Annotated in this window: 112 protein-coding genes and 1 tRNA gene (2 of these 113 only partly in view); 58 read left to right on the plus strand and 55 right to left on the minus strand. The window is 69.3% G+C overall.

What is annotated here, in order from left to right:
- The 8 genes from ACFVWL_RS03070 to ACFVWL_RS03105 all read left to right on the plus strand — a co-directional run.
- On the plus strand, positions 1–86 hold the 3' portion of the coding sequence (locus ACFVWL_RS03070) for a hypothetical protein (protein WP_387178319.1). Its footprint begins 1,234 nt before the window's first position; the window shows 86 of its 1,320 coding nt (coding positions 1,235–1,320); its start codon lies beyond the left edge, outside the window; it ends in the stop codon at positions 84–86.
- A complete protein-coding gene (locus tag ACFVWL_RS03075; RefSeq protein WP_387178322.1) occupies positions 83–1,189 on the plus strand; it encodes a hypothetical protein in 1,107 nt (368 codons plus the stop codon). Before ACFVWL_RS03070 ends, ACFVWL_RS03075 begins: the two co-directional genes overlap by 4 nt.
- Positions 1,186–2,850 carry a hypothetical protein gene (locus ACFVWL_RS03080; protein WP_387178325.1) on the plus strand — a complete coding sequence of 555 codons (1,665 nt, stop codon included), beginning with the start codon at positions 1,186–1,188 and terminating at the stop codon, positions 2,848–2,850. Before ACFVWL_RS03075 ends, ACFVWL_RS03080 begins: the two co-directional genes overlap by 4 nt.
- A complete protein-coding gene (locus tag ACFVWL_RS03085) occupies positions 2,844–4,172 on the plus strand; it encodes a CHAT domain-containing protein (RefSeq protein WP_387178327.1) in 1,329 nt (442 codons plus the stop codon). Before ACFVWL_RS03080 ends, ACFVWL_RS03085 begins: the two co-directional genes overlap by 7 nt.
- A 37-nt stretch (positions 4,173–4,209) precedes the next feature.
- The gene (locus tag ACFVWL_RS03090; RefSeq protein WP_387178330.1) at positions 4,210–8,790 is read left to right on the plus strand and encodes an ATP-dependent helicase; all 4,581 of its coding nucleotides are present in this window, start codon (positions 4,210–4,212) and stop codon (positions 8,788–8,790) included.
- Positions 8,791–8,813: 23 nt separating this feature from the next.
- Complete coding sequence (locus tag ACFVWL_RS03095; protein ID WP_387178333.1) at positions 8,814–9,632, plus strand: EI24 domain-containing protein; 819 nt, start codon at positions 8,814–8,816, stop codon at positions 9,630–9,632.
- Positions 9,632–10,405: a DNA-formamidopyrimidine glycosylase family protein gene (locus ACFVWL_RS03100; protein ID WP_387178335.1), complete on the plus strand. Its 774-nt coding sequence runs from the start codon at positions 9,632–9,634 to the stop codon at positions 10,403–10,405. The genes ACFVWL_RS03095 and ACFVWL_RS03100 overlap by 1 nt, the downstream gene beginning before the upstream one ends.
- A gap of 80 nt (positions 10,406–10,485) precedes the next feature.
- On the plus strand, positions 10,486–10,893 hold the full coding sequence (locus ACFVWL_RS03105; protein WP_017829277.1) for a DapH/DapD/GlmU-related protein: 408 nt from the start codon (positions 10,486–10,488) through the stop codon (positions 10,891–10,893).
- A gap of 41 nt (positions 10,894–10,934) precedes the next feature.
- Here the strand turns inward: ACFVWL_RS03105 and ACFVWL_RS03110 are convergent, their stop codons facing one another.
- Positions 10,935–11,594 carry a LuxR C-terminal-related transcriptional regulator gene (locus tag ACFVWL_RS03110; RefSeq protein WP_387178338.1) on the minus strand — a complete coding sequence of 220 codons (660 nt, stop codon included), beginning with the start codon at positions 11,592–11,594 and terminating at the stop codon, positions 10,935–10,937.
- Positions 11,587–12,834, minus strand: a complete 1,248-nt coding sequence (locus tag ACFVWL_RS03115; RefSeq protein ID WP_387178341.1) for a PspC domain-containing protein — start codon at positions 12,832–12,834, stop codon at positions 11,587–11,589. Before ACFVWL_RS03115 ends, ACFVWL_RS03110 begins: the two co-directional genes overlap by 8 nt.
- 114 nt (positions 12,835–12,948) lie before the next feature.
- On the opposite strand from ACFVWL_RS03115, the gene ACFVWL_RS03120 reads away from it, so the two are divergent.
- The 4 genes from ACFVWL_RS03120 to ACFVWL_RS03135 all read left to right on the plus strand — a co-directional run bounded on the left by ACFVWL_RS03120 (position 12,949) and on the right by ACFVWL_RS03135 (position 16,343).
- Positions 12,949–14,523 carry a PspC domain-containing protein gene (locus ACFVWL_RS03120; RefSeq protein ID WP_387178344.1) on the plus strand — a complete coding sequence of 525 codons (1,575 nt, stop codon included), beginning with the start codon at positions 12,949–12,951 and terminating at the stop codon, positions 14,521–14,523.
- Positions 14,523–14,834 carry a hypothetical protein gene (locus ACFVWL_RS03125; protein ID WP_387178347.1) on the plus strand — a complete coding sequence of 104 codons (312 nt, stop codon included), beginning with the start codon at positions 14,523–14,525 and terminating at the stop codon, positions 14,832–14,834. Before ACFVWL_RS03120 ends, ACFVWL_RS03125 begins: the two co-directional genes overlap by 1 nt.
- A gap of 61 nt (positions 14,835–14,895) precedes the next feature.
- Entirely contained in the window at positions 14,896–15,585 is a 690-nt protein-coding gene (locus ACFVWL_RS03130) for a LysR substrate-binding domain-containing protein (RefSeq protein ID WP_387178349.1), read from the plus strand.
- A 41-nt stretch (positions 15,586–15,626) separates the two neighbouring features.
- Positions 15,627–16,343: a GMP synthase gene (locus ACFVWL_RS03135; protein WP_387178351.1), complete on the plus strand. Its 717-nt coding sequence runs from the start codon at positions 15,627–15,629 to the stop codon at positions 16,341–16,343.
- Positions 16,344–16,373: 30 nt separating this feature from the next.
- Here ACFVWL_RS03135 and ACFVWL_RS03140 read toward each other — a convergent pair whose 3' ends face one another.
- Together ACFVWL_RS03140 and ACFVWL_RS03145 are read right to left on the minus strand one after the other, a co-directional pair.
- Entirely contained in the window at positions 16,374–16,844 is a 471-nt protein-coding gene (locus tag ACFVWL_RS03140; RefSeq protein WP_387178353.1) for a glutaminase, read from the minus strand.
- Positions 16,841–18,055 carry a cation:proton antiporter gene (locus ACFVWL_RS03145; protein ID WP_387178355.1) on the minus strand — a complete coding sequence of 405 codons (1,215 nt, stop codon included), beginning with the start codon at positions 18,053–18,055 and terminating at the stop codon, positions 16,841–16,843. Before ACFVWL_RS03145 ends, ACFVWL_RS03140 begins: the two co-directional genes overlap by 4 nt.
- Positions 18,056–18,171: 116 nt before the next feature.
- Here ACFVWL_RS03145 and purU point away from each other — a divergent pair, with 116 nt between their 5' ends.
- A complete protein-coding gene (gene purU, locus ACFVWL_RS03150) occupies positions 18,172–19,023 on the plus strand; it encodes a formyltetrahydrofolate deformylase (RefSeq protein ID WP_387178357.1) in 852 nt (283 codons plus the stop codon).
- A 30-nt stretch (positions 19,024–19,053) separates the two neighbouring features.
- Here the strand turns inward: purU and ACFVWL_RS03155 are convergent, their stop codons facing one another.
- The 3 genes from ACFVWL_RS03155 to ACFVWL_RS03165 form a co-directional block, all read right to left on the minus strand.
- Positions 19,054–19,449: a type II toxin-antitoxin system VapC family toxin gene (locus ACFVWL_RS03155; protein ID WP_387178360.1), complete on the minus strand. Its 396-nt coding sequence runs from the start codon at positions 19,447–19,449 to the stop codon at positions 19,054–19,056.
- The gene (locus ACFVWL_RS03160; RefSeq protein WP_105526303.1) at positions 19,446–19,703 is read right to left on the minus strand and encodes a type II toxin-antitoxin system Phd/YefM family antitoxin; all 258 of its coding nucleotides are present in this window, start codon (positions 19,701–19,703) and stop codon (positions 19,446–19,448) included. Before ACFVWL_RS03160 ends, ACFVWL_RS03155 begins: the two co-directional genes overlap by 4 nt.
- Positions 19,704–19,896: 193 nt before the next feature.
- Positions 19,897–20,943 carry an NAD(P)H-dependent flavin oxidoreductase gene (locus ACFVWL_RS03165; protein WP_387178362.1) on the minus strand — a complete coding sequence of 349 codons (1,047 nt, stop codon included), beginning with the start codon at positions 20,941–20,943 and terminating at the stop codon, positions 19,897–19,899.
- A gap of 98 nt (positions 20,944–21,041) precedes the next feature.
- Between ACFVWL_RS03165 and ACFVWL_RS03170 the strand changes: the two genes are divergently transcribed.
- Positions 21,042–21,314 carry a DUF6412 domain-containing protein gene (locus ACFVWL_RS03170; protein WP_387178364.1) on the plus strand — a complete coding sequence of 91 codons (273 nt, stop codon included), beginning with the start codon at positions 21,042–21,044 and terminating at the stop codon, positions 21,312–21,314.
- Positions 21,315–21,380: 66 nt separating this feature from the next.
- Positions 21,381–22,160, plus strand: coding sequence for a YidC/Oxa1 family membrane protein insertase (locus ACFVWL_RS03175; protein ID WP_387178365.1), 780 nt, complete (start codon positions 21,381–21,383; stop codon positions 22,158–22,160).
- Here ACFVWL_RS03175 and ACFVWL_RS03180 read toward each other — a convergent pair.
- The 3 genes from ACFVWL_RS03180 to ACFVWL_RS03190 all read right to left on the minus strand — a co-directional run bounded on the left by ACFVWL_RS03180 (position 22,132) and on the right by ACFVWL_RS03190 (position 24,533).
- Complete coding sequence (locus ACFVWL_RS03180) at positions 22,132–23,049, minus strand: DMT family transporter (protein ID WP_387178368.1); 918 nt, start codon at positions 23,047–23,049, stop codon at positions 22,132–22,134. The genes ACFVWL_RS03175 and ACFVWL_RS03180 overlap by 29 nt on opposite strands.
- Before the next feature lie 50 nt (positions 23,050–23,099).
- The gene (locus ACFVWL_RS03185; RefSeq protein WP_387178370.1) at positions 23,100–23,984 is read right to left on the minus strand and encodes an SDR family oxidoreductase; all 885 of its coding nucleotides are present in this window, start codon (positions 23,982–23,984) and stop codon (positions 23,100–23,102) included.
- Between the two features lie 201 nt (positions 23,985–24,185).
- Positions 24,186–24,533, minus strand: a complete 348-nt coding sequence (locus tag ACFVWL_RS03190; RefSeq protein WP_387178372.1) for an ATP-dependent DNA ligase — start codon at positions 24,531–24,533, stop codon at positions 24,186–24,188.
- A gap of 193 nt (positions 24,534–24,726) precedes the next feature.
- Between ACFVWL_RS03190 and ACFVWL_RS03195 the strand changes: the two genes are divergently transcribed.
- Together ACFVWL_RS03195 and ACFVWL_RS03200 are read left to right on the plus strand one after the other, a co-directional pair.
- Positions 24,727–25,206, plus strand: coding sequence for an FHA domain-containing protein (locus ACFVWL_RS03195; RefSeq protein WP_387178374.1), 480 nt, complete (start codon positions 24,727–24,729; stop codon positions 25,204–25,206).
- A 34-nt stretch (positions 25,207–25,240) separates the two neighbouring features.
- Positions 25,241–25,819: a CinA family protein gene (locus tag ACFVWL_RS03200; protein WP_387178377.1), complete on the plus strand. Its 579-nt coding sequence runs from the start codon at positions 25,241–25,243 to the stop codon at positions 25,817–25,819.
- Between the two features lie 19 nt (positions 25,820–25,838).
- Here ACFVWL_RS03200 and ACFVWL_RS03205 read toward each other — a convergent pair whose 3' ends face one another.
- The 6 genes from ACFVWL_RS03205 to ACFVWL_RS03230 all read right to left on the minus strand — a co-directional run bounded on the left by ACFVWL_RS03205 (position 25,839) and on the right by ACFVWL_RS03230 (position 32,401).
- Positions 25,839–26,927, minus strand: coding sequence for an alcohol dehydrogenase catalytic domain-containing protein (locus ACFVWL_RS03205; protein ID WP_387178380.1), 1,089 nt, complete (start codon positions 26,925–26,927; stop codon positions 25,839–25,841).
- A gap of 11 nt (positions 26,928–26,938) precedes the next feature.
- A complete protein-coding gene (locus ACFVWL_RS03210; protein WP_387178382.1) occupies positions 26,939–27,646 on the minus strand; it encodes a phosphonatase-like hydrolase in 708 nt (235 codons plus the stop codon).
- On the minus strand, positions 27,643–28,782 hold the full coding sequence (locus tag ACFVWL_RS03215) for a TIGR03364 family FAD-dependent oxidoreductase (RefSeq protein WP_387178385.1): 1,140 nt from the start codon (positions 28,780–28,782) through the stop codon (positions 27,643–27,645). Before ACFVWL_RS03215 ends, ACFVWL_RS03210 begins: the two co-directional genes overlap by 4 nt.
- Entirely contained in the window at positions 28,779–30,536 is a 1,758-nt protein-coding gene (gene phnE / locus ACFVWL_RS03220) for a phosphonate ABC transporter, permease protein PhnE (protein WP_387178387.1), read from the minus strand. The genes ACFVWL_RS03215 and phnE overlap by 4 nt, the downstream gene beginning before the upstream one ends.
- A complete protein-coding gene (gene phnC, locus ACFVWL_RS03225; RefSeq protein WP_387178389.1) occupies positions 30,533–31,363 on the minus strand; it encodes a phosphonate ABC transporter ATP-binding protein in 831 nt (276 codons plus the stop codon). Before phnC ends, phnE begins: the two co-directional genes overlap by 4 nt.
- Positions 31,364–31,471: 108 nt before the next feature.
- Positions 31,472–32,401: a phosphate/phosphite/phosphonate ABC transporter substrate-binding protein gene (locus ACFVWL_RS03230; protein WP_387178391.1), complete on the minus strand. Its 930-nt coding sequence runs from the start codon at positions 32,399–32,401 to the stop codon at positions 31,472–31,474.
- A gap of 169 nt (positions 32,402–32,570) precedes the next feature.
- Here ACFVWL_RS03230 and ACFVWL_RS03235 point away from each other — a divergent pair, with 169 nt between their 5' ends.
- Positions 32,571–33,314: a GntR family transcriptional regulator gene (locus ACFVWL_RS03235; protein WP_387178394.1), complete on the plus strand. Its 744-nt coding sequence runs from the start codon at positions 32,571–32,573 to the stop codon at positions 33,312–33,314.
- Positions 33,315–33,567: 253 nt separating this feature from the next.
- On the opposite strand, the gene ACFVWL_RS03240 is transcribed toward ACFVWL_RS03235, so the two are convergent.
- On the minus strand, positions 33,568–34,473 hold the full coding sequence (locus ACFVWL_RS03240) for a sensor histidine kinase (protein WP_387178397.1): 906 nt from the start codon (positions 34,471–34,473) through the stop codon (positions 33,568–33,570).
- 464 nt (positions 34,474–34,937) lie between these two features.
- Between ACFVWL_RS03240 and ACFVWL_RS03245 the strand changes: the two genes are divergently transcribed.
- On the plus strand, positions 34,938–35,594 hold the full coding sequence (locus tag ACFVWL_RS03245) for a response regulator (protein ID WP_387178398.1): 657 nt from the start codon (positions 34,938–34,940) through the stop codon (positions 35,592–35,594).
- Here ACFVWL_RS03245 and ACFVWL_RS03250 read toward each other — a convergent pair whose 3' ends face one another.
- Positions 35,595–36,458, minus strand: coding sequence for an EamA family transporter (locus ACFVWL_RS03250; RefSeq protein ID WP_387178400.1), 864 nt, complete (start codon positions 36,456–36,458; stop codon positions 35,595–35,597).
- A gap of 191 nt (positions 36,459–36,649) precedes the next feature.
- Positions 36,650–37,024, minus strand: coding sequence for a hypothetical protein (locus ACFVWL_RS03255; protein WP_387178402.1), 375 nt, complete (start codon positions 37,022–37,024; stop codon positions 36,650–36,652).
- A gap of 134 nt (positions 37,025–37,158) precedes the next feature.
- Between ACFVWL_RS03255 and ACFVWL_RS03260 the strand changes: the two genes are divergently transcribed.
- The 3 genes from ACFVWL_RS03260 to ACFVWL_RS03270 all read left to right on the plus strand — a co-directional run bounded on the left by ACFVWL_RS03260 (position 37,159) and on the right by ACFVWL_RS03270 (position 40,509).
- Positions 37,159–38,439: a M18 family aminopeptidase gene (locus ACFVWL_RS03260; protein WP_387178404.1), complete on the plus strand. Its 1,281-nt coding sequence runs from the start codon at positions 37,159–37,161 to the stop codon at positions 38,437–38,439.
- 67 nt (positions 38,440–38,506) lie between these two features.
- Complete coding sequence (locus ACFVWL_RS03265) at positions 38,507–39,949, plus strand: purine-cytosine permease family protein (protein ID WP_387178406.1); 1,443 nt, start codon at positions 38,507–38,509, stop codon at positions 39,947–39,949.
- Entirely contained in the window at positions 39,946–40,509 is a 564-nt protein-coding gene (locus tag ACFVWL_RS03270; protein WP_387178408.1) for a cysteine hydrolase family protein, read from the plus strand. Before ACFVWL_RS03265 ends, ACFVWL_RS03270 begins: the two co-directional genes overlap by 4 nt.
- 12 nt (positions 40,510–40,521) lie before the next feature.
- On the opposite strand, the gene ACFVWL_RS03275 is transcribed toward ACFVWL_RS03270, so the two are convergent.
- On the minus strand, positions 40,522–41,232 hold the full coding sequence (locus ACFVWL_RS03275; protein WP_387178411.1) for an MBL fold metallo-hydrolase: 711 nt from the start codon (positions 41,230–41,232) through the stop codon (positions 40,522–40,524).
- A gap of 81 nt (positions 41,233–41,313) precedes the next feature.
- Here ACFVWL_RS03275 and ACFVWL_RS03280 point away from each other — a divergent pair, with 81 nt between their 5' ends.
- On the plus strand, positions 41,314–41,838 hold the full coding sequence (locus ACFVWL_RS03280) for a TetR/AcrR family transcriptional regulator (protein ID WP_387178414.1): 525 nt from the start codon (positions 41,314–41,316) through the stop codon (positions 41,836–41,838).
- Between the two features lie 134 nt (positions 41,839–41,972).
- Positions 41,973–43,028, plus strand: a complete 1,056-nt coding sequence (locus tag ACFVWL_RS03285; RefSeq protein ID WP_387178417.1) for an alpha/beta hydrolase — start codon at positions 41,973–41,975, stop codon at positions 43,026–43,028.
- A 28-nt stretch (positions 43,029–43,056) separates the two neighbouring features.
- On the opposite strand, the gene ACFVWL_RS03290 is transcribed toward ACFVWL_RS03285, so the two are convergent.
- Entirely contained in the window at positions 43,057–44,430 is a 1,374-nt protein-coding gene (locus ACFVWL_RS03290; protein ID WP_387178420.1) for a pyridoxal phosphate-dependent decarboxylase family protein, read from the minus strand.
- Between the two features lie 10 nt (positions 44,431–44,440).
- Complete coding sequence (locus ACFVWL_RS03295) at positions 44,441–45,178, minus strand: TetR/AcrR family transcriptional regulator (RefSeq protein WP_387178422.1); 738 nt, start codon at positions 45,176–45,178, stop codon at positions 44,441–44,443.
- Between the two features lie 67 nt (positions 45,179–45,245).
- Between ACFVWL_RS03295 and ACFVWL_RS03300 the strand changes: the two genes are divergently transcribed.
- From ACFVWL_RS03300 to ACFVWL_RS03325, 6 genes are all read left to right on the plus strand, one after another.
- Positions 45,246–46,286, plus strand: coding sequence for an agmatine/peptidylarginine deiminase (locus tag ACFVWL_RS03300; RefSeq protein WP_387178425.1), 1,041 nt, complete (start codon positions 45,246–45,248; stop codon positions 46,284–46,286).
- Positions 46,286–48,001 carry an amidase gene (locus tag ACFVWL_RS03305; protein WP_387178427.1) on the plus strand — a complete coding sequence of 572 codons (1,716 nt, stop codon included), beginning with the start codon at positions 46,286–46,288 and terminating at the stop codon, positions 47,999–48,001. Before ACFVWL_RS03300 ends, ACFVWL_RS03305 begins: the two co-directional genes overlap by 1 nt.
- Before the next feature lie 62 nt (positions 48,002–48,063).
- Entirely contained in the window at positions 48,064–48,915 is an 852-nt protein-coding gene (locus ACFVWL_RS03310) for a tryptophan 2,3-dioxygenase (RefSeq protein WP_387178430.1), read from the plus strand.
- Positions 48,915–49,955: a hydrolase gene (locus ACFVWL_RS03315; protein ID WP_387178432.1), complete on the plus strand. Its 1,041-nt coding sequence runs from the start codon at positions 48,915–48,917 to the stop codon at positions 49,953–49,955. Before ACFVWL_RS03310 ends, ACFVWL_RS03315 begins: the two co-directional genes overlap by 1 nt.
- A 1-nt stretch (position 49,956) precedes the next feature.
- Entirely contained in the window at positions 49,957–51,198 is a 1,242-nt protein-coding gene (locus ACFVWL_RS03320; RefSeq protein WP_387178435.1) for a kynureninase, read from the plus strand.
- Complete coding sequence (locus ACFVWL_RS03325; protein WP_387178438.1) at positions 51,188–52,006, plus strand: PaaX family transcriptional regulator C-terminal domain-containing protein; 819 nt, start codon at positions 51,188–51,190, stop codon at positions 52,004–52,006. Before ACFVWL_RS03320 ends, ACFVWL_RS03325 begins: the two co-directional genes overlap by 11 nt.
- Positions 52,007–52,101: 95 nt before the next feature.
- On the opposite strand, the gene ACFVWL_RS03330 is transcribed toward ACFVWL_RS03325, so the two are convergent.
- Positions 52,102–52,587: an FBP domain-containing protein gene (locus ACFVWL_RS03330; protein WP_387178441.1), complete on the minus strand. Its 486-nt coding sequence runs from the start codon at positions 52,585–52,587 to the stop codon at positions 52,102–52,104.
- 297 nt (positions 52,588–52,884) lie between these two features.
- Here ACFVWL_RS03330 and ACFVWL_RS03335 point away from each other — a divergent pair, with 297 nt between their 5' ends.
- Positions 52,885–53,232 carry a hypothetical protein gene (locus ACFVWL_RS03335; RefSeq protein WP_387178444.1) on the plus strand — a complete coding sequence of 116 codons (348 nt, stop codon included), beginning with the start codon at positions 52,885–52,887 and terminating at the stop codon, positions 53,230–53,232.
- Between the two features lie 57 nt (positions 53,233–53,289).
- Here the strand turns inward: ACFVWL_RS03335 and ACFVWL_RS03340 are convergent, their stop codons facing one another.
- Positions 53,290–53,667: a hypothetical protein gene (locus ACFVWL_RS03340; protein ID WP_387178446.1), complete on the minus strand. Its 378-nt coding sequence runs from the start codon at positions 53,665–53,667 to the stop codon at positions 53,290–53,292.
- 215 nt (positions 53,668–53,882) lie between these two features.
- Between ACFVWL_RS03340 and ACFVWL_RS03345 the strand changes: the two genes are divergently transcribed.
- The gene (locus ACFVWL_RS03345) at positions 53,883–54,092 is read left to right on the plus strand and encodes a CsbD family protein (protein ID WP_376100929.1); all 210 of its coding nucleotides are present in this window, start codon (positions 53,883–53,885) and stop codon (positions 54,090–54,092) included.
- A 77-nt stretch (positions 54,093–54,169) separates the two neighbouring features.
- Here the strand turns inward: ACFVWL_RS03345 and ACFVWL_RS03350 are convergent, their stop codons facing one another.
- A complete protein-coding gene (locus ACFVWL_RS03350; protein ID WP_017201713.1) occupies positions 54,170–54,334 on the minus strand; it encodes a hypothetical protein in 165 nt (54 codons plus the stop codon).
- A gap of 123 nt (positions 54,335–54,457) precedes the next feature.
- Between ACFVWL_RS03350 and ACFVWL_RS03355 the strand changes: the two genes are divergently transcribed.
- The 4 genes from ACFVWL_RS03355 (at position 54,458) to ACFVWL_RS03370 (ending at position 58,123) form a co-directional block, all read left to right on the plus strand.
- Positions 54,458–54,724 carry a Rho termination factor N-terminal domain-containing protein gene (locus ACFVWL_RS03355; protein ID WP_387178449.1) on the plus strand — a complete coding sequence of 89 codons (267 nt, stop codon included), beginning with the start codon at positions 54,458–54,460 and terminating at the stop codon, positions 54,722–54,724.
- An 8-nt stretch (positions 54,725–54,732) separates the two neighbouring features.
- Positions 54,733–55,848 (plus strand): YbdK family carboxylate-amine ligase, encoded by a 1,116-nt coding sequence (locus ACFVWL_RS03360; RefSeq protein WP_387178451.1) that lies wholly within the window; start codon positions 54,733–54,735, stop codon positions 55,846–55,848.
- A 44-nt stretch (positions 55,849–55,892) separates the two neighbouring features.
- Positions 55,893–57,290 (plus strand): MFS transporter, encoded by a 1,398-nt coding sequence (locus ACFVWL_RS03365; RefSeq protein WP_387178454.1) that lies wholly within the window; start codon positions 55,893–55,895, stop codon positions 57,288–57,290.
- 134 nt (positions 57,291–57,424) lie between these two features.
- Positions 57,425–58,123, plus strand: coding sequence for an endo alpha-1,4 polygalactosaminidase (locus ACFVWL_RS03370; RefSeq protein ID WP_387178456.1), 699 nt, complete (start codon positions 57,425–57,427; stop codon positions 58,121–58,123).
- Between the two features lie 13 nt (positions 58,124–58,136).
- Here ACFVWL_RS03370 and ACFVWL_RS03375 read toward each other — a convergent pair whose 3' ends face one another.
- Both ACFVWL_RS03375 and ACFVWL_RS03380 read right to left on the minus strand, forming a co-directional pair.
- Positions 58,137–58,988: a phytanoyl-CoA dioxygenase family protein gene (locus ACFVWL_RS03375; RefSeq protein ID WP_387178458.1), complete on the minus strand. Its 852-nt coding sequence runs from the start codon at positions 58,986–58,988 to the stop codon at positions 58,137–58,139.
- 94 nt (positions 58,989–59,082) lie between these two features.
- The gene (locus tag ACFVWL_RS03380; RefSeq protein ID WP_387178461.1) at positions 59,083–59,928 is read right to left on the minus strand and encodes a helix-turn-helix domain-containing protein; all 846 of its coding nucleotides are present in this window, start codon (positions 59,926–59,928) and stop codon (positions 59,083–59,085) included.
- Positions 59,929–60,079: 151 nt separating this feature from the next.
- On the opposite strand from ACFVWL_RS03380, the gene ACFVWL_RS03385 reads away from it, so the two are divergent.
- Both ACFVWL_RS03385 and ACFVWL_RS03390 read left to right on the plus strand, forming a co-directional pair.
- Complete coding sequence (locus ACFVWL_RS03385) at positions 60,080–61,135, plus strand: iron-containing redox enzyme family protein (protein WP_387178463.1); 1,056 nt, start codon at positions 60,080–60,082, stop codon at positions 61,133–61,135.
- On the plus strand, positions 61,132–61,338 hold the full coding sequence (locus ACFVWL_RS03390; protein ID WP_387178466.1) for a CDGSH iron-sulfur domain-containing protein: 207 nt from the start codon (positions 61,132–61,134) through the stop codon (positions 61,336–61,338). Before ACFVWL_RS03385 ends, ACFVWL_RS03390 begins: the two co-directional genes overlap by 4 nt.
- Before the next feature lie 7 nt (positions 61,339–61,345).
- On the opposite strand, the gene ACFVWL_RS03395 is transcribed toward ACFVWL_RS03390, so the two are convergent.
- Positions 61,346–62,125 (minus strand): YggS family pyridoxal phosphate-dependent enzyme, encoded by a 780-nt coding sequence (locus ACFVWL_RS03395; protein ID WP_387178469.1) that lies wholly within the window; start codon positions 62,123–62,125, stop codon positions 61,346–61,348.
- Between the two features lie 80 nt (positions 62,126–62,205).
- Here ACFVWL_RS03395 and gabT point away from each other — a divergent pair, with 80 nt between their 5' ends.
- A complete protein-coding gene (gene gabT, locus ACFVWL_RS03400) occupies positions 62,206–63,543 on the plus strand; it encodes a 4-aminobutyrate--2-oxoglutarate transaminase (protein WP_387178471.1) in 1,338 nt (445 codons plus the stop codon).
- Between the two features lie 5 nt (positions 63,544–63,548).
- Here gabT and ACFVWL_RS03405 read toward each other — a convergent pair whose 3' ends face one another.
- Complete coding sequence (locus ACFVWL_RS03405; RefSeq protein WP_387178474.1) at positions 63,549–64,229, minus strand: HAD-IA family hydrolase; 681 nt, start codon at positions 64,227–64,229, stop codon at positions 63,549–63,551.
- Between the two features lie 51 nt (positions 64,230–64,280).
- Here ACFVWL_RS03405 and ACFVWL_RS03410 point away from each other — a divergent pair, with 51 nt between their 5' ends.
- A complete protein-coding gene (locus tag ACFVWL_RS03410; RefSeq protein WP_387178477.1) occupies positions 64,281–65,294 on the plus strand; it encodes a type I glyceraldehyde-3-phosphate dehydrogenase in 1,014 nt (337 codons plus the stop codon).
- Complete coding sequence (locus ACFVWL_RS03415) at positions 65,291–66,022, plus strand: glutamine amidotransferase (protein ID WP_387178480.1); 732 nt, start codon at positions 65,291–65,293, stop codon at positions 66,020–66,022. Before ACFVWL_RS03410 ends, ACFVWL_RS03415 begins: the two co-directional genes overlap by 4 nt.
- 76 nt (positions 66,023–66,098) lie before the next feature.
- On the opposite strand, the gene ACFVWL_RS03420 is transcribed toward ACFVWL_RS03415, so the two are convergent.
- Positions 66,099–66,644: a carboxymuconolactone decarboxylase family protein gene (locus tag ACFVWL_RS03420; protein WP_387178484.1), complete on the minus strand. Its 546-nt coding sequence runs from the start codon at positions 66,642–66,644 to the stop codon at positions 66,099–66,101.
- 123 nt (positions 66,645–66,767) lie between these two features.
- On the opposite strand from ACFVWL_RS03420, the gene ACFVWL_RS03425 reads away from it, so the two are divergent.
- The gene (locus tag ACFVWL_RS03425; protein WP_387178486.1) at positions 66,768–67,619 is read left to right on the plus strand and encodes an AraC family transcriptional regulator; all 852 of its coding nucleotides are present in this window, start codon (positions 66,768–66,770) and stop codon (positions 67,617–67,619) included.
- 66 nt (positions 67,620–67,685) lie between these two features.
- On the opposite strand, the gene ACFVWL_RS03430 is transcribed toward ACFVWL_RS03425, so the two are convergent.
- From ACFVWL_RS03430 to ACFVWL_RS03445, 4 genes are all read right to left on the minus strand, one after another.
- Positions 67,686–68,798, minus strand: a complete 1,113-nt coding sequence (locus ACFVWL_RS03430) for a DegT/DnrJ/EryC1/StrS family aminotransferase (protein ID WP_387178489.1) — start codon at positions 68,796–68,798, stop codon at positions 67,686–67,688.
- A 45-nt stretch (positions 68,799–68,843) separates the two neighbouring features.
- Positions 68,844–68,914: transfer RNA gene (locus ACFVWL_RS03435), tRNA-Cys, on the minus strand.
- An 11-nt stretch (positions 68,915–68,925) separates the two neighbouring features.
- Positions 68,926–70,176: a pyridoxal phosphate-dependent aminotransferase gene (locus tag ACFVWL_RS03440; protein WP_387178492.1), complete on the minus strand. Its 1,251-nt coding sequence runs from the start codon at positions 70,174–70,176 to the stop codon at positions 68,926–68,928.
- Positions 70,173–71,534: an aminotransferase class I/II-fold pyridoxal phosphate-dependent enzyme gene (locus ACFVWL_RS03445; protein ID WP_387178495.1), complete on the minus strand. Its 1,362-nt coding sequence runs from the start codon at positions 71,532–71,534 to the stop codon at positions 70,173–70,175. Before ACFVWL_RS03445 ends, ACFVWL_RS03440 begins: the two co-directional genes overlap by 4 nt.
- A 108-nt stretch (positions 71,535–71,642) precedes the next feature.
- Between ACFVWL_RS03445 and ACFVWL_RS03450 the strand changes: the two genes are divergently transcribed.
- Positions 71,643–72,428: a DNA/RNA non-specific endonuclease gene (locus ACFVWL_RS03450; RefSeq protein WP_387178498.1), complete on the plus strand. Its 786-nt coding sequence runs from the start codon at positions 71,643–71,645 to the stop codon at positions 72,426–72,428.
- A gap of 64 nt (positions 72,429–72,492) precedes the next feature.
- On the opposite strand, the gene ACFVWL_RS03455 is transcribed toward ACFVWL_RS03450, so the two are convergent.
- The 4 genes from ACFVWL_RS03455 to ACFVWL_RS03470 are packed head-to-tail and all read right to left on the minus strand — an operon-like array spanning position 72,493 to position 76,356.
- Entirely contained in the window at positions 72,493–73,581 is a 1,089-nt protein-coding gene (locus ACFVWL_RS03455; RefSeq protein WP_387178500.1) for an alkene reductase, read from the minus strand.
- Positions 73,582–73,634: 53 nt separating this feature from the next.
- Positions 73,635–74,129, minus strand: coding sequence for a MarR family winged helix-turn-helix transcriptional regulator (locus tag ACFVWL_RS03460; protein ID WP_387178503.1), 495 nt, complete (start codon positions 74,127–74,129; stop codon positions 73,635–73,637).
- A 54-nt stretch (positions 74,130–74,183) separates the two neighbouring features.
- Positions 74,184–74,639 (minus strand): MarR family winged helix-turn-helix transcriptional regulator, encoded by a 456-nt coding sequence (locus tag ACFVWL_RS03465; protein ID WP_387178506.1) that lies wholly within the window; start codon positions 74,637–74,639, stop codon positions 74,184–74,186.
- Between the two features lies 1 nt (position 74,640).
- Entirely contained in the window at positions 74,641–76,356 is a 1,716-nt protein-coding gene (locus tag ACFVWL_RS03470) for a DHA2 family efflux MFS transporter permease subunit (RefSeq protein WP_387178509.1), read from the minus strand.
- Between the two features lie 129 nt (positions 76,357–76,485).
- Between ACFVWL_RS03470 and ACFVWL_RS03475 the strand changes: the two genes are divergently transcribed.
- A complete protein-coding gene (locus tag ACFVWL_RS03475; RefSeq protein WP_387178512.1) occupies positions 76,486–77,376 on the plus strand; it encodes an alpha/beta fold hydrolase in 891 nt (296 codons plus the stop codon).
- A gap of 24 nt (positions 77,377–77,400) precedes the next feature.
- On the opposite strand, the gene ACFVWL_RS03480 is transcribed toward ACFVWL_RS03475, so the two are convergent.
- A complete protein-coding gene (locus tag ACFVWL_RS03480) occupies positions 77,401–78,162 on the minus strand; it encodes a glycosyltransferase family 2 protein (RefSeq protein ID WP_387178515.1) in 762 nt (253 codons plus the stop codon).
- An 85-nt stretch (positions 78,163–78,247) separates the two neighbouring features.
- Here ACFVWL_RS03480 and ACFVWL_RS03485 point away from each other — a divergent pair, with 85 nt between their 5' ends.
- Positions 78,248–78,904, plus strand: a complete 657-nt coding sequence (locus tag ACFVWL_RS03485) for an HAD family hydrolase (protein ID WP_387178518.1) — start codon at positions 78,248–78,250, stop codon at positions 78,902–78,904.
- A complete protein-coding gene (locus tag ACFVWL_RS03490; protein ID WP_387178520.1) occupies positions 78,858–79,613 on the plus strand; it encodes a class I SAM-dependent methyltransferase in 756 nt (251 codons plus the stop codon). Before ACFVWL_RS03485 ends, ACFVWL_RS03490 begins: the two co-directional genes overlap by 47 nt.
- A gap of 29 nt (positions 79,614–79,642) precedes the next feature.
- On the opposite strand, the gene trpS is transcribed toward ACFVWL_RS03490, so the two are convergent.
- The 3 genes from trpS to ACFVWL_RS03505 all read right to left on the minus strand — a co-directional run bounded on the left by trpS (position 79,643) and on the right by ACFVWL_RS03505 (position 83,245).
- Positions 79,643–80,683 carry a tryptophan--tRNA ligase gene (gene trpS, locus ACFVWL_RS03495; RefSeq protein WP_387178523.1) on the minus strand — a complete coding sequence of 347 codons (1,041 nt, stop codon included), beginning with the start codon at positions 80,681–80,683 and terminating at the stop codon, positions 79,643–79,645.
- 162 nt (positions 80,684–80,845) lie between these two features.
- Positions 80,846–82,147, minus strand: a complete 1,302-nt coding sequence (aspS, locus tag ACFVWL_RS03500) for an aspartate--tRNA(Asn) ligase (protein WP_387178525.1) — start codon at positions 82,145–82,147, stop codon at positions 80,846–80,848.
- Positions 82,148–82,288: 141 nt separating this feature from the next.
- On the minus strand, positions 82,289–83,245 hold the full coding sequence (locus tag ACFVWL_RS03505) for a DMT family transporter (protein WP_387178528.1): 957 nt from the start codon (positions 83,243–83,245) through the stop codon (positions 82,289–82,291).
- 47 nt (positions 83,246–83,292) lie between these two features.
- Between ACFVWL_RS03505 and ACFVWL_RS03510 the strand changes: the two genes are divergently transcribed.
- On the plus strand, positions 83,293–83,889 hold the full coding sequence (locus tag ACFVWL_RS03510) for a TetR/AcrR family transcriptional regulator (RefSeq protein ID WP_387178530.1): 597 nt from the start codon (positions 83,293–83,295) through the stop codon (positions 83,887–83,889).
- Positions 83,890–83,911: 22 nt separating this feature from the next.
- On the opposite strand, the gene ACFVWL_RS03515 is transcribed toward ACFVWL_RS03510, so the two are convergent.
- Complete coding sequence (locus ACFVWL_RS03515) at positions 83,912–85,264, minus strand: MFS transporter (RefSeq protein ID WP_387178535.1); 1,353 nt, start codon at positions 85,262–85,264, stop codon at positions 83,912–83,914.
- Positions 85,265–85,364: 100 nt separating this feature from the next.
- On the opposite strand from ACFVWL_RS03515, the gene ACFVWL_RS03520 reads away from it, so the two are divergent.
- Positions 85,365–85,760, plus strand: coding sequence for a winged helix-turn-helix transcriptional regulator (locus ACFVWL_RS03520; RefSeq protein ID WP_387178537.1), 396 nt, complete (start codon positions 85,365–85,367; stop codon positions 85,758–85,760).
- Positions 85,761–85,768: 8 nt separating this feature from the next.
- Here the strand turns inward: ACFVWL_RS03520 and ACFVWL_RS03525 are convergent, their stop codons facing one another.
- Entirely contained in the window at positions 85,769–86,626 is an 858-nt protein-coding gene (locus tag ACFVWL_RS03525) for a hypothetical protein (RefSeq protein ID WP_387178540.1), read from the minus strand.
- A 28-nt stretch (positions 86,627–86,654) separates the two neighbouring features.
- The gene (locus tag ACFVWL_RS03530) at positions 86,655–87,035 is read right to left on the minus strand and encodes a hypothetical protein (RefSeq protein WP_387178543.1); all 381 of its coding nucleotides are present in this window, start codon (positions 87,033–87,035) and stop codon (positions 86,655–86,657) included.
- A 122-nt stretch (positions 87,036–87,157) separates the two neighbouring features.
- Here ACFVWL_RS03530 and ACFVWL_RS03535 point away from each other — a divergent pair, with 122 nt between their 5' ends.
- From ACFVWL_RS03535 to ACFVWL_RS03550, 4 genes are all read left to right on the plus strand, one after another.
- A complete protein-coding gene (locus tag ACFVWL_RS03535) occupies positions 87,158–87,499 on the plus strand; it encodes a helix-turn-helix domain-containing protein (protein ID WP_387178545.1) in 342 nt (113 codons plus the stop codon).
- A 614-nt stretch (positions 87,500–88,113) separates the two neighbouring features.
- Positions 88,114–88,779: a response regulator transcription factor gene (locus tag ACFVWL_RS03540; RefSeq protein WP_387178548.1), complete on the plus strand. Its 666-nt coding sequence runs from the start codon at positions 88,114–88,116 to the stop codon at positions 88,777–88,779.
- Positions 88,776–90,164 carry a sensor histidine kinase gene (locus ACFVWL_RS03545; protein ID WP_387178550.1) on the plus strand — a complete coding sequence of 463 codons (1,389 nt, stop codon included), beginning with the start codon at positions 88,776–88,778 and terminating at the stop codon, positions 90,162–90,164. Before ACFVWL_RS03540 ends, ACFVWL_RS03545 begins: the two co-directional genes overlap by 4 nt.
- A gap of 58 nt (positions 90,165–90,222) precedes the next feature.
- Entirely contained in the window at positions 90,223–91,404 is a 1,182-nt protein-coding gene (locus ACFVWL_RS03550; protein WP_387178552.1) for an LCP family protein, read from the plus strand.
- 52 nt (positions 91,405–91,456) lie between these two features.
- Here ACFVWL_RS03550 and ACFVWL_RS03555 read toward each other — a convergent pair whose 3' ends face one another.
- The 6 genes from ACFVWL_RS03555 to ACFVWL_RS03580 form a co-directional block, all read right to left on the minus strand.
- Positions 91,457–95,647, minus strand: a complete 4,191-nt coding sequence (locus ACFVWL_RS03555) for a PQQ-dependent sugar dehydrogenase (protein ID WP_387178555.1) — start codon at positions 95,645–95,647, stop codon at positions 91,457–91,459.
- Between the two features lie 189 nt (positions 95,648–95,836).
- On the minus strand, positions 95,837–96,589 hold the full coding sequence (locus ACFVWL_RS03560; RefSeq protein ID WP_387178557.1) for an ABC transporter ATP-binding protein: 753 nt from the start codon (positions 96,587–96,589) through the stop codon (positions 95,837–95,839).
- Positions 96,579–97,343 (minus strand): ABC transporter ATP-binding protein, encoded by a 765-nt coding sequence (locus tag ACFVWL_RS03565; protein WP_387178560.1) that lies wholly within the window; start codon positions 97,341–97,343, stop codon positions 96,579–96,581. The genes ACFVWL_RS03560 and ACFVWL_RS03565 overlap by 11 nt, the downstream gene beginning before the upstream one ends.
- Positions 97,340–98,455, minus strand: a complete 1,116-nt coding sequence (locus ACFVWL_RS03570; protein ID WP_387178562.1) for a branched-chain amino acid ABC transporter permease — start codon at positions 98,453–98,455, stop codon at positions 97,340–97,342. Before ACFVWL_RS03570 ends, ACFVWL_RS03565 begins: the two co-directional genes overlap by 4 nt.
- On the minus strand, positions 98,439–99,323 hold the full coding sequence (locus tag ACFVWL_RS03575; protein WP_105528557.1) for a branched-chain amino acid ABC transporter permease: 885 nt from the start codon (positions 99,321–99,323) through the stop codon (positions 98,439–98,441). The genes ACFVWL_RS03570 and ACFVWL_RS03575 overlap by 17 nt, the downstream gene beginning before the upstream one ends.
- Before the next feature lie 7 nt (positions 99,324–99,330).
- Positions 99,331–100,566 (minus strand): amino acid ABC transporter substrate-binding protein, encoded by a 1,236-nt coding sequence (locus ACFVWL_RS03580; protein ID WP_387178566.1) that lies wholly within the window; start codon positions 100,564–100,566, stop codon positions 99,331–99,333.
- 126 nt (positions 100,567–100,692) lie between these two features.
- Here ACFVWL_RS03580 and ACFVWL_RS03585 point away from each other — a divergent pair, with 126 nt between their 5' ends.
- Entirely contained in the window at positions 100,693–101,706 is a 1,014-nt protein-coding gene (locus ACFVWL_RS03585) for a LacI family DNA-binding transcriptional regulator (RefSeq protein WP_387178569.1), read from the plus strand.
- Between the two features lie 54 nt (positions 101,707–101,760).
- On the opposite strand, the gene ACFVWL_RS03590 is transcribed toward ACFVWL_RS03585, so the two are convergent.
- The 3 genes from ACFVWL_RS03590 to ACFVWL_RS03600 form a co-directional block, all read right to left on the minus strand.
- A complete protein-coding gene (locus ACFVWL_RS03590; RefSeq protein ID WP_387178572.1) occupies positions 101,761–103,107 on the minus strand; it encodes a hypothetical protein in 1,347 nt (448 codons plus the stop codon).
- 191 nt (positions 103,108–103,298) lie between these two features.
- Positions 103,299–104,798, minus strand: coding sequence for an arylsulfatase (locus ACFVWL_RS03595; protein WP_387178576.1), 1,500 nt, complete (start codon positions 104,796–104,798; stop codon positions 103,299–103,301).
- Positions 104,799–104,884: 86 nt separating this feature from the next.
- Positions 104,885–105,778 (minus strand): formylglycine-generating enzyme family protein, encoded by an 894-nt coding sequence (locus tag ACFVWL_RS03600; RefSeq protein WP_387180904.1) that lies wholly within the window; start codon positions 105,776–105,778, stop codon positions 104,885–104,887.
- 77 nt (positions 105,779–105,855) lie between these two features.
- On the opposite strand from ACFVWL_RS03600, the gene ACFVWL_RS03605 reads away from it, so the two are divergent.
- Genes ACFVWL_RS03605 through ACFVWL_RS03615 form a run of 3 tightly spaced genes read left to right on the plus strand, consistent with a single transcriptional unit; the run spans position 105,856 to position 107,802 of the window.
- Positions 105,856–106,167, plus strand: coding sequence for an NIPSNAP family protein (locus tag ACFVWL_RS03605; RefSeq protein ID WP_105528552.1), 312 nt, complete (start codon positions 105,856–105,858; stop codon positions 106,165–106,167).
- Between the two features lie 2 nt (positions 106,168–106,169).
- Positions 106,170–106,745, plus strand: a complete 576-nt coding sequence (locus tag ACFVWL_RS03610) for a GNAT family N-acetyltransferase (RefSeq protein ID WP_387178579.1) — start codon at positions 106,170–106,172, stop codon at positions 106,743–106,745.
- Positions 106,746–106,755: 10 nt separating this feature from the next.
- Positions 106,756–107,802, plus strand: a complete 1,047-nt coding sequence (locus ACFVWL_RS03615) for an NAD(P)/FAD-dependent oxidoreductase (protein ID WP_387178582.1) — start codon at positions 106,756–106,758, stop codon at positions 107,800–107,802.
- A gap of 18 nt (positions 107,803–107,820) precedes the next feature.
- On the opposite strand, the gene ACFVWL_RS03620 is transcribed toward ACFVWL_RS03615, so the two are convergent.
- Complete coding sequence (locus tag ACFVWL_RS03620) at positions 107,821–108,285, minus strand: MarR family winged helix-turn-helix transcriptional regulator (protein ID WP_387178584.1); 465 nt, start codon at positions 108,283–108,285, stop codon at positions 107,821–107,823.
- A gap of 96 nt (positions 108,286–108,381) precedes the next feature.
- Here ACFVWL_RS03620 and ACFVWL_RS03625 point away from each other — a divergent pair, with 96 nt between their 5' ends.
- Together ACFVWL_RS03625 and ACFVWL_RS03630 are read left to right on the plus strand one after the other, a co-directional pair.
- Positions 108,382–109,482 carry an LLM class flavin-dependent oxidoreductase gene (locus ACFVWL_RS03625; RefSeq protein WP_387178587.1) on the plus strand — a complete coding sequence of 367 codons (1,101 nt, stop codon included), beginning with the start codon at positions 108,382–108,384 and terminating at the stop codon, positions 109,480–109,482.
- 11 nt (positions 109,483–109,493) lie between these two features.
- Positions 109,494–110,071, plus strand: the 5' portion of a protein-coding gene (locus ACFVWL_RS03630) for an NADPH-dependent F420 reductase (protein WP_387178590.1). Its footprint extends 82 nt past the window's final position; 578 of the gene's 660 nt are visible here — the first part of the coding sequence; its start codon is at positions 109,494–109,496; its stop codon lies beyond the right edge, outside the window.

The raw sequence follows: 110,071 nt of genomic DNA on the forward strand, positions 1-110,071 counted from the left end.
GCTCGGTCGTGATGGACCAGCGGCAGCGGTTGAAGATCGCGATGGGTCGCGGTATGCCCGCTCCCGCTCTCCCGGGGGTGGCATGAGCACGCGGATCAGGGTGCGCGACGGCCGCATCGAAGTCAGCACGGCGCGGGAGGACAGCGTCCGCTCGGACGCCCTCGTCGAGCATGTGCCGTTGCGGACGGCGCTCGTCGAGGCGGCCGGGGCGCAGTTGACCTGGGATGTCACGGCACCCGCCCCGCTTCCCGACACCGACGTCCACGACGCCCTGGCGGCGAGCGCGTGGCTGGCCGACGTCTACGGAGCCACCGTCGCGGACGCCGTGTTCCGGGGCGTCGACGTCGAGATCGCACTCGACGCCTTCGGGGATCCGACGATCGTCGACGCCGTGCGCGCTCTGGGGCATCTGAACTGGGCGCGCGCCTGGTGGCCGGCGAGCAGCGGCATCCCGGCGCTCGACCCGGCGATCGTGGCAGCAGAGGTCGCGGTGACGAGCCACCTCCTCACCCATCTCCTGGACGACGAGGATGCCGTCGAGCACGCGATGACCGACGCGCACGACGCACCCGCCGCACTCGCCGCTCTCCCGCCCGCGCTGGCCGCCGACGCCGCCGAGCTGGCAGCCGTGCTCGACGCCCTGGCCGAAGACCACGGTGTCGCCTGGGCGCCCACGACCCCCGCCGACGTCCGCTCCGAATGGGCGCTGGCTGCCGGCGGCGAGCGCCGAGCATCCAGTGCCGACGGCGTCGTGATCGCGCAGGGCACGGCCCCCGTCCGGTGGTCCGATGTGCCGACGCAGACGGTGGATGCGGCAGCCGAGGCCCGGTGGACACTCCTCCAGGGCACGGATACGCCCTTCCTGCAGGTCGAGGTTCCCGCGGTGCGGGGTGTTCTCTCGACCCCCGAACTCCACGCCGCCTTCGGCCCGCCCGCCCTCGACGTCGACGTGGTGCTGCGACGTGCGGATTCGGTGTTCGTCGGCGAGACGGTGGTTCCGGCATCCGCTCTGTTCCTCACGCCGGGAGCCCGCACGCTCCGGGTGCACGATCCGCTGATGGTCTCCCCGGAAGTGCCTGAAGCAGCTGAGTCGGCCCGGGACCGCGCACAGGTCCTGGCGTTCGCCACGACCAGGCTCACGGCACCCGATGCGTCGCTCGCCGAGCGTGCCGCGGGGGCCCGAGCGTGAGCTCCGCAGAGGAGCAGCCGGCGAGCGCGATCCGCGGTCGGGTGCCGGCCACGCCGCGCTGGCGACCGGGGCGAGACCTCAACAACGAGGCGGCGATGCTCCTGCACCAGGGACGCGTGGCCGATGCCACCGCGAAGCTACGGAGCGTCGCGGCGATGACCCTGGTGCCGGATGTCGACGGCGAGGGGCTCGACCTCCGTGCCAGGGCCCTGCTCAACCTCGCCGCCGCGCGCGAGTTCGAGGGGGCACTCGACGACGCGGTGCGCCTCGCCGACGAGGGCCTCGCCGCAGCCGCCGACGCCATCGCGCTGATCGGCGACGAGCGCGCGACCCGCACGGTGCAGATCAACGGCATGATCGCCCGCGCGCAGACCCTCACGCTGATGGATCGGTTCGACGACGCCTTCGCGGGCATCGACGGGGCGGAGGCGCTGCTCGACGACGACCTCGATCAGCGCGAGCTGCTCTCCTTCTCGGTGCGCAACGCGCGCACGACCCTGCTGATCGTGACCGGGCGCCTGCAGGAGGCGGACGACGAGGCGAAGCGCGCGCTGGAGGTGGCGATCACGGTGGGTCCGGAGCTCTCGGGGCACGCCTACGCGAACCTCGGGGTCATCGCCCAGCGCACCGGAGACGAGGTCGCGGCCCAGCAGTACCTGACCCTCGCACAGCAGGCGCAGGAGCACGGGGGTGACGCCGCGAGTCGACAGCTCGCCGTGGAGAACCTGGCGCGTTCGGCGATGCAGCAGGGTCGGCACCGTGAGGCCGCGGAGGGCTTCCGGCGGGCGGCGGAGCTGGCCGCCGCGATCGGCCTCACGACGCGTCTGGCCGCCAGCAGGACCGGACTCGCCGCCGTGCTGCTGCAGCAGGGGCGGGTCGGGGCCGCGACGAAGGCCCTGCGCGCGTTGCTCGCCGACCTCGACGCGGAGGCCGCGGTGCACGAACGCCTGGAGGCGTACGCCTTCCTCGGCGATTCGGAATCCGCCAGACACCGCTATCCCGCCGCCGACGAGGCCTATCGCGCGGCGCGAGACCTCGCGCGCTACGCCGGCGACCGCTGCCGCGTGAACCTGCGCCGCGCCGAGATGCACGCGGAATGGGCGGCGATGTCGATCACCCCGCGCGCACGGATGCAGCGGCTGGAACAGGCGCGCGACCTCGCGATCCCGGTGCTGCTGGCGACCGAGGCGCTGCGCGACGGCTTCTCCCCCGGTCCGGTGCGGGAGCGCTGGACGCTGCAGGTCGCCGCTCCCGCCCGTGAGCTGGCATTCCGGCTGGCCCGCACTCTCGGAGACGCGGCACTGCTGTTCGAGCTCGTCGAGAATGCGGCCGCGACCGTGACGCTGCAGACGGATGCCGCGCGGGAGGCCGTCAGCGCCCGGGCGGATTCCTCGACCGGAGCGCTCATGCCGTTCGAGCCGTCCTCCCCGCAGGAGGCCGATGCCGAAGACGATGCGCAAGACGGTGCCGAAGCGGAGCTCCCCGCGGCGGCGGCCGGACTTCTCACCGGCGGTGCGTCCACGCCGCACCTGCGCTTCGCCGCGCCCCCGCGGGTGATCGCGATCCCCGGCACGGCTCCGGTGCTCGAGTCATGGGTGCGGGCGGCAGAGGCCGAGTACGGCGTCACGGTGCGCGCGGAGACGGCGGTGGCCGCATGGTGAGCAACTGGCGCGACCTTCCGCAGCTCGCGGTGCCGATGCCGGTCCCCCGCACCGACGGTGCCGCGGTGCTCGATGATCTCCCCGATGACCGCCGACCGGTCGCGCGCCTGCGCTACGTCGACGGCGACGATCTGTTCGTCAGCTGGGTCTGGGAGCATCAGCGCAGCGCGCCGCGGATGACGATCGCCGAGCGCTCGGCCGTCGCTCCGGTGCTGGCAGAACTGGCTGCGGCGCTGCCGACTCCGCTGCCGGGGGAGAACGGCATGGATGCGCTGCGGCGAGCGCTCACCCACGGAGCGCTGCTGGATCGGCAGCGGGAGCAGCGGCTGGCCCATGCGCTCACGGCGGCGCTCCTCCCGCAGTGGTTGGCGCTCGAACTCAACGCACTGGAAGCAGCCGGAATCCGTCCGCACCTGCGGGTGCAGCTGTCTCCGTCGACCGCGCACCTGCCGTGGGAGCTGCTGGGAGCGGCCGACGAGGAGCGGGCGGTCGACATGGCCGATGTCTCGGTGCTGCTCCCGGCGACGCTGCGGAACGACCCGACACGCGCGGTGTCGGAGTGGCAGCCCTCCGCGCCGGTGGCCACGGTGCTCGATCCCGTGGTCCCCGGGTTCTCGGCGGCGAGTGAACTGGGCAGTGTGCTGGGCCCCGTCGCCGCGGGGTCTCCGCTGGCGGAGATGGTCGCCCGCCTCGACGGGCGTCTGCGCCCCGCCGGCGGCGAACGGTTCCGTCGGTCCGATGTCGGAAGGGTCGCCCTTGCCGAGTCCCTCGACGACGCGGGGCGCCTGTTGTACGTCGGGCACGTCACCGCATCCACGCACGCGCTGGACGCCAGGATGCATCTGTCCGACGGTGCGGATGCTCCGGGGACGACCCCCCTGATCGGCGCGCACCGCCCCTACACGGCGGCGGAGATCGCTCTCGGAGCACCCGGGCTCCCCCCGCTGCGGGCCCCGAACCGAGTGGCCCTCATCGCGTGCGACTCGGGGAGCGACCTGCGATTCGCCGAGCCCGCGGGACTGGTCGCGGCGTTCACGCATCGCGGGGCCGAATATGTGACAGCGACCCGGTGGACGCTGCCGACCGACGCGGGTCTGCGCCGGCTCGTGCCGCAGCTCGGCGACCGCGCCGACGGCATGCTCGCCGAGGCCGTCGTCGCCGTGGACGCCGCCCACGACGCACCCGATCCCGTCGCCGCGATGGCCGTGTGGCAGCGGGAGCAGCGTCGCCGCTGGACGTCGACGGGCGACCCCCGCCACTCCCCCGTCATCTGGGCGGCGTTCGCCACCGCGTGGGCTCCTGCGCCTCCTCCCGTCCTCTGACGGCCCCGATGTCCCCGGCCTCGACGAAGATGGAGGGATGAGCGACGTGCTCGACCGTTTCACTCCCGCGACACAGGACTGGTTCCGGGGTGCGTTCCCCGCGCCCACGCCCGCGCAGGCGGGTGCGTGGGACGCGATCTCGGCCGGCAAGCACGCGCTCGTGGTGGCGCCGACAGGCTCGGGAAAGACGCTCTCGGCCTTCCTGTGGGCGATCGACAGCGTGTTCCGCGAGCGCATGGCCGAGACGGCCCCGACCGTGAAGGGCGAGCCGCGCACGCGCATCCTCTACATCTCGCCGCTGAAGGCCCTCGGCGTCGACGTCGAGCGCAACCTCCGTTCCCCGCTGATCGGCATCGGTCAGTCGGCCCGGCGTCTCGGGGTGCCGTCGCCCGCGGTGACGGTCGGGGTGCGTTCGGGCGACACGACCTCGAGCGACCGGCGCAAGCTGGTGTCCGATCCGCCCGACATCCTCATCACGACCCCCGAGTCGCTGTACCTCATGCTCACGAGCCGCGCGGGCGAGACGCTGCGCGGGGTGCACACCGTGATCATCGACGAGGTGCATGCGGTCGCCGCCACCAAGCGCGGCGCACACCTCGCCGTGAGCCTGGAGCGGCTCGACGCCCTGCGCCGCGCGAACGGCATCGAGAAGCCGGCGCAGCGCATCGGCCTCTCGGCCACGGTCCGACCCATCGACGAGGTGGCGCGGTTCCTCGGCGGCTCGGCTCCGGTCGAGATCGTCGCGCCCCCGGCATCCAAGACCTTCGAGCTCGGCGTGGTCGTGCCGATGGACGACATGACCAACCCGCCGCCTCCTCCCGGGGTGACAGGCGATGCGGTCGATGCCGAGTACACCGAGGTCACCGGCTCCGTCTGGCCGCACGTCGAGGAGGCGATCGTCGACCGCATCCTGCAGAACAACTCGACCATCGTCTTCGCCAACTCCCGTCGCCTGGCCGAGCGCCTCACGGGGCGTCTGAACGAGATCTACTCCGAGCGCATCGGCGTCGAGCTGCCGGCCGCGACCGTGCCCGCGGCCATGATGGCGCAGGCCGGAGCCACCGCAGGCGCCGACCCCGTGCTCGCGAAGGCGCACCACGGGTCGGTCTCGAAGGAGCAGCGGGCTCAGGTCGAAGAAGAGCTCAAGTCGGGCGTACTGCGCTGCGTCGTCGCGACGAGCAGCCTCGAACTCGGCATCGACATGGGTGCGGTCGATCTCGTCATCCAGGTCGAGGCCCCGCCGTCAGCGGCCTCCGGTCTGCAGCGCGTCGGGCGCGCCGGGCACCAGGTGGGCGAGATCAGTCGGGCCGCGCTCTTCCCGAAGCATCGCGGCGACGTGCTGCACACGGCGATCGTGACCGAGCGGATGCTGGCGGGCAAGATCGAGGCGATCCAGGTCCCGCGCAATCCGCTCGACATCCTCGCGCAGCAGACGGTCGCGGCGTGCGCGCTCGGAGCGATCGGCGTGGAGGAGTGGTTCGAAACGGTCCGCCGGTCGGCACCGTTCCAGGCGCTTCCGCGTTCGGCCTACGAGGCGACCCTCGACCTGCTCGCCGGCCGCTTCCCCTCCGACGAGTTCGCCGAGCTGCGACCGCGACTCGTGTGGGATCGCGATGCGGGCACGTTGACGGGGCGTCCGGGTGCGCAGCGCATCGCGGTGACCAGCGGTGGCACCATCCCCGACCGCGGCCTGTTCGGCGTCTTCGTCGCGGGCGAGACGACCGGCGCCCGCGTGGGTGAGCTCGACGAGGAGATGGTCTACGAGTCGCGAGTGGGCGACGTGTTCACGCTCGGCACGACGAGCTGGCGGATCGCCGAGATCACACACGACCGCGTGAACGTGATCCCCGCTTACGGGCAGCCCGGCAAGGTGCCGTTCTGGCACGGCGACGGCATCGGCCGTCCGTTCGAGCTCGGCGAGGCGCTGGGCGCCTTCTCCCGCGAGGTGTCGGCGGCCACTCCCGAGAAGGCGGCACAGAGACTCATCGATGCCGGGCTCGACGAGCAGGCACGGGCGAACCTCATGGCCCACCTGACCGAGCAGCGCGAAGCGACGGGCACGCTCCCCACCGACCGCACGCTCACGGTCGAGCGCGGTCGCGACGAGGTCGGCGACTGGCGCGTGATCCTGCATTCCCCGTACGGCATGAAGGTGCATGCGCCGTGGGCGCTCGCCATCAACGCCCGGGTGCGTGAACGTCTCGGCGTCGAAGGGTCGGCGGTGGCGAGCGACGACGGCATCATCGTGCGCATCCCCGATGCCGAAGCCGAGCCGCCCGGTGCCGAGCTCTTCGTGTTCGAGCCCGACGAGCTGGAGCGCCTCGTGACGGAGGAGGTGGGCGGCTCCGCGCTGTTCGCCTCCCGGTTCCGCGAGTGCGCCGCACGCGCCCTGCTGATGCCCCGCATGAACCCGAACAAGCGCACACCGCTGTGGCAGCAGCGGCAGCGGTCGGCCCAGCTGCTCGAGGTGGCCAGGCGTCATCCGACGTTCCCGGTGATCCTCGAGACGTTGCGTGAGGTGCTGCAGGACGTCTACGACCTCCCCTCCCTGCGCAGGCTCGCGACGTCGATCGCCGACCGCCGCGTCCGCCTGGTCGAGACCGAGCCCGGCCAGCCGTCGCCGTACGCCCGCGACCTGCTGTTCGGCTACGTGGGCGCGTTCATGTACGAAGGCGACTCCCCGCTCGCCGAGCGCCGCGCGGCCGCACTCTCGGTCGACCCGGCGCTGCTGGGCGAGCTGCTGGGCACGGTCGAGCTGCGCGAACTGCTCGACCCCGACGTGATCGCCCAGTTCGAGCGCGAGGCTCAGCGCCTCGACCCCGACCGCCGTGCCCGCGGGCTCGAAGGCGTCGCCGACCTGCTGCGTATGCTCGGCCCGCTCGACGCAGACGAGGCCACCGCACGACTCGACCCCGAGTCGATCGCCGACACCTCGGCCGCCGCGCTGCTCGACGACCTGATCACCGCGCGCCGGGCGATCCCCGTCACGATCGCCGGCGCGAGCCGGGTCGCCGCGATCGAGGATGCGGGTCGCCTGCGCGATGCGCTCGGGGCGGCGCTGCCCACAGGCATCCCCGTGGCGTTCCTCGAACCCGTCGCCGACCCGCTCGGCGACCTCGTGGCCCGCCACGCCCGCACGCACGGCCCGTTCACGACGGATGCCATCGCCACCCGGTTCGGACTCGGTGCTGCCGTCGCCCGGCACACGCTGCAGCGCCTCGAGACCGCGGGTCGCCTCACGAGCGGATACTTCCTGCCCGAGGCGGCCGGCAGCGCAGACGCCGTCGAGTGGTGCGACACCGAGGTGCTGCGCCGCCTCCGGATGCGCTCGCTCGCCGCCATCCGCGGCTCGGTCGAACCGGTCGCCCCCGAGGCGTACGCCCGGTTCCTGCCGGACTGGCAGCACATCGGGCGACCGCTCGACGGCGTCGACGGCGTGCTCAATGTGATCGAGCAGTTCGCCGGCGTGCCGATCCCGGCGAGCGCGTGGGAGTCACTGGTCCTCCCCTCCCGGGTGCGCGACTACTCCCCCGCGATGCTCGACGAGCTCACGGCCGCCGGCGAGGTCATCTGGTCCGGCCACGGCACCCTGCCGGGGCGCGACGGGTGGGTGTCGCTGCATCCCGCCGACCTCGCGCCGTTCACCCTGCCCGAGCGCGACGCGGAGATCGCATCCGACTCCCTCGAGTCACGCATCCTCATCGCGCTCGACGTGGGCGGCGCCTACTTCGCCGGGCAGCTGAAAGACATGGCGGCGGCCGAGAACGAGCAGTCCGTCCTCGAGGCGCTGTGGTCGCTGACGTGGTCGGGCTACGTGACCAACGACACGTTCGCCCCGATCCGCTCTCTCCTCACCGGGGGCTCGCAGGCGCACAAGGTCAAACGCCGAGCCCCCCGTGCCCGCACCTACCGCGGCGTGTCCTTCACGGGTGCCGCCGCTCCCCGCCCGCCCTCGATCGGTGGGCGCTGGTCGCTGCTGCCCGCGCTCGAGACCGATCCCGCCCGCCGGGCGACCGTCACCGCCGGCCTCCTGCTCGACCGCTACGGTGTCGTCACCCGTGGTGCGGTGCAGGCCGAGGGCGTCCCCGGCGGCTTCGCCCAGGCCTACCGGGTGCTCGCCGGTTTCGAAGAGGCGGGCCACTGCCGCCGCGGCTATGTGATCGAGAAGTTGGGCGCCGCACAGTTCGCCGCCTCCGGCACGGTCGACCGGCTGCGCACGTATGCCGGTCTCGCCGATCCGCCACCCCGCAAGGCCGTGACCCTCGCCGCGACCGATCCCGCGAACCCCTACGGTGCTGCGCTCGGCTGGCCCAAGCTCGACGGGGTGTCGCACCGTCCCGGTCGCAAGGCGGGAGGCCTGGTCGTGCTCGTCGACGGCGCCCTCGTGCTCTCGCTGGAACGCGGCGGCCGCACGGTGCTGTCGTTCAGCGACGACGGCGAGGTCCTGCGCGCCGCAGCCACTGACCTCGCAGCCACCGCGCGCAGCCGCCGACTCGACACCCTGACCGTCGAGAAGATCAACGGCGAGGGCGTCTACGGCACCGAGCTCGCCCTCGCCCTGCAGGAGGCCGGGTTCGTGGCGACCCCGCGCGGGTACACCCTCCGCAAGGCCGTCTGAGCGATGCCCCTACGCTGGAAGCCATGATCCGAGAGTTTGCCACCGGCATCCGCACCCTGCTGCGCGGGTTCGGGCTGTGGCGCACCAGACCCGGTCTCATGATGCTCGGGCTGATCCCCGCGATCATCGCCGTCGTGGTGCTCGCGGCGGCTCTCATCCCGCTGGTGCTCAGCATGCCGTCGCTGTCCGCCTGGCTGACCCCGTTCGCCGAGGGATGGTTCGAGCCGTGGAGAGGTCTGCTGCGCGCCGCCGTGGGCCTCGTGGTCGTGGCGGCCGCACTCGCGCTCGCCAGCGTCGTCTTCAGCGCCCTGACCCTGACCATCGGCGACCCGTTCTACCAGCGAATCTGGCACGCGGTCGAAGTCGATCTCGGTGACGCACCTCCGGCCGACGGCGGCAGCTTCTGGACCACTCTCGGCGAGGGGCTCCGGCTGGTCCTGCTCGGCATCCTGATCGCCGTCCTCGTGCTCCTGATCGGGCTCATCCCGGTCGTCGGCGGGTTCCTCGGCGCCATCGCCGGTGTCGTGCTCACCGGTCGGCTGCTCGCCCGCGAGCTCACGGGGCGCGCCTTCGATGCACGCGACCTCAGCCCGGCGGACCGTGCCGCCCTGTTCTCGGGCAGCCGAGCACGGGTTCTCGGGTTCGGCGTCGCGACCCAGCTCTGCTTCCTGATCCCCGGCGGCGCGGTCGCGATCATGCCCGCCGCCGTCGCCGGCAGCACGATGCTCGCGCGCGACATGCTCGCCCGCTCAGGAGCCCCCGCACCGCCCCTGCCCACGGCCCCGCCACCACCCGCACCGCCACCACCCGCACCGCCACACGCTCCCCTCGGAGCACCCTGATGCCCGAGGGCGATACCGTCTTCCGCACGGCGCGACGTCTCGACGAGGCCCTGGCCGGTGCGGAGGTCACCCGATTCGACCTCCGGGTCCCCCGATTCGCGACCCTCGATCTGACCGGGCAGCCGGTGCATTCCGTGGTGCCGCGCGGCAAGCATCTGCTGATGCGCATCGGCGACAGCACACTGCATTCGCATCTGCGCATGGACGGCGCCTGGTTCGTGTACCGACCCGGCGAGAAGTGGCGCCACCCGGCCTTCAAGGTGCGCGCGATCGTCGGCACGGCGCACCGCGAAGCCGTCGGCGTGGACATCGCCGAGGTCGAGGTCGTCCCCACCCGTGACGAGGAGCAGCTCGTCGGGTATCTGGGGCCCGATCCCCTCGCCGACGTCTGGGACGCGGCCGAGGCGGTCCGACGCCTCGGAGCCGACACGCGCAGCATCCATGTCGCCCTGCTCGATCAGCGCAACGTCGCAGGATTCGGAAACGAGTACGCCGCAGAACTCCTGTTCCTGCGGGGAATCCTGCCGACGACGCCGACGCCGGAGGTCGATGTCGCCGCCCTCCTCGACCTCGGTGTACGCACGATCCGCGCCAACCGCGATCGCGCCGACCGCACGTTCACCGGCGTCAATCGCGGCGGCCAGACCACCTGGGTGTACGGCCGCGTCGGACGCCCGTGCCGACGCTGCGGCACCCTCATCAGACGCGGTGAGCAGGGCGCGGATCCGACCCGAGAGCGCATCACCTTCTGGTGCCCCTCCTGTCAACGCTGACCACATCCATCCGCGGGAATGAATCCACCCCCGGCGTGGTTGTTGGTATATCCGGAGAACTCCGGAGCACGGGAGGAATCGTGGGCAAGAACTACGTCGACATCGAGAACGACCAGGGCGCGACGCTGCGGTATCGCAAGCACGCGAACGGCCGGGGTCTCGTCGCGCATGGCGCGAAGGTGCACCCGAAGGCGCACATCGAGGCGGGTGCCTATATCGAACCCGGAGCGCGCGTCGGCGCCGGGGCGACGATCGCGCGCGGTGCCTGGATCGATGAAGACGCCGTGATCGGCGAGGGTGCGTTCGTCGACGCGCACGCGCACGTCGGACATGGCGCAGCCATCGGCGACCACGCCTACGTGGGCGTCCGCACCGACATCGGTGCCGGAGCGCGCATCGTCCGCGGCGCCAGGATCGGCGACGACGAGACGGTCGCCGCCGGGCTCACCATCGCGACGGACCAGAAGGGCCTCTGGCTCGCAGCCTGATTCCGGCCCGTGGCCTGCCACGGGCGGGGTCGAGCGCTGGACTACAGCAGGCGCCGCTCCGACGCCCACGCCGTGAGTTCGTGGCGCGATGAGAGCTGCAGTTTCCGCAGCACGGACGACACGTGCGTCTCGACCGTCTTGATCGAGATGAAGAGCTCGGACGCGACCTCTTTGTAGGCGTAACCGCGGGCGATGAGGCGCATGACCTCCTGCTCGCGTGCCGAGAGCCGGTCGAGTTCGTCCGTCGCGGTCGCGGTCTCGCCGGCCACCGCACCGAACGCGTCCAGCACGAACCCGGCGAGCCGTGGCGAGAACACCGCATCCCCGTCGGCGACCGCCCGCACCGCACTGCTGACCTCGATACCCGACGACCCCTTGGTGATGTAGCCCCTGGCGCCCGCCCGGATCACCCGCACCACGTCGGCCGCCGCGTCGGAGACGCTCAGTGCGAGGAACCGAGTAGCCGTCGTCGACGAACCGCGGATCACCGCCTCGCCTCCGGCTGCGTCGTCGCCGCTCCCGCCGGGCAGGTGCACGTCGAGCAGCACGACATCGGGCTGCGTCTCGCCGATCACGGCGATCGCGGACGGCACGTCGGCGGCCTCGCCCACGACGTCGACGCCCGCGTCGAGGTCGGCCCGTAGACCGGAGCGGAAGATCGAGTGGTCGTCGACGATCACGACCCGGATGCTGTCAGCCACGGTTCTCCTCCCGTGCGGGCGCCGGACGCGGCGCCGGTCGATCCTGGTGCGCGCTCGCGGTGATGCGCAGATGCACTTCGGTGCCGTTCTCGTCGCTGCGGACCGCTCCGCTGCCGCCCGCGCGACGCATCCGTCCGATGATCGACTCACGCACGCCCAGGCGGTCGCTCGGCACGTCGTCGAGCTGGAATCCCGTCCCGCGATCGCGGATGAAGACGTCGACGCCCGCGGCGCTCCCCTCGATGTACACCGAGATCTCGCCGCCCGCGTGCCGGGCCGCGTTCAGAATCGCCTCCCGTGCCGCCGCCGCGAGCTCCCCGCTCGCGCGCTCGGTGGAGAGCCCCGCCGAGACGACATCGATGCGCACCGGATAGTCGAGCTCGAGCGCTCCCGCATAGTCACGCAGGTCGGTCGGAAGGTCGCTGTCGGCGGGAGCATCTCCGTCATAGAGCCAGGCACGCAGCTCACGCTCCTGCGCCCTGGCGAGGCGCGCGGCCTCGCTGGAGGCACCGGCCCTGTTCTGGATCAGCGCCAGCGTCTGCAGCACGGAGTCGTGCAGGTGGGCGGCCATCTGGCTGCGCTGCTCCTCGCGGATGCGGCGTACCCGCTCGCCGGAGAGCTCTCTCCACCGCGGGATCAGCGTCGATGACACCACGGCCGCGAGTCCGGCCAGCGGGAGGAGCACGAGCGCCACGCCCGACCGCGCGACGGGCCAGGACAGCAGGATCGTGAACAGCAGTGCCAGGAGCAGGATCGAGAGGATCCGGATGCTCATGGTGTGCCGGGGCCCTCGGGCCGTGTCAGTCCGATCGATCAGAGTGGCCCAGAGCCCCGCGCCCGTCGCGAAGGCCACTGTGCCGCCCACGACGACCGCGGCGATGTCCGGTGGGATCGACCCGCTCAACCAGTCGTTGCCCCCGCGCCAGACGAGCACGACGAGCATTCCGACCGCCGCAGGAGCCAGCAGCAGCCAGGCCACCGGCATCCGTCTGGTCGGTGCACTGTCGCCCTCCGTCCACGGTGTGAACATCCAGCACCACGCGTACAGGAGCACGCCCGCCCCGCCGCACAGCGTGAGAGCGATGAACAGCGCTCGCACCGTCCACACCCGCACGCCCAGATGGCGCGCGAGCCCGGTGCTGACACCGGCGACCAGGCACTCACGATCCCGCGTCAAGGGCGGGCGCGGCGGTGCGGCCGCGCGCGGAGGTCGCACCGGAGCGTGCGCCGAAGAGGACATGGGGCAATCCAATCACCCGCACGGGCGCTCCAGGTGCTCCCCTGCCCGGAATCAGGGTCCGCTCAGGGGTTCCCCCCATGGCAGCCGTCCCCCTGTCGCCGCCAGGATCGAAGTATGACGATTCCGACTGCGCCCCCGCCCCCTGCCGACCCCGCCGCTCCGGCCGGCGGCGCTCCGGGCACCGACATCCCGCGCGGCGCCGATCGCTTCCTGCTCTGGGTCGCCGGTCTCGGCGTCGCCCGGTCCGAGGGCTGGCTGGGTGGCGTCGCCGCAGGCATCGCGGCCCGACTGCGCATCGACCCGCTGATCGTGCGCGGCGTCCTCGTGGTCGCCGCACTGTTCGGCCTGCCGGTCATCTTCCTCTACGCCGCTGCGTGGGCGCTGCTGCCCGACATCGACGGACGAGTGCACGTGCGCGACCTGCTGCGTCGCGACTACCAGCCCGTGCAGTGGGGGATCCTGGCCATGGCCGTCATCGGCCTGTTCCCGACCGCCCCGCTCGCCGGCCGTCTGTTCGGCCTCGGATACGACGGCTGGTCGGCTCTGTCCCTCATCAGCTGGATCCTCGGCCTCGTCCTCGTCGCCGGCCTGCTCTTCCTGATCGTGCGTGCTGCCAGCCGCACCCCGGGTGCTTCCGCGTCTGATCTGCCGATGGCTTCCGCAGATCAGACGGCCCCGGCCGCGTCCGCCCCCCTCGACGGTTCGGGTACCGCCGAGGGGGCGGACGCCACTCTCCCGACGGAGGGGTACACAGCTGCCGACACGGTGGCGGAGCCTGCAACGCCGGATGCCTCGCTCGCCCTGACTCCCCCCGCTCCGCCTGCTCCTCTGCCGCCCGGGCCGCAGGACCCGGCCGCTCTCGAGGCCTGGCGCGCCCAGCACGCCGCCTGGAAGGAACAGGACCAGGCGTGGCGGCGCCAGCAGCAGGACGTCGAGCGGGCCGCCCGCGACCAGCTGCGACGTGAGCGCCAGGCCGAGGCCGCCGTGTTCGCGGCGGAGGCGGCAGAGCGCCGTCGAATCCGCCGCGCATCGAACCCCCGCGCCGGATTCGCGTTCGCCGCGACCATGATCGGCCTCGCGATCATCACGGGCGCCGCCGTCGGTCTCGTCACCGGTGGCGAGGCCCTCGGTGGAGCGCTGGGTCTGCTCGCCGCGGCCCTCATCCTCGCACTCGGGATGATCGTCGCCGGAGCATTCCGTCGGCGGAGCGGCTTCCTGGCCTTCGCGACCATCCTCACGCTGATCGGCGGGCTCGTGGCCGGCGCCTTCTCCGCCTTCCCGGGAGTCACGCTGGGTTACGCCTCGATCGGCAACAACGCACCCGCCCACGTCCGTCAGCCGTTCGGAGACGTGTACGTCACGCTGAACCCGCACGATGACGGCCCCCGGTCGATCGTCGTCGACAAGGGGTCCGGGAACACGTTCGTCTACGTCCTACCGGGAGTGGAGCTCGACCTGCGGGCCGCCGTCGATACGGCCACCGTCTCGTGGACGCGGCGGGACGAGGAGACGGGCGAGACCGTCGACAGCGGCGTCTGGCCCGTCGGCGACCGCGACGGCGATTCGTCCGTGGCGGTGAAGATCGCGGCGGAGAACGCCTCGATCACCACCGTCCAGCCCGTCACCATCCACCAGACGGCCGGCGAGATCGCCGTCATCGTCATCGAACCCGTGAAGGAAGACCAGTGATGAGCACGCCGACGATCGCCGAGACGACCACCCCTCCCCGCACCCGCTGGGCCGCCATCATCTGGGGCCTTCTGTTCGCCGCGATCGCGACGACAGCCCTGTGGATGATCGCCGACGATGACCGCCGAGACGCGGTCGCGGACGGACTCATGGCCCTGACGCCGACCACGATCGTCACGATCCTCCTGCTCACCGTGGGTGTGCTGCTCCTGGTCGGCGGGGCCGCCGGGCTCATCCGCCGTGCGCAGCGGAAGCTCGTGGCGGCGACCCCCCTACCGGCACCCGAGGTTCCTGCGCCGCTCGCCGAGTAACCTTGACCCCATGGCGAATCAGGGAAGACGGCCCGCGAAGGGCGCGAGCAGGGGATCACCCGTGCGCCGGAACAAGGCCGCCCCCGCCGAGCGGTTCCCTCCGCAGAAGCCGAAGAAGCCGACCGCCAAGGTCGTCTTCGACGCCCCTCAGCCCGAGCCTGAGGCTCCGCGCACCTTCCGTCTGGGCGCAGTACCCGGCGCGACGCCCGGCAAGTGGATCGACGCCTGGAAGCGGAGGATGCCGCGCGTCCCCCTCGAACTCGTGCCGATCGAGGCCGCCACGCAGCGCGCCGCGCTCGACGAGGTCGACGCGGCGCTCGTGCGCCTGCCTCTCACGGACGAGTCGCTGCACATCATCCCCCTGTACGACGAGGTTCCCGTGGTCGTCGCCGCAGCCGACTCGCACCTGATGGCGGCCACGGAGCTCACGCCGGCAGACCTCGAGGGCGAAGTCGTGATCGGACTGACCGACGATGTGCTCGGCCCACTCGGCCTCCCCGGCACGGTCGCGGCGGCGTTCGCCCCACTGCGGACCGACGAGGCGGTCGCGACGGCGGCTTCCGGGGTCGGCATCGTGATCGTCCCGATGTCGCTCGCCCGCCTGCACCACCGCAAGGATGCCGACCACCGCGTCCTGGCCGGCGGACCGACCTCGACCGTCGCCCTGGTCTGGCCGCGCGAGCGCACCACGCCCGACGTCGAGACGTTCGTCGGCATCGTCCGCGGTCGTACGGCCAACTCCTCGCGGTGACCGCGTCGGCCCGACCCCCGCGCGATCGTTAGAATCTCCTGATGGCCTCGCTCCTCTACGTCTGCGTGCGTCCCGAGATCGGGGCGGCGGATGCTGAGCACGCCTCCTTCCGTCGGGCCCTGGGCGTCGATGTGGTCGACCGGCTCGATCTGCTGCAGACGCCGCTGCACCTCGAACGCCTGCGCGGGTATCGCGGCATCGTCGTGGGGGGCTCGCCGTTCAATGTCTCCGACACGGTGAAGTCCGCCGAGCAGCTGCGCGTCGAGGCCGACCTGCGCACGTTGGCCGATGCGGCGATGACGGCCGAGATCGCGGTGTTCTTCACGTGCTTCAGCATCGGCGTCGTGACGCGCATGCTCGGCGGCGAGGTCGTGACCGATACCCCGGAGCCCGCGAGCGCCACCGTGATCGACACGACCGAAGCCGGCGCGACCGATCCCGTCTTCGGTCCCAGCGGCTCCGCTCTGACGGTGTTCACGGCGCACAAGGAGAGCGCGGCGAGCACCCCGCCCGGCGCGGTCTTGCTGGCGACCAACGAGGTCTGTCCGGTGCAGGCCTACCGGGTGGGCACGCACCTGTACGCCGCCCAGTTCCACCCCGAGCCCACTCCGCGCGACTTCGCCGACCGGATGACGTTCTACCGCACCACCGGCTACTTCGACCCGGACGAGTTCGACGCGGTGCAGCAGCAGGTGCTCGCGGCATCGGTCACCGAGGGGGCGGCGCTCCTGCGCCGCTTCGCCGAGACCTTCGTCTGAGTCAGCAGGCCCGCACGCCGCGGATCCGCCTCAGCTCGACGCCGAGTCCCGCAGCAGAGCCACCCGTTCACGCAGGTATGCCTCCAGCGGCATGAATCCACCCGCGGTGCTCCAGCGCACGGACGGCACCCCGTCGACCAGGGCCAGCGGACCGGATGAGCCTCCGGCGTCCACCGCATCGACGTCGATCACGCTCCACCCCACGTGCACGACGTCGCCCTCGTCGAATCCGCCGCGCAGCGCCTCGGCTCGACGCTCGGCGCGTTCCCTCGCCGACTCGGCCGTGTAGCCGCGGCGTCCCGGATCCGCCGCACGCAGCACCTCGGCCGTGGCCAGCGCGTGCGTCTCGGTCAGCAGCAGCACCCCCAGATGCCAGGCCTCGCCGACCCGCACGATGCGACGCCCGCGCCACCGGGAGTCGCGCTGCTCACCGAGCCCCTCCTTCGAGACGCCGGCGAGATCCTGAACAGCCTGTGTCAGGAGGGCGGATGCGGTGGTCACAGCTCCCCCTGCACGGCCTCGCCGGCACGCGCGGGCCCGACGACCTCGGCACGATCTCCGCGCAGCGTCATACCGATCAGCGGATAGAGCAGCACCGACAGCATTCCGGCGCCGACCAGGGCGGCCGCCGTGCCGGTGTCGAGCATGTCCTGATCCACCCCGATCGCGGTGACCGCGACGATGATCGGCAGTCCGGTCGCCGCGAGCAGGCCCAGCGCGGCCCGATCGCGGATGCTCGCTCCCGCCGGTGCGGACAGCTGGGCGGCCGAACCGCGGATCACGAGCAGCGCGACCAGGAAGATCGGCACCAGGGCCAGAGCACCCGACGAGGTGAGCAGTGCCTGGAGGTCGAAGGTGACACCGGTGTAGAGGAAGAAGATCGGCACCAGGAATCCGAACGCGATCGCCTCGATCTTGCTCTCGACCTGCTCGGCCGACTCCTTCGGCGCGCGCGTCATGATGATGCGCCACACCGCTCCCGCGACGAACGCCCCGAGCAGCATGTCGAGGTCGAGCATGACGCTGAGTCCGACGAGCGCGGCGATGAGCAGGATCACGAAGCGCACCCCGAACTGGTCGGAGGTGTGCAGGGTGGCGAGGACGATGCGGTGCAGGCGGCCGTGCGGCACGCGATGCGCCAGCAGCACCGCGAGACCGGCCAGCACCACGAAGGTCAGCAGCACGGCGGTGGCGATCGGCGTGGTCCGCGTGCTCAGGAAGATCGAGATCGCGATCAGCGGCAGGAACTCCCCCACAGCCCCGATCGCACTGATCGCACGGCCGAAGGGGGTGTCCAGCTCGCGGGCGTCGCGCAGGATCGGCATCAGCGTGCCCAGCGCCGTCGAGCTGAGCGCGATCCCGATCACGACCATCCCCTCGCCCGGCGCGAAGAAGAAGCCCAGACCGATGCCCAGCAGCACGCTGAGGAGCCAGCCGAGAGAAGCACGGGCGAGTGGCTTGCCCGCGACCATCTTGAAGTCGATCTCGGTGCCCGCCACGAAGAACAGGAGGGCGAGGCCGAAGTCGCTGAGCTTCTCGAGCAGCGGTCCCGGCTCGACCCAGCCGAGCACCGCAGGGCCGACGAGGATGCCGAGGACGAGCTCGAACACCACGATCGGCACCCTGACGATCGGCCGCACACCGCGCGCGAGCAGCGGCGCGGCTACCGCCAGCAGGGGGATCAGCACCAGGCCGAGGTCGCTCGCTTCCATGCTCTCAGGGTAGGTGAGGCCGCCGCCGCGCGGTTGCAGCGCAGCGGGTGATGTTCGGCGATTCGCCCGCTCGGCGCATCCACGGCAGAATCGATGCACACCCTCGAGGAGCCCCCATGTCTCAGCCCGATACCGCCCGCCTGCTCATCGCCTGCGACGACCAGCCCGGCATCGTCGCCGCCGTCGCCGGAGTGCTCGCTCAGCACGGGGCGAACATCATCTCGCTCGACCAGCACTCGACGGATTCCGAGGGCGGACGCTTCTTCCAGCGCACCGTCATCCACCTCGACGGGCTCTCGGCCGCGCGCCCGGCGCTCGAAGCCGACATCGCGGCCGTCGCCGAGCGCTTCGGCATGGACTGGTCGCTGCACGACGTCGCCCGTCGCAAGCGCGTCGCGATCTTCGTCTCGAAGTACGACCACTGCCTGATGGAGCTGCTGTGGCGCACGCAGCGCGGGCAGCTCGACATCGACGTCACCATGGTCGTCTCCAACCACCCCGACCTCGCCGAAGCGGTGCGATCGTTCGGTGTGCCGTTTGTGCACATCCCCTCGGGTGACAAGGTCGCCATGGAGGAGCGTCAGCTCGAGCTGCTGCGCGGCAACGTCGACCTCGTCGTGCTCGCCCGCTACATGCAGATCCTCACCGACGACTTCATCACCCGCCTCGAGGCCCCGGTGATCAACATCCACCACTCGTTCCTGCCCGCCTTCATCGGCGCGAACCCGTACGCGCGCGCCAAGGACCGCGGCGTCAAGCTGATCGGCGCGACCGCGCACTATGCGACGGCCGACCTCGACGAGGGGCCGATCATCGAGCAGGACGTCACGCGCGTGACCCACTCCGAGTCGGCCGCAGAGCTTCAGAGCCGCGGTGCCGACGTCGAACGCCTGGTGCTCGCGCGGGCGGTGCAGTGGCATGCCGAGGACCGCGTGATCGTGCACGGCAAGTCCACGGTCATCCTCTAGAGCCGCCCCGTCGGGCTCCGGAGTGGGACCTCAGGCGCGGACGCCGAGGATGTCGACCGCGAGCCCGTGGGAAGCAGCGGCGAGGCGTCTGTCATTCGTCCACAGCTCGGTGCAGCCGGCGATCTGAGCTGCAGCGAGGTGCACGGCGTCAGGCGTCTTCACCCCGAAGTCGGCGCGCAGCTCGGCCGAGCGGACGAAGACCGCAGCATCCAGGTCCACCTCCTCAAGCCGTTCGAACATCGCGAGATAGCGGTCTCGCAACTCGGGATTGCGTTCGCGCAAAGGGCCGACCAGACATTCGTGAAGAGCAAGCGGACTCGATGCCACCGTTACGTCGACCTCTCGGAGCGCGTCTTGGACTGCGATACCCCGGGGCCCCTCGTCTTCGATCGCGTAGATCAGGATGCAGGAATCCAGATAGATCATTCCCAGGAGTCCCGGCTTTCGGCGATCTGGGCATCGAGTTCGGCGGCGGAGCGAGAGAGGCGCCGAGGCAGCGGGTCCTGCTCGATCCACTCCACGAGGAGCCGTCCACTGCGCACCAGGTCGACCGGCCCGATCGGCACGAGCTTCGCCACCGGCTTCCCGCGCTTGGTGATGACGACGTCTTCGCCCGCCTGAGAGTCCGCGATCAGCCGCGACAGACTGTTGCGCGCCTCGAGAACGTTGTGACTGCTCATCTGGCCATGATAGCCATCTAGCTGGCTAGGAGCAAGAGACCGGAACGCCCACACCCACTCCACCCGCTGCCACGCCCCCGCTCCCATCCGCACCCTCCGCGCCGGCCCGCACCCTCCGCTCCGGTCGCAGTTCCCGTCGCCCCCAGGCCGTCAGCGCGGCAGGAAGTGCGACCGGAACGAAGCCGAGCGAGCGTCAGGGAGCTACCGGAACCCCCGCCACCAGCTCCGCGAACACCTCGGCGGCGGTGTCGTACTGCACGAGCGGGGCGGCCTGACCCATCCACAGCGATTGCAGCTCGCCGAGGTTCTGCTCACCGGCCGCGGTACGGAAGCGTCCGGTGAGCCAGTTCTGCATCGGGAACTGGGCGATCGTGCCGCTCGCCTCGATCGCCCGCACGGCGCGGTTGCGTCTGCCTCGGGCCAGGCGTCCGCTCATCGCGCGCGTCAGCACGGTCTCGTCCGCGGCGGTCGAGCGGATCGCGTCGCGGTGCGCCGCGGTGGCAGCCGACTCCGAGGTCGCGAGGAACGCCGTCCCGACCTGCACGCCGGCGGCCCCCAGCGCGAATGCCGCGGCCACTCCACGCCGGTCCGCGATACCTCCGGCCGCGATCACGGGAACGTCGACCGCATCGACCACCTGCGGCACCAGCGCGAACGTCCCGACGAGCGAATCCTCGGCAGGGCGCAGGAACGACACCCGATGCCCGGCGGCCTCCGCACCGGTCGCGACCACGGCGTCCACTCCGGCAGCGGCGAGCGCCACCGCCTCGGCCACGGTGGTCGCCGTGCCGACGATCCGGATGCCGCGGCTGTGGGCCTCGTCGACCAGGGCATCCGACGGCACCCCGAACACCACGCTGAGCACGGTGGGCTCGATCTCCCAGATCGCCTCCAACTGCTCATCGAGCGACGGGATATACCGCTCCGGGCGGGCGGGCACGTCGACGCCGACCGCCTCGTAGAACGGCTGCAAGGCCTGGGCGAAGATCATGTGCTGCGGGTTCGGCTCGACCTCATCACCCGTGGGGAGCCAGATGTTCACCGCGAATGGACGGTCGGTCAGAGCGTGCAGGTCGGCCCCGATCGCGCGGATGCGGGCGGCGTCGTAGCCGTACAGGCCGAATGATCCCAGTCCGCCCGCGTTGCTCACCGCGGCGGTGAGCGTGGTGGAGGAGAGTCCGCCGAACGGACCGAGGATGATCGGATGCTCGATCCCGAGCAGGGCGCGAAGGTCACTCATGCTTCGACGTTACGCCCCGCGGCGCACCCTCGAGGCCGACCGTGACGGTCCGACGCGCAGGCCCCGGTGATACTCTCGTCGCAGGAGGGAGCGCGCACATGAGCGAGTGGTTCGGGCAGATGCTGAGCTTCGTCGCGACCGCGCTCGGTCTCGTCTCGATGCCCGACGCGGCAGCTCTCGGCCTCGCGATCGCGCTGCTCGCCGTGACCGCGCTCACGCTCGCCATCGTGCTGAGCGTGCGCCCCGAAGCCACCGCCGACGCCCCGCATCCGCTGCGGGCCATCGATATCGGCACCCTCCTCACGCAGAGCGATCCTGATGCCGCCGGCCACCCCCGCCCGCGGGCGCCGGGAGTCGCGACCGCCGCGTAGTCCGTTCACTCGACGGGACCGCGCGGCCTTCGCCGACCCTTCCCGACCCCACGAACGGACACTTCCATGGACATCTTCGCCTTCCCGCCCCTCGCCGCCCTCCTCGATGCCGCTTACGGCGCGCTGACCGGACTCTCCGACCTTCTCACTCCCCTCGCCGGTGCTTCGGCCGCCGCTCTCGCGGTCGTGCTCGTCACCCTGCTGGTGCGGGCGCTGCTCATCCCCGTCGGCATCTCCCAGGCCAAGGCCGAGCAGACCAGGGCACGCCTCGCCCCGAAGCTGCGCGAGCTGCAGCGCCGCCACAAGAAGAACCCCGAGCGCCTGCAGAAAGAGACGATGGCGCTGTACCGCGCCGAGAACACCTCGCCGTTCGCCGGGATGCTCCCGGTGTTGGCGCAGGCGCCCGTCGTCGGCATCCTCTACACGCTGTTCCTGCGTCCGGAGATCGCCGGCCACCCGAACGAACTGCTCGCCCATGATCTTTTCGGCGCCCCGCTGGGCACGAGCCTGGTGTCTGCCCTCTTCGGAGGCACGGCCACTGGGTCCACGTTCCTGGTGTTCGGCGTGCTGCTGGCGGTGATGATCACGGTCGCCGAGGTCACCCGCCGCGTGTTCCGCCCGACCCCGGTCGAGGGCGACGATTCGCCGATGAACTCCCCCGCCATGCTGCGCCTCGTCTCGGCGATGCACTATCTGACAGCGGTGTTCGCCGCGTTCGTGCCGCTCGCCGCCGCGTTGTACCTCACGGTCACCGTGGTGTGGACGCTCGTGCAGCGCGTGATCCTGCGTCGGCGGTTCCCTCTGCCGGCGCCGGCCGTCAGTCAGGCAGCGGTATCGGCGCAGTGAAGGGACCGGAGGGGCCGCCGTCGCGGCGGTCCCTCCGCACGCCGAGCGTGGTGCCGACGCTCGCGGCGATCACGAGGGCGACGGCCAGCAGCCGCAGCGGCGTCGCATCCTGGCCGAGGATGAGCCACCCGGCGAGGGTGGCGAACGCGGGTTCCAGGCTCAGCAGCACACCGAACACCCGCTGCGGCAGACGGCGCAGCGCCGCGAGCTCGAAGCTGTAGGGGATGACCGACGACAGCACCGCGGTGATCGCCGCGAGCAGCAGGAGCTGCGGATCCATCGCCACCGTCGATGCGGCCGGGATGCCGACCGGGATGAGCAGCACGGCAGCGACCACGAGGCCCATTGCCAGGCCGCTGCTGCCTGGGATGAGGGCGCCGACACGGGCGCTCATCCGGATGTACATGACCCAGAACCCGGCGGCGATGAGGATGAACACCACCCCGAGCGGGTCGAGCGGCTCGGCGCCGATCAGCCCGTCGATGCCCAGCACGACCATGCCGAGGAGGGCCACGCCGACCCAGGCGAAGTCCGCGGCCTTCCGGGTGAGCACCGCAGCGAGCACGAGCGGCCCGAGGAACTCGATCGCGACGGCGGGCCCCAGCGGGATGCGATCGATCGCGGCGTAGAAGAAGCCGTTCATCGCGGCGAGCGAGACGCCGAAGAGCACGGCGGCGAACCACTGCGGACGGGTCCACTTCCCCGGTCGCGGTCGCACGATGACGACGAGCAGGATCGCGGCGATCGCGACGCGCAGCGAGGTCACGCCCCATGGCCCCAGCACCGGGAACAGCTGGGCGGCGACCGCGGCGCCGAAGGGAAGCGAGAGGCAGGAGCCGATGACGAGCGCGACCCCCACGAGGGGACTGGACGCGGCGGGCTTCTGCACCAGACAAGCTTAGGCGGCGGCCCCTGCCGGAACCGCCGCCCATGCTCGACTCAGAGGGCCTTGCCGCCCGTGACCGCGATGACCGAGCCGGAAGTGTACGACGACTCGGTCGACGCCAGGTACACATAGGTCCCGGCCAGCTCCGCCGGCTGTCCTGCCCGCCCGAGCGGAGTGTCGTCGCCGAAGGTCGCCAGCCGCTCCGCGTCCCACCCGGTCGCCGGGATCAAGGGGGTCCAGATCGGGCCGGGTGCGACGGCGTTGACCCGGATGCCCCGGGGTCCCGCCTCCTCGGCGAGCGCCTTCACGAACGCCACCTGCGCGGCCTTGGTCATGGCGTAGTCGATGAGTCCCGGCGAGGGGTTGTAGGCCTGGACGGAAGCGGTCACGATGATGCTCGCACCGGGCTCGAGGTCGGGGTAGGCAGCCCGCGCCGAGAACAGCAGGCCGGCCAGGTTCGTGTCGAACACCCGGCGCATCCGCTCCGTCTCCAGGGTCTCGAAGCCATCGATGTCGTGCTGGTAGCCGGCGTTGAGCACGAGCACGTCGAGTCCGCCGAGCTCACTCCGCGTCTTCGCGACGATCTCGGTCGCGAACGCCTCATCGCGCAGGTCACCGGCGAAGCCCACGCCGGTGCGTCCGGTCTCACGGACCAGGGCGAGCGTGTCCTCCGCGTCGTCCTGCTCCTCGGGCATGTGCGCGATCGCGACGTCTGCGCCCTCACGCGCGAAGGCGATCGCGACGGCCCGCCCGATGCCCGAGTCTCCGCCCGTGATGAGTGCGCGGCGTCCTTCGAGGCGACCGTGGCCGACGTAGGTCCGCTCACCGTGGTCGGGTTCCGGGCGGGTCTCCTCGGTCAGTCCCGGCTGATCCTGGTGCTGTGCGGGAAAGCCCTCCTCGCGGTGCGCGTGCCGGGGGTCGGTGGTGTCGTCGGTCATGGCCGATCCTCCTCATCTCGTCGAACGTGTCGTCGTACGAGACCCACACTCCCTGATCCGCCCCTCCTCCGTCAGGGGGTTGACAGCCCAGGCCGGCGGACAGGGCGTCGTCGACCGCCCCGCAACGAAGAGACCCACCGGCGGACGGACGTCCACGGTGGGTCTCGATGATGTCGATGCGTCTCGAGGAGAGCCCCGAGGTCAGAGCGGAGGGGTGACCGGGACCTCTCCGACGCCGGGTTCGGCACCCGCCTCGGCCGGCTCAGGAACGAGGTAGAGGCCGCTCGGAGCGTTCGCCGTGAACGCCAGCGCCTCGATCCAGGCACGGTTGATGGAAGGCTGGCGGCTGCCGAAGTATTTGAACACGAGCGAGCTGCCGGGCTGGATCCACACGGTGGTGCGCCCGCCGCCCACGCTCGCGTCTTCACGCCAGCTGAACGGGAAGGGCTCTCCGCGCCGCAGCTTCGCGGTGATGACGAGCTGCAGGTGGGTGAGGGCGCGGTCCTCGATCTCGGTCTTCACGCCGCCTTCGTAGACGAACTTTCCCATTGGTGGTGCTCCTTGGTCGCTGCCTGGCCGAGACGACGGCTTCGATCCATTCTCGCGCACTCCGCCGCCCGATACCGCCTCTCGGCCTGCGCCCGTGCCCGATGCCGACTCTGCGTGCCGAAGTCAACCCCCTCGGCGAGACATCGACCGAAGCCTAGCCTCGGGATCACTCGAACTCGAGAAGGGCAATGCCATGAACGACCGACACATCGACGACCGTCCCGACGAGGGCTACACGCCGACCACCACGCATGCCCAATGGGGCGCGGGCAACCCGCGACTGCGCATCACCAGGGACGACGAACGCACCGAGTTCGCACTGAGCGACGACGTGGTGCGGGTCGGCTCGGCCGAAGGCAACGAACTCCGCTTGCCCGACACCGACCCCGTTCACGCCACGATCACGCACGACGACCGCGACGAGTACGTGCTGACGATGCACGGCGAAGGCGAGACGAACGCGAGCCTCGGGGTGGATGCGACCCACGTCGACGAGGACTCAGAGACGCTGCGCACGGGCGCGCACTTCACCGCGGGCCCGTGGACCCTGGTGTTCGCGCGCGACGAGTTCGCCGACCACGGACGACCGTACGGCGGACGCAAGGGCGGCGAGTACTCCGACCAGCCTCTGCAACCTCCCCGTCCCGACTACGACGAGGGCGAAGAGCGATGATCGCGACGGGCACGACCCTGGAGAGCATCTCGCGGTGACCGTGCACGACGACTCCCTCGACGATCTCGACTCCCCGGGCGGCGTCGAGATCGAAGCGACGGGCGAGACCGACTCGGAGAGCTACATCGCCCGGTTGAGCGAACTCGCCACCGAGCGACGACTGCGGCTGGGAGTGGCGGAGTCGCTCACCTCCGGCATGCTCGCGCACACGATCGGCGCCGGTGAAGACGCTTCGGACTGGTTCGCCGGGGGCCTCGTCGCCTACCTCACCGACGTCAAGGAGCGCGTGCTCGGGCTGACGCCCGGAACGGATCCGTGCTCCGCCGCATGTGCCGAGCAGCTCGCCGCGGGCGCGCGGCGCCTGTTCGACGCCGACCTCGCGGTGTCGACCACCGGCGTCGGAGGCCCCGAGCCGCAGGGTGGCCATCCCGCGGGGACCGTCTACCTGGGTTGGGCCACAGCCGACGATGCGGGTCATCGGAAGCTCGCCCTGGTCGGCGACCCCGAAGATGTCCTCGCCGCGACCGTCGATGCCGCGGTCCGCCTGCTCGCCTTCCACGCGGAGGGGCTGCGCCCCCTCGGTCCCCGACGAGGTCAGGAGAACGACGGCTAGGACCTGCGCTCCGGGCGGCTCACTGGCCCGGAACGAGTCCGATCCGCAGGGGAGCACCCGGGGCGGCGGCCTCCACCAGCGCCGCATCGATCTCGAAGAGTCCGCGCACCGCGCCGACCGCGTCCGCGAACGGGTAGGCCCGCCCACGTCCGGCGAGGAAGGCCACGGCTTCCGCGAGTTCGGCCCCCGCGTAGTTGTGGATGCCGGCGACCGTGACCAGACGCCGCACGATGCTCTCGGCGTCGAACGGCACCGGGTCGGCCGGGAACACGCTGCCGACGAGCACCACGGTTCCCCCGACCGCGACACCGACGAGAGCATCGCCCACGGCATGCCCTGACGCCTCGATCACGACGTCGGGCTCGCGGTCGAGATTCGTGGCGCCGAAGCGGGCGGCGAGCGCACGTCGCTCCGGGTTGGGGTCGAGCACCTCGACGGTCGCGCCCTGCTCGGCGGCGATGGCCGCGGCAGAGAGTCCGACCAGCCCCGCACCGTGGATCCGTACGCGCGCTCCGTCGAGGTCACGGTCCTTCGCCGCCCTCGCCACCGCGGCCCAGGCGGTCGCCGTCGCGCACGATGCGGGGGCGAGCACGGCGGCAGGGAGTGCCTCGGGCACGCGCACGATGGCCGTCCCCTCCCTCAGCTGCACGTGGCTCGCGAATGCTCCGGTGAGATCGCCGTGCGCCCCGACGCGGTCATGCCCGTACTTCCCCAGGTCGCGGCACTTCTGCGGCATCCCCTGCAGGCACCGGTCGCAGCTCGCGCACGACACCGTCACCGACCAGACCACCCGGTCTCCGATCCGCAGCGGGCTGCCGTCGACGGTGAGTGCCCCGGTGTCACCGGTCGCGATGACCCGTCCGACGCTCTCGTGGCCGAGCACCAGGGGCGTTGGAGCGGAGCGGCGGCCCTGCACCGTATGCACGTCGGAGCCGCAGATCGTCGACATCTCGACCGCCACGAGCACATCGCCGTCGGCGAGCGCGACGCCCGGCACCGCGATCGTCTCGTGCGGGTGACCTTCGCCGATCCAGACCATCGCGGTCGCCGCCGGGCGCAGCGCGACGTCCCTCCGGTGGCCGGGTGGACGGATCAGCAGCGTTCCCATGTCGAGATCTCTCAGGAGGTGGCGACGAGCGGGAGCAGTTCGCGCTGGACGAGCACACCGCGCAACGCGGTGACATCGCTCAGCACGGCGTCTGCGCCCGCGGTGCTCAGCGCCGGACGATCGTGCGCGCCGGTCAGCACGCCCGCCACGAAGCCGGCACCGGCCCGACGCCCCGACTCGACGTCACTCACCGTGTCTCCGGCCACCGCGACCGCCTGCACCGAAGAGGTCTGCGTGCGCAGCAGCGCCGCGAGCACGAGGTCGGGTGCCGGGCGTCCGCGACCGGCGTCGACAGGCGACAGCGCGAGGTCGATCAGGTCCTGCCAGCCGAGGCCGTCGATCAGGGCGTCACGGGTGACCGGGGCGAAGCCGGTGGTGAGCACGACCTTCAGCCCGGCATCCTTCAGCCCCTGGATCGCGTCGGCGGCGCCGGGGATCTCGGAGACGCCCTGCTCGGAGACGATCTCGGCGTACGCGCCCTCGAAGGCCGCCGTGGCGCGTGCTGCGGCCTCGGAGTCGCCGCCGGCGAGGTGTGTGAAGACATCGATCTTCGACTGCCCCATGGTCACGCGCACGTGGTCGAGCGCCTCGTCCCAGGGCATCCGGTCGGCGACGCCGGTGCGCTCGGCGGCGCGCTGGAATGCCTGCTCCACGACGCCGTCGTCGAGCACCGTGGTCCCCGCCATGTCGAGGACGACGAGTTCGAGAGGAGTGGTCATGATGTTCCTTCCATTGCTGCCGCCCACCCGAAGGCGGCGGCGAGATTCTCTTCGGCAAGGCCCAGGCCCGTGGTCATCCCGATGCCGGTCGTCGCGGCGAGCACCAGGACGCCGTCGTCGCCCCGGTCGATCAGGAACTCCTGCTGCCCCTTGGCGTACACGCCCTGCCAGCGCTCGATCACTCGGGGCGCCGGTGCATCGAACAGCGCCTCCGCCTCGGTGAGGAACGCGGTGAACGCAGCTTCGGGCTGGAACGGCACAGGGGCGACAGCGGTGGAGTGCGAGTCGCCGATGATGAGCGTCCCGTCGGGGAGCTGCGTGTACATCTGGTTGAGGTCGATCGCGGCGAGGTCGGGACGCTCGGCGTGCAGGCGTTCCCGCAGCGCGATGGCCTCCGCCCCATCGGAGAATCGTCCGTAGCGCACGAGCGACCAGCCGGTGAGCAGCGGTGCGGCCAGCGGATGACGGAACGACACGGCCGCCCGCATCATGTCGAGCGCGCAGCGGACGATCCCGTGCCGTTCGGCGACCTCGGGCAGAAGCTGGTCGATGTCGTGGTTCACCGCGACGACCACGTTCTGGCAGCTGATGGCACCGCGGGTGGTCTCCACCCGGCCCGCTCCGACCGCGGTCACGGCGGTGCGGAAGCGGAAGTCCACACCCACCTCCGCCAGGTACCGCACGATCGCGTCGGCGGCCGTGCGGGGATCGGTCTGCAGGTCGCTCTCGATGTGCGCGCCGCCCACGAGGCCCTCGGCGCGCAACGGCGCGAGGCGCAGGAGTTCGGTGGCCTCCAGCATCCGGATCCCGCCATCGCGGGACGCGGCTTCCAGCACGGCCATCTCGTCGTCGTGCCTGGCGGCGACCAGCGTTCCCGATTCGCGCAGCCAGAAGCCCGCGTCCTGCGAGAGGCGCAGCCACAGTTCGCGAGAGACGTCGGCGTAGCGACGGGCTTCTCCACCCTGGGCACCGATGCAGAGGTGCCCGAAGTTGCGGATCGTGGCGCCGACCGGCGAGTCGGTGCGGTCGACGACGATCACGCGCAGCCCGCGCCGGACCGCCGCATATGCCGCGCCGAGACCGACGATCCCTGAGCCGACGACGACCACGTCTGCCGTGTCGTGAGCGCGATTCATCGGAACACCTTCCGCATCCACATGGCGAGCCCTTCGACCACGAGCACGGTGGCGAGGATCATCAGCACGATCGCCGTCACGGTCTCGTAGCGCGAGCCCTGGCTGGCGTTGAGCAGGTAGTACCCGACACCGCCGCCGCCGACGATGCCGAGGATCGTCGCCGCGCGGATGTTCGTGTCGAGCATGTAGAAGCTGTGGCCGATCAGCGCCTGTATGCCCTGCGGCACGGTGGCCGAGGTGTAGGTCTGCAGACGAGTCGCGCCCACCGCGCGCAGTGCGCGCTCCGGTCCGCGGTCCACCTCTTCGAACGAGTCGGCGATGAGCTTTCCGAGCAGTCCGATGCCGCCGATCGCGAGGGCGATGACGCCGGCCTGCGCACCGAGACCCGTGATGACCACGAGCACGATCGCGAGGATCAGCTCCGGGATGCCACGGATGCCGACGAGCAGGAGTCGTGCGGTCCCTCGTGCACCCGAGCTCGGAGCGACGTTGCGGGCGGCGAGCGAGCCGAGCAGCAGCGACGGGAGCAGGGTGAGCACCGTGGCGGCGAGAGCGATCGCGACGGTCTCGCGCATCGCCTGGAACATCGCGCTCGCGTCGTAGTTGCCGAACGAGGGCGGCCAGAACTTCGCCGCGACCTCGGGCAGTTTCGCCCAGAAGGTGATGAGATCCATCCAGTTGATCTGGCTGACCACGACGCTGCCGACCACCACGAGCACGGCGATGACGCCGGCGATGGTGTGGCGCACGCGCTGCGCGGTCCAGGGGCGACGCACGGCCGTCTGCGGGCTCGCGGCCCAGGCGGGACGACCGACGGGTGCCGCGGCGGCGTTCGAGCCGAGACGCGGATGCAGAATCCTGTCGATCCACGAGCGCGTGTGCTTCTGCTCGCCCAGCATCGCGCCGCGGACCATGCTCGAGACGATCTCCATCACGACGCAGAGGATGAAGATCACCAGGGCGATGCCCAGGCCCTTGCCGTAGTTGAGCGACTTGAATGCATACGACATCTCGAGGCCGAGACCGGCGACTCCGACGTAGCCGAGCACCACGCTGCCGCGCAGGTTGATGTCGTTGCGGTGCAGCACGGTGGCCACCCAGCTCGGCAGCACCTGCGGCAGGATGCCGGATGCGAACTCCTGCATCTTCGATCCGCCGGCGGCCCGGATGGCGAGGCGGGGACCTTCGTCGATCTGCTCGATCGCGTCGGCGAACATCTTCGAGATCATGCCGATCGAGTGGATGCCGATGGCCAGGATGCCGGGAAGCGTACCGAGCGAGAACATCAGCACGAACGCCATCGCGAGAACCACGTCGGGGAGCGCACGGGTGAGCACGCCGATGAACCGTGCGGCGGCTCGCCATCCGTTCCCCGGAGTGGTGTTGGAGGCGGCGAGGTAGGCGATCGGCACCGACAGCACGGCGGCGAGCAGCGTGCCCACGAGCACGAGACCCACGGTGAGGGCGATCAGCCACGCGAGGTCGCCCGGGGCCGGGAAGGTGAGGCCGCCGACGCGAGCCATGAAGTTCTCGGCGTTGCCCCAGCTCTGCACCATCGCCGGGATGGAGATGTCGACGTCGCGGACGGCGAGGATGCCGAGCACCACGAGGGCGACGAGCGTGAGTGATGCCGCGATCCGCTCGGGCGAGATCGGGCGCTTCGGAGCGCGCTCCGCAACGCTGCGTCCGCCTCCCTGAGCCGCCGGGCCACGGCCGCGTGTGGCTGCATCCGTCGCGGAATCGAGCGCCGTCATGATGCGGCCACCTGCGCCGCCGCCTCCACGAGCTCCTCAGCCACGGCACGGATCTCGGCGGTCGTGGTGGCGACGCGGCCGTAGATCTCCATGACCTCGGCCTTGGTGAGGTCGCCCGTCGGGGTGTCCAGCACCACTTCGCCGTGACGCAGGCCGACGATGCGGTCGGCCCACGAGATCGCGAGGTCGACCTGGTGCAGGCTGCACACGACGGTCAGTCCCTCATCGGCCGCGATCTCGCGGATCAGCGCCATGACCTGTTCGCTCGACTCGGGGTCGAGCGAGGCGACAGGCTCATCGGCGAGCAGGATCGCGGGCTTCTGCATGAGAGCACGGGCGATGGCCACGCGCTGCTGCTGTCCGCCGGACAGGGTGTCGCTGCGCTGGTAGGCGCGGTCGAGCAGGCCGACACGGTCGAGGTGCTCGAGTGCGGTGAGCTTCGATGCCCGCGAATAGCCCCAGAGCCCGAGACGCGGTCCCCGCACACCCGACAGCGAACCGGTGAGCACGTTCTCGAGCACGGTGAGGGAGGGCACGAGCTCGAACTGCTGGAAGATGAATCCCACGCGGCTGCGCAGGTCGCGCAGGGCCCTGCCCTTCAGCGACGGGACCTGCGAGCCGAGCACCTCGACGGAGCCTGCGGTGGGGATCTCGAGGCCGTCGAGGTGACGCAGCAGGGTCGACTTCCCGGAGCCTGAGAGGCCGAGGAGCACGACGATCTCGCCGCGGGAGACCTCGAGCGAGGCGTTCTTCAGCGCGGTGGTCGTCCCGAAGGTCTTCGTCACGCCGTCGAGGCGGATGAGGGCGTCGGATGCCGAGGCGGTCATGTCGTAGCTCCTGTGGTGTCGTGGGTCGTGCGGTGGTGCCCTCCGTCTCGCCCGCCGGAGGCGGAGGAGACGGAGGGCGCCGGGTGAGGCGAAGGGATCAGGCCGGGCTCAGGCCTGGCACTGCTCCGCTTCGGTCTCCTTGCAGATGTCGCGGATCAGGTCGTAGTACGCGTCGTCGACCGGCTTCGTGGCGTAGAACACGCTGCGGAAGGCGTCGGTGTCGGCGCCTTCGATGCCCGCGGCGATGATGTCGTCGATCGTGATCTCGGAGAGGCCGTCGATGAGCTTCTTCGAGACGTCGTCAGGGAGCGTCGACGAGTAGACCAGCGGCGCGCCGGGGACCATCGTCTCGTCGATGACCTTCACCTTGTCCGACTTCTCGACCTCGGAGTCCTCGGCGAAGCCCGCCTCGCACTCGACGCCCTCGCCGACCTTGGTGACGCTCACGTCGTGCTTGCCGGCGAAGACAGGGGTGATGTCGGTCTTCGGATCGATGCCGGCCTCGAGCAGGTTGTACGACGGGAACAGGTAGCCCGAAGTCGACGACGGGTCGACGAAGCAGACCTTCTTGCCCTTGAAGTCCTCGATGCTCGTGATGTCGCTGCCCGCGGGGACGATCGCCTGCGAGAAGTAGCCGGGCTCCTGGCCTTCTTCGGTCACGATCGAGGAGATCGGGGTGAGCTTGGCACCGTTGTTGGTGGCGGTGACGTAGGTGAAGCCGGAGAACGACGCGACGTCGACCTTGCCGGCGACCGCAGCCTCGATGAGCGCGGCGTAGTCGGTCGACTCGTGGTACTCGACGGTCTTGCCGGTGATCTCGGCGATGTAGTCCATGAGCGGCTGGTAGTTCGTCTCGGTGTCGACCGAGTCGGGCACGACGCCGAAGACGAGCGTGTTCTCGTCGACCGCGAATCCGCTGGCGGAGGACGACTCGTCGGCGCCGGGGCTGCCGGCGGCATCTGCCGAACCGGAACACGCGGCGAGGCCGAGGGCGAGGAGCGCGACGCCGGCGAGGGCGGGGAGAGCGCGAAGCTTCATGAGGACCTTTCAGGGTGTGAGGGGTGATCCACGGAAGACTCTCGCAGGTGACGAGACGAGATATGTACCTAACTCGGAAGAGTTCAGAGCTCGTTTACCCAGCATTCTTCTGGATGAACACTCCCAGAACGCGCTCGCACCGTTCCGACTGACGAAGTAATGTACCTATGTGGCAGAAGCTGTGTACACCCAGATCGCCGATGACCTTCGCGCGCAGATCACTGCGGGCGCGCTGCGTCCTGGTGACGACGTGCCGACCGAGGCGGATCTCGCCGAGAAGTGGCGCACGTCTCGAGGACCGATCCGCAACGCCCTCGCAGCTCTTCGCGGCGAGGGCCTGATCGAGACCAGCCGCGGACGCCCGGCGCGAGTCGTCGCTCGCAAGGCGAATCAGGCCGTCGATGTCTCGGTGCCATTCACGCGCTGGGCGCGGGAGCTGGGCGTCGCGCCGGGCGCGCAGACCCAGGAGCTGAGCCTGCGCCGCGCGGGCGAGTTGGGGGCGGCGCTCGGGGTCGGAGCGGACGACACGATCGTGAGCGTGGTGCGCCTGCGTCTTCTCGACGGACGTCCGACCATGCTCGAGCGCCTCCACTACACAGAGGTCGCCGGTCGGCGGCTGTTCGAGGTGAACCTCGACGAGGTCTCGATCACGGAGTACCTCTCGTCGGTCGGGCATCCGATCGTCACGCTGCAGCACGTGATCGATGCCGTCGCCGCCGACGATCAGGATGCCGCGCTGCTGCGCGTGCCTCGCGGAACCCCCATCCTGCGTCTCACCCGCACATCGCGCGATGCGGAGGGGCGGATCTTCGAGGCGTCGGAGGATCGGTACCTGAGCGAGGTCGTGCGTTTCACCGTCGCCGCATCGGGGATCTCCACCGACGGTCACTACATGCGCGCGGTCGGCGCGTAGCAGCGCACGAGGAACATCCGGCGGGGGCCGGAGAAATCGGCCGTTAACGCAGAAGGCGATCGCGAGCGCGCAAAGTGTTTCAGAAGCCAGAAAGACCGCGCCCGCGATCGCAGCGCTGGGGACGCTTTATCTGGGGAACCCTCAGATTACGGGGAAGTGCAACGCGTTCCACAGGGTCGAACGTCGAGAGTTCTCTAGACTTTCGTCTAGGTTCTCGCGGATCGTGGAAGGGGTGCTCACACACTCTAGAGCATCAGACGACCGGAAGTCGGGCCGACACGACCCAGAATCCATCGACTTCGCCGGCGGTGAACTCGCCGCTCGCTCCCATGACGCGCTCCGCCATCCGGCCGAGGCCGGTGCGGCTGGAGGAGAGCTCCCGGCGCGGTGTCGTCGGGAGGGGACTGCGCAGAGTGAGGTGCGCGACCTCGTCGTCTACGGCGAGGTCGATCTTCACCTCGCCGGGCCCTGCGTATTTGAGGATGTTCGTGGCGGACTCGCGCATGATGCGCGCGAGGACGATCTCGACCGCTCGAGGGATGCGCTCATCGGCGGGGTCGCCTTCGCGGGCCACGGAATGGCCTGCGGCCTCGAACTCGCCCTGCGCCTCGTCGATCGCTGCAACGAGGTCGCCCGTCTGCACGCTGGACGATTGCGGTCCATCATCGGCGAGTTCGATCACGAAACGGAGATCGGTCATCGCCTTGCGGGCGGCGACACGGATCGCTTCCTGCGAGTCATTGCTGGTCGCAGGGTCTTCGAGCATCTGCACGTGCAGCGCCACCACCGTGAGGTGGTGCGCGATGCTGTCGTGCAGCTCACCGGCGATCCATCGTCGCTCGGCGAGTACGGCCTGCCGTTCCTGTTCGGCTCTCTCTTCGAGCTCGCGCTCGAGTCGACTCCCCCGGGCGAAGGCGAGCCGCAGGGCGAACCCGACAGCTCCCGCCAGGGTGGCGAAGATGAGATAGATGCCGACGTTTACCGGAACGGTGGAGTCACCGTAGGCGATGATCGTCGCCGATACCAAGAAGCCGCCGATGTACGACAGCACAAGTGAGGTCCAACCGAGTCTCATGACCAAAGCTGCGGCGACCGCGGCTGTGATCAGCACCTGGGTTTCCGTTCCGGTGAGGAACGACAACCCGAAAACGAGTCCCATCGCGCATGTCGCGATGAGGGGGGACCAGAGATAGAGAGCGAGGACTGCGGTGGACGCAATGCTCACTACGGAGGTAACGGGACTCGCACCTGGAGTGGTGAAGAGCCCGAGGACGTCTAGGGCGATGATGACGGAGACGATGGCCAGAACCGCGATGCGCTCGATAGCGCTGAGCCGCTCACCTCGACTCAGCCGAAGAAAGTCCCGGGACTGCCGGGCCGACTGGTCGAAGGCCATGGTTCATTATCTCCTATTCGCCAGGTACTCTAGCGGTAGAGACCGATAAGCTTGCCCACCTGCTGCCAGAAAGACATAACGTTCACCTCCATTTTGTAGTCGTTCGTCGATGTCTGTATTCATCTTCTCGGCGATCATCTCGGCGCACATCTGTCTCAGGTCCAGACCTTTTTGGCCAAAGGTCTACATGACGTCCTTCCGCCGCTCGCGCCGTTAGGCTTCCCCCTATGCAGGAAATCCGTGTCGTGATCGTCGACGATGATCCCCTCGTCCGTTCGGCGCTGTCGCACTTCGTGTCGCGCGACCCGGAGATCACCGTCGTCGCGCAGGCAGAAGACGGACTCGAGGCGATCGCCACTGTCGAGCGAGAGCAGCCCGACGTCGTGATGATGGACGTGCAGATGCCCGAGATGGACGGCATCGAGGCCACCGGCGTGATCGCCGAGCGCTGGCCCCACGTGCGCGTGCTCGCGGTGACCACGCTCGACGGAAGCGACACGGTTCTTCCGATGCTCAGCGCCGGCGCCTCCGGTTACCTGCTCAAGGACTCCAGCGCCGACGACATCGTCACGGGCGTCCGCGAGGTGCACAGCGGCGCGAGCTCGCTCTCCCCTCGGATCGCCTCGATGCTGATCAAGCACGTCCGCGACTCGACGCCTGTGGCCGCGGACGCGGCTGCGCTCGAGCCGCTCACCGACCGCGAGATCGAGGTCCTGCACTGCCTCGCACAGGGCATGTCGAACGCGGAGATCGCCAAGGCCCTGATCGTCTCCGAGGGCACGGTGAAAGCCCACCTCGGACGCATGATGTCCAAGTGGCACCTGCGCGACCGCGTACAGATCCTCGTGACCGCCGCGCACGCCGGGCTCGTCAGCTTCCGCTGATCACCACGCGAGCATCACGATCCCCACGACGACGACGAGCGAGGCCGCGATCCGCAACGCAGGCCGCGACTCGCGCAGCACGAACACCCCGAACAGGCTCACCAGCACCACGCTGACCTCGCGCAGCGGCGCCACCAGGGCGACCGGTGCGATCTGGATCGCCGTCAGCACCAGGATGTACGACAACGGCGACAGGACACCGAAGGCGAGGATGCGGCGCCACTGCGTACGCCCGAGCGCCCACACCGCCCCCCAGCGCCGACGCACCGCGATCGAGTAGAACGGCACCTGGAGCAACGTGGTTCCGACCATGAAGGCGACCGGCGACAGGTTCCAGGTACGCACCGCGTGCGCATCCCAGATCGTGTAGACCGCGATCGCGACACCGGTGAGCAGCCCGAAGACGATGCCGGGATCGAGCCGGCGTGTGCCCGCGCCTCTGCCCCGGTCGACCAGCCCGATGGCGACGACGCCGACGATCACGGCCGCGACGCCGACGAGCGCGATGGCCGACGGACGCTCGCCGAGCAGCAGCACGGCCACGATCACCGAGAGGAAGGGCCCGGTTCCGCGGGCGGTTGCGTACACCGTGGAGAGGTTGCCCTCGCGGTACCCGCGCTGCAGCACCGCCATGTAGCCGACGTGCAGCACCGACGAGACGACGACCCCGAGGGCGAACGACCCCAGATCGTCGGCACCGATACCGCCCGTGAACGGCACAGCGCCGATCCACACGACCGTGCTGCCGACGGCACCCCACCACAGAAACGGAGCGCCGGCCCTGCTGATGCCGTGCGCGATGATGTTCCACGAGGCGTGGGCGATGGCGGCCCCGAAGACCAGGACGAACGCGAGAGGAGACATGACGAGACCCTTCCGTCCGGCGCGCGGCGCGACGAACAGGGTCCTCCGGGCTTTTGTCCTGTCAGATGACGGCTCTCCTGCGGAGGAGGGCCGTGGCGCCGCTCGGACCAGACGGGCGCGAACCCCGGAACCCTAGGCGCTATCGGGAAAAGCCTAACGCGCCATTGTGAACGCCCGGCAAACGGAGCGTCCTACCCTCCGAGGTTGGGGGCGATGCACTCGACGTCGGCATCGACCTGCCCCGTGCGCTCTGCCACCACGGAGACGTCCGTCCCCTCGACCCGAAGGATTCGGCAGGTCGCCGTCGCTCCGGTCGGCGGTGTGACGTTGATGCGCGGCGTGGTCGTGCTCAGATTCAGCTCGGGCGCGTGTGCCCAGAAGGCCTCTGTCATCTCCTCCGTGATGCTGATCGACTCCGCCGGGCCCGCCGTGTTCACATAGATGATCTCGCCCCCGGGTTCCGAGGCGGACACCTCGTACATCAGCAGATCCGGTCCTTCCTGTGCGAACGAGCACCCGGACAGCCCCACTGCCCCGGCAACCACGACGAACGTGGCAAGTGTCACTTTCCCCAGACGATTCATGCCCCCATCGTGGCTGCTCTTCCTGGGAGACCCATCGGCAGCGGCGGTCACCCCCGAGGGAAGCCCGGCGATGGAGACTACGCTCGAAGGACCGCGCTCTTCAGGAAGGTCACGACATGCCCGTCACCCCCGCCGCACTCGCCCACGCCGAGGACCTCGCCGACTTCGTCGCCGCCTCGCCCTCGAGCTACCACGCGGCGGCGGAGGTCGCTCGACGACTGGAGTCATCCGGATTCACCCGTCTGCGCGAAGAGGATGCCTGGCCGACGCAGGGCGGCCGGTACGTCGTCGTACGCGATGGGGCAGCGATCGCGTGGGTCGTGCCGGCGGATGCCACGTCGACGACCCCCGTGCAGATCTTCGGTGCGCACACCGACTCCCCCGGCTTCAAGCTCAAGCCGCAGCCGACCACGGGTTCGCGGGGCTGGCTGCAGGCCGCAGTCGAGGTGTACGGCGGACCGCTGCTGAACTCGTGGCTCGACCGCGAGCTGCGCCTCGCCGGGCGGCTGGCACTGGCCGACGGTCGTGTGGTGCTGGCGGACACCGGGGCCCTGCTGCGCCTTCCGCAGCTCGCGATCCACCTCGACCGCGGCGTGAACAACGGCCTGGCCCTCGACAAGCAGACCGAGACGCAGCCGGTGTGGGGACTGGGAGATGCGACCGAGGCCGACATCCTCGCCGAGCTCGCCTCCTCCGCCGACGTCTCCACCTCCGAGATCCGCGGGTACGACGTGGTCGTCGCCGACTCCGCACGCGGCGCGGTGTTCGGCAAGGACGACGCGTTCTTCGCCTCCGGCCGTCTCGACGACCTCGCCTCGGTGCACGCCGGCGTGGTCGCGCTCGAAGCGCACGACCCGGCGGCGGGAGGGCCGATCGCCGTGCTCGCCGCCTTCGACCACGAGGAACTCGGTTCGGAGTCCCGCTCCGGCGCGGCAGGCCCCTTCCTCGAAGACGTGCTCGAACGCGTGTACGCGGGCCTCGGCGCCGATGGATCCGCGCGTCGCCAGGCCTACGCCTCATCGTGGTGCCTGTCCAGCGACGTGGGTCACTCGGTGCACCCCAACTACGCCGCCAAGCACGACCCCGTGGTGCAGCCGGTGCTCGGCTCGGGCCCGATCCTCAAGATCAACGCCAACCAGCGCTACGCGACGGATGCGATCGGCACGGCGTCGTGGCGGACCTGGTGCGAGCGCGCCGGCGTTGCGACGCAGGAATTCGTGTCGAACAACAGCGTGCCGTGCGGCTCGACCATCGGCCCGATCACGGCGACCCGCCTCGGCATCCGCACGGTCGACGTGGGCATCCCCATCCTCTCGATGCACTCCGCGCGCGAGCTCGCCGGGGTCTCCGACCTGCACGATCTGACCCGCACCGCGCAGTCGTTCTTCGCCGGCTGAGCACGAGGGCGCATCCGCCCCACACGAAGTCCGCCCGGCCGCGCTCCGGCAGTGCCAGGATGTGAGCATGACGGACATCAAGCCGGCCCTCATCGAGCGTGCGGGCATCGAGATCATCCCCGAATCCGAGCGCACCGCGAAGCCTCGTGACCTCTTCTGGCCGTGGTTCGCCGCGAACGTGTCGGTGTTCGGAATGTCGTACGGCTCTTTCGTGCTGGGCTTCGGCATCTCGTTCTGGCAGGCGACGATCGTCTCGGTCATCGGCATCGTGGTGTCGTTCCTGCTCTGCGGGCTCATCGCCATCGCCGGCAAGCGCGGCTCCGCGCCGACCATGGTGCTCTCGCGCGCGGCCTTCGGCGTGCAGGGCCAGAAGGTGCCGGGCATCGTCTCGTGGCTGACCTCGATCGGCTGGGAGACGTTCCTCGCGATCATGGCCGTGCTCGCCACCGCGACCGTGATCACGCAGCTCGGGGGCGACGGCGACAGCATCTGGCTGCGCATCGTCGCGACCGTGATCGTCGCCGCGCTGATCGTGACGGCTTCCGTGCTCGGCTATCACACCATTATGAAGCTGCAGTCGGTGCTCACCTGGATCACCGGCGTCGTGACCGTGGTCTACATCATCCTCGCGGCGCCGGCCATCGATGTCGCCGCCGTGATGGCGCGCCCCGACGGGGGCATCGGGCAGGTGATCGGCGCGCTCGTCATGGTGATGACCGGCTTCGGGCTCGGCTGGATCAACATCGCCGCCGACTGGTCGCGCTACCAGAAGCGCACGGCATCCGACGGGGCGATCGTCGCCTGGAACACGATCGGCGGATCGGTGGCGCCCGTGATCCTCGTGGTGTTCGGCCTGCTGCTGGGCGGCTCCGACGAAGACCTCATGAACGCGATCGCCGCTGACCCGATCGGTGCCCTCGCATCGATCCTGCCTCCGTGGGTGCTGGTGCCGTTCCTGCTCACCGCCGTGCTCGCGCTCGTCTCGGGCGCGGTGCTGGGCATCTACTCCTCCGGGCTGACCCTGCTCAGCCTCGGCATCCGCATCCCCCGCCCGTCGGCCGCGGCGATCGACGGTGTGATCCTCACGATCGGCACGATCTTCGTGGTGTTCTTCGCCACCGACTTCCTGGGTCCGTTCCAGAGCTTCCTGATCACGCTCGGTGTGCCGCTCGCCTCGTGGGCCGGCATCCTGATCGCCGACATCCTGCGCCGGAAGAAGGACTACGACGAAGAAGCACTGTTCGACCGGAACGGACGCTACGGCGCGTGGGACTGGACCTCGATCGGCACCCTGGTCGTCACGAGCGTGGTCGGCTGGGGTCTGGTCGTGAACAACTTCGCCGAGGATGCCGCGTGGAACAACTGGCAGGGCTACCTGCTGTTCCTCATCGGCGGCAGGGACGGCGAGTGGGCGTACGCGAACCTCGGGGTGTTCTTCGCGCTGGTGCTGTCGTTCCTCGTGACCTACTTCGCCAGGGCCGCGAAGATCCGGCACCAGGAGGCCGTGTGAGCGCTCCGTCGACCTCGGACACCTGGCTCGTGGTGATCGACCCGCAGGCGATCTTCGCCGCGCCCGACTCCGCCTGGGGTTCGCCCTTCTTCGCCGAGGCGATGCCGCGCATCCGCGCCCTGGCGGAAGCCTTCGGCAGCCGTGTGCTCGTGACGCGCTGGATGCCGACCGCCGACCGCACCACGTCCTGGGGCGCCTACTTCGCCGCCTGGCCGTTCGCGGATCAGCCGCCGAGCGATCCGCTGTTCGCCCTGGTACCCGAAGCCGCGGACCTGTCATCGCATCCGAGCCTCGACCTGCCGACGTTCGGCAAATGGGGGCCCGAACTCGAAGCGGTCGTCGGGCGCGGGGCGCATGTGGTGCTCGCCGGGGTCTCGACGGACTGCTGTGTGATCTCGACGGCCCTGGCCGCCGCCGACGCCGGCGCTCACGTCACGATCGCTGCCGATGCCTGCGCCGGATCGACCGCCGAGAACCACGCGGCCGCGCTGCAGGTGATGGGTCTGTATCCCCCGCAGATCACCGTGAGCGACACCGCGGCGGTGCTGGCCGGCCACTGACGGGGCCGGGCGTCAGGACGATGCCCGCACGGCGGCGGCGATGTCGGACGGGGAGCCGTGCCAGGGCGCACCGTGACCGGGGAGGACCCACGAGGCCGACATGGTGGCGAGGCGATCGAGGGAGGCGAGCGCCTCGTCCGGCGCGTCGGTGAAGGGAGCCGGCTGCGCTCCGGTGCGACCGGTGAGCACATGCCGGGTGGTCAGCGCGTCGCCGACGAACACCGCATCGGCGGCCGGCACGTGCACGGCGATGCTGCCCGGCGAGTGACCGGGCATCCCGAGCACGACCGGAGCACCCGGCAGGTCGAGCACGTCGCCGTCGGCGACCTCGGTCACCACCGATACGTGCGGCGTACGCAGCGCGTTCTTGCGCAGACCGTAGGCGAAGAAGCCGAGCGTCGGTCCGATCTTCGCCGGCCCCATCGCGGTCTTGGGCTTCTCACCGGTGCGCACCCGATGAGCATCGGCCGCGTGGATGAACACGGGCACCCCGACCTCAGTGCGCAGGCGCTCGGCGAAGCCGATGTGGTCGCCGTCGCCATGGGTCAGGACGAGGCCGCGTATGTCGGACAACGGTCGGCCGATCGCCTCGAGTTCCCGCTTCAGGTCATGCCAGTGTCCGGGAAGGCCGGCGTCGATCAGGGTGATGCCTTCGGGCAGATCGACGAGGTACGAGGCGACGATGTCGTTGCCGAGGCGGTGCAGGTGCGGTGCGAGCTTCATGGCGGATCCTCTCGGGACGATTGCGATGGCTACGTTACGTAGCTATCATGGCTATTGTCAATAGCCATCCAGGAGGATCCGATGCCGACACCCGAACGCACGTCCACCGAGGAGATCGTCGCGGCGGGGCGCGACATCCTCGAGGTCGCCGGCCCCTCAGGCCTCACGATGCAGGCCGTGGCGGAGCGCGTGGGCGTGCGGGCCCCCTCGCTGTACAAGAGGGTGCGCGATCGAGACGCCCTGCACGCCGCCGTCGCGGCCGCCTCCATCGATGCGCTCACGGCCAGACTCGAATCAGCCGGCGACGACATCGCCGCACTCGCGTACGCCTATCGCCGCTTCGCGCACGAGCATCCGGAGGGCTTCCGCATCATGTTCTCGATCGCGGCTCCCCATGACGCGCTCGAGCGCTCGGCGGCACCGCTCATCCGCGCCGCCACTTCCCTGGTCGGCGAGGATGACGCGCTCGACGCCGCCCGCCTCTTCACCGCCTGGGCGACCGGTTTTCTGCAGATGGAGCTCTCCGGCGCCTTCCGTCTCGGAGGCGACGTCGACCGCGCCTTCGAGTACGGCGTGCGCCGGCTCACCGCGGGGATGACCGGCTGAGTCCCGTGGCGGTGGCTCGGGCCGCCTTCGAATCGCGCAACTGGTCGCATTCCGCCGTGATTTGCGGCAACTTGCGCGATTCGAACGACGAGATGAGCACCGGAATACTGGCACACTGAGCGGTGGAGGGGTCCATGAGCATCGACGCACACGCCGAAGAATCCGCACGCCCGAAGCACGTCAGACGCCCCTGGCATCGGACGAAGATCGCGGTCGGAGTGGTCGTCGCGGTGGTGGCCGTGGTGGCGATCGTGGGGTCCCTCACCCCGTGGCCGTCGGCCATGATCATCCGCGCTGTCTTCACGAAGGGCGGCGACGAGACCGCTGCCGAGATGGACAAGTACGTCTCCGACACGAAGCTCACCGAGAAGCTCGACGTCGCATATGGGGATGCGGGCGCCGACACGACCATGGACGTCTTCCGCCCCGCATCCGCCACGGGCCCGCTGCCCACGGTCGTCTGGATCCACGGCGGTGCCTGGATCTCCGGGGCGAAGGAGAACGTCGACCCGTACCTGCGCATCCTCGCGGGCGAGGGTTACACCACCATCGGCGTGAACTACACGATCGGGCCGGAGGGCGTGTACCCACTCGCCGTGCACCAGCTCGACGAGGCCCTCGCCTACATCGACGCGCATGCCGAAGAGCTCGGTGTCGACGCCTCGCAGATCGTGCTCGCGGGAGATTCCGCCGGCGCGCAGTTGGCCAGCCAGATGGCGACCCTGATCACGAGCCCCGACTACGCCGAGATCATGGGCATCAGCCCGTCGATCACCGCCGACCAGCTCGCCGCGACCGTGCTCAACTGCGGCGTGTACGACCTCGCCGCCCTGGCACGCCTCGACGGCATCGCGGGCTGGGGCTTCAAGTCGGCGATGTGGGCGTACTCGGGCACCAAGACCTGGGCCGAGGATTCGACCGGCGCGACGATGTCGACCGTCGACTGGGTCACCGCCGGCTTCCCGGCCACCTACATCTCGGGCGGCAACGGCGACGGTCTCACCTGGCTGCAGTCGATCCCGATGGCGCAGCGGCTCGACGAGCTCGGAGTCGATGTGACGACCCAGTTCTGGCCCGCCCCGCATGAGCCGCAGCTCCCGCACGAGTACCAGTTCCACCTCGACCTTCCCGACGCGCGGACCGCCCTGCAGAAGACCATCGACTTCCTCGACGCGCACACCACGCGCTGAGTCGGCGCGGCACTCCGGCGCCGGGCTCCTACTTCATCGTGTCGAGGATGCCGACGAGGTCTTCGAACGTGGTGAGCGGGTTCAGGATCGCGAAGCGCGTGTTCGGACGCCCGGCATGCGAGCTCGGCACCACGAACGCCCGCTGCGAGTCGAGCAGCGCCGCCGACCACCGGTCGTAGTCGGCGCGCTCCCACCCTTCCCGCTCGAACACCACGATCGACAGCTGCGGGTCGCGCACCAGACGCAGCTCCGGCCGTCGGGCGATCTCGTCGGCGATCCGTCGGGTCAGTGCGAGTCCGGCGCTGACGGCCTCGCGGTAGGCGTTCACCCCGTAGGTCGCGACCGAGAACCACATCGGCAGACCGCGCGGTCGCCGGGTGAGCTGGATCGAGTAGTCCGAGGGACTGAACTCGTCGACGTCGGTGAGGATGTCGAGGTACTCGGCGTGCTGCGTGTGCGCCCGGCGCCCGCTGTCGGGGTCGCGGTAGATCAGCGCGCAGCAGTCGAACGGCGCGAACAGCCACTTGTGCGGGTCGACGATGACCGAGTCGGCGCGCTCGACGCCCTCGAAGATGTGCCGCGCCTCCGGGGCCAGCATGGCGGTGAGGCCGTAGGCGCCGTCGACGTGCAGCCAGAAGTCGAACTCGTCCTTGAGCGCGGCGATGCCTTTGATGTCGTCGACGATGCCGAAATTCGTCGAACCTCCGGTCGCGACCACTGCACAGATCTCGTCACCGTGCTCGAGGAGGGCCTCGCGCACGCCCTCTGCCCGCAGCACGCCGTCGTCGCCGGCCGGGACCAGCAGCACATCGACGTCCATGATCTTCGCGGCCGACTTGTTGGAGGAATGCGCCTCGACGCTGCACAGGATCTTCCACCGGGTCGGCAGATCTCTGCCGGCCGCGACCAGACGAGCCTTGGCGGCCTCGCGCGCGGCGACCAGTGCCGACAGGTTTCCGATCGTGCCGCCCTGCACGAACACCCCGCCCGCCGTGTCGGGCAGCCCGAACTCGCTCGCGAGCCAGGACAGCACCTCGTTCTCGGCGTGCACGGCACCTGCGCCCTCGAGCCAGCTGCCGCCGTAGAGCCCGGATGCCGACACCACCAGGTCGAACGCGATCGCGGCCATGGTCGGTGCCGTCGGGATGAACGACAGATACAGCGGGTGGCTCGTGGTCAGGCACGCCGGCGCGAGGACGTGCTCGAACACGCTCAGGGCGCGCGCGGCGCCGAGCCCCGAGTCGGTGATCGTCGGTCCGACGAGACGGTTGAGCTCGGCCTCGGACTGCGGCTTGTCGAGCGGCACGTCGGCTGCGAGCATGCGGCGGCGAGAGTAGTCGAGCACGGCATCGACGATCGCCGTCGATTCGGGCGAGGCCGCGTGCATGCGCACAGCATCCATGGGCGTTCCTTTACTTGTCATCAGATCGGGAGTCATCAAACCGGGAGTCTGTGGATCGGGAGTCTGTGGATCGGGCGTCTGTGGATCGGGCGTCTGTGGATCGGGAGTCGGTGGCGAGCGCATCGGACGTCGCGCTGTCGAGCACAGCGGACAGCGCCCGTCTGGCGAGGTCGGCACGGTCGCGAGGCGCCCACTTCACCAGCGAGTGCGCATTCATGCCGTCGACCATCGCGAGCAGCAGCCACGCGGCGGTGTCGGCACGGCCGGCGGCGATCGCGCCTGCGACGGCGGCACGGGCGAAGATCTCCTCGAGCGCGCTCTGCCACCCGTCCATCTCCTGCCGCACGCGCGCCGCGAGCGCATCGTTGCGGGCACCGAGCGCCCAGGCCTGCACCCAGATGAGGGTGACATCGTCGCGGTCGGCGTCGAGCAGGGTCTCGATCAGGCGCAGCAGACCGGCCCGCAGGTCGTCGGCGTCGTCGAAGGCCGTGTCGTCGAAGGCGGCGATCACCTCGTCACGCTCCGCCGCCACGATCAGCCCGAAGACGTCGGCGACGAAGGTGTCCATCCCCGGCCGGTAGTGCGCGACCAGCGCGGGGGTGACCCCGACGCGGGCAGCGACCGCCCGCACGGTGAGGCTCTCGAGTCCGCTCTCGCGGGCAAGACCGAGCGCACCGTCGAGGATCGAGTGATCGCGCTCCTCCGGCGACATCCGCCGAGCGGCGGTACCTGTTGACGTGGTCTTCATCAGGGGTTACCGTAACACCTGTTGATCGCATGTTCAATAGACGAACGGCAACAGCGAGGAGAACACGATGAGCTGGCGCATGCCCACCGAGACCGCCCGTCACGAGCGCACCTGGATGGCGTTCCCGGCCGAGGGCGAGACCCTCGGCGCGAGCGACGCCGAGCGCGAGGAGGGGTACGCCACCTGGACCGCCGTCGCCCACGCCGTCGCCGAGTTCGAGCCCGTGTCGATGCTGGTCGATCCGAGCGAGGTCGCCAGGGCGCGGCGCATGCTCAGCGGCAGCATCGAGATCGTGGAGGCACCCGTCGACGAGTTCTGGATGCGTGATTCCGGGCCGACGTTCGTGGTCGACGACGAACGTCCGGGAGTCCTCGGCGCGGTCGACTGGATCTTCAACGGCTGGGGCGCGCCGGAATGGGCCGAGTGGCGCAAGGCCGCGCAGCACGCACGCATCGTCGCCGGCGCGGTCGGAGCCGAGCTCGTGAGCTCGACGCTCGTGAACGAGGGCGGGGGCATCCACGTCGACGGCGAGGGCACCGTGCTGCTCACCGAGACCGTGCAGCTCGACCCCCGACGCAACCCCTACGCCGACAAGCAGCGGATCGAGGCCGAGATGGCCCGCACGATCGGTGCGACCAAGGCTGTCTGGTTGCCCCGCGGGCTCACCCGCGACTACGACGACTTCGGCACGAACGGCCACGTCGACATCGTCGCCACGATCGTCTCGCCCGGGCGACTGCTGCTGCACGACCAGCAGAACCCCGATCACCCCGACCATGCCGTCACCCGTGAGCTGCGCGCCCTGCTCTCGGAGGAGACGGATGCCGCCGGCCGCCGCTTCGAGGTGATCGGGTTGCCGGCACCGTCGACGCTGAGTGACGACGAGGGTCCTGTCGACTGGAGCTACGTCAACCACCTCGTCACGAATGACGGCGTGGTGGCGTGCGGCTTCGGTGACGAGAAGGCGGATGCCGCGGCACGCGAGATCCTCGCCGACGCCTACCCCGGACGCCGGGTCGTCACGGTCGATGCGCGCCCGCTGTTCGACCGCGGCGGTGGGATCCACTGCATCACCCAGCAGCAGCCCGCACTCGACGGGCGCCGCTGATGTTCGACGTGGTCGAGGCGTCCATCGCCGACCTGCGGCGCGCCCTCGAGACAGGCGCCGCGACCGCAGTCGAGCTGGTCGATGCGTACCTCGCCCGGATCGCCGCCTTCGACGCGCCCGACACCGAGACCGCCCTGAACGCCGTCGTCGTCGCCAATCCCGAGGCACGGCGCGAAGCCGCGCAATCCGATGCTCGCCGTGGCCGCGGCGAGACGCTCGGGCCGCTCGACGGCATCCCGTACACCGCGAAGGACAGCTACCTCGTCCGTGGCCTCACCGCCGCCGCAGGGAGCCCGGCGTTCGCGCAGCTGGTGGCTCAGCACGACGCCTTCACGATCGAGCGGCTGCGCGCGGGCGGTGCCATCTGCCTCGGACTGACGAACATGCCCCCGATGGCGAACGGCGGCATGCAGCGCGGCGTCTACGGCCGGGCGGAGAGCCCGTACAGCGCCGGCTTCCTCACAGCGCCCTTCGCCTCGGGCTCCTCGAACGGCTCCGGCACCGCGACCGCCGCGAGCTTCGCCGCCTTCGGACTCGGCGAAGAGACCTGGTCGAGCGGGCGAGGACCGGCGACCAACAACGCCCTGTGCGCCTACACCCCGTCGCGCGGGGTGATCTCGACCCGCGGCAACTGGCCGCTCGTTCCCACCATGGACGTGGTGGTGCCACACACCCGCACCATGGTCGATCTGCTCGAGGTGCTCGACGTGATCGTCACCGATGACGCCGAGACCCGCGGCGACTTCTGGCGGGCGCAGCCGTGGGTCGAGCTGCCCACCGCATCCGCCGTCCGCCCGGAGTCGTATCGCGCCCTCGCCGCGGGCGCGGCGCGCACGCTCGTCGGTGCACGCATCGGCATCCCCCGCATGTACATCAACGCCGACCCGGATGCGGGGAGCGCCGAGAACCCGGGGATCGGCGGCCCCACCGGACAGCGCATCGACACGCGGGCGAGCATCATCGAGCGCTGGCACGCAGCTCACCGCGACCTCACCGCCGCCGGAGCCACCGTGATCGAGGTCGACTTCCCCGCGGTGTCGAACTACGAGGGCGATCGGCCGGGCGCGCACACCATCGTGACCCGCGGCCTGGTGTCGCCGGAGTACCTGCACCGCGAGATCGTCGACCTCTCGGCGTGGGCGTGGGAAGACTTCCTGCAAGCGAATGGCGACCCGGCTCTGCGCTCGCTCGTCGAGGTCGACGGAGCCACGATCTTCCCGCATCCGGAGGGCGCGCTCCCCGACCGTTACGCCGGGTTCGACGACGACATCGCCGAGTATCCGGACTGGGTGCGTGACAATCCCGATGCCTCGTTCACCGACATGCCCGAGCTCGAAGACGGGCTGCGCGGCCTGGAGGAGACCCGCCGCCGTGACCTCGAGGTGTGGATGGACGTCCTGCGACTCGACGCCGTGGTCTTCCCCGCGGTCGCCGACGTGGGGCCGGCCGACATGGACGTGAACCCGGAGTCCGCCGATCTCGGCTGGCGCAACGGCGTCTGGATCGCGAACGGCAATCTGGCCCTACGCCACCTCGGCATCCCGACGGTCACGGTCCCGATGGGTCTGATGAGCGACATCGAGATGCCGATCGGCCTGACGTTCGCCGGACGCGCCTACGACGATACGAGGCTGCTCGGCCTCGCCGCGGCGTTCGAGGCCGTCGGCAGCCCGGGAACCCGACGCACCCCGCCGTCGCGCACTCCCGCGCTCTGAAGCGAGGCGTGTAGAATATAACACTCCTGTGACGCTCGCCACGAAAGTGATATATTCGGCGCATGCACACCGAGAACGAACGCGCCCTGGAATCCGGCATCGTCACCGACCTGTCCGGCCGGATGACGTACGGCTCGTACCTGGCGCTCGACCAGCTGCTCACGGCGCAGCATCCGGTGAGCGAACCGCAGCACCACGACGAGATGCTGTTCATCATCCAGCACCAGACCACCGAGCTGTGGCTCAAGCAGCTGCTGCACGAGCTGTCCTCCGCCCGTGAGCTGCTGGCGCGTGACGACCTGCGCGAGGCTCTGAAGCGCATCGCCAGGGTCAAGCGCATCCAAGACGTGATGACGCAGCAGTGGTCGGTGCTCGCCACCCTCACCCCCACCGAGTACGCGCAGTTCCGCGGGGCCTTGGGCAATTCGTCCGGATTCCAGTCCGTGCAGTACCGGGCGGTGGAGTTCGCCCTCGGCAACAAGAACGAGAAGATGCTGAGCGTCTTCGCCGACCACCCCGCCAACCTCGCTCTCCTCACCGCCGAGTGGGAGAAGCCCACGCTGTACGACGAGTTCCTGCGCTTCGCCGCTCGCCGAGGACTGCCCGTCCCGACCGAGATCCTCGAACGCGACGTGCGCGAGCCCTACCGGGAGACGCCGGAGCTGGTGCCCGCGATCCGCGAGATCTACCAGGACCCGAGCCGGTACTGGGACCTGTACGAGGCATGCGAAGACCTGGTCGACCTCGAGGACAACTTCCAGTTCTGGCGCTTCCGGCATCTCAAGACGGTCGCTCGCACGATCGGGATGAAGGTCGGCACCGGCGGCTCCAGCGGCGTCGGCTTCCTGCAGCGCGCGCTGGATCTGACGTTCTTCCCCGAGCTCTACGCCGTGCGCACCGAGATCGGCAGCTGATGCGGGCCGCGACGTTCTTCGACGGGATCGGGTGGCGCGAGGGCGTCGTCGAGTTCGTCGACGGGCGCGTGCGGCTGCGCGATGAGAGCCCTGCCCCAGGTCTCCCCCGCATCGAGGGCGTCATCACGGGCGGATTCACGGATCACCACGTGCATCTGCAGCTCGTCGAGCACGGCCTGCTGGCGGGCTCGCGCCTCGGCCGCGTGGTCGACCTCGGCGGAAGACCCGAAGTGCTGCGCCGGCTCGCCGTGCACAACTCAGGAGGAACACCCTCCGACCGACCCGCCACGGGCGAATCCGGCCCGGCCGACACTCATGCTCCTGAGAAACGAACGCGGCAGGCGGTAGAGATCGACTTCGCCGGCGCGTTCGTGACCGCTCCGGGCGGTTATCCCTCCGACCGCGAGTGGGCGCCGGAGGATTCGGTGCGTGAGGTCGCCGACATGGATGCCGCCGTCGAAGCCGTGGCGGAGATGGCTGATGCCGGTGCCTCCTGCATCAAGGTCACCAGCAACAGCACCGCAGGGCCGGTCTTCACCGACGACCTCTTCCGCACGATCGTCCTGCGCGCCGCCGACCGCGGCCTTCCCGTCGTCGCGCACGCCGAGGGGTCAGGCGAAGCACAGCGCGTCGTCGGTCTCGGCGCGGCACGTCTCGCCCACGCCCCGTTCACGGAGCGCCTCGACGACGACGAGATCGCGCGCCAGGTGACCTCCGCCTCATGGATCTCGACACTGGCGATCCACGACGACCCCGAGCGGACGATCGCGATCGACAACGTGCGTCGTTTCCACGCCGCCGGCGGCACCCTCCTCTACGGCACCGACCTGGGCAACGGGCCGATGCCGGTCGACCTGAACCCGCTCGAGGTCGCCGCCCTCCGCGAGGCCGGGCTCGATGACGCCGCCCTCCTTCGAGCGCTCGCCCCTGTGTACCCGTTCGACCCCGCCTCCGTTCTCCTGCTCCTCCCCGGCCGTTCCCCCGCATCGGCCGATCTGCTCGACGCCCGCCCCCTCGCCCCCGCCGATCTGAAGGTGTGACATGACCACGACGCCCGCCGACTCCTCCCTCCTCGAGCGTGCCCGCGCTCTCGACGCGGCCGACCCGCTGCGCGCGCACCTCGATGCGTTCGCCGAGGCGCCGGGGGTCACCGCCTACCTCGACGGCAACTCGCTCGGGCGGCCCCTGCGCGACATTCCCGAGAAGCTCGCGGCCTTCGTGCGCGACGATTGGGGCACGCGGCTGATCCGCTCCTGGGACGAGCAGTGGATGGCGCTGCCGATGGAGCTCGGGGATCGCATCGGACGGGTCGCGCTCGGTGCCGCTGCGGGCCAGACCGTCGTGGCCGACTCGACCAGCGTGCTCATCTACAAGCTCATGCGCGCCGCTGCGGCGGCCGACCCGGCCCGCACCGAGCTCGTGATCGAGGCGGGCAACTTCCCCACCGACCGCTTCCTGGCCGAGGGCGTGGCCGCCGAAACCGGGATGACCTTGCGCTGGCTCGAGCCCGATCCGGTGCACGGGGTGACGATCGCCGATGTCGAGGCCGTGGTCTCCGCACGCACCGCCCTGGTGTCATTGAGCCACGTCGACTACCGCTCCGGAGCCCTGGCCGACATGTCGGGCATCACCGCGGCCGCGCATGAGGCCGGCGCTCTGATGATGTGGGATCTGTGCCACTCGGCCGGCGTGGTCCCGATGCAGCTCGACGAATGGGGCGTCGACATGGCTGTCGGCTGCACCTACAAGTATCTGAACGGCGGACCGGGCTCTCCCGCCTTCGCCTACCTCCGCCGCGGGCTCCAGGGTGTGCTGCGCCAGCCGATCCAGGGCTGGTGGAGCGCGGACGACATCTTCGCGATGGGACCGGAGTACGTGCCGTCCGGCGACATCCGCCAGCTGCTCAGCGGAACCCCGCCGGTGACCTCGATGCTCGCGATGCAGGGCATGCTCGACCTCATCGAACAGTCCACGATCGAGGGTGTCCGGGCGAAGTCGCAGTCGTTGACCGACCTCGCGGTGCACGCCTACGACGAGGTGCTCGCGCCTCTCGGCGTGCGGCTGCTCAGCCCGCGCGACGCCGACCTGCGGGGTGGGCACGTGACGATCGGCCACCCGGACTTCCGCGACGTGACCCGACGGCTCTGGGCCGACGGCATCATCCCCGACTTCCGGTTCCCCGACGGCATCCGCCTCGGGCTCTCCCCGCTGAGCACCTCGCACGTCGAGACGATCACCGGCGTGCTCGCGGTGCGCGACGCCCTGGAGTCCGGTGACTTCTGACCTCGCCGGGCCCGTGCTGGACGACATCGATGCCCGCCCCGGCAGCACCGCGTCGCTGCTGCGGACATTCATCGGCGTCTTCCTGCGTCCTCTCGGCGGATGGATCTCGGCCGCCGATCTGGTCGCGCTCGCGGGCGACCTGGGCATCGAACCGGCCCCGGCGCGCACCGGTGTCGCGCGCCTCAAACAGAAGGGGCTGCTGCTCGCCGCACGCGAGGAGCAGATCGGCTATCGCCTCAATCCGGCAGCCACCCGGATGCTCGAACGCGGCGACCGGCGCATCTTCGAGATGCGCGAGATGACGGATGCCGACACCTGGTGCCTGGTGTCGTTCTCGATGCCCGAGAGCGCGAGGAGCGTGCGCCATCAACTGCGCCGACGGCTGCAGTGGATCGGTGCCGGAGTCGTGTCGCCCGCCCTGTGGATCTGCCCCGGGCACCTGCAGGACGAGGTGATGCAGATCCTCGACGAACTCGACGCGCGCCGGTGGGCGACACTGTTCCCGACTTACACCCCCGTGCCTGCCGGTACCCTGATCGACGCCGCGGCGCAGTGGTGGGACCTGGACGCGCTGCGTGACGAGCACCTCACGTTCCAGGCCTCCCTCGCGACGCTGCCCGACGAGCCGTTCGCCGCGTACGTGCATCTGATCGACCGCTGGCGGGTGCTGCCCTACACCGACCCGGGACTTCCCCCTTCGATGCTGCCGACCGATTGGCCCGGTCGTCGCAGCTTCGACGAGTTCGCCCGCCGGTCGGCGCAGCTGTCAGCACCCGCCTGGGCGCACGTGCGCGCCCGGATGGCCTGACCTGGCTGCCCCGAGCCCCTGTTCCGGTCGCACTTCCTGTCGCCTTCGCGACCCGTGAGCGGCAGGAAGTGCGACCGGAGCAACAGAAGTCGGGATCAGCCGGCGACCTCGGCGAGGAAGCCGGCGACGTGCTCCTGCAGTCGCAGGATGCGCAGGTCTCGCGCGAACTCGCGGTCGAACCCCTGGTAGGCCAACGGCGGCAGGATGCGGACGTTGTGGTTGCAGCCGAACTCCGCGCAGGTGAGTACGCCCACGCTGTCGCCCTTTCGCCCGGCCGGCCCGGCCTTCCGGGCCACGTACAGCTGCACATCGTTGCGGAGCGTGACGTCTTCGCACCACGAGCACTGTGCCCTGGCGATCACGCGCTGTTCGGCGCGCTGCAGGAAGACGCCGACGGGGGCATCGTCGACCCACGTGACGACATACGCCCGGCGGGGCATCTTCGGGTCGGCCCAGCCGAGGAAGTCGAGGCGATCGAAGTCGATCTCGGCGAAACCGGGCGGCAGGGTCAGGTCGGAGACCTCTTTACGGGAGGTGTTGAGGAAGGAGGCGCGGATGGCGCGCTCGTCGATGGGACGCATGAGAGTGAGTGCTTTCGGAGTGGTCGCCGCGAAGGCGAGTCGATCGGAGGAAGATCCCGGACGCGGATGCCGGGTACGTCACGACACCGGGGACGGGGGTTCCGCCTCCGGTGGGTCCTCAGCCTCTGTCTGCGGCGCGGAAGGCGCCTGCAGCTCCGCTCTGCGCCCCGAGGGCGCTCATCGACGACAGCACCCGGCGAGCTTACACCCGTTTGTTTCACTCCGTGTCGGCCCGCCTGTGCCCCGCGGAACGGGCGACTTAGTCTTTCCGGAACGTCGAACCAGAAGGAGACCATCGTGTCCACGCCACTGAACCGCCTTTCGCCCCTCCCGGTGCGTGAGCGTGCGGCGTGCATGTGCAGCGAGGGCGGCCGGTGCTCCTCGTTCGCCCCCGGACACGCGCTTCACCTCATCCAGGCGCGCATCGCCTCGGCGACGCCCGCGGAGTGGGTCGACGCCCTGGTCGAGTCGGCGGACGCCGTCTCCGGAGACCTCGTGGTGCGCACCCTCGACGGCGATGCGCACGCGTTGTGGAACGGCTCGGGCGCCGCGCTCGAGGCCGTCGCCGGCACGCCGGTCGCGCTCCACGCGCGTTACGGCGTGCTGGCCGTCGGCGGCACGCAGTTCAACGTCGCCACCATCTGACGTCGCGGAAGCCTGACCCGGCCTTCGGTTCAGACGCTCCGGTTCAGGCGCTCCGGTTCAGGCGCTCGCCATCAGCATGTCCTTCATAGCCGAGCAGGCGTCCATGCAGGCCTGACATGCCTGAGCGCACATCCGGCAGACGTCGCTCTCGTCGGCATGCCGCGCGCACGCATCCATGCACGTCTTGCACATCGCGATGCAGGCGTTGAGCATCGCCATCATCGACGCGGGGGTCATCCCCTGCATCCGCATCATGGACCGCATCATGGTGTTGCACATGTCTGCGCAGTTCATGCAGGCCGGCGAACAGTCCATCATCTGCGTCGAGCACACCGTGCAGGCCTGCTCGCACGCGGCGCACGCATCCATGCACGCCTGCATGACGGCCATGTCCATCATCTGCATGTCGGGCATCGACTCCATGTTCTTCGACATGGCGCCCATCATCATCGAGTCCATCGCACACCGCTTCCTTGGTCGAGGTCCGCGGGCAGGACCACCCGCCTGGCGCCAGGCTAGTCCTTCGAGGTGCCCGAGTCGATGGGGCGGAACGTTGACATGACCCGGCCGGATTGTCAATCCCGTGGCCCGTTCGGCGCCCGCGTGAAAGGGTCGGAATCAATCGAATCCGCCTACGAAAGGAGCACGACATGAGTGCTGCAGACGACATCAAGAACGCCGCTGAGAAGGCTGCCGGAAAGGTCAAGGAAGGCGTCGGAAAGCTCACGGACAACGAGCGCCTCGAAGCTGAAGGCCAGGCGGACCAGGTGAAGGCCTCGACCAAGCAGGCCGGCCAGAACGTGAAGGACGCCGCGGAGAAGACCGGCGACAGCGTCCGCGACGCGTTCGACAAGAAGTAACAGTCCCTCAGACACCGAAGAGGTGAGGCCCGCCGATGGGCGGGCCTCACCTCGATGGGGTCAGACCTACTGTGTTGTCAGACCTTGCGGCTGCCGCTGATCGCTCGGATCAACCAGGCGATCACTGCGATCGCGAGGAGGACGAGCCCGACCCACAGGAGGAACTGGAGCGACTGCACCAGTCCTCCGGTGATCGCAAGGATCACTGCGACGACGATGACGATGATCAGGAGGATGTTCATCGGTCTTTCCCTTCTTTCGGCAGGCGCGGACGCCCGACTGTGGTGTGTCCACGCTAGCCGCGACAGGCGTTCTGCCCGAGGGGGTTGACTTCCACCCTCCGAGTGCGCGAAGGAGACGAGAACATGCCAGGACGACGCAACAACTCGCTGAAGGATCCCGAGCTGTACGAAGAACTCCGGGATGACGGCGCCTCCCAGGAGAAGGCAGCGCGCATCTCGAATGCGGCGGCGAAAGAAGGACGCAGCGCCGTGGGCCGTCGCGGTGGCGAGCACGGCGACTACGAGGACTGGACGGTTGCCGAGTTGCGCACGCGAGCGAAGGAGCTGGGCCTCACCGGCTACAGCGGCAAGCGGAAGTCCGAGTTGATCTCCGCGCTCAGGAACCACTGAGGCCGCGGATGGCGCGTTTCGGCATCGAGGAGGAGTTCCTCTTCCTCGATGAGCATTCGCTGGCGCCCGTAGCCCTCGCCACCGGGACCCGCGAGCGCATCACGCGCCTCCGCACGGGCGGAGAGGTCACGACGGAGTACCTGACCTCTCAGATCGAATGCCTGACCGAGCCGGTCTCGACCGCGGCAGATGCCGAAGCGCAGCTGACGCACCTGCGCGGCCTGATCGGCTGGCATGCCCAGGACCAGCACGCGATCGCGGCCGGCACCGGCACCCCGTTCGTCACCACCCGCTCCTCCGCCGTCTCCCCCTCGTCCCACTACGACGACGTGGCCGCGCAGCTCGGACACCTCACGCGCGATCACGAGGTCAACGGCCTGCACGTGCATGTCGAGGTCGCCGACGACGAGGAGAGGGTCCGCGCGTTCGATCGGGTGCGCGGCTGGCTCCCCGTGCTGCTGGCGCTCACCGGCAACAGCCCTTTCGTGAACGGTCGGGACTCCGACTTCGCCAGCTGGCGCAGCATCCAGATCCGCCGACTGCCCGCCTCGTGGGCGCCGCCGAGGTTCCGTGACTACGACGACTATCGGGCGGGTGTGCAGCGCCTCATCGATGTCGGCGCCCTCACCGATGCGGCGTCGCTGTCGTGGGCGGTGCGGATCTCGGAGCGCTACCCCACCGTCGAGGTGCGGGTCTTCGATGCGCAACTGACGGCCGAGGACTCGGTGTTCGCCGCTCTGCTCTCCCGCGCGATCGTGATCACCGATGATCAGCCGCACGCGGACATCGGCACCGACGGCATCGACGTCTCGCTGTGGACGGCGGCGCGCAGAGGGATGGGCGCACGCCTGATCGATCCGACGACCGGCGAGGCCGACGACGCGTGGGCCGTCGCCGACCGGATGCTGGCCATGATCGCACCTGCCCTGCGCGACCTCGGTGACGAGGATCGGGTCCGCGAGGGCATCGAACGGCTGCGCGCCCTCGGCTCCGGTGCCGACCGGCAGCGCCGCGCCGTCGACGAAGGCGGAGTGCCCGCCCTGGCTGACCTCTTCCGCACCGGCACGACGGCCCCCTTTCCCACTCCGAACGCCGCAGCGCACGAATCCGGCTCGGTGCCCTGAGCCACACCGCCCCCGACGTCGGTCACCGGGGGTAGGGTCGGCCTGTGGCATCCTTCGCCCCTCTTCAGCGACTCGTGATCTCCATCGCGGTGCTCGCGTCTTTCGTGACGTTCCTCGACGGCACGGTCGTCAATGTCGCGCTGCCCGCGATCAGCCGAGAGCTCGGCGGCGGAATCACCACCCAGCAGTGGGTCGTCGACGCGTACCTGATCACGCTGAGCGCCCTGATCCTGCTGGCAGGTTCCGTGTCAGACGCCTACGGCCGGGTGCTCGTCATGCGCATCGGACTGATCGCCTTCGGCGTGGCCTCCATCGCGGTCGCCGCGGCGTTCGATCCGCTCATGCTGATCATCGCCCGCGCCGCGCAGGGGGCGGCCGGCGCGCTGCTGGTGCCGAGCTCGCTCGCGCTGATCACCGCGACAATGCGCTCCGACGTGCAATCGAGGGCGATCGGCGTCTGGACGGCCTTCACCACCGGCGCACAGCTGGTCGGTCCGCTGCTGGGCGGCCTGTTCGTCGACTACCTCTCCTGGCGCTTCGTCTTCCTCATCAACGTCATCCCGATCGGCATCACCCTGCTGCTGCTCTCCCGCCTCCACCTGCCCGAGCATCCGCGCGGCATCAAGGTCGACTGGTGGAGCGGGGCACTGTGCGCGATCGGCCTCGGCGCCGTGGTCTACGCGCTCATCGAGCAGCCCAACATGGGGTGGCAGTCGCCCGCGATCTGGATCCCGGCCGTCGCCGGCGCCGCGTTGTTCGCCCTGTTCCTGTGGCGTCAGCAGCACTCCGCCTCGCCGCTCATGCCCCTATGGCTGTTCCGGGTGCGCGACTTCGGATGGGGCAACCTCGCCACGTTCTTCGTCTACGCCGCCCTGTCGCTGAACGGCTTCGTGGTGGGTGTCTACCTGCAGCAGGGCGCGGGGCTCAGCGCGACCGCCGCCGGCCTCGCGAGCCTGCCCATGACGATCCTGATGATCCTCGTCAGCTCGCGTGCAGGACAGTGGGCGGGCAGGTTCGGGCCGCGCATCTTCATGACGGTCGGCCCGCTGCTCATGGCCGTCGGCGCCCTGATGCTGCTTCTCGTCTCGACCGACTTCGATTACTGGTGGCAGGTGCTGCCGGCGATGATCGTGATGGGCCTCGGGCTCTCCCTCACGGTCGCACCGCTGACGGCCGCGATCCTGGGCGCGATCGACGAGAACCACTCGGGAATCGCCTCGGCCGTGAACAACGCCGTCTCCCGCGTGGCCGGTCTGCTCGTGGTGGCGATGCTGTCGACGATCGTCGGAGGCACACTCGACCTCGACGGATTCCACAGCGCGGCGTGGGTCACGGCGGCACTGCTCGTGATCGGCGGCGTGGTGTCGTGGATCGGCATCCGACGCAATCCCGCAGAACAGGTGCCGTCTGATGCCGCGGCCACCGGGCCCGTCGCGCGGTGAGCGCGTCTTCACGGAGGCACACGACGGGGCGGCGAGCAGTCTTGACCGTGCTCTGCGCCCTCGTGCTGACGGGGTGCTCCTCTGCACCCACGGCCGCCCCTTCATCGGATGTCGCCCTTCCACCGTCCGGTGCCGTGCCGGACTATCAACTCGGGGGTGCGTATCGTCCGGCACCCGAGGTCGGCGTCGTGGGGCGGGACCGGAACGCGGAGCCCGCATCCGGGGCGTACTCGATCTGCTACGTCAACGGCTTCCAGACGCAGCCCGGTGAACTCGACATCTGGCCCGATGAGCTGCTGCTGCGTCGTGACGGCGACGTCGTCTTCGATCCGGACTGGCCCGATGAGGCGCTGCTCGACACTTCGACCGCGGAGCGCCGGGAGAAGATCGCCGACACGGTGACCCCGTGGATCGTGGGATGTGCGGACGCCGGCTTCGACGCGGTCGAGTTCGACAACCTCGACTCGTACTCGCGGTCGGAAGGAGGCCTCGCCCTCGACGACAACCTGGCACTGGCCGCGCTCCTCGTCGATGCCGCCCACGTCGCGGGGCTCGCGGCCGGCCAGAAGAACGCCGCCGAGGATGCGGCCCTGTTGCACGAGCGGGCCGGATTCGACTTCGCCGTCACCGAGGAGTGCGCGGCCTATGCCGAGTGCGGTGCGTATACCGCGGTCTACGGGGACCATGTGATCGACATCGAGTACACCGACGAGTTGCCGCGCTCCTTCGCCGAGATGTGCGACGACGACAGCTCGCCCGCCTCGATGGTGCTGCGCGACCGCGACCTGGTCACCCCCGACGACGACGCCTACGCGTTCGAGACCTGCGGCTAGGCGCTCGCGCTCCTCACAGGCCGTCGTCCTCGTGCCAGTGCTCCTGCCAGCGCCAGTCGATCGGCTCGGAGGCCCGCTGGTAGCGGATGTCGGTGGAGAGGCGGACGCGCCCCAGCGGGTCGACGTTGTCGGTGCTGGCGTGCACGACGTACGAGGAGTGCACCATCACATCGCCGGCCCGGTAGTCCGCCATCAGCCAACGGGCGTCGTGCGCGTCCGCGAGCGCGGGGAGGTCAGCCGTGATCGACGCGGCCGGACGCCTGTCGCCGCGCGCACGTTCTTCGGCGAGCGCCCAGTGGTGACTGCCCTCGAGGTAGGTGAGCCCGCCCTGCTCGACGGGACAGTCTCCCAACGGGATCCACATCGAGAGCACCCGCTCGCTCCCCTCACGCAGATAGACGAGGTCGTAGTGGGCCTGCGTGGCGGTGCCGATCCCCGACTCCCCCGGACGGATGTGGCGGATGATCTGGCGCCGATGCAGGTGCACGTCGTCACCGAGGAACCACTCGAACCATCCGCGGATGTCGGGGTGTCCGGTCAGCGCGGCGTACTGCTCGCCCGGCACGATGTCATCGAACAGGACGGAGCGGATCTTCGCTCTGTCGATCGAACCCTGCGCGCCGATGCCGACGACGGGGTCCGATCCGGGCACCACGATCCCGGTGTCGGCCATCGCGGTGAAGTAGTACTCGCGGAACGCGGTGACCAGCTGCGGATCGAGCTGCTGCGGAAGGAACAGGTAGCCGTCTCTCCGCAGTCGACCCCACAACGCCTCCCTGTCCGCGCGGATGGTGTCCGGCACGGGCTCCATCCGCCCGAGTCGAGACGGTGAGTCATCGAGCGTGTATCCGTTGGAGGTGAACATGACTCCAGGATCGAGGAGCCTTGGACTTCAGTCCATGGACTTTCCGGTCGGATCATTGGATTTTCAGGATGATGTCCGACCGACTTGGACGATTTCAGTCGATCGGAGTCCGGGCCTGCTGCCGCCGGAACACTGATGGCGCTGCCCCGGTGCGGCGGCGGAAGACGCGTGAGAAGTACGCCGCGTCGTCGTAGCCGACCCGCGCGGCGATCTGTCCGACGTCGAGCGCGGTCTCCGCCAGGAGTGACTGCGCCCGCGCGATGCGCACCTCGATCACGAAGTCGTTCACCGTGAGCCCGGTCGCCGCCCGCACGACTTCCCCCAGCTCCCGCGTGGTGAGCCCAACGCCGGCTGCGCGGGCGGCGACGGAGAGAGTCCGAGTCGCGCCACCGGCGATGCGATCGACGATGGTCATCCCATCCGTCGCCCCCTCCGCCGGCTCGACGGCATCGAGGATCGCGAGCAGGAGCCGCTGCGTCGCGACCGATGAGGCGATCTCCGCCCGCGGTCCCACGGCGGCGACGGCCTCCCGCAGCTCACCGAAGATCGCGTGCGCGTCTTCGACCGGGCGGACGAGCTTCTGCACCGGCCGGTGACGCCCTCCCAGCCCACTCGTCTCGAACGCCGCGAAGGGCTCGCCCTCGAACAGCACCCAGTGCTCGGACCATCCTCCGGCGTCGGAGCCGTAGCCGTGGAGCACTCCGGGGGTGAGCCAGATCACCGCCGGCCCCTCGACCGGCACCCGCAGGCCGCGCGGCTCGTACTCGTCGTACGCCCCGCACCCTTCGGAGATGTACACCAGGCCGCGGGTCGGGAGTGCCCGTCGTCGGAACGGCGGTTGCGGACCCGACTGCTCCCCCGCGCCGTGGCACGAGATCAGGAATCGCCGCATCGCATGGCGCGGTGAGGCGTAGTGGGACCAGGAGCCCGGCGGAGTCATCGACGTCAGCCTAACGCTGCACCCGTCGGCCTCCGCCGACGGCGCGGTTCCCGCACGCATGCCCCGCGCAGGGGCCGCCCGTCAAGTCCCTGGCCGGATCTCGCTCCTGCCCGCAGGATACGAGGGTCCGCATCAACTGGGAGCCCGACACATGACCTCATCCGCCACGGCATCCGCCCCGGCATCCACATCGCCCCTCGCCTTCCGCGGCAGAGGTCCCGTGAGTCGCGCCGTGATCGCGCATCTCTCCGCCGCCGACGCAGCCACCGACCACACGGCCTTCGCCGAAGACGCCGTTGCAGCGAGCGCCGACATCGCGCGCGACGACGACATCCAGCTCGCCCTGTTCGTGCTCTACGCCTCCGCCTACGGATCACTCCCGCAGTTGGACCCCGACCTGGAATGGGACCCCGCGCTCCTCGCGACCCGCCGTGTTCTGGAGACGGCGTTCGAGCGCGACCTGCGCGCGAGCATCCCGATGCCCGACCTGCCGGAGCCGACCGTGGATGCCGTCGGTCGCGCGCTCTTCGCGCTCGCCGAGGCCGACACCGGGCCGAGCCTGTCGCGATACTTCGCGAAGAAGGCCACCGAGGCGCAGGCGGAGGAGATGCTCATCCAGCGCTCGGCTTACACATTGCGCGAAGCAGACCCGCACTCCTGGGCGATTCCCCGACTCGAAGGTCGAGCCAAGGCGGCGCTCGTCGAGATCCAGTCCGACGAGTACGGCGGCGGTCGTCCGGACCGCGTGCATGCCACTCTCTTCGCGCGCGCGATGCGGGCAGCCGGTCTCGACGACACCTACGGCGCCTACGTCGACGACCTGCCCGCCGTCACTCTGGCATCCCTCAACATGATGTCGATGTTCGGGCTGAATCGTCGGCTGGTCGGATCGATCGTCGGACATCTGGCCGCGTACGAGATGACCTCTTCGATCCCGTGCCGCCTGTACGCCGACGGTCTGCGACGCCTGGGATTCGCTCCCGAGGTGACGGCGTACTTCGACGAGCACGTCGAGGCCGACGCCGTGCATGAGCAGATCGCCGCCCGAGACCTCGCCGGCAGCCTCGCCGAGGACCACCCGGAGCTGCTCCCCGACATCATGTTCGGCGCCGCCGCCTGCCTCACGGTCGACGGGTGGGGAGGTGCGCACATCCTGGACGCCTGGTCGACGGGCCTCTCCTCGCTTCGCACGCGGATGCCGTCATGAGCGCCGACCGCGAGCCCGCGACGATCACCCCGTACCCCGACGGGCCCCTGCTCGTGCGCGGCGATGTCGATCTGCGCACGACCGAGGGCGAGCCGATCGCACCGCACCGCCGCACCGTGGCGCTGTGTCGGTGCGGGCTCTCCGCTCTCAAGCCCTTCTGCGATGGAACGCACAAGGCGGCGGGCTTCCGCACCGACGACTGAGCCCCGATCAGTCCTCGGGCCAGTAGTGGCTGTCGGGAAGCGCACGGGCTCCGAAGATCGCCTGCCCGACGCGCACGCACGTCGCCCCCTCCTCGACCGCGATCTCGTAGTCCCCGGACATGCCCATCGACAGCTCGCCCGCGCCGATCAGATCCGGGGCGTCTTCCCTGGCCTGGTCTCGCAGCGTGCGCAAGAGGGAGAAGCACTCGCGCACGCGGGCATCGTCAGGGGTCAGGATCGCGAGGGTCATCAGCCCCCGCACGCGCAGCGACGGGTAAGAGGGAAGAGCCTCCAGGAACGCCGGGAGTTCCTCGGGCGGCATCCCGAACTTGGAGTCCTCAGCCGAGGTGTTCACCTGCACGAAGACGTCGAGGCTGCGCCCCGCGACCTGGAGGCGCCGATCGAGCGCCTCGGCGACCCGTAACCGGTCGAGCGCCTGGAACTCCGCGGCGAACGAGGCGACGTCTCTGGCCTTGTTGGTCTGCAGGTTCCCGATGATCGACCATGACACATCGAGGTCGGCGGTCTCGCCGTTCTTGCGCACCGCCTCCTGCACCTTGTTCTCGCCCAGCAGCCGCATGCCCGACTGGATCGCGACCCGCACGCGGTCGGTGGGGACCGTCTTACTCACCGGCAGCAGCGTCACGTCTCCCGGGTCGCGCCCTGCCCGTCGCGCCGCCGCGGCGATGCGCGATTCGACACCCGCGATGTTGTGCCGGAAGTCATCGGCGGTGAACGCCGTGGGGTAGCGATCGTCGGCGCCGATCGGTGCATCCATCTTTGACATAGGACAAAGGCTAACATAGCCTTAGGTCAATCCGATCGGGCGAGGCCCTTCGCTCGGCACCGCTCATCGAAGGAGCCACCATGTCCTCGCCTCGCGTGCTTCCCGACCTCTCCGCCGCGCCGTCCGTCCTGACCGATGTGCCGGGCCCACGCAGTCGAGCGATCCATGAACGACGGCTGCGGACGGTCGCCCGAGGCGTCGGCAGCGTTCTGCCGGTCTACATCGCACACGCCGACGGCCCCTGGGTCACCGACGTCGACGGCAACCGCTTCCTCGACCTGGGCAGCGGCATCGGTGTCACCACGATCGGGCACGGGAATCCGGCCGCGATGGCCGCAGCGGCCGCCCAGCTCGCGCAGGTGACGCACACGCTCTTCACCGTGACGCCCTACGAGGGCTACGTGCGGCTGGCGGAGCGTCTCGCCGAGAAGACGCCGGGCGACCACGAGAAGCGCTCCGTCTTCGTGAACTCCGGAGCCGAGGCCGTGGAGAACGCGGTCAAGATCGCCCGCCGTCACACCGGCCGCCGCGCGGTCGCCGCCCTGGACCACGCATTCCACGGGCGCACCAACCTGACGCTCGCCATGAACCACAAGGCGGCATACGGTACCGGTTTCGGACCGTTCGCCTCGGATATCCACCGTGTGCCCAACTCGTACCCCTACCGCGACGGCCTCACCGGAGAGCAGGCGGCGGAGCGCACGATCGCGCACCTCGAACAGCGCACCGGCACCGCCGACCTCGCTGCCCTGATCGCGGAGCCCATCCAGGGAGAGGGGGGATTCGTGGTTCCCGCAGACGGCTATCTGCCCGCGCTCCAGCAGTGGTGCACGCGCAACGGCGTCGTGTTCATCGCGGATGAGATCCAGACAGGGCTCGGCCGCACCGGCACCTGGTTCGCCAGCGAGCATTTCGGTGTCGTCCCCGACCTCGTGCTCACGGCGAAGGGCATCGCGGCGGGACTCCCCCTCGCGGGCGTCACCGGGCGCGCGGAGATCATGGACTCCCCCGACCCCGGTGGACTCGGCGGCACCTTCGGCGGCAACCCCGTCTCCATCGCCGCCGCGCTGGCCGTCGTCGACGAACTCGAGCACGGCGACTTCTTCGAGGAGGCACGGCGTATCGGCGCGACACTGCGCCGACACCTCACCGACCTCGCCGCACGCCACCCCCTGGTCGGCGATGTCCGCGGAATCGGCGCCATGTACGCCTTCGAGCTGAGCGAACCAGGCACGTCGCGTCCCGCCGCGGGTGCCGCCTCCGCGATCGCCGACTACGCCGCGCACCAGGGCATCCTCCTGCTGACCGCGGGCAGCGACTCCAACGTCATCCGCTTCCTGCCGACGCTCACGACCACCGACGATCAGATCGACATCGCGATGGATGTGATCGACCGCGCCCTGACGACCTTCGGCTGACCCTGTCAGCCCGACGACCCCGGCGCATCGACGACGAGGACTCCCTCTCGCCATCGAACGCTGCCGAGATCGGCCACGACCGCGTCCGGATCGCCGTCTGCGGACCCCGCCCCGACACCGACCACGAATCCGGCGCCCGCCGCCCGCGCCGAGCGGATCCCTGGCACGGAGTCCTCGAACACGATGCAGTCCTCGGCTGTACGTGCCAGCAGGGAGGCGCCGAGGAGGTACGGATCGGGCTCCGGCTTCCCCCGAGGCACGTCTTCTGCGGCGACCAGAGCGGGCGGGAGCGGGACCTCGGAGCTCCGCAGCCGCGCCAGAGCCACCGCGCGGTTGCTGCTGGTCACGACCGCCCACAGGTCGCGGGGCAACGAGCTCACGAGGCGCGCGGCACCGGATATCTCTCTCGTGTGCACGGCGGCCTCGACCTCCAGAGCGATGAGCTCCGCGGTCGCCTCACCCGCGATCTGCGGGCCGACCAGAGCGGCGACGACCTCACTCGGCCGCATGCCATGCGGCGCATCCCTCAGGAAGTCGAACGACGGGGCGTACCGACGCGCCCACGAATCCCAGGCCGGCGCAGCCGCTGCCACGGAGTCCACCAGGACGCCATCGCAGTCGAACAGCAAGCCGGCCCGCGGAAACTCCCAGGAATCCCCGCTCCTCAGGTGTGATAATTTTGGCATAGGCCAAAACTATCATCGGCACGGGGGGACCGCGCCACAGTGAGGAGCACCATGCCCACGAGAATCGCGATCAACGGACTCGGTCGGATCGGCCGCAACCAGCTCCGCCTGCTGCTCGCCCGCCGCTCGGAGCTCGAGCTCGTCGCCGTGAACGACCCGCGCGGACCCCGCGCTCTCGCCGAGCTGCTGAAGGGAGACGGCCGCACGGGCCCGTCGACGCGGGGTGTGCGATTCGATGACAAGCACCTCTTCCTCAACGGGCACGCGATCCGGATGCTCGCAGAGCGCGATCCGCTGCGGCTGCCCTGGAAAGAGCTCGGGGTCGACATCGTGATCGAGTCGACGCTTTCCGACACCGGGTCCGACGATGCCAGGAAGCACCTGGCGGCCGGGGCGAAGAAGGTGATCATGACGGTGCCGACCGCGGGCGATGACGGCACATTCATGCTCGGCGTCAACGCGCACACCTACGACCCGACCCGACACCACGTCATCTCCAGCGCCTCCTGCACGACCAACTGCCTCGCCCCCGTCGCGAAGGTCTTCCACGAGGCATTCGGCATCGACGCCGGGTTGATGACCACGATCCACGCCGACTCGACCGACCTCCTCCTGCAGGACATCCCGCACTCCGATCCGCGGTCGACGAGCGGGAAGGGCGGGAAGATCACCTCGAGCAGCGCGGGCGCGGCACTGGCGATCGGGCGTGTCCTGCCCGAACTCGACGATGGCCGGCTCGACAGCTTTTCCCTGCGAGTGCCGACGATCAGCGGTTCGATCACACACCTCACGGTCACGGCGTCCCGTCCGGTGACCGTCGACGAGGTGCGGTCCGCCTACGAGACGGCCGCCGAAGGTCCGCTCAAGGGCATCCTGCGCTGCGCCGACGACGAGATCGCCATCGCCGACTCGGTCATCGACCCGCATTCCTCGATCCTCGATGCGGGACTCATTCGGGTGATCGGGTCGCAGGTGAAGATCTCCGCCTGGTACGACGACGAGTGGGGCTACTCGCACCGGCTCACCGAACTCACCGAATACGTGGCGGAAAGGCTGGCCGCATGACGAACACCGAGCCGCACGAGCGCCTCGCCCTCGCCTTCCGTCATGTGCAGTTCGAAGATCTGGGGATCATCGAACCCCTCCTTCGCGAACGCGGGTACCGGGTGCAGTACGTCGACCTCGGCATCGAGGCCATCGATATCGAGGGGGTGGACGACGCCGACCTGCTGATCGTGCTGGGCGGGCCCATCGGCGTGAACGACACCGACGGGTACCCCTTGCTGCATGCATCGAAGGAGGCCGTCGCTCATCGGCTCAGATCAGGGAAGCCGCTGCTGGGGATCTGCCTCGGCGCACAGCTGATCGCCGAGGGACTGGGGGCCGAGGTGCGCCCGACGGGTGCGGTCGAGATCGGCTACATGCCGCTCGACCTCACGGTGGCGGGCCTCGATTCGCCGCTGCGCCCGCTCGACGGCCTGCCCGTGCTGCACTGGCACGGCGACGCGTTCACGATTCCCGCAGGGGCCAGCCATCTCGCATCCACTCCCGAGTTCCCGAATCAGGCGTTCAGCACGGATACCGTTCTCGCCCTCCAGTTCCACCTCGAAGCCGACCACCGCACGATCGGACGTTGGCTGATCGGGCACGCGCACGAGCTGCACCACAACGGCATCGACCCGCGCATCATCCGCGAGGATGCCAGGGCTTACGGACCGAAACTGGAGAGCGCGGCCCGAGCCGCGATCACGTCGTGGTTGGACATCGTCGAAAGATCGACCCCGGCCGCCTGAAGCACCGACGACGAACCTCAACGCGTCAGAGAAGGGGCCAGGTCCACAGGACCCGACCCCTTCTCGGCGACAGCGATCAGCTCGCGCGGCGCAGTGCCACGCTCGGGAAGTCGATCGGGACGTCCAGGGCGATGTTCACGTAGTTCGTGAACAGGTTCAGTGCGACCTGGGCGATCGTCTCGACGATCTGCTCGTCGGTCCAGCCCTGTGCGCGCACCGCGTCGACGTCGGCCGACGATACCTGGCCGCGCTCCTCGACGAGCTTCAACGCGAAAGCGAGAAGGGCCGCCGTGCGCGGGTCGTCGGACTCGCCGCTCTGCGCAGCGGTGAGCGTCTCGCGGCTGAGGCCGGCCTTCTTTCCGAGGGCAGTGTGCGCCGCGAGGCAGTACTGGCACGAGTTGCGGTCGGCGACGGCGACCGCGATCTGCTCGCCGATCGCTGCTCCGAGCGAGCCTCCGCCGAAGGCGCCGAATGCGCCCCACATGCTCGTGAGAGCCGCGGGAGAGTTGGCGACGGCACGGAACATGGCCGGGACGGCTCCGAAGGCTCCGGCGATCTGGTCAAGCTGCTCCTTGACGTTTCCGGTGGCGTCGTCGCGGTCGATGAGAGGGACGTTGGGCACGGGATGCTCCTTCGATGAGTGGTGGGGCCCGGATCCGGGCTCACCTCAGTCTTTCGAAAATCATCGGACGATACGCACCAAAGAGTCTTGCTTTCATGACAGATCGTCCACGATACTGGAGGGGTGCCTTCCCTCGACCGCCTCTCTCCGCTGCTCGAACGGTTCCACGTACGCACCCGGCTGTTCCACAACGGTCCCCTGTGCGGGACGACCGTCTTCCCCGCGAGCGGAGGGCACGGCTTCTTGCACGTGCTCCGCCGAGGAGAGATGGAGGTGACGCACCGACGTGCGGACGGCAGCCTCGAGCGCGAAGTCATCACACGACCGAGCTTGCTGTTCTTCCCCCGCCCGATCGATCACTCGTTCCTCAACGCGCCGACCGACGAATCCGACTTCGCCTGCGCGACGCTCGACTTCGACGGCGGTGCCACTCACCCCCTGGTGCGCACGCTGCCGTCATCCATCGTCCTGCCGCTCGACGAGGTCGAGACGCTCGGCCCTGCACTCGACCTGATGTTCTCGGAGGTCGACAACGTCCGCTGCGGACGCCCCCTCGTCGCCGACCGCATGTTCGAGGTCGTGCTCATCCAGTTGCTGCGGTGGATGCTCGATCACTCCGAGCAGCTCTCCCTCCCGCCAGGACTCATCCCGGGCCTCGCTGACGAGAGGCTCGCCCCTGCACTGGTCGCCGTGCACGAGGCGCCAGGCGAGCCCTGGAACCTGGAGTCCCTCGCCCGCACCGCCACCATGTCGCGGAGTGCCTTCGCCGCCCGATTCAAGGAGGTGCTCGGGCGCTCACCCGGCGACTACCTCACGGAGTGGCGCCTCACGATCGCTCAGGAGCAGCTGCGCGCCGGCATCTCGGTGAGCGCGGTGGCGGCAGAGCTCGGCTATGCGAGTTCCTCCGCGTTCTCGCGCGTGTTCGCCCAGCGCATCGGGCATTCGCCGCGGGCGTGGCTGACACTGGCGGCCTGACCGGAGGGCGCCGGAGCGCCAAGGACGATAGCCCCCGCGTGACGAGTCCGGCGTCGACCTGAGCGATCAACCGCCGGCGGACAGCACCGCCCTGAGTCCGGTGACCACCCGTTCGAGGTCTGCGGGCGAGAGGGAGGGATGAACCGGGATGGAGAGAACCTCCTGCGCCGCGCGCTCGGTCTCGGGCAGTTCGCCCTCGGGTGCGAATCTCTGCAGGGAGGGCAGCCGATGGTTCGGGATCGGGTAGTAGACGCCCGATCCGACTCCGTGCTCGTCGCGCAGCGCATCGCGCACACGATCTCGCTCGCCGCCCGCGATCCGGACGGTGTACTGGTGGTACACGTGCTCGGCGTCGGGAGCGACCGGAGGAACCGTGAGACCGTCGAGGCCCGCGAGCTCGTCATCGAGCAGGGCGGCATTCCGCTGCCGCTGCCTCGTCCACTCCCCCACCTTGCGCAGCTGCACGCGACCGACCGCCGCATGCACCTCGCTCATGCGGTTGTTGTATCCGACGATCTCGTTCGCGTACTGCGTCTCCATCCCCTGGTTGCGCAGCAGTCGGACGGTCCTGGCGAGATCCTCGTGTGCACACGAGACGATGCCACCCTCGATCGCCGTCATGTTCTTGGTCGGGTACAGGCTGAACATCCCGAAGGTCCCGATGGTTCCCGCCGGCCGCCCGCGCCAGGCCGCACCATGCGCCTGCGCGGCATCCTCGTAGATCGCGAGTCCGTGCTCGACCGCCAGGGCTTCGATGTCGTCGACGAGGAACGGATGCCCGTAGAGGTGCACGGGCATGATGCCCTTCGTCCTCGGGGTGATCGCCGCCCGCACCCGTTCGGGGTCGAGCGTGAAGTGCGCCGGCTCGATGTCGGCGAACACCGGAGTCGCCCCCGCGAGCACGACGGAGTTCGCCACGGCGGCGAAGGTGAAGGAGGGCACGATCACCTCGTCACCCGGCCCCACGCCCGCGGCGATGAGTCCGAGCATCTGGCCGCTCGTGCCGGAGTTGACGGCGACGGCCGTGCGCCCCTCGAGGAATTGCGCCGAGAACTCCGTCTCGAACGCGGCGACCTCGGCCCCCTGGGCGAGCATGCCACTGCGGAGCACGCGTTCGACGGCCGCGACCTCCTCATCGCCGATGATCGGCTTGGCGGCGGGAATGAATGCACTGTCCATCGCAGGATGCCCTTCGTCGACGTCGGCTCGCATGAGCCCGGTATGAGGTGGAGGCAGGAATCGAACCTGCGTGCACGGTCTTGCGGACCGCGACCTGGCCACTCGGTCACTCCACCGGGTCGGATGCTCAACGCCCTGGCGGAGAGTACCCGTTCAGGAATGCACCGAGACGTCGAAGCGCATCGGTGAGCACATCGGCCTCCGGCAGGAAAGCGATCCGGAGGTGGTCGGGCGTCTGCAGGTTGAAGGCCCTGCCGTGCACGAGCAGGATCCGCTCGGCATCGAGGAAGTCGAGCACCAGCTGCTCGTCGTCGACGATGTCGTGCACCTCGGGGTCGAGCCGCGGGAAGAGGTAGAGCCCTCCGCCTGCCGCCTGGGTCTCGACGCCCGGGATCGCATCGAGAGCGTCGAGCGCCGCGTCTCGTTGCCGCGTGAGCCGACCGTCGGGTGCGACCAGGTCGTCGAGCGAGGAATCGTGCGTGAGGGCCGCCGTGATCGCATGCTGCGCCGGCACCGACGCGCACATGCGCATCGAGGCGAGCAGGCGCACCCCGGAGAGGAAGGGATCGTCGTGGTGGAACCCGGTCGCCGTCATCCACGCCGCTCGATACCCCGCGACGCGGTGGGTCTTGGAGAGCCCGGCGAACGTGACGCACGGCACATCCGGAGCGACCTGCGCCGTCGAGATGTGCACGGATCCCGGATAGACGACGCGGTCGTAGATCTCGTCGGAGAGCAGAAGGAGCCCGTGGCGTCGCGCGAGCTCGGCGATCTGCTCGAGGACCGCGCGCCCGTAGACCGCACCGGTCGGGTTGTTCGGGTTGATCACGACGATCGCCGCGGTTCTCGGACCGATCAACGCCTCCATCGCGGCCAGGTCGGGAGTCCACCCGTCGGCCTCGACGCACGGATAATGCACGGCCCGCCCTCCCGCCAGCACGGTCGATGCCGTCCACAGCGGATAGTCCGGGCTCGGGATGAGCACCTCGTCGCCGGGCTCGAGCAGCGCCTGAAGCGTCAGCCCCACGAGTTCGGAGACGCCGTTCCCCACCGTGATGTCGTCGATTGCCAGGGCGGGGAAGCCGGGGCGGAGCCCGTAGTGTGCGCTGATGGCCTCACGAGTCTCGGGGAGCCCGGCGGACTCGGAGTAGCCGTGCGCATGAGGGAGCGCCGAGCGGAGCGCCTCGACAATGGCCGGCGGAGCCTCGAAGCCGAATGGCGCCGGGTTGCCGATGTTGAGACGGAGGATGGACTCGCCGCGCTTCTCCAACTCGGCCGCGCGCTCCGCCACCGGCCCGCGCAGGTCGTACAGGACGCCTTCCAATCGCGAGGAGCGCCCGATCCGACGCGCGGCACTCTGGCGTCCGCGCCCCGTCACCCTGCCGCTCCGAACGGGCTCGAATCGCCGACGACCGCCACGAGGTCGTCGACGAGGCGCTGCATCTCCGCGTCGTCGAGGGCGTGCACGGTCAGACGCAGATGAGCAGCCCCCTGCGTGCTGTCGGGCTCGAGGGCGAACTCGGAGCCGGGGCGCACGAGCCACCCGCGTGAAGCGAGACGACGGCTGACTTCCGTCGCATCGTCGCGGACGTCGACCCACACGTTGAGACCGCTGTCCGCCTGCGCCGACAACCCGTGCTCGACGAGCATCGACACGAAGAGCCGGTTGCGACGGGCGTAGTGCGCGCCCGCCTCGGCGATCAGCTGCTGCGTGCTCTCGTCTCGCAGCATGCCGGCGGCGAGCCGCTGCATCACATGGCTCACCCACATGGTGCCGGGACTGAGCCGCAGGGCCAGCCGCTGAGCGGTCACCGGGTCGGATGCCGTCACCGCGAGACGCATGTCGGGCCCGAGGAACTTCGACACCGAGCGCACCAGCGCCCACCGCTGCTGCGTCGGCGCGATGATGCTCTCATAGGGTGTCGGAGCGAGCAGCGAGAAGTGGTCGTCTTCGATGACCAGCACGTGCGGATGATCGGCGAGGACCTCGCGCAGCTCCAGAGCCCTGCCCGCACTCGTGCCGACACCGGTCGGGTTGTGGGCGCGCGGCGTGCAGACGATCGCACGCGCGCCGCTCTCGAGCGCCGCCCGCAGACCCGCGACGGTCATACCCTCACGATCGACGGGAATGGCGACCGGCAGATACCCGGCGAGACGAGCGGTGTGGATGCTGGAGAGGAAGCATGGATCTTCGAGGCCGACGCGGTCGCCCTGCACCAGCGTCTGGGCGAGGAGGCGCTCGACCGCATCCACGGCCCCGGCCGTGATCGACAGGCGGAACGGGCGCGGATGGTCCGCAGCCACCCAGTCCGTCGCCCATTCGGCCAGGTCGGCATCGATCACGGACTCGCCGTAGAGCACGTGCCCGGGTGTGACCGTGGCGAAGGCGGCGGCGAGGTCGGGGAGGTGCGCGGCATCCGGGTTGCCGCTGCCGATGTCGCGCAGCACCGAGCCCGGCGTGAAACCCTCGTCGGGGTTCTGCGCCGGTCCGAGCACGGTGGTTCCGGTGCGACCTCCCGTGGCGGCGATGCGCGCGGTGACCAGCGAGCGATAGGCCGCCAGCACCGTGTTCCTGTTCACGCCGAGGCGAGCGGCGAGAGACCGGACCGGAGGCAGCTGGTCGCCGGGGGCGTACGCGCCGCGCTCGACGAGGTCGCGCACGCTCTCGGAGATCTCCGCGGCGGTCGAGCCCGCGATGCCATCCGAGACGTCTTCGCGATCGGGTGCCTGAGCCATGATTCGACCGTAGGCGATCTTTTGACCTATGTCAAAGATATCCACCGGGGGTCTGCCGCCGAGATGTGCGGGGGTGCGCACGTCGGAGGCACCGTGCACGATGGGAGCATGACCGACGGCTATGACCCCGACTTCCTCGGAACAGGACTGCCCATCCCCCATCCCGCCCAGGTTGTCCGCCCGCTCCCCTACCCGCGTTTCACGGTTCTGCTCGACCCCAGGCGGCGGCTCGCGGCGGTGACGGCGGTGAACATCGACGGGGCCACGCTGCAAAACCTGCCGCGCACCGGCGACTGGCGACTCGACGAACGACTCCCGGTCGACGAGCAGACGGGGCCGGAGGTCTACGCGCGCAACGACCTCGACCGCGGCCACCTCGTTCGACGGCGCGACCCGGGGTGGGGGCCGGCCGAGACCGCGCGCGCGGCGAGCGAGGCGACGTTCTTCTACCCCAACGCCGCGCCTCAGGCCGCGGGATTCAACCAGTCGAAGGAGCTCTGGCTGGGCCTTGAAGACCACGTGCTCGCCTACGCCGAGACCACCGATCGGCGCATGTCGGTGTTCACCGCCCCGGTGCTCGCCGAGAGCGACCCGCCCTACCGCGGCATCCGGGTGCCGCTGCACTTCTGGAAGGTCGCCGCCTGGCGCGGGCCCGACGGCCTCGCGTCCGCCGGGTTCGTGCTCGATCAGTCCGATCTGGTCGATACGCGGGAGGAGAAGCTCGCTGTCCCCCCACTCGGGGCCTTCCGCACGTTCCAGGTACCGGTCGCCGACATCGCCGCACTCACCGCCATCGACTTCGGAGCACTCGCCGATGCCGACGTGCTCGCACGACCGACAGCCCGCGAGACCGGATGGCGCCTTCTCGACACCGCGGGCGACATCGTTCTGTGAAGCGGGTCGACCGGTGCACACGGGACCGATGGAGGACAACGGAGTAGTCCCCGCCGACGCCCGCTCAGACTCCGGCGCGCACCGACTCCAGCGACGGGTAGTCGCTGTACCCCTCCGCAGTGCGACCGTAGAACAGCTCAGGACGCGGAGCGTTGAGCCCCGCACCCTGGATCCAGCGTTCGACCAGGTCGGGGTTGGCGATCACGGGACGGCCGGCGGCGACGGCATCCGCCCACCCGTCGTCGATGAGCGCCTCGGCGTCATGCTTGGTCGTGTCGATCGCGAAGCCGGTGTTGACGATGAGGGGTGCGCCCGCGGTGCGACGGATGTGCTGCACGAGCTCTCCGGACGGGTCTGCGTGGAGCACGTCGATGAAGGCGAGCCCGAGCGGCGCGAGCCCCTCGGCGACGGCCGTGTAGGTCGCGCGGACATCGGCGTCGTCCTCTTCGAGCACGCCCTGGATGTTGTGCTGCGGCGAGAGGCGGATCCCGGTGCGGTCGGCCCCGACGGCGGCGGCGACGGCCGCGGTGACCTCGATCGCGAAGCGCGCACGGTTCTCAGGCGACCCGCCGTAGCGGTCGTCGCGGACGTTCGACACCGGCGACAGGAACTCGTGCACGAGGTAGCCGTTGGCGCCGTGCACCTCGACGCCGTCGAAACCGGAGGCGATCGCGTTGCGTGCCGCCTGGGCGAACTGCTCGACGACCCCGGGGATCTCGTCGAGGGTGAGCGCATGAGCCACCGGGAGGTCGGCCTTGCCCTCGGGCGTGCGCGTCTGCCCGGGTGCGGCGAGCGCACTGGGGGCGACGACCCGCGCCTCTCCGGAGATCGCGGGGTGCCCCACGCGTCCGCCGTGCATGAGCTGCATGACGATCGTTCCGCCGGCGTCGTGAACCGCCGCTGTGATCGGCTTCCATCCTTCGATCTGTGCGGACGTCACGATGCCCGGCTGCCCGGGGTACGACTTTCCCTCGGCCACCGGCCACGTACCCTCGGAGATGATGAGCCCCTGCCCCGCACGCTGCCGGTAATAGTCCTGCATCGTCGCGGTCGGAACGCCCTCGTCGTCCGCACGGGTGCGGGTGAGAGGCGCCATGACGACGCGGTTGGACAGCTGCAGGGCGCCGAAGACGGCCGGTTCGTAAAGAGTCACAGTGGGAGGTAAGGCGCGGACAGAACGCGGTATTCCCTTCGGCTGGCCCCCTGTCAGCCGCCGAGGCCGGCGAGGAGGTCGGCGAAATGGTCGAGGTCGGCGGCCGTCCAGTTGCGCAGCCGCTCCCCGATGCGCCCCTCGTAGCGCGAGCGGGCGAGAGCCACACGCTCCTGTGCGAGGTCGGTCGCCACGAGTACACGAGCCCTGCGGTCCTCGGGGTCGGGCACGCTCTCGACGAGTCCCAGCTGTTCGAGCTGGCGCACCTGACGACTCACCGCCGACTTGTCGGTCTGCAGCCGTTCGATGATCGCGCCGGCCGAGGTCGCCTTGCCCGTCGCGATGGAGGTCAGCACCTGATAGCCGAGGGGTTGCAGATCAGGGTGCACGGTCGCTGCAGCCTCGCGCCAGCCGATGCGGATCCGCGCGAAGAGCCGACCGAGTTCCTGCTCGACCCTGGTGACGGCCTGATCGAGCTCCACGTCTCCCAGCAGCGCCGATTCGGTGTCGGATGCGGGGGTCTCGGAAGGGGCGTCGGAAGAGGCGCTCATGCTCGCCAGTGTACGGCGAAGCCCCACTGTCGATCGTGACAGCGGGGCTTCGGGTCAGACCTCGGCGAGCAGCCGGAAGGCTTTGGAGGCCGCCTGGATCTCTTCGGGAGTCAACTCGTCGATCACGGCCTGGAGGCGGGTGCCGTACTCGCGGCGGACCTCGGCGAGCACAGCACATGCCGACGGCGTCGCGCTCAGCACCCGGAGTCGCCCGTCCCGCTCATCCGGCCAGGACTCGAGAAGCTCCAGCTCTTCCAGCATCCGCACCTGACGGCTGATGACCGATTTGTCCATCTCGAACCGCTCGGCGAGCTCGTGCGCGTTGGCGGTCCCCGCCCGGGCGATGAACGTCAACAGTTTGTACCCGGCGACCTGCAGCTCGGGGTGCACCCGAGCTGCAGACTCCTTCCAGAGCGACCTGGTCCTCGCGAAGATGAGGTTCAGGTGCGCCTGGAGGTCACCGAGTGCGCTGTCGGCGTCCGCCGAATCGACCGCTCCGGGGGCGAGCATCTCAGCGCTCCTGGTCCCGATCTTCGCGCTCGAGCACGCGCACCGAGCCGGTCGTGGGCGATGCCGACTCCGCACCCTCGATCCGGATGGCTCCGGTGGAGAGAGAGGCGCCGACCTCGGCCTCGGAGACCTCGATCACAGATTCCTCGGCCTGCTCGAGCATCTGCTCGGCGGCGTTCTTCGTCGACAGCGGCTTGTTCTTGATGAACGCGATGGCGATGACGGCGATCACGGCGAGCGGGATCGCGATGATGAAGGAATCCGCGATGCCGTGTCCGTACGCACTCTCGACGATCGCACGGATCGCGTCAGGCAGCTGCCCGACCTTCGGCACGTCACCCGAGGCGAGGTGCTTGAGCGCGTCGATCTCGGCGGGCGTCGAGGGAACGAAGCCGTCGAGTGCATCGGTGATGTAGTTCGCGACGCTGGTCGACAGCAGCGAACCCATGACGGTGACGCCGATGGTGCCCGCGATCGTACGGAAGAAGTTCACGTTCGACGAGGCGGCGCCCAGCTGCTGCGGCGCGGTGTCGTTCTGCACGATGAGCGTGAGGTTCTGCATGACCATGCCGAGGCCGGCGCCGAGCACGAACATGTAGACGGCGACGAGCGGGAACGGGGTGTCGTAGCGCAGGGTGGCCATCAGGCTGACGCCGACGGTCGCGAGGACCGAGCCGGTCAGCATCCAGCCCTTCCACTTGCCGAAACGGCTCACGAGCTGGCCGATGATGATCGACGCACCCATCTGGCCGATGATCATCGGGATGGTCATGAGGCCGGACTCCGTGGGCGTGGCGCCACGGGCGAGCTGGAAGTACTGCGCGAGGAACACCGAGGTGGCGAACATCGAGACGCCGATGGCGATCGAGGCGATGACCGACAGCGTGAAGGTGCGGTTGCGGAACAGCGACATCGGGACGATCGGTTCCTTCACGAAGAACTCGACCGTGATGAACGCGGCGATCGCGACACCGGCGGTGACGATCAGCATGATGCTCGTCGAGGAGTCCCAGTCGAACTGGTTGCCGCCCATCGAGACCCAGATGAGGAGAGTCGACACGCCGACCGCGAGCAGCACGATGCCGAAGTAGTCGATCGACACCTTGGTGTCGCGCTGGGGCTTCGGCAGGTGCAGCGTGAACTGCAGCAGCACGAGGGCGAGGATCGCGAACGGCACGCCGACGAAGAAGTTGGAGCGCCAGCCCCACACGTCCGTGAGGAGTCCGCCGAGCAGCGGGCCGCCGATGGTGCCGAGGGCCATGATGCCGCCGACGACGCCCATGTACTTGCCGCGCTCACGAGGGGAGATGATGAGCGCCACGGCGATCATGACCAGCGACATCAGGCCGCCGACGCCGATGCCCTGGATGACGCGGACAGCGATGAGCATGTTCGTATCGGTCGAGAAGCCGGCGATCACGGTACCGACCGTGAAGAGGATGAGGGAGATCTGGACCAGGACCTTGCGGTCGACCAGGTCGGCGAGCTTTCCCCAGATGGGGGTGGAGACGGCTGTGGCCAGAAGGCTCGCGGTGATGACCCAGGTGTACTGGGACTGGGTGCCGCCGAGGTCGGCGATGATGACCGGCATCGAGGTCGACACGACCGTGCCCGAGAGCACGGCGACGAACATACCGACGACGAGGCCGGAGATCGCGGTGAAGACCTCGCGAGCCGAACGAGGCGTCTCGGGAAGTGCGGATGGGGTGTCTGTCACGGGGTAACGCTCCTGCGTAGAAAGTTGATCGAGGTCAACCATACGCCTTTAGTTGCCAAAGTGCAACTAAAGGCGGAGACGCTTCCCGATGTCCTTCTGCATGGGGGAGCCGAGGAGTACCTTGTCAGCGTGTCGACTGATTCGAGGAGCGGACGGGCGCCCGGCGCCCCGGCCTCCCTCGACGCGGCCATCGGCGACGTCGATTGGACAGTCCCTCCGGAGGGTTCGGTGAGGTCGTGGTTCTCGGCTCCGAGCGGAGACCTCGCCGTCGTCTCGCTGGGCGATCCGGCGCAGCCACGCGTTGTCCTGGTGCCGGGGGCTACGGGCTCCAAAGAAGATTTCGCCCTGATGCTGCCGCTGCTGGCGCAGGCGGGCTACTTCGTGCAGTCGTTCGACATCGCCGGGCAGTACGAGTCGCACGCTGCGGGGGCGAACTCTGCGTATACCTACGAGCTGTTCGTCGGCGACCTCATCGCATTCCTCGACGCAGGCGCCCCGGCGCATCTGCTGGGCTACTCGTTCGCCGGCATCGTCGCTCAGTTGGTCGCCATCCGCCGCCCCGACCTCGTCCGCTCCCTCACGCTGCTGACCACTCCCCCAGGCTCCGGCAATGTCTTCGCGAGCATGAAGTGGCTGGGCCCGCTCGCCCCGATCACGACCCCTCGCCGCGGCGCCGGCCTCATGATCTGGGGGATCGTGACGAACAAGAACCGGGTCCCGCCTCGGCGGCTCGAGTTCGTGCGCTCCCGGTTCGCGCTCACGAGCCGACGCAGCGTCGACGAGATCGTCGGCCTGATGATGACCGCGCCCGATCTGCGCAGCCGCGTGCGGGCCCTGTCGATCCCCAAGCTCGTCGTCGCCGGCTCGCACGACCTGTGGCCACTCACCGCCCACGCACGATTCGCCCACGACATCGATGCGGAGTTCCGCGCATACCCGACAGGGCACAGCCCGAGCGAGACGACACCGCATCAGCTGACCGCAGACCTGCTCGATCTCTACTCGCGGGCTCGCGCCTGAATCACGCGCCGAGCACCGGCCGCGTCACCGACCGACCGACGACCTATCCGCCTCGCGGCGCGCCTGCCGCCGGCGGTGCAGCGGTTCCTCCGACAGGTGCAGCCGCACGGTCGGCACCACGTAGCTCAGCCGCCGTCGAAGCGACGCCCAGTCCTGGAACGGCCGCGCCGACACCTCGACGACGAGATCCCGATCCCGCAGCACCGTCATCCCCGGCCGGATGTGGAACGACAGGTCGAAGTCGTCATGGATGTTCGTCTGCTCGCGGTGCACCTCGGCGCTCAGCAACCGCCAGACCGAGGCGCGCATCGCCATGTTCGATCCGTAGAGGGGTGCATGCCCGAGCACGGGAGTCATCGACGCGTACATGCCGCCGATGTAGAGGTGCGTCCCCATCCAGTGCACCATCGGGGTCGAGCCGTAGAAGCGCGGCTCTCCGGTGACGAAATCGACGTCTTCACGGGTGCGGAAGGTGCGCTCGATCCGCTCGACCCACTCCGGGCCGGGACGGGAATCGGCGTCGAGCCGTGCGATGATGTCACCGGTCGCCGCGTCGTAGCCCGCCGCGGACGCTCGGGGAATCCCCTGGATCGGCTCGCTCACGACCCGTGCACCGAACCTCTCGGCGACGGCGACCGTGTCATCGCTGCTGCCGTTGTCGACGATGACGATCTCGTCGGGCTGTCGGGTCTGGTGTGCGAGCGCCCCCAGACACACCTCCAGCAGGAGAGCGTCGTCGCGCACGGGGATGACCACGGAGACGGAACGTGGGAACACGGTCGTCATCGTTCTCCTCCCCTGCGCAGCTCAGCGCTCAGACACAGTCTCCACCGTGCGCGGCCGCCCACGGCGATTGAGCGAGGATGGTCGGATGATCCGTGTTGTCCTTTTCGACCTCGATGGCGTGATCCGACACTTCGATCCGCGGATCGTCGCCGACATCGAACGTCGGCACGACCTGACGGCGGGGATCATCGAGCGTGTCGCCTTCGCCGCCCCACTGATCCAGGAGGTCACGACCGGGCGGATGACCAGAGCGGAATGGGTGCGTCGGATCGGCGATCGGATCGGGGACCTCGACGCCGCCGAGGAGTGGGGCGCGCAATCCGCGTCGATCGACGAATCCGTGCTCGAGCTCTCCGACGACATCCGCAGTGCGGGGCTCCGCACTGCGGTGCTCACCAACGGGACGGACACGATCCCGGCAGAGGTGGCGGCGCATGGCATCGCGACCAGGTTCGATGCGTTTTTCAACTCTGCCGACATCGGGTACGCGAAACCCGACGCCCGCTCGTTCCAGCATGTGCTCGAAACGCTCGGCGTGAAGGGAGAAGCGGTCTTCTTCACCGATGACTCGGCATCGAAACTCGTCGGCGCGGAGGGTCTGTCGATCCTCACCCATCACTACGAGGGCGTCGATGCCCTCCGCTCTCGACTCATCGACGCAGGAATCGACATCCCTCCACTGGGAGAATCGACCCATGACGGATTCCTTCGAAGCGCTGATCGAGGCCGGAGACACCGCTGACGTCACCGGGTGGGACTTCGCCTGGCTGGACGGCCGAGCGACCGAGGAGAGGCCACCCTGGGGCTATGCCCGACTGCTGTCCGACCGCCTCGGCACCGCTTCGGCGTCGCTCGACGTCCAGACCGGGGGCGGTGAGGTGCTCGCCGAAGCGGCGTCTTTCCCGCCAGCGGCCGTGGCGACCGAGTCGTGGCTCCCGAACGTGCGTCGCGCGACGCAGCTGCTGCACCCTCGCGGCGTCGTGGTCGTCGCCGACCCCGATGAGCCGCCGCTGCCGTTCGCCGACGAGGCCTTCGACCTGGTGACCAGTAGGCACCCCGCGACGATCTGGTGGTCGGAGATCGCTCGGGTGCTGGCGCACGGCGGCACCTACTTCGCGCAGCACGTGGGTCCTGCGAGCGCGTTCGAGCTGATCGAGTTCTTCTTGGGCCCGCAGCCTGAGGCACGCCGCGGACGCCACCAGGACGATGAAGTCGCCGCCGCGGAGGCCGCTGGGCTCGAGATCGTGGACCTGCGCACCGCACGCCTGCGCATCGAGATCCACGATGTCGCCGCCGCTGTCTATCTCCTGCGCAAGGTGATCTGGTGGGTGCCGGGATTCACTGTGGAGAACAGTCGCGACCGGCTCCGAGCCCTGCACGACCTCATCCAGGAGGACGGGCCGTTCATCGCGCACTCGACCCGTCACCTCATCGAAGCGCGCCGCCCGTAACGAGCGTCCGGCCTCGATTCCCCCGGCACCTAGTACACGGTCCCCATCGCCTCGCGCACCTCGTCGAGGGTCGCATCCGCGATTTCGCGGGCATGCTCGTTGCCGCGCCGGAGGATGGAGCGCACGAGCTCCTCATCCGCGGCGAAGCCCCGACGCCGTTCCCTCAGGGGCGCCAGGAAGTCGTTCACCGCCGCGGCGGTCACCGCCTTCAGCTCGCCGCTGCCGCCGTCGCCGATGTCGTCCGCCAGCTCCTCCGGCGCGACCTCCAGACACAGGGCGGCCGTCGACAGCAGCGCCGAGACGCCCGGCCGATGCTCTGGGTCGAACGTGATCCGCCGGTCCTGGTCAGTCCGGGTCCGGCGGATCGTGGCGACCGTCTCGTCCGCCGTCATCGAGAGGGCGATCGCGTTGCCGTAGCTCTTCGACATCTTCCGGCCGTCCAGCCCCGGCACTTCGGGAGTCGCGGTGATCAGCGCATCAGGAACGGGGAAGATCGGGGCATAGCGCTCGTTGAACCGCCGGGCGATCACCCGCGTCATCTCGACGTGCGGCAGGTTGTCCTTCCCCACCGGCACGAGGTTGCCCTTGCAGAAGAGGATGTCGGCGGCCTGATGCACCGGGTAGGTGAGCAGCAGCCCGCTCAGCGCCCGTCCCGATGCCTCCAGCTCCGACTTGACCGTCGGGTTCCGGTGCAGCTCCGCCTCGGTGACGAGGCTGAGGAACGGCAGCAGCAGCTGGTTCGATGCGGGGACCGACGAGTGCGTGAAGATCGTCGTGCGCTCCGGATCGATCCCGGCGGCGAGGTAGTCGAGCACGGCCCCGTACACGTTGTCGCGCACGTGCGCCGTCGTGTCCCGGTCGGTGATGACCTGGTAGTCGGCGAGCACGAGGAACGTCTCCACCCCGGCGTCCTGCAGCCGCACCCGCTCCCGGATGGTGCCGAAATAGTGCCCGAGGTGAAGTGCTCCCGTCGGCCGTTCGCCCGTGAGCACACGGAACCTCTCCGGGTTCCGGGCCACGGCGTCGGCGACCTCCGTCGATCGCTGCGCGGTCGCGGTGAACGAATCCATCTGTCTCTCCCAAGAATCGGGAGCCGCACGGAGTTCTCGGGTGCTGTCACGAACTGCCGTGCAGCCCGTGAACATGCGTCAACCGGCTGCTATCGCAGCCACCACCATGCGGAGCGGTTGAACCTCATGGAACAGATGTTACGCCCACCGCGACCGCGGGGTTCACGGCCTGAGCCGGTGCAGGTCGCGCGGGAAGAGGGTCACCTCCCGGATGTTGGACGCCTCGATGAGCCGCGACACCCAGCGCTCCAGACCGATGGCGAACCCTCCGTGCGGCGGCATGCCGTGCGCGAAGGCCGAGAGGTAGGACTCGTAGGCGTCGGGCGACTCCCCCCGCGCCTCGATGGCCGCGACGTAGTCGGAGTGACGGTGCAGTCGCTGTCCACCGGTCACGAGCTCGAGGCCGCGGAAGATCAGGTCGAAGCTGTTGCTCCACCGCGGGTCGTCGGGCTGAGGGTGGGTGTAGAAGGGCCGCTTGCGCATGGGATACCCCTCCACGGCGAGCACGTCGCTGCCGTACCGCTCCTTGGCCCACTCGCCGAGGGCACGCTCGTGCGCCGGCGCCAGGTCGGGCTCGTCGTCCGGGGCGCCGACCCGCCGCAGTGCGTCCTGGAAGTGGATCACCGGGATTTCGTCGGGGATCGACGGCAGCGCGAATCCGAGGCGCTCCACCGCGTCGCCGCTCTCGGTGCGGATGCCGTCGACCATGCCGAGCAGGACCCGGTGCAGCAGCGTGAGCACATCGCGGTGGTCACGGATGAAGCCGAGCTCGGCGTCGAGCGACACGTACTCGGCGAGGTGGCGGACCGTGTCGTGCGGTTCGGCGCGGAAGACCGGACCCGTCTCGTAGACGCGCTCGAAGACGCCGACGAGCTGCTGCTTGAAGAACTGCGGGCTCTGCGCGAGGTAGGCCGTCGTGCCGAAGTAGTCGACGGGGAACACGTTCGCCCCCGACTCGGTCACGGAGTCGACGAGCTTCGGCGTCTGGATCTCGGTGAATCCCTCGGCGTCGAGCGTGCGGCGGAAGCCGCGCAGGCTCGCTGCGGCCAGCTCCCACTTCGCACGCTGAGCGGGGTGCCGCCAGGTCACCGCCGCATGGTCGAGCACGGTGGGGAGCGCGGCGTCGAGCGTGGGCCGCCACAGCTCGACGACCGGCGTGCGTGCCGGCTCCGAGAGCAGGGTGATCTCGGGCGCCGTCACCTCGATGCCACCGGGGGCGTGGGCGTTCGCGGTCGCCGTGCCCTCGATGCGCACGACCGTCTCCTCCCCGGGAAGACCGGCGGTCGGGAGCTGCTCGGGCCGGAACACGATCTGCGCGAGTCCCGTGCGGTCTCGCAGGATCAGGAACGACACGGTGGCGAGTTCCCTGCGTCGATGCACGTGTCCCATGAGGGTGATCCGCGCGCCAGGTGGTGTGTCGGGAAGCTGAGTGGCGAGAGTGCGAGCGGGGTCGGATGACGACATGATTCCTCCAGGTGGCGAAAGCCCTGGAGGTGCGGGCGGGGGCTAGATCGCGGTGCCACCACACCTTCGCCGATCGCTCATCGGCCTCTCGTCGATACGCCGGACGCGCGGGAGCCGCCTGCCCCGGAGGGCGGAGGGTCGTCACTCCCTCACAGCTGCCGTCGCCATCGTAACATCGCGCTCGACCTCGCCCCCGGCGCGCGCTTCGCTCACCAGCACGGCCGCGACGCCCGCCGCGCACAGGACGAATCCGAGGAGGGTGACAGCCGTGAGCGGCTCGCCGAGCAGCAGCGCGCCCGCAGCCGCGGTTGTCGGGGCGACGAGGAAGAGGAGGGCGTTCAGTGCCGTGATGCCCACCCGGCGGAGAAGCCACCAGTACAGTCCGTAGGCGGCGAGAGTCGGGAAGGCCGCCGCGAATCCCGCGGCGAGCCAGAACGAGACGGATGCCGGGGGCACGAGTGCTCCGAAGATCGCGGCGATGGGCACGAGCGCCACGGCCGTCACGGTGACGTGGATGGCCAGGGTGACCAGAGTGCCGGTCCGCGGTGCCGACCGGCGCTGGAGGAAGGTGCCGACGATCAGGCATGCCATCGCCAGTGCCGGCCAGACATACGCGATCGGGTGCGCCTCGGAGTCGTCGAGCTGCGATCGCACGACCAGCAGCACTCCCCCCGCCCCGACGAGGAGCCCGACCCACTGCGCGCCCCGGACGCGCAACCCCAGCAGTGGACCGACCAGGACCGCGACGATGAGGGGCTGCACGGCATCGATCAGAGCGGTCGTGCCGGTCGCGACTCCCGCCCCGATCGCCGCATAGACCGCTGCGCAGTAGCCGAACTGCGCGAAGAGGCCGATGAGCGCCTGCCGCCCGACGTCCGCCCGCGTGACGCCCCGAGCCGCCCCCGTGCTCACGACGATGATGATCAGGATCAGCGCGAGCGGCACGAATCGCCACACGAGCAGGCTCAGCGGCGAGACGGCGTCAGCGGAGTCGGCGGCGATCGCGGGGACGAGGAAGCCCGAGCTCCAGCTCACGACGAACGCCGCGGCGGCCAGCACCGTCACCGCGACACGAAGTACACCGATCTGTTTACTCATCTGCTCGACTATACAGGTTTGTATAGTCGAGCAGATATGATGGGAGCATGGCCGTCCCCGTTCCCGAACTCGCCCCGCTCACACCGGGCGCCACCCGCGTCCTCGACGCGGCATCACGGCTCTTCTACGAACGGGGCATCCACGCGGTGGGGGTCGACACCATCGCGGAGGCGGCCGGGGTCACGAAGAAGACGCTCTACGACCGCTTCGGCTCGAAGGAGGCCCTGGTGGTCTCCTACCTGCAGCACCGCGATGCCCTGTGGCGCGCACACGTCGCCCGACACCTGGAGAGCGTGCCCGAGGCCGGCATCGAGCGGGTGCTGGCCGTGTTCGACGCGGCGATCACGTGGTCGGACGACTACAGCCCGAAGGGGTGCAGTGCGATCAACGCCCGGGCGGAGATCGGCGACGGCCACGACGGCCACCCCGTCTTTCCCGAGGTCTCCCGCCAGAAGGCGTGGCTGCTCGATCTGTTCCTCGAGCTGTGCCGCGACGCGGGTCTCTCGGAGCCCGCGCTGATGTCGAAGGCCATGATGCTGCTCTACGAAGGCGCGATCGTCACGGTCGGGATGGAGACCTTCGCTGCGCCGTTCGAGGTGGCGCGCGGCCTGGCGCGCACGACGCTGGAGCAGGCTGGGCGCTGATCTGCTCAGCTCCCAGTCCAGCTCAGCTCAGCTGCGCGAGGGTCCTGCGACGTATGAGCGGCACCACGGCCGCGACGACCACCACGATCGCGGCGACGAGCACTGCCGTGGTGAATCCGCCGGCGACGACCGCGGCGATCGTTCCGAGAACCGCGATGCCGAGGCCACCGCCGAGCGCGAAGCCGACCTCCTGGATCGCACCGACCTGGCCGGCATCGTCTTCGGTGGTGGCATCGAACAGTGCGGTGGCCGCGAGCGTCGCCCCGATGCCGAACCCGAGCCCGACCAGTACCAGCGGCACGGCGACGACCTCGGGATCGGTGAACAGCCACGCCATGCCGGCGGCCTGGAGCAGCAGTGCCCCGACGGTGAGCGCTTCGGCCGGCACCCAGCGGAGCGCGATCGGAGCGACCACTCCACCGATGGCGATGGCGGCCGCCTGCGGGAGGATCGCGAGGCCGGCCTCCGCAGCGCTCCACCCCCTCGTGTCCTGCAGATGCAGGCTCACGAGCAGGACGGATGCCGAGGAGACACCGCTCGCGACGAGGATGCGGGTGATGGCGGGACTGAATCCCGGAATCCCGAACAGACGCATGTCGATGAGCGGTTCGGACAGTCGGCGTTGGCGCAGGATGAAATACACGAGGCCGCCGACGGCGACCACGGCGGCGATCCCCGCCGGCACGGGTGCGGCGAGTGCCTCGTGCAGCGCGAAGGCGAGAGCACCGAGAGCGACGATCGACGTGACGATGCTCGGAAGATCCCACGACGGCGTCCGCGAGCTGCGGGAGTCGGGCACCAGCCAGAGGGCCAGCACACCGGCGAGCACCGCCAGCGGCACGCTCCCCAACAGCAGCCAGCGCCATCCGGGCCCTTCCGCCAGCAGTCCGCCCAGCACCGGGCCGAGCGCACTGCCCACCCCGAACGTCGCCGTCCACAGTCCGTAGGCGAGCACCCGCTCCCTGGCGTGATACTTCGCGCCGATCGTGGCCACGACCCCGGCGACGACGAACGCCTCGGCCACACCCAGCAGCGCCCGGATCACGATGAGCAGCATCCCGCTCTGCGCGAATCCGCCCACCGCGTTGAGCACCGCGAATCCGGCGAGCCCGATCAGCACGATCTTCTTCCGCCCGAAGGCATCACCGATCCTCGCCGCGAGGATGAGGGTCGCGGCGAGCGAGAGCGCGTACACGTCGGCGAGCCAGAGGCCCTCGGTGTCGCTGAGCGCGAGCTCGCCGCGAATGGCCGGAAGTGCCGTCGAGACGCTGCTGATGGCGAGCGCGCCGATGAGGATTCCGAGGAGCAGAGGGACCATCGCGAACCAGAGGCGAAGGGTCGAGCGCGAAGCGGTCAGAGAGGGGGTGGAAGTCACGCGTTCAGTCTGTAAAGTACAGACAGATGGTGCAAGTACGGTCATTTCTGTCACGTACTGACAGTTCGGATACTGAACCAAGCGATACGAGGAGCGTGCGATGAGGGAGAAGACCGAGCGGATCGTGCGCGACTGGTCCGAGTCGTGCGACGCCGAGGTGTCGATCGCAGTTCTCGGCGGCGCCTGGAAACCGAGCATCCTCACGCTTCTCGGTGAGCACGAGGTGCTGCGCTTCGGCGAGCTCGGCCGCCTGCTCGAGAACCCGACCGCCCGAGTCCTCACTCGCCAGCTACGCGAGCTGGAGGAAGACGGCCTCATCACCCGCACCGTCTACCGGCAGGTGCCGCCGAAGGTCGAGTACCGCCTGAGCGAACTCGGCACGAGCGCGACCCCGCTGCTCGTCGAGCTGACGCGGTGGGGCACGCAGTACGCCGAGCGGCAGCGCGCAGCCTCGATCGCCGGCGCACCCGACGACCGGGACGCCGTCGTCGTCTAGGCCGTCGCCTACTCGCTGTCGAGGAAGACCCCGACGCGCTCGCCGTCGTACACGAACTGCAATGCCGTCCCCGAGGGGAAGCGTTCGCTCAGCTCCTCGGGGGCGTTGCTGTCGAACGGCACTTCGACGGTCGCGGGGAACGTGCCCACGGCGCACCCCGTGTACATGGGTCCGTCGTAGCTCCAGCCTTCGGAGACGTCGAACTCGTCCTTCGCGGGCACCTGATCCGCACGGAAGACGGTGAGGCAGTTCGACCCGACAGAGCCGTTGTAGTACCCGCCGGCGCTCTCCACGAGAGCCAGCCCGTAGAAGTCGAACACCGCCGAACTCGGACCGGCGCCCATCCACCCGGCCGGGATCTCCAGGGTCGACGTCGATTCGAGCGTGGCGATCTGCGGAGCTCCCGACGAAATGGCCACGGGCGAGATCTTCACGAGCGCGAACGTGACCGCGGCCGACACCGCGGCTGCGGCCAGGATCGCGACCACCCACAGGATCCTCGTGGTCCGCGCCGTGAACCACGCCGCCAGGCGCTCGGCCGGTTCCTCCTTCGGCGCGACCTGCGCCGACGGTTCGGCGACAACGCCGGCGAACACATCGAGCGCCTCGTCCCGCTCATCCGGAACGCCTCCCCCCGACCGCATCGCTCCCCGCCCGGGCTGCACCGGAGAGACCGGATCGGGCTGCCGGACGGTCTCCGTCTGCCGAACGGATGCCACGCCCTCGCCCGCCGCGTCCCGCGGCTGCCTCATCGCCTCCAGCTGCTGAAGGCGCCGAAGCGCGGCAGGATCGTTCGCGATGTCCGCCGTGGGACCATAGGCGCGAGCCCGGAGGGCGCGAAGCTCTTCATCAGCCGCAGTGCTCATCTCCGGCATCGTCTCACAGGCCAGCGGGTCAACCGCAGAAGGCCGAGGCCGAGTCCTTGAGCTGCTCGATCGCCTCGACGGTCTCCGGCGCCTGCAGGTCGGTCATACCGCCGATCTGGGTGGCGCCGGAGCGGATCAGGTCGCCCAGCTGTCCGTCGACGTTCGCCGCGAGTCCCTCGAGCGATGCGACGAGTTCATCGCGCGCCGCGTCGGCCTGCTCGGCCGACACCTCGCCCTGGTCGAGCATCGCCTGGTACTGCCCGTAGGCGTCGTCGATCGTGGTGCAGGTCGCCTGGACGTCGACCCCCATGGCGTCGCCGGCCATCTGCGTGACCTGAGAGCATCCGGTGAGGGCACCGGCCGCGAGTCCAGCAGCGAGTACGAGAGGAAGGACCACGATTCGGCGCATGGCACGAGGGTAGCGGCTGCACCTGACGTCCTCCTGCGGGTGCGAACAGATCGCCCCATCGGCCCTCTACATCCACCAAAGCACGTGGCATAAATGTTACAGTGGTGCGAGGAGGATTAATCATGAGCAGTCAGTTCTGGCAGGACTTGCAGACAGAGATGCAGGATCCGGAGTTCGCGCGCGCATACGCGACCGAGTCGATCAGGATCGCGACGATCGACGCGCTCGTGAATGAGCTCGATTCTCTACGAGAGGGTGCCTCTCTTTCTAAGGCGCAGCTCGCCCGGGCCATCGGGGCCGATCCCTCTGTCGTTCGCCGACTGCTCTCCTCATCGTCGGTCAACCCCACGCTGGGAACCCTTGCCGAGGTTGCGGCAGCTCTGGGCATGAAGGTCACGCTTGCGCCCATGAATCAACAGGAGAAGAAGCAGATCACGGCACCGATGCTGGCCAGCGTCGCCTGAAGCTCAGACCGTCGAACGCGGGTTACGCGACCTGTACTCCTGACCAAGGCTTCGAACACTCCGGTAATCCGATTCGCTCAACAGCGTACGAAATGGCTTGCTCCGACCGTCCACAACCACCAGGGTCGGCTTATCAGCTAGCGCTGCCTCATAGTCGAGAAGGCAGAACAGACGATAGTGAGTCCGACGCGGGGGCCCATCGACCCGGACCTCGAACCACCCCGTCATTTCGCCATGCATAGCTTCCCAATACCCTCCGCCGGCGAATCGCTTCGGAGGCGCGGAAGCGACCGCCGCGAGAACAGTCCTCATCGTCGCGCGCACCTTGAGGGGGAAACTCTCGAGCGCGTCTTTCCCGGGCGCGGTCTGGGAGGAGTCGTCATCCTTGTGCCGACGGAAGTAGACGATGTCGTGAGAATCATCTGAAGACGGGCCCAGTTTGATAGTCGGCTTCGCCGCCCTACGGGAGCCGCCTTTAGGAGTCATGGCGCGACATTACCTTACGCACGATCAGCGTCGATACGACTCTGGCGAGCAGACCAGGCGTGGAGGGGTTGCACGGGCGTGGGCGTCTATCATCGCAAACGCGCGATGGCCGGGGAGGTGGGCGCCTGATGAAGGTCATGCTCGTGGATGACGACGCGGAGATCCGCCTCGGTTTCACGACCGCCCTGCGACGCCGTGGTCACACCGTCGACACCGCCGTGGATGTCGCCTCGGCCCGCCTGCTCGCCGAACGCACCACCCCGGACGTCGCGATCATCGACGTCATGCTCCCCGACGGTGACGGGTTCTCGCTGTGCCGCGAGATCCGCACCCGGTGGGGCTTCCCGACCGTGATGCTCACCGCCCGCGATGAGGATGCGGATGTCGTCGTCGGCCTCGACGCCGGCGCAGACGACTACATCGCGAAGCCGGTCAGCGTGGCCGTGCTCGAAGCGCGCCTGCGGACGGTCCTGCGCCGCAGCTCGCGCCTCACCGCCGAGCCGCTGCGGGTCGGGTCCCTCGAACTGCGCGAGGACTCCGCGGAGGCGCTGGCCGACGGCGAGGCGCTGCCGCTGAGCGCCACCGAGTTCCGCCTGCTGCACGAGCTGGCCCTGAACGACGGTCATGCCCTGAGCCGCTCGCGCCTGATCGACGCGGTCTGGGCGCAGTCGCCACCCGACACTCCGCGGGTGGTCGACACCGCGATCCAGCGGCTGCGGGCGAAGCTGACCGCGGCGAACGTGTCGACACCGCAGCTGGAGACCATACGCGGGATCGGATACCGGCTGAGATGACCGCACGACGTCGTCGCCCCACCCTCCGCACGGCCATCGCCCTCGCCCTCGTCGGCAGCACGATCGCCGTCTCGGTCCTCGTCACCGGAGTCGTCGTGTTCACCGCGGGGCGCATCGTCTACGAGTCGCGGCAGCAGGGCCTGCTCGACGAGTTCTCCACGACCGCCGACGCTCTGTTCACGTCGATCTCCACCGGGTCGCCTGAGGACACGTGGAAGTACTACGCCGAGATCCTCCCCGGCGAGACCGTCATCATCGACCTCGACAGCGGCCGCAGCGCCGGGGAGCTCCGACCGGACCAGGTGCCGGATGCCCTCGGCATCGACGACAGCCACCGCTCGGGTGATCTGACCTCGCTGATGACCACGCTCGACGGTCGAGAGGTGTTCTTCGTCTCGACCGTCCGGGACGATCTCCCCCAGGACCCGGGCGCCCGCCTCGCCGTCGTCACCGCCTACTCGATGCAGCCGCAGCAGGAGCAGGTGCGAGATCTCATCGTCTCGGGCGCGCTCCTCAGCGGCGGCGTGGTGGTGCTGGTCGTCCTGCTCGAGCGTCTGCTCGGCGGTGCGTTGACGCGTCCGCTGCGGCGCCTGGTCAACACCGCGCATGCCGTCGGTTCCGGCGACGGCCCGCCGGAATGGAAGCCGTCGTTCGACGACGTCGACCGCGTGGCCGACGCCCTCCGCCTCTCCTCGGAGCGGCTGGTCGACACCATCGCCCAGCTTCGGCGCCGTGAGGCGGAGTCCCGGCAGCTGGTCAGCGACGTCGCCCACGAGCTGCGCACACCGCTGACCTCGATGATGGCGGTCGACGAGCTCCTCGACGAGGACGAAGAGGCGACCACGGAGGAGCGGGCGGTCGCCGCCGCGGTCGTGCGCACCGGAACGCGCCGCCTGCACACCCTGATCGAGCACCTGCTCGAGCTCTCCCGCCTCGATGCCGGGGTCGCACGCGTGCACCGCACGACCGTCGTGCTCGCCGATCTGCTCGCCGACGTGATCGATGCGACCGGCGTCGACGTCGTCGAGCTGTCGGTCTCCCCGGATCTTCGGATCCGCACCGACTCGTCGCGGCTGCACACCGTGGGGGCGAACCTGCTCACCAACGCGTCCCGGCACGGTCGCCCGCCCGTCACGGTCCGTGTGCTCGAAGACGGCGACATGCTGCACATCGACGTCTGCGACCACGGTTCCGGCATAGCCGAGCCCGACGCCGAGCGGGTGTTCGACCGCTTCGTCACCACCGACCGTTCGCGCTCCGACGGCGCGGGCACCGGGCTCGGACTCGCGATCGCCCGCGACAACGCCCGGCTCCTCGGCGGCGAGCTCACGCTGCTCCCCCGCTCCCCCGGCGCGACGTTCCGGGTGACCCTTCCTCGCCTGTGACACTCGTGTGACATTCGTCCTCGACGATGGCTACTCGCCCCTGTCGAGAGGTCTTCCCATGAGTCTTCCCCCTCCCCCTTCTCCGAGCCGACGACGCCGGAGACGCCTGCGGCGCTTCCTCACCCTGACTGCGGTCGCGATCCTGGTCATCGGTGGGGGAACGGTCGCTGTCGCGGCGATCCGACTGTCGCAGAACGTCACCACGGTCGAGCTGCACCCCGCACACACCGACGAGCCTCCCTCCGTCGCAGACTTCGACGGCGAATTCGACGTGCTGCTCGTCGGATCAGACGGTCGCGCAGGACAGGGCGCCCAGTACGGCGAGGGCGGTGACGTCGAAGGCAGCCGGAACGACGTCACCCTGCTGCTGCACGTGAACGAGTCGCACGACGCGGCCACTGTGATCTCCTTTCCGCGCGACCTGCTCGTCGACATGCCCTCGTGCACCGACCCCGGCACCGGGAAGACCTGGGATGCCGGTCACCGGGTGCAGTTCAACGAATCGCTCGCCCGCGGAGGGCTGGGGTGCGTGGCGTCGACGGTCACTGCGCTCACCGGAATCGACCTCGCCTATGCAGCGGAGATCAGCTTCACCGGAGTCATCGACGCCTCCAACGCGGTCGGGGGCGTACCCATCTGCTTCGCCGGCCCCATCCACGATCGGCACTCCGGGCTGGAGATCCCCGAAGCGGGCACCTACGACCTCAGTGGCGAACAGGCTCTGGCGCTGCTGCGCTCCCGCTACGGCATCGGTGACGGGAGCGATCTCGCCCGCATCTCGACCCAGCAGGTGTTCCTCTCCTCTCTCGTGCGAACGCTGCGCGACCAGTCGACCCTGACCGATCCGGTGAAGCTGTTCGGGATCGCCGATGCCGCGACGCGGAACATGACGCTGTCCACGCCGCTCGCAGACCTCGGAACACTCGCCTCCATGGCGAAGGTCTTCAGCGACCTGCCCCTGGAGAACATCGCGTTCGTGTCGTACCCGCACCTTCCCGCCGGCGACCGCGTCGTCCCCGACGAGCAGGCCGCCGTCGCGCTGCTGGAGCGGGTGAAGTCGGGCGAAACGGTGAACATCAGCGCCGACCACACGGGCCGTGGGAGCGAGTTGTCCGAGCCATCCACCCCGCCGTCGGCCGATACCGAAGAACCGACGACGACGGAGCCCGAGACCCTGCCGGAGAACATCGACGGGCAGAGCGCGGCACAGGACACCTGTGTGCGCCCGTACTCCGGGTAGCGTCGCGTGACTCGCGGGCGTGGAGCGTCGATCCCACGCCCGCGAGTGCGGACTATCCGGTCGCGCCCGTCAGTGTGAACGGGATGGTCGTGGCATTGCCCGCCACGTCGTACACGACCAGAGAGTTCGCGCCGGCGACGGCGCCGAACGCTCCCGGCTTCACGAAGTTGAGGTCGGACCAGACGTTGTCCGTCAGATCCTTCCCCGCTCCGTTGAGGGTCAGCCGATCCACCTTGCCCGCATCGTTGAGCTTGTACGACACCAGGCTGTAGGTGCCGTCGGCCCCGACGGTGAACTGCCCGCCGTCCTTGACCGTGACCGCGGGAGCGGTGACGTCGAGCGTGAATCGAACGGTCGTGGCATTGCCGGCCAGGTCGTACACGACCAGGGTGTTCGCCCCTTCCACCGCCCCGAACGCCCCCGGCACCACCGCGTTCAGGTCAGACCAGACACCGTCCGTCAGGTCCTTCTCGACGCCGTTGAGCGTCAGCCGATCGATCTTCCCGGCATCTTGCAGCTTGAACGAAACCTTGCTGTAGATGCCGTCGCGTCCGACCGTGAAGTCGGCCCCGGTCTTGACGGTCGCGACGGGTGCGGTGGTGTCCTCGGCAGCGGCCGTGACCGAGAGGTCGCGGAGGCGTCCGAAGTTGTCGAAGGACCCGAAGCCCACCCGCCCCTCGGGGAAGGTCTTGTCGTTCGCAGTCATCAGCGGGGTGTCGAGCCCGTCGACGTACACGGCGATGTCTCCCGTGTCGGCGCAGCGCAGCACGCGCACGTCATGCCACTCCTCGTCCGTGACCGCGGGCGGCGCCCCGACCGCACCGTCCCACTGGTCGTCGATCCGCTCCCGGTCGGCCTTGTTCACCTTGAAGATGCCGTTGTGCGGGTAGATCGAGTTGTCCTGCGAGAGGTGCGCGTAGTAGTACTCCGTGTCCGACTTCCACCCGAAGACGATGATGACGTCGCGGTTGTTGACCGATGCCTTCTCGTCGAGTCGCACCTGGCCGGTGAGGTCGAACGAGCCGAGCTCTTCGCCCTCGGTGAGCACGGCGTACTCGAACGGACGGCGGATCCCGTCGTTCGGGTTCGTCCCCGCCTCGGTGAGCACGACCTCGTCACCGGGGAAGTCCCACTTGGCGGGTGTCCGCGGCGCCCAGTCGTCCTCCGCCATCACGTCGGTGAGGGTCTCGCCGTCCGGCGTGCACGCGGGCGGCACCGGCGGTTCGACGGGCGGCACGGCGTAGAGCGCGTACTGCGCGGCGACCTGTTCGGCCGTCGGCACCGTGTCGAGCAGCATGATGTCGTCCATCCGCCCGTTGAACGGATTGGCCTCCTTGGTGTTCTGCGGGAAGCTGCCGCCGATCTTGATGCCGGCCGGTGCGGTGTCGGAGGTCGATCCGTCTCCCCACGGGTTCGCTGCGGTGTACTTCCCCGCGAGTTCCTCGCCGTTCATGAACAGCTTCATCTCGCCGGCGGCGAAGTCGAAGGTCGCCGCGAGATGCACCCACTGCCCCTTCTTGAGGATCTCGTTCCAGGGCAGGTCAGCCGCGAACGTCCAGGAGCCGGCACCATCGACGCGGCGCCCGAGAGCCACGAGCTTGAGCTCGCCGTCGACGGTGATGACCTCGAGCAGCGCTCGCACCGCGTGCCCGTCCGAGGTGCCGGTCAGCACACCCGCGAGACCGATGGCGTTGTACACGTCATCCGGATTCGCGGTGCCGGAGTTCAGGGCCGGGTGATCGCCGGTCGGCTTGAACCAGCCCATGACGGAGGCCTTGTCGGTGCCGGCGAACCTGTCGAGCGACTCGACGCCGTCCGCATCGTAGACACCGGCCTTCCAGTCGTCATTCGACGCGGTCCGCGGACTCATCTGCTGCGTCTGGAGGGCCTCACCCGCACCCGGGTAGGCGCGATCGGCGACTCTCATCTCGACCCCGCCGTTGATCAGCGAGATGGGGGTGCCGGAGCGACCCTGATCGAGCTCGATCGTCGGCTTCGCGGCATCCGGGTGGTCGAAGTCGTGGTGCGTGACGAGGTTCGGTGCGAGCGCAGGGAGAACGAACGGGTTGGTCGGCTCATCGACCGAGCGCGCGCCCGTCACCTTCCAGATCTTGCCGTTCGCCTTCGACACGAGGTAGAGCTCACCGTCGGCGTCGGAGCCGAACCGCAGGTCGACGCGCTTGTCGCCGACCAGCTCCTGGAACGTGGTCTCCACGCCGTCGGCGAAGACCCTCAGCTCCTTGATCGTGGCGAGGTCGGCGATGTCACCGTCGTTGCGCACCATCTCCGCTGAGTCGGTGGACAGCACCCAGCCGCGCACCAGATCCGTGAAGAGGTAGCGGCCCTGGAGTTCGGGAATCTCGCCGCGATAGACGAACCCGCCGTTCACGGCCACGCCGGCGTCGCCGGTCTGCCCGGGATCGCGGTTGTGGTCGTAGGCGGCCACCGGATACGTGAAGCCGTTCTCGGCATCGTCTTCCGGCAGCGGGAAGATCTGTCGGTTCTCGGCCAGGAACGAGCCCTCGCGCACCGACCAGCCGAAGTTGTCTCCCGGCTCGACGGCGTAGACCGACTCGACCTGCCATTCGCCGATGTGGGCGAGGTACATGGTGTGGTCGCCCTCGGGGTCCCAGCTGATCCGGTGCGGGTCGCGCATGCCGACGGCGTAGATCTCGGGCAGCGCATCCGCCTCGTCGACGAAGGGGTTGTCATCCGGAACGCCGTAGGCGCCGTTCTCACTGTCATCGCCGGTGGGGTTCACTCGCAGGATCTTGCCCTGCGGAGTCGCCAGATCCTGCGGGTTGCCGTTGCCGACCCCGTTCCCGCCGTCGCCGACGAGCACGTACAGGTTGCCGTAATCGGCGTCTCCGGCCGACACCGTCGGGTTGAACGCGATCTGCTGCACGGTGTGCACGCGTCCGGCGAACGGGATGCGCATGACCTCGCGGTGCGTACCGGCGAAGGTCGCAGCCGACGGGTCATCGGCCTTCCACTCGGTGATCACGCTGTGGAACGCGGTGGTGCCGAACGCGGGGAAGTCCGGGGTGTCTTCCGTCAGCGCCGTACCGCCCTCGGTGTGCACGGTGTAGAACAGCCCGTTCTCGGCGAAGTCGGGGTGGAACTCGGCGGAACCGAGACCCGTGCCGAGCCCTGCGCTGTTGTGGAAGTTGTCGATGAACTCGTTCCGGACGTTGAGGTACGGGACGTATTCGCCCGATTCCTTGTCGACCAGATAGAGGATGTCGTTGTTGTCGGGCACCATCAGCCGGCCGGAGTCGTCGGGCACCTCGTCGAGGTGCGTGATGCGGTTGCGCCGAACGAGACGCTGGTCCTGGGTGGCCGGGGTCGTCTGCGACTCCGGAAGCTGCGCGAGCTCGGTCACCTCGATCCCGAGGTCGGCGAGAGCGGGATCGGGCAGCGGGTTGAGCAGCGGCTCGTTCGCCGTGCCACCCGGTGCGCAGTCGCCCGGGTTGCCTGTCGCGATAGCCAGGTTCTCCCCCGTGTTGTCGACGGCCACGTCGTCGAGCAGCAGGCGTCCTGTGCTCGTGGCACCGTTCTTCCAGAAGAAGCGGTCGAGCGCGCCGTTCACGGCCTGACGGAAGCCGAACTGCTGCTCGGTCCCCTCCGGGAGGCGGGTCTGCTCCTCGTACGCGCCGCCCTGGCTGTACACGGTGACCTTGTCGGCCGCGTTGTCGGCGACGATCCACACGCACTGCCAGGCATCCTTCGACCACACGCCGGCAGGCTTGAAGGCCCCGCCGTCACGGACACGCAGCACGTCGTCGTTCTGGTTGTTCACGTAGGCGCGACTGTTCACGTAGTCGTTCGGTGCATCCACATCCGTGAGTCCGAACGAGGTGTCGACGCTGCCGGTGCGCAGGAAGCGGAAGAACAGCGTGCCGGTGTCTCCCTCTGCGATGGCGGGGATGGCACGGTACGACTGCTGCCCTCCCCCGACGGATTCGACGACCTGATTGTTGCCGTTCAACGGGTCGGCGATCACGCGAGGCGCCCCCGACGCCGCCCATCCGTCCTGACCGTTCAGGGCGACGCGCTCGTATCCCTCGAAGTCGATCAGCTCGGTGAAGGGTTCCGCCGCGGCAGCGGGACTCGCGGTCAGCAGGGCTCCGACGACGGCGGCCGCCGCGACCAGCGCACCCGTTCGTCGGACGCCGAAGGATCGAGGAGGCGGTGCGGCCGATCGAGTGCTCGAGCTCGCGGGGCGCATGGTTCGTTCGTGCATCAGAAACCTCTCAACGTCGTCGTCGTGTGGTGTCGTGCCGATGGTCGTGCCCCTTCTCCGGGGCGGCACTGCAGCGGAGAAGGCGTGGGACGGAACTGCGGCTCAGGACGCAAACGCTTTCGCAAGCGCTTTCGTCGAATGGACGAGAAAGGCGGGAGGAGGCCGTCTTCGCCTCCTCCCGCCGGAGGTTCACCCCGCGTCGGTCACCGAGGGCTTGCCGCCGAGATACAGCGCGGCGAGGGTCGGATCCGCGAGCAGCTCGGACGCGGGCCCCGAGATGTGCACCCGGCCGAGGTCGAGGACGCACCCGATGTCTGCGGTCTCGAGCGCCCGCCGCGCATTCTGCTCCACGAGCAGCACGGCGGTTCCGGCGTCGCGCATCCGCACGATCTGCTCGAAGACCTTCTCGGTCGTCTTGGGGTCGAGGCCCATCGACGGCTCGTCGAGCAGCACCACCTTGGGGCTGACCATGAGCGACCGCGCGAACTCGACCTGCTTCTGCTGACCGCCCGAGAGCAGGCCCGCGAGCTGCTTCCACCGCTCCCCCACGATGGGGAAGAGGTTCTGCACGAAATCGACGCGCTCCTGGATGACCGCCTGGTCCTTGAGGGTGAAGGCGCCGAGCATCACGTTCTCGCCGACCGTCATCTCGCGAAAGACGCTGTGACCCTGCAGCACGTGCGCGAGCCCGTGGCGCAGCATCGACTGCGGTCCTTCGCCGGTGATGTCGCGGCCGTCGACGCGGATGCTGCCGGAGCGCGGCTTGAGCATGCCGCTGGCGACCTTGAGCACGGTCGACTTGCCGGCGCCGTTGGGCCCGACGAGGCAGACCACCGATCCGGGCGGCACCTCGACCGTGAGGCCGCGGAGCACGAGCGCCGCACGGCCGTAGCCGGCCTCGATGTCGCGCAGCTCGAGCAGGTTCTTCGCTTCAGACTCCAAGGTAGGCCTCCAGGACTCGGGGGTCTTGCTGGATGATCGCCGGCGTGCCCTCGGCGATCTGACGCCCACGGTCGAACACCACCACGTGATCGCACAGGCTCATGACCATCTCCATGTTGTGCTCGACGATGATGAACGTCTTGCCCTCTTCGTTGAGCTCGCGCACCAGGGTGGCGATGCGTCCGATGAGAGCGGGGTTCACGCCTCCCGCCGGTTCGTCGAGCATGATCGTGTCGGGCTCGCCCATGAGCACGCCCGCCAGCTCCAGCAGCTTCTGCTGGCCGTAGCTGAGGTTGCGCGCCTCGGCGTGTTCGAGGTGGTCGATGCCGACGCGCCGCAGCCACCCCCGTGCCCGTTCCAGCTCGTCGGGGTCGGCTGCCGAGCGCAGCTGATGCCAGACGCTCGGGCTGCGCACCGCCACGAGCAGGTTCTCCATCACCGTCATGCGCGGGAACACCCGGCACAGCTGGAAGCTGCGGCCGATACCGGCGCGGGCGATGCGGTCGGGCGACTTGCGGGTGATCGCCTGCCCCCGGTAGCGCACCTCTCCGGAGTCCGGCTTGATCATGCCGGTCACGCAGTTGAAGAAGGTGGTCTTGCCCGAGCCGTTCGGCCCGATCAAGCCGTTGACCTTGCCCTCCTGGAACGAGACCGTGGCGCCGTCGACCGCTGTGACGCCGCCGAACGACTTCGTCATCGAGACGGTGCTCAGGCTCTCGAGCGTGGTCGTGGACTGTGCGGTGGGGGCGTTCATGACGACGTCTCCTTCGTCGAGGCATCCGCTGTTCGCGTCTTGTTCTGTTCGAGCAGCTCCCCGGCGGTCACCTCACGGATCGACGCCGCGTGGGACTTCCGGGTGAAGAGGCCCTTCACTGCCGGGATGATGCCGTCCGGCATGAAGAGCACGACGATGCCGAGCAGGATGCCGGTCGCGATGAGGTGGAACTGCGTGTCGCCGAACTCGAGCTTGAAGTACTCGAGCGCGACTCCGACGACGACGGCTCCGAGCAGCGGGCCGAAGAGGTTCCGCACCCCGCCGAGCAGCGCCATGAGCACCATGTAGGAGCCGATGAGGATGGAGAACTGGAAGATCGGATCCAGGTCGCCGAACCAGAGGGCGTAGAGTCCGCCGCCCAGCGAGACGAACAGCGCGGACAGCACGTAGGCGATCAGCTTGTACCGTGTGGTCGGCACTCCGAGTGCCTGCGCCTTGTCCTCGTCCTCGCGGATCGACTTGAGCGCTGTGCCGAACTTGGAACGGTCGATGATCCACCACACCACGAGCGCGAACGCCAGGAGCCCGGCGAACAGGTAGTAGAAGATGCGGTGATGCTCCGGCCGGAGCACGTCGAACGGACGCGGGACGTTCAGGCCCTCGGATCCGCCGGTCACATCGCGCCAGCTCTGGAACACCAGCAGCATGATCAGGACGAACGCGATGGACACGATCACGAACGAAGCGCCGCGCACCCGGAGGGCGGCGATGCCGATCGGGATCGCGATGATCACGACGAGCACTGCTGCGAGGATCCAGGCCACGAACCCGGGAAGGTCGAGGAACTTGATCAGCAGGCCGGTGCCGTAGGCGCCGAGACCGAAGTACGCGGCATGCCCGAGGGAGATGTATCCCGTGAAGCCGCCCATGAAGTTCCACCCCGTCGACAGCACGGCGTAGTTGAGGATCACGACGCCCGCCGAGAGGATGTACGGGTTCGGGGCGATGGTCGGGAAGGAGAGGACGAGGGCTGCGCCGACGATCAGGAGGACGATGCCCACCCACCTCGACGATGTGCGCCGCACGGGAGCGGATGGAGCGATCACGACCGTCTCGGTGGCGATCGGCTCTCGGCTAGAAACGCTGGGCAAGACGACCTCCGAAGAAACCTTGCGGACGGAACATGAGCGTGGCGAAGAGCGCGACGTAGAAGACCGTCTGCGCCCAGGTCGGCCCCAGCGGAAGCTGGAGCAGGCTCTGCGCGACGCCCAGGATGAGAGCCGCGATGGCGGCACCGGGGATGCTGCCGAGGCCGCCGACGACGATGATCGCCATGAGCGGTCCGATCCAGTGCCAGTGCAGAGAGGGATAGATCGTGGCGTCGAGCGAGAGCGCCGTGCCGCCGATCGCGGCGGTCGCGAGCCCGAGCCCGAACCCGTAGCCGGCGACGCGATCGGTGTTGATGCCGACGAGCCGTGCAGCCTCGGGATGCTGGATCGTCGCCCGCAGCGCCTGACCGAACTTCGTGTACTTGAGCAGCACGAACAGGAGCGCGAGGGCCACGGCCGCCAGCCCGAACGCGATGAGCTTGACCACCGGCACCTGCGCACCGAAGAAGTCGAGACTCGCGCTGGCGTACGGCAGCGGGATGCGACGCTGGGTCCCGGTGAAGAAGAACCCGAGCGCCCCCTCGATGATCAGCGCCACAGCGAACGTGAGCAGCACCGACATCATGGTCAGGGTCAGCGGCTTGAGCCTCGAGACGAGCAGCCGTTGCATCACGACGCCGGTCAGGAAGAACAGGGGCACGGTGACGATGAGCGAGACGAGCGGATCGATGCCCGTCTCCCGGTTGAACCACCACGCGAGGTAGGCGGCCAGGATGAGGAAGGCCGAGTGCGCGATCATGACGACGCGCATGATTCCGAAGTACAGCGTGAGCCCGGCCGCCAGGAGGGCGTAGAGCCCTCCCAGCAGGATGCCGAGGATCAGGCTTTGCAGCAGCAGTGCACCACTCACGCGCAGATCACCACGTCGGCTTCGGGAAGAGGAAGTCGGCTTCCTTGACGTCCTCGGGGAGGACGATCAGGATCTCGCCGTCGATCCACTGCTGGATGAGGTGGGCGCCGGTGGGCTTGCCCGTCTCGTCCCAGCTGAGGGGACCGACCACGGTCTCGACCTCGTTGTCGCGCAGCCAGTCGATGAGCTTCTGCTGGCAGTCGCCCTGCTCGGCGCACCCGACGGCCTCCACCGCTGCGGCGACCACCTGACCGGTCGTGTAGGCGTTGGCCTCGTCTTCCGACGGCGGGTTGCCGTGCATCTCGGTGTACTTCTCGACGAACTCGATGTTGCTGGGGAACTGCGACTTCGGCGAGTAGCCCGTGGGGGCGAGGATGCCCTCGGTCGCACCGCCGATGGCTGCGGCGAACTCGGGGTTGGTCGGAGCGGTGGAGAAGGCCGCGAGCTCCGGCTGATAGTTGAGCTGCTGGAGCGCGATGATCAGGTTGACGGCGTCCTGATACTGCGTGCCGCCGATCACGATGTCGGCGTTCGACTGCGCGATCTTGGCCGCGATCGTGGAGAAGTCGGTGGTGTTCGGCGGGTAGACCTCGTTCACGAGGATCTCGACGCCGGCGTCCTCCAGCTTGTCCCTGAGGCCGTAGGCCGTGCCCTGGGCGAACGGGTCGTCCATCGAGGCGACGGCCGCCGTCTCCGGACGCTCACCCTCCGGCAGCGCGAGCAGGTAGTCCGCGAGGTTGTTGTAGTGGTCGTTCGCGATCGCGGGTGCGGCGTAGAAGAGGTTGTCGAAGCCCTGCTCGAAGACCTCTTCCGCGGCGCCGGCCGGCTCGACGAACAGCATGCCGTACTCCTGCGCGACGCGGGCCGACGGCACCACGAGTCGGGTGGAGAACGGCCCGAACACGAGGTCGACGCCGTCCTGCGCGATCAGCGACTCGTAGTCGGAGACGACCCGGTCGGCGTTGGACTGGTCGTCGAGGATCTTCAGCTCGACCTGTCGGCCCAGCAGTCCGCCGTTCTCGTTGACGATGTCGCGCCACGCCTCGTAGCCTCGCTCGACGCCCTTGCCCGGTTCGGAGAAGTCGCCCGTGAGCGGCAGCGAGATGCCGATGACGATCGGATCGTCGGAGCCACCTCCCTCGGCCTGGTCGCCGGTGGCCGAACAGGCCGAAACCGTGAGCGCGGCGATCGACAGCGTTCCGATCGCTGCAGCGATCCGTCGACCGTATCTGGGTGCAGTCATCCGAGTCTCCTACGTCATCGTAGCGAAAGCGCTTTCGTAAGCGCTTCCGCCACTATAGTGGGACCGAAGAACGAAGAGCAACCTACCGCGCAATCAGCGTCGATCTTGCTCCTGGGGGGAGGTTTCGTGAAGCGTGAAGGTGCGCCGCGACTCATCGATGTGGCCGAAGCCGCAGGGGTATCCCTCGCGAGTGCGTCCCGGGCGATGACCGGCGGATCCGGCATCTCGCCGGAGGTGGCCGCGCACGTCCGCGGGATCGCGACGCAGCTCGGATACGAACCCAACATGCACGCGCGCGGACTCGCCGGCGGACTCGTGCCGACGATCGGCCTCGTGGTGCACGAGATCGGCGACCCCTACTTCTCCGACATCGCGAGCGGTGTGATCCGCAGTGCGGCTCTCGAGAACCGGTCGGTGCAGATCGCCCAGGCCGACCGCACCCCCGACAGCGAGCTCGCGCAGGTGAAGTCGCTGCTGCGCCAACGTGTGGGGTCGATCATCATCGCGGGCTCGGGGTACGCCGACCCCGGTCGCGAGCAGGGCATGACCGAGGCGCTCCTGGACTTCACGCTGGCAGGGGGCCGCGCCGCGGTCATCGGCCGCCACCATCTGCCGATCGATGCCGTGCTGCCCGACAACCACCGCGCAGGAGTCTCCGTCGGCCGACACCTCGCAGAGCTCGGGCACCGCCGCATCGGGGTCGTCGCCGGCCCGCTCGATCTCAACACGGTCGCCGACCGCATCGCGGGCCTCCGCGAGGGCACGAACGACACCGACGTGGAACTCACCGTCGTGTCGCGGGAGTTCACCCGCGAAGGCGGCATCGAGGGCGCCCGCGAGCTCCTCGACCGCGATGTCACCGCCATCGTCGGCCTCAACGACGCGATGGCGATCGGCATCCTCAGCGAGCTGCGGCAGCACGGGATCAGCGTGCCCGACGAGATGTCCGTCGTGGGATTCGATGACATCGCCGTCGCCGCGGATGTGGCCCCGGCGCTCACCACCGCACGCATCCCGATGTTCGAGATGGGCCAGCACGCCGTCTCCCTCATCCTCCGCCCCGCGAGCGACGAGGCGAGGACCATCACCACGGCCCACGAACTCATCGTCCGCCGGTCCTCCGGCCCTCCCCGCAGCTGAGCGCGGTCGGCTTCCGAGCTACCGCCCGAGCCGGCACGAACAGGAAGATCCCGCTCAGGGGGCGGCGTTCCACGCATCAGCGAACGCGCGCCCGCCCGGCATCTCGCCGAGATCGCTCGCGTCGATGACCTGAGCCGTCCGCGTACAGAAGGAGCCAGCGGGCCAGGTGATGCAGAGCCGCTCATCGAACTCGGACAGCGCCTTGAGAGGCACGGCCGTGCCCACGAGAACGCGCTCAGAGGGAGCGGAATCGAAATCCACCTCGAGGACTGTGCCGGGGTTCACGCGCACGGCCTCGACGCCGTCCGTGCGCATGAGTCTCATCGCGGTCTCCGTATCACCCCGCAGGTCGCCTGCGGAGGACGCCAGCCGGAACACGGTGTCGTCACCCTGCCCAACCGCGATCCTGACCGGAACCTCGGCAGCGCCGGGGCTGCGCGAGACAGCACCCGCCAAGTGCTCGACGGCTCCGACCGATGTGGCAGTGAGAGTGAGGGAGCGGTCGTCCGTCCACACCGACGCGACGCTCGCCCTGGCGCGCTCGTCCAGCTCGTCCAAAATCCCCCGCGCCTCGTTCCCGTTCGCCCCCGGCGACAGCGTGACCAGGTTGCTCTGATAGAACACGGTCGTCGACGTCGGATCGAGAATCTCCGCGACGATCGTTCGCGCTGCGTCGACGTCACCCTCATCGGCGAGGGTGACGCTCACAGCCGCCTCCTCTGCCCGGAACGCGGTGACGGGGACCTGTGCCCGCAGAGTCTCGTACGCGCGAACGGCGTCCGAGGCCCATGCCCCCAGCCGTCCCGACACCTCGACGGCGCTGCCCCCATCTTCGGGGGACCGCACGGTGATCGACGGCGTCTTACCCCCCGCCGCGGCGATGGCCGGTGCGTCGAGGATCAGACCGGCGATCTCCGACGTGGAAGCCGCGATGAGGGTCACGTGGTCGAGGTCGTTTTGGTAGTCGGTCGAGATGAATGTCCCGGAGCGCACCCGTGGATCCGCGCGAAGCTCGAAGACGGCATCAAGCACGGCAGCGCTGGACTCCTGGGTCGCGAGGACCGGGAACGTCCAGTCGCTCGCCACGACGTCGATCCTCACACGCGACTCGTCCTCGTCTCCCGCCGTGTCTCCACGAAAAGACACGATCCGGCCCACGAGCCCACGCAGCTGTTCCTCGTCGAGCTCATCACGAACAGTGACCGTACCCCCGACTCCGCCGGTGAACGGCATGTTGTCCGCGGTGGACAGATCCAGCCGGACGACCGCAGGATCGTCGCCGAACTCTCGCTCGAACGAACCCTGCACCGCATCACCCGACGCACAGCCGGCCAGCGCGAGCAGAAGCACGCAGGCCGCGAGCACGGCTGATATCCCCCGTCCCGCACGCGCGTGATCCATGCTCTGCATCCCCTCCCATGGTCTGCGTACAGCCTCAGCCCGTCTCCTCGGCGGGCTCACGCCGGATCACGAGTATCCCACTCGGACCGCACCGAGCCCGTCACCGCAGACGGCGACGGGCTCAGGCTCAGGCTCAGGCTCAGGCTCAGGCTCAGGCTCAGGCTCAGGCTCAGGCTCAGGACAGCGGCGGATCAGGAGCTGCCGGTGGTCGAATCCAGCTTCGCCATCACCTGGTTGATCGTGAACGACGCCGACTCCTGTCGCGCGGGGAACTCCACGAGGCTCTGCAGCATCCGTGCGACGTACGCCTGCGCCGGCACGAACAGGAAGATGTGATCGAGCACCCAGTCCCAGTACGTGTTCGAGGTGATGTCCGCCCGCTCATAGGGGTCGGTGCGCAGGTTGAACAGCTTCGGGAAGCGCAGTTCGATGTAGGGCTCCTGCCAGACGAGCAGCGTCCCGACGGCGCGCTGCTCGAGGAACACGACCTTCCAGTTCTCGAAGCGCAGCGCCGTGAGGTCACCGTCATCCGAGACGTAGAAGAAGTGTCGGCGCGGGCTGTGCTCGACGGCGCCCGTGATGTAGTCGAGTTGGTTGTTGCCGTCGAGGTGCACCTTGAACTCGGTCCCGTGCAGTTCGGTCCCCGTCTTCAGACGCTCGGCGACGTCGTCGTCTCCGACTGCCGCGAGCAGCGTCACGAACCAGTCGTTGTGGCTGACGATGCCGTTGAGAGTCGTCCCCGCCGGGATGTGGCCTGGCCAGCGGACCATCGCCGGCACGCGATATGCACCCTCCCAGTTGGAGTTCTTCTCGTTGCGGAACGGCGTCATGCCGGCGTCCGGCCAGCTGTTCATATGCGGGCCGTTGTCGGTGGAGTACATGACGATCGTGTTCTCGGCCAGCCCGAGCTCGTCGAGCAGATCGAGCAGGCTTCCCACCACGTCGTCGTGGTCGAGCATCGTGTCGTGGTACTCCGACTGCCAGCGTCCGGCGCGCCCCTTGCTCTCTTCCTTGGTGTGGGTGCGGAAGTGCATGTGCGTCGAGTTGAACCAGACGAAGAACGGGGTGTCGTCGTCGGCCTGTTTGCGGATGAAGTCGGACGCGGCGTCGCGGAACTCCTCGTCGACCGTCTCCATCCGCTTCTTCGTCAGCGGCCCGGTGTCTTCGATGCGCTGAGTGCCGTCGTCGTTCGCCCAGGAGTGGAGCACGCCGCGCGGGCGGAACTTCTCACTGAAGCCCGGAAATTCTTCATCGGTCGGGTAGTCGGGGTGCTCCGGCTCCTCCTCCGCGTTGAGGTGGTAGAGGTTTCCGAAGAACTCGTCGAAACCGTGCGCGGTCGGAAGGTGCTCGTCACGGTCGCCGAGGTGGTTCTTGCCGAACTGCCCGGTGGCGTAGCCGTGGTGCTTGAGCGCATCGGCGATGGTGGGATCCTCGGCCTGCAGGCCCAGCTTCGCCCCGGGCATCCCCACCTTGGTGAGTCCGGTGCGATAGGGGTTCTGTCCGGTGATGAAGGCCGCACGTCCGGCGGTGCAGCTCTGCTCGCCGTAGTAGTCGGTGAACTTCACGCCCTCATCGGCGATCCGATCGATGTTCGGCGTTCGATAGCCCATGAGACCGTCGGAGTACGTGCTCAGGTTGCTGATGCCGATGTCATCGCCCCAGATGATGAGGATGTTGGGCTTGTCTGCCATGGGTGGCTCCTTGCGTCAACCGGTGAGATGGGGCGATCGCCCTCGGTCGTAGCCAAGCAGTCCCCTCAGGAGAAGCCCAGGGCCTCTCACTCGGAGCGGGTGAGCCGGAATCCGATGTGCGACATGCCGGTGTCCTCGGCCTGCGGCGAGCGCGCGGCCGGACGGAAGCGCAGGCAGTAGTCGGGTGAGCAGAGGTGCGACCCGCCCTTGAGCACGCGGCGGGGGATGTCGGGGAAGCCCTCCTGCGCACTCGCGGCGGCGAGCAGGTTCGTGCGCTTGCCGGCGTCGACGGGGGTATCGGAGAGGCGGATGTGCCGCGGGGTGTAGAAGTCGGTCGTCCACTCCCAGACGTTCGCGATCATGTCGTAGAGGCCGTAGCCGTTCGGAGGGTACGAGCCCACAGGAGCCGTGCCACCCACGCCCTGGTTGTCGTAGGGAAAGCGTCCGAGCCAGGAGTTCGCCTGCGCGACACCACCCGGATACGCCTCGTCGCCCCACGCGAAGGGGGCGCCGTCGACTCCCCCGCGCGCCGCGTACTCGTGCTCGGCTTCGGTCGGCAGACGCATCCCCACCCAATCGGCGTAGGCGACCGCGTCTTCGAACGCGATGTGCACGACCGGATGCTGCAGCCGATCGTCGATCGACGAGTCGGGTCCGAACGGCCGGCGCCAGAACGCGCCCGGCTGCCAGCGCCACCAGTTGCGCCAGTCACCCAGATTCGTCGGACCGGCGGTCGGGGTGAAGACCATCGCCCCGGGAACGAGGTCGGCGGGATCGGCTCCGGGGAACGCGGCGGGATCGAGCTCTCGTTCGGCGACGGTCACGTATCCGGTGGCGTCGACGAACTCGACGTATTGCGCGTTCGTCACCGGGTAGCGGTCGATGAAGAACGAGGCGACCTCGCGCTGATGCGCCGGGCGCTCGTCGGGATAGAAGTCGTCGGAGCCCATCAGGAACGTGCCGCCCGGGATGTGGACCATGTCGCGCGAGTTCGTCACGTGCTCAGCGTAGTGTCGGCGTTCCGCGGAATCCGGGCCGATCTGGAAAGATCATCCGCATGATCACCGTTCACCTGCGCTACGAGATCGACCCCGACAAGCTCGACGATTTCACCGAATACGGCCGCACCTGGATCCGACTCGTGGCGAAGCACGGCGGCACCCATCACGGCTACTTCCTGCCGAGCGAAGGTGACAGCGACGAGGCCTTCGCGCTGTTCACGTTCCCCTCTCTGGCGGAGTACGAGGTCTATCGCACCGCCTCGAAGACCGACCCGGAGTGCATCGAGGCATTCGACTTCGCGCGCCGGACGCAGTGCATCCGCCGCTACGAGCGCCGCTTCCTCAGCCCGGTCTTCGAGGGCGCCTGAGCATGATCGCGCCGGCGGTGGACGCCTCCGCGCTCACGTCCGTCACCACACTGTCGACCCCGCGTCTTCGGCTCGAGCCCCTGGGCGTCGCGCACCTCGACGGCGTATGGGAGGGGCTGCTCGACGACGAGAGCATGCGGCTCACGGGCACGCGTCAGGTGTTCACCCGCGAGGCGGTGGTGCGACACCTCGAATCCCTCGCCGACCGCGACGACCGCGCGGACTGGGCGATCATCGAGCTCGGCACCGAGGAGTACGTCGGCGAGATCGTGCTCAACGAACTGGAGGCCGACGATGCGTCGATGAACTTCCGCATCGCGCTGAATCCCGGCTGGCTCGGACGCGGCTTCGGCACCGAGGCGACCCGCGCCGTCCTCGACCACGCTTTCGGCCGCATCCGGCTGCACCGCGTGAGCCTCGATGTGTACTCCTTCAACCCCCGCGCCCAGCGCTCCTACGAGAAGGCCGGGTTCCGATACGAAGGGCGCCAACGGGAGACCCTGTTCTGGGACGGCCAGTGGGTCGACTCCATCCTCATGGCGGTGCTGAACACCGACGAGCGTCCCGTCGCTCCCTAAGCTGGAGGCGATGTCCGACGCCCCCGCACCTGCGAACGCCCCCATCGTCGTGATCGGCGCCGGTGTGATCGGCGCCTCGATCGCTCACCACCTGGCCCGTGCGGGACACGACGTGGTCGTGCTCGACAGGGGAACTCCGGGCGCGGGGGTGACGGCCGCGTCGTTCGCCTGGGTCGGCATCGCCAAGAGTCCCGCCGACGCGTACGCGGGTTCGCTCCGCGAGCGTGCACGGCCGGAGTTCGATCGGGTCCTCACCGAGATCACCGCGCCCGTCGGGCTTCGTCCGTTCGGTGCGGTCACGTGGGAGGACTCCGACGCGCTGACTCGCGCCTTCGTCTCCGAACACCAGGCCGCCGGGCACCGGATGGAGCTGCTCACGGCCCACGAGGCGCGGATGCGGGAGCCGAGTCTGCGCGACGCGCCCGACGTGGTGGCCTACGCCCCGGACGATCTGGGGGTCGACCCCGTCGCCTTCACACGCGCCCTGCTGCAGAGCGCACAGGAGCACGGGGCGGAGGTGCGCACCGCAACGACCGTTCTGCGGCTGCTTCACGATGACGGCCGCGTTCGAGGCGTGGTGACCGACCGGGGCGTGATCGAGGCGAAGAGCGTCGTCCTCGCGGCCGGCACCGCGTCGACCGGTCTCGCCGCATCGGTCGGAGTCGACATCGACGTCGCGGGGTCTCCGTGCTGTCTACTGCGCCTCTCCACGCCCCGCCCGCTCGTGCGCGGCATCCTCTCCACCCCGGAGTTCGAGGTCCGCCAGCTGGACGACGCAACACTCCTCGCTGCAGAAGACGTTCCCCTTGGCTTCTCCGGTGACCCGCGAGAGCTCGCCGTGGCCACTCTCGCCGCCATCCGCCGCTCCTTCGTCGACGCCGACGAGGTCCGCCTCGAACATGCCGTGATCGCCGATCGTCCGATACCCGCGAACGGCCAGCCTCTCGTGGGCCCGGTGCCGGAGATGCCCGGCCTCCACCTGGCGATCGCCCACCCCGGCGTGATCCTGTCCGCCGAGATCGGGCGTCAGATCGCCGCCGCCCACACCACGCTCTGAGGTGTCCTCGACGCGCGATCAGCCGTCGAGGTGCCGGCGCAAGGCGGCGGTGATGTCGTCGACCGCGGCGAGCTGCTCGGGCGAGAGCGCTTCGACGAACAGGTCGCGGATGGCGCGGAGGTGCGGGACGTTCGCGGCTCGGAACGCCTCGGCTCCCTCGTCGGTGAGCAGCACGTCGACGCCGTGCACGCCGTCGACACACGGGACCCGCCGCACAAGACCGCGCTTCTCCATCCGCCCGAGGTGATGCGAGAGTCGGCTACGCTCCCAGTCGATCAAGGCCGCCAGCTCGGAGGAGCGCGCCCTGTGCCCATCGGCCTCGCTCAGCGCGAGGAGCACCTGGTAGTCGCCGGAGGAGAGTGAGGACGAGTTCTGGAGCTGCGCGCCCAGACGATCTCGCAGGGTGGCAGAGGTCTCGACGAAGCCCCGCCAGATGCGCAGCTGCTCGGGCGTCGGTGTGCTGCGGCGGCGCTCTTCGGTCATCACACCTCCCGGGAATTGATACGTCAATCATACGGTTAGACGCTATTGACACGTCAATCCGGAGGCGCCGGATCGTGGAGAAGGGTCGTGGTGGAGATGACGGAACTCGAGTTCGGACTGAACTCCTTCGGTGAGGTGGCGACCGATGCCGGTCGCGTCATGTCTGATGGCGAGACGCTGCGGCTGCTCGTCGAAGAGGCGCAGCTGGCGGAATCGGTCGGCCTCGACGTGTTCAGCATCGGCGAGCACTACCGCGAGGGGCACATGGACTCCGCGACGCCCGTGCTGCTGGCGGCTGCGGCGCAGGCCACCTCGACGATCGGCCTGGGTTCGTCGGTGACCGTGCTGTCGACGCAGGACCCGGTGCGGCTGTACCAGGAGTTCGCGACCGTCGACGGGCTCTCCGCCGGACGCGCCCAGCTCATCCTCGGACGAGCATCGGCGATCGAGTCGTTCCCGCTCTTCGGCTACGACATCGCCGAGTACGAGCAGATCTTCGAGGAGAAGCTCGACCTGTTCCTGCGCCTGATGCGCGAAGACCGCGTCACCTGGAGCGGCACCTACCGCAGCCCGCTGGAGAACGTGCGCCTGCAGCCGCGCATGCCGGAGGGAGGCATCCCGGCATGGATCGGCATCGGCGGCAGCCCCGACTCCGTGATCCGCGCCGCCGAGCACGGACTGCCTCTGATGATGGCGATCATCGGCGGAAGACCCGAGCGCTTCGCCGGCCACGCCCGCCTGTATCTGCGCGCCCTGGAGCAGTTCGGGCGCCCCGAGCTCCCGATCGGACAGCACTCGCTCGGCCTGATCGCCGACACCGACGACGAGGCGAAGAACGTGCACTGGAAGCACTGGGAGCCGGTCGTGACCCAGATGAGCAAGGAGCGCGGCTTCTACGCCCCCACGCTCGAGCGGTATGAGGAGGAGGTCGACACCGGGGCGCTCTACGTCGGCTCCCCTGAGACCGTCGCGCACAAGCTCGCGGCCGCCGTCCGGAGCAACCACCTGTCCCGGTTCGACCTGAAGTACGACATCATGCACCTGCCGAAGGATGTGCGCGAGCGCAGCATCCGCCTCTTCGGAGAAAAGGTCGCCCCGCGCGTGCGCGAACTGCTCGTCGAGGATCCGGGAGAAGGCGCGTTCGCCGACCCGGGCGTCGCCCGCATCACGAAGGACGGCAAGGCCGTCCACGCCTGAAGGAGAGCGTCATGAACGACACCATCGAGACCATCGGCATCCTCGGGGCGGGCAAGGTCGGCACCACGATCGCACGCCTCGCCCTCACCGCGGGATATCGGGTGCTCATCGCCGGTTCGGGTGCACCGGAGCGGATCGCGCTCACGATCGACGTCTTCGCGCCGGGGGCCACCGCGGTGACGGCTGAGGACGCGGCAGCCGACGCGGACGCCGTCATCCTCGCGCTTCCGCTGGGCAAGTACCAGACGCTCCCGGTCGCGCAACTGCACGGAACCCTGGTGCTCGACGCCATGAACTACTGGTGGGAGACCGATGGGATCCGCGACGACCTGAGCGATCCGCGCACCTCGACCAGCGAGCTGGTGCAGGACTTCCTGTCCGGGTCACGCGTCGTGAAGGCCCTGAACCACATGGGTTATCACGACCTCGAAGACGAGGCCCGGCCGACGGGAGCGCCCGGGCGGAAGGCCATCGCCATCGCGGGGGATGACCCTGCCGACCTCGCCCTCGTCACGGCGATGATCGACAGGCTCGGCTTCGACCCCGTCGTCCTGGACAGCCTGGCAGAGGGCAGCGTGCTTCAGCCGGG

It is taken from the genome of Microbacterium sp. NPDC058269, assembly GCF_042881445.1.
GTDB lineage: Bacteria > Actinomycetota > Actinomycetes > Actinomycetales > Microbacteriaceae > Microbacterium.

Bases quoted from the DNA above. Each gene is read 5' to 3' on its own strand.
- ACFVWL_RS03075 (WP_387178322.1), top strand. From the start codon at position 83: ATGAGCACGCGGATCAGGGTGCGCGACGGCCGCATCGAAGTCAGCACG.
- ACFVWL_RS03085 (WP_387178327.1), top strand. From the start codon at position 2,844: ATGGTGAGCAACTGGCGCGACCTTCCGCAGCTCGCGGTGCCGATGCCG.
- ACFVWL_RS03090 (WP_387178330.1), top strand. From the start codon at position 4,210: ATGAGCGACGTGCTCGACCGTTTCACTCCCGCGACACAGGACTGGTTC.
- ACFVWL_RS03095 (WP_387178333.1), top strand. From the start codon at position 8,814: ATGATCCGAGAGTTTGCCACCGGCATCCGCACCCTGCTGCGCGGGTTC.
- ACFVWL_RS03100 (WP_387178335.1), top strand. From the start codon at position 9,632: ATGCCCGAGGGCGATACCGTCTTCCGCACGGCGCGACGTCTCGACGAG.
- ACFVWL_RS03115 (WP_387178341.1), bottom strand. From the start codon at position 12,834: ATGTCCTCTTCGGCGCACGCTCCGGTGCGACCTCCGCGCGCGGCCGCA.
- ACFVWL_RS03120 (WP_387178344.1), top strand. From the start codon at position 12,949: ATGACGATTCCGACTGCGCCCCCGCCCCCTGCCGACCCCGCCGCTCCG.
- ACFVWL_RS03125 (WP_387178347.1), top strand. From the start codon at position 14,523: ATGAGCACGCCGACGATCGCCGAGACGACCACCCCTCCCCGCACCCGC.
- ACFVWL_RS03135 (WP_387178351.1), top strand. From the start codon at position 15,627: ATGGCCTCGCTCCTCTACGTCTGCGTGCGTCCCGAGATCGGGGCGGCG.
- ACFVWL_RS03145 (WP_387178355.1), bottom strand. From the start codon at position 18,055: ATGGAAGCGAGCGACCTCGGCCTGGTGCTGATCCCCCTGCTGGCGGTA.
- purU (WP_387178357.1), top strand. From the start codon at position 18,172: ATGTCTCAGCCCGATACCGCCCGCCTGCTCATCGCCTGCGACGACCAG.
- ACFVWL_RS03155 (WP_387178360.1), bottom strand. From the start codon at position 19,449: ATGATCTATCTGGATTCCTGCATCCTGATCTACGCGATCGAAGACGAG.
- ACFVWL_RS03160 (WP_105526303.1), bottom strand. From the start codon at position 19,703: ATGAGCAGTCACAACGTTCTCGAGGCGCGCAACAGTCTGTCGCGGCTG.
- ACFVWL_RS03165 (WP_387178362.1), bottom strand. From the start codon at position 20,943: ATGAGTGACCTTCGCGCCCTGCTCGGGATCGAGCATCCGATCATCCTC.
- ACFVWL_RS03170 (WP_387178364.1), top strand. From the start codon at position 21,042: ATGAGCGAGTGGTTCGGGCAGATGCTGAGCTTCGTCGCGACCGCGCTC.
- ACFVWL_RS03175 (WP_387178365.1), top strand. From the start codon at position 21,381: ATGGACATCTTCGCCTTCCCGCCCCTCGCCGCCCTCCTCGATGCCGCT.
- ACFVWL_RS03185 (WP_387178370.1), bottom strand. From the start codon at position 23,984: ATGACCGACGACACCACCGACCCCCGGCACGCGCACCGCGAGGAGGGC.
- ACFVWL_RS03190 (WP_387178372.1), bottom strand. From the start codon at position 24,533: ATGGGAAAGTTCGTCTACGAAGGCGGCGTGAAGACCGAGATCGAGGAC.
- ACFVWL_RS03195 (WP_387178374.1), top strand. From the start codon at position 24,727: ATGAACGACCGACACATCGACGACCGTCCCGACGAGGGCTACACGCCG.
- ACFVWL_RS03205 (WP_387178380.1), bottom strand. From the start codon at position 26,927: ATGGGAACGCTGCTGATCCGTCCACCCGGCCACCGGAGGGACGTCGCG.
- ACFVWL_RS03210 (WP_387178382.1), bottom strand. From the start codon at position 27,646: ATGACCACTCCTCTCGAACTCGTCGTCCTCGACATGGCGGGGACCACG.
- ACFVWL_RS03215 (WP_387178385.1), bottom strand. From the start codon at position 28,782: ATGAATCGCGCTCACGACACGGCAGACGTGGTCGTCGTCGGCTCAGGG.
- phnE (WP_387178387.1), bottom strand. From the start codon at position 30,536: ATGACGGCGCTCGATTCCGCGACGGATGCAGCCACACGCGGCCGTGGC.
- phnC (WP_387178389.1), bottom strand. From the start codon at position 31,363: ATGACCGCCTCGGCATCCGACGCCCTCATCCGCCTCGACGGCGTGACG.
- ACFVWL_RS03230 (WP_387178391.1), bottom strand. From the start codon at position 32,401: ATGAAGCTTCGCGCTCTCCCCGCCCTCGCCGGCGTCGCGCTCCTCGCC.
- ACFVWL_RS03240 (WP_387178397.1), bottom strand. From the start codon at position 34,473: ATGGGACTCGTTTTCGGGTTGTCGTTCCTCACCGGAACGGAAACCCAG.
- ACFVWL_RS03245 (WP_387178398.1), top strand. From the start codon at position 34,938: ATGCAGGAAATCCGTGTCGTGATCGTCGACGATGATCCCCTCGTCCGT.
- ACFVWL_RS03250 (WP_387178400.1), bottom strand. From the start codon at position 36,458: ATGTCTCCTCTCGCGTTCGTCCTGGTCTTCGGGGCCGCCATCGCCCAC.
- ACFVWL_RS03260 (WP_387178404.1), top strand. From the start codon at position 37,159: ATGCCCGTCACCCCCGCCGCACTCGCCCACGCCGAGGACCTCGCCGAC.
- ACFVWL_RS03265 (WP_387178406.1), top strand. From the start codon at position 38,507: ATGACGGACATCAAGCCGGCCCTCATCGAGCGTGCGGGCATCGAGATC.
- ACFVWL_RS03275 (WP_387178411.1), bottom strand. From the start codon at position 41,232: ATGAAGCTCGCACCGCACCTGCACCGCCTCGGCAACGACATCGTCGCC.
- ACFVWL_RS03280 (WP_387178414.1), top strand. From the start codon at position 41,314: ATGCCGACACCCGAACGCACGTCCACCGAGGAGATCGTCGCGGCGGGG.
- ACFVWL_RS03285 (WP_387178417.1), top strand. From the start codon at position 41,973: ATGAGCATCGACGCACACGCCGAAGAATCCGCACGCCCGAAGCACGTC.
- ACFVWL_RS03290 (WP_387178420.1), bottom strand. From the start codon at position 44,430: ATGGATGCTGTGCGCATGCACGCGGCCTCGCCCGAATCGACGGCGATC.
- ACFVWL_RS03295 (WP_387178422.1), bottom strand. From the start codon at position 45,178: ATGAAGACCACGTCAACAGGTACCGCCGCTCGGCGGATGTCGCCGGAG.
- ACFVWL_RS03300 (WP_387178425.1), top strand. From the start codon at position 45,246: ATGAGCTGGCGCATGCCCACCGAGACCGCCCGTCACGAGCGCACCTGG.
- ACFVWL_RS03305 (WP_387178427.1), top strand. From the start codon at position 46,286: ATGTTCGACGTGGTCGAGGCGTCCATCGCCGACCTGCGGCGCGCCCTC.
- ACFVWL_RS03310 (WP_387178430.1), top strand. From the start codon at position 48,064: ATGCACACCGAGAACGAACGCGCCCTGGAATCCGGCATCGTCACCGAC.
- ACFVWL_RS03315 (WP_387178432.1), top strand. From the start codon at position 48,915: ATGCGGGCCGCGACGTTCTTCGACGGGATCGGGTGGCGCGAGGGCGTC.
- ACFVWL_RS03320 (WP_387178435.1), top strand. From the start codon at position 49,957: ATGACCACGACGCCCGCCGACTCCTCCCTCCTCGAGCGTGCCCGCGCT.
- ACFVWL_RS03330 (WP_387178441.1), bottom strand. From the start codon at position 52,587: ATGCGTCCCATCGACGAGCGCGCCATCCGCGCCTCCTTCCTCAACACC.
- ACFVWL_RS03340 (WP_387178446.1), bottom strand. From the start codon at position 53,667: ATGTCGAAGAACATGGAGTCGATGCCCGACATGCAGATGATGGACATG.
- ACFVWL_RS03345 (WP_376100929.1), top strand. From the start codon at position 53,883: ATGAGTGCTGCAGACGACATCAAGAACGCCGCTGAGAAGGCTGCCGGA.
- ACFVWL_RS03350 (WP_017201713.1), bottom strand. From the start codon at position 54,334: ATGAACATCCTCCTGATCATCGTCATCGTCGTCGCAGTGATCCTTGCG.
- ACFVWL_RS03355 (WP_387178449.1), top strand. From the start codon at position 54,458: ATGCCAGGACGACGCAACAACTCGCTGAAGGATCCCGAGCTGTACGAA.
- ACFVWL_RS03360 (WP_387178451.1), top strand. From the start codon at position 54,733: ATGGCGCGTTTCGGCATCGAGGAGGAGTTCCTCTTCCTCGATGAGCAT.
- ACFVWL_RS03375 (WP_387178458.1), bottom strand. From the start codon at position 58,988: ATGTTCACCTCCAACGGATACACGCTCGATGACTCACCGTCTCGACTC.
- ACFVWL_RS03380 (WP_387178461.1), bottom strand. From the start codon at position 59,928: ATGACTCCGCCGGGCTCCTGGTCCCACTACGCCTCACCGCGCCATGCG.
- ACFVWL_RS03385 (WP_387178463.1), top strand. From the start codon at position 60,080: ATGACCTCATCCGCCACGGCATCCGCCCCGGCATCCACATCGCCCCTC.
- ACFVWL_RS03390 (WP_387178466.1), top strand. From the start codon at position 61,132: ATGAGCGCCGACCGCGAGCCCGCGACGATCACCCCGTACCCCGACGGG.
- ACFVWL_RS03395 (WP_387178469.1), bottom strand. From the start codon at position 62,125: ATGTCAAAGATGGATGCACCGATCGGCGCCGACGATCGCTACCCCACG.
- gabT (WP_387178471.1), top strand. From the start codon at position 62,206: ATGTCCTCGCCTCGCGTGCTTCCCGACCTCTCCGCCGCGCCGTCCGTC.
- ACFVWL_RS03405 (WP_387178474.1), bottom strand. From the start codon at position 64,229: ATGCCAAAATTATCACACCTGAGGAGCGGGGATTCCTGGGAGTTTCCG.
- ACFVWL_RS03410 (WP_387178477.1), top strand. From the start codon at position 64,281: ATGCCCACGAGAATCGCGATCAACGGACTCGGTCGGATCGGCCGCAAC.
- ACFVWL_RS03415 (WP_387178480.1), top strand. From the start codon at position 65,291: ATGACGAACACCGAGCCGCACGAGCGCCTCGCCCTCGCCTTCCGTCAT.
- ACFVWL_RS03430 (WP_387178489.1), bottom strand. From the start codon at position 68,798: ATGGACAGTGCATTCATTCCCGCCGCCAAGCCGATCATCGGCGATGAG.
- ACFVWL_RS03445 (WP_387178495.1), bottom strand. From the start codon at position 71,534: ATGGCTCAGGCACCCGATCGCGAAGACGTCTCGGATGGCATCGCGGGC.
- ACFVWL_RS03450 (WP_387178498.1), top strand. From the start codon at position 71,643: ATGACCGACGGCTATGACCCCGACTTCCTCGGAACAGGACTGCCCATC.
- ACFVWL_RS03460 (WP_387178503.1), bottom strand. From the start codon at position 74,129: ATGAGCGCCTCTTCCGACGCCCCTTCCGAGACCCCCGCATCCGACACC.
- ACFVWL_RS03465 (WP_387178506.1), bottom strand. From the start codon at position 74,639: ATGCTCGCCCCCGGAGCGGTCGATTCGGCGGACGCCGACAGCGCACTC.
- ACFVWL_RS03480 (WP_387178515.1), bottom strand. From the start codon at position 78,162: ATGACGACCGTGTTCCCACGTTCCGTCTCCGTGGTCATCCCCGTGCGC.
- ACFVWL_RS03485 (WP_387178518.1), top strand. From the start codon at position 78,248: ATGATCCGTGTTGTCCTTTTCGACCTCGATGGCGTGATCCGACACTTC.
- ACFVWL_RS03490 (WP_387178520.1), top strand. From the start codon at position 78,858: ATGACGGATTCCTTCGAAGCGCTGATCGAGGCCGGAGACACCGCTGAC.
- trpS (WP_387178523.1), bottom strand. From the start codon at position 80,683: ATGGATTCGTTCACCGCGACCGCGCAGCGATCGACGGAGGTCGCCGAC.
- aspS (WP_387178525.1), bottom strand. From the start codon at position 82,147: ATGTCGTCATCCGACCCCGCTCGCACTCTCGCCACTCAGCTTCCCGAC.
- ACFVWL_RS03505 (WP_387178528.1), bottom strand. From the start codon at position 83,245: ATGAGTAAACAGATCGGTGTACTTCGTGTCGCGGTGACGGTGCTGGCC.
- ACFVWL_RS03510 (WP_387178530.1), top strand. From the start codon at position 83,293: ATGGCCGTCCCCGTTCCCGAACTCGCCCCGCTCACACCGGGCGCCACC.
- ACFVWL_RS03520 (WP_387178537.1), top strand. From the start codon at position 85,365: ATGAGGGAGAAGACCGAGCGGATCGTGCGCGACTGGTCCGAGTCGTGC.
- ACFVWL_RS03525 (WP_387178540.1), bottom strand. From the start codon at position 86,626: ATGAGCACTGCGGCTGATGAAGAGCTTCGCGCCCTCCGGGCTCGCGCC.
- ACFVWL_RS03530 (WP_387178543.1), bottom strand. From the start codon at position 87,035: ATGCGCCGAATCGTGGTCCTTCCTCTCGTACTCGCTGCTGGACTCGCG.
- ACFVWL_RS03535 (WP_387178545.1), top strand. From the start codon at position 87,158: ATGAGCAGTCAGTTCTGGCAGGACTTGCAGACAGAGATGCAGGATCCG.
- ACFVWL_RS03540 (WP_387178548.1), top strand. From the start codon at position 88,114: ATGAAGGTCATGCTCGTGGATGACGACGCGGAGATCCGCCTCGGTTTC.
- ACFVWL_RS03545 (WP_387178550.1), top strand. From the start codon at position 88,776: ATGACCGCACGACGTCGTCGCCCCACCCTCCGCACGGCCATCGCCCTC.
- ACFVWL_RS03550 (WP_387178552.1), top strand. From the start codon at position 90,223: ATGAGTCTTCCCCCTCCCCCTTCTCCGAGCCGACGACGCCGGAGACGC.
- ACFVWL_RS03555 (WP_387178555.1), bottom strand. From the start codon at position 95,647: ATGCACGAACGAACCATGCGCCCCGCGAGCTCGAGCACTCGATCGGCC.
- ACFVWL_RS03565 (WP_387178560.1), bottom strand. From the start codon at position 97,343: ATGAACGCCCCCACCGCACAGTCCACGACCACGCTCGAGAGCCTGAGC.
- ACFVWL_RS03580 (WP_387178566.1), bottom strand. From the start codon at position 100,566: ATGACTGCACCCAGATACGGTCGACGGATCGCTGCAGCGATCGGAACG.
- ACFVWL_RS03590 (WP_387178572.1), bottom strand. From the start codon at position 103,107: ATGGATCACGCGCGTGCGGGACGGGGGATATCAGCCGTGCTCGCGGCC.
- ACFVWL_RS03595 (WP_387178576.1), bottom strand. From the start codon at position 104,798: ATGGCAGACAAGCCCAACATCCTCATCATCTGGGGCGATGACATCGGC.
- ACFVWL_RS03600 (WP_387180904.1), bottom strand. From the start codon at position 105,778: ATGGTCCACATCCCGGGCGGCACGTTCCTGATGGGCTCCGACGACTTC.
- ACFVWL_RS03605 (WP_105528552.1), top strand. From the start codon at position 105,856: ATGATCACCGTTCACCTGCGCTACGAGATCGACCCCGACAAGCTCGAC.
- ACFVWL_RS03610 (WP_387178579.1), top strand. From the start codon at position 106,170: ATGATCGCGCCGGCGGTGGACGCCTCCGCGCTCACGTCCGTCACCACA.
- ACFVWL_RS03615 (WP_387178582.1), top strand. From the start codon at position 106,756: ATGTCCGACGCCCCCGCACCTGCGAACGCCCCCATCGTCGTGATCGGC.
- ACFVWL_RS03620 (WP_387178584.1), bottom strand. From the start codon at position 108,285: ATGACCGAAGAGCGCCGCCGCAGCACACCGACGCCCGAGCAGCTGCGC.
- ACFVWL_RS03625 (WP_387178587.1), top strand. From the start codon at position 108,382: ATGACGGAACTCGAGTTCGGACTGAACTCCTTCGGTGAGGTGGCGACC.